Origin of the sequence: Massilia sp. CFBP9012 (assembly GCF_034045115.1) — a bacterium.
Classification (GTDB): Bacteria; Pseudomonadota; Gammaproteobacteria; order Burkholderiales; family Burkholderiaceae_D; genus Telluria.
Genome location: NZ_JAXCWM010000004.1, coordinates 228,024 through 338,324, shown reverse-complemented (window position 1 = coordinate 338,324; position 110,301 = coordinate 228,024). Strand labels below are relative to the sequence as shown.

At 63.5% G+C, this 110,301-nt stretch carries 127 protein-coding genes, 1 tRNA gene and 1 riboswitch (2 of these 129 running past the window's edge); of the genes, 68 read left to right on the top strand and 60 right to left on the bottom strand.

The genetic code is table 11. The annotated features are described in order from the left end of the window. Together SOM61_RS08735 and SOM61_RS08730 are read left to right on the top strand one after the other, a co-directional pair. Positions 1-1,675, top strand: the end of a protein-coding gene (locus SOM61_RS08735; RefSeq protein WP_320473717.1) for a response regulator. The gene continues 2,426 nt to the left of window position 1, outside the view; 1,675 of the gene's 4,101 nt are visible here — the last part of the coding sequence; its start codon lies off the left edge, out of view; it ends in the stop codon at positions 1,673-1,675. Beyond that, positions 1,672-2,625, top strand: coding sequence for a diguanylate cyclase domain-containing protein (locus SOM61_RS08730; RefSeq protein WP_320473716.1), 954 nt, complete (start codon positions 1,672-1,674; stop codon positions 2,623-2,625). Before SOM61_RS08735 ends, SOM61_RS08730 begins: the two co-directional genes overlap by 4 nt. Before the next feature lie 28 nt (positions 2,626-2,653). Here the strand turns inward: SOM61_RS08730 and SOM61_RS08725 are convergent, their stop codons facing one another. From SOM61_RS08725 to SOM61_RS08675, 11 genes are all read right to left on the bottom strand, one after another. After that, entirely contained in the window at positions 2,654-3,109 is a 456-nt protein-coding gene (locus SOM61_RS08725; RefSeq protein WP_320473715.1) for a MaoC family dehydratase, read from the bottom strand. Next, complete coding sequence (locus SOM61_RS08720; protein ID WP_320473714.1) at positions 3,109-3,642, bottom strand: MaoC family dehydratase; 534 nt, start codon at positions 3,640-3,642, stop codon at positions 3,109-3,111. The genes SOM61_RS08725 and SOM61_RS08720 overlap by 1 nt, the downstream gene beginning before the upstream one ends. Next, entirely contained in the window at positions 3,639-4,865 is a 1,227-nt protein-coding gene (locus tag SOM61_RS08715) for an acyl-CoA dehydrogenase family protein (protein ID WP_320473713.1), read from the bottom strand. Before SOM61_RS08715 ends, SOM61_RS08720 begins: the two co-directional genes overlap by 4 nt. Positions 4,866-4,872: 7 nt before the next feature. Then, the gene (locus SOM61_RS08710) at positions 4,873-6,075 is read right to left on the bottom strand and encodes an acyl-CoA dehydrogenase family protein (RefSeq protein ID WP_320473712.1); all 1,203 of its coding nucleotides are present in this window, start codon (positions 6,073-6,075) and stop codon (positions 4,873-4,875) included. Between the two features lie 151 nt (positions 6,076-6,226). Then, on the bottom strand, positions 6,227-6,967 hold the full coding sequence (locus SOM61_RS08705; RefSeq protein ID WP_320473711.1) for a PEP-CTERM sorting domain-containing protein: 741 nt from the start codon (positions 6,965-6,967) through the stop codon (positions 6,227-6,229). 367 nt (positions 6,968-7,334) lie between these two features. After that, entirely contained in the window at positions 7,335-9,641 is a 2,307-nt protein-coding gene (locus tag SOM61_RS08700; protein WP_320473710.1) for a carboxy terminal-processing peptidase, read from the bottom strand. A gap of 182 nt (positions 9,642-9,823) precedes the next feature. Then, complete coding sequence (locus SOM61_RS08695) at positions 9,824-10,402, bottom strand: hypothetical protein (protein WP_320473709.1); 579 nt, start codon at positions 10,400-10,402, stop codon at positions 9,824-9,826. 7 nt (positions 10,403-10,409) lie between these two features. Further along, positions 10,410-10,961: a thymidine kinase gene (locus tag SOM61_RS08690; protein ID WP_320473708.1), complete on the bottom strand. Its 552-nt coding sequence runs from the start codon at positions 10,959-10,961 to the stop codon at positions 10,410-10,412. A 282-nt stretch (positions 10,962-11,243) separates the two neighbouring features. Further along, the gene (locus SOM61_RS08685) at positions 11,244-11,771 is read right to left on the bottom strand and encodes a sugar O-acetyltransferase (RefSeq protein WP_320473707.1); all 528 of its coding nucleotides are present in this window, start codon (positions 11,769-11,771) and stop codon (positions 11,244-11,246) included. Between the two features lie 45 nt (positions 11,772-11,816). Then, positions 11,817-14,060: a penicillin acylase family protein gene (locus tag SOM61_RS08680; RefSeq protein WP_320473706.1), complete on the bottom strand. Its 2,244-nt coding sequence runs from the start codon at positions 14,058-14,060 to the stop codon at positions 11,817-11,819. Positions 14,061-14,083: 23 nt separating this feature from the next. Beyond that, the gene (locus SOM61_RS08675; RefSeq protein WP_320473705.1) at positions 14,084-14,875 is read right to left on the bottom strand and encodes a ParB N-terminal domain-containing protein; all 792 of its coding nucleotides are present in this window, start codon (positions 14,873-14,875) and stop codon (positions 14,084-14,086) included. Between the two features lie 210 nt (positions 14,876-15,085). Here SOM61_RS08675 and SOM61_RS08670 point away from each other — a divergent pair. The 3 genes from SOM61_RS08670 (at position 15,086) to SOM61_RS08660 (ending at position 17,144) form a co-directional block, all read left to right on the top strand. Further along, positions 15,086-15,172, top strand: a tRNA-Leu gene (locus tag SOM61_RS08670). Between the two features lie 173 nt (positions 15,173-15,345). Next, on the top strand, positions 15,346-16,353 hold the full coding sequence (locus SOM61_RS08665; protein ID WP_320473704.1) for a tyrosine-type recombinase/integrase: 1,008 nt from the start codon (positions 15,346-15,348) through the stop codon (positions 16,351-16,353). Between the two features lie 17 nt (positions 16,354-16,370). After that, the gene (locus SOM61_RS08660) at positions 16,371-17,144 is read left to right on the top strand and encodes a hypothetical protein (RefSeq protein WP_123072235.1); all 774 of its coding nucleotides are present in this window, start codon (positions 16,371-16,373) and stop codon (positions 17,142-17,144) included. A 15-nt stretch (positions 17,145-17,159) separates the two neighbouring features. On the opposite strand, the gene SOM61_RS08655 is transcribed toward SOM61_RS08660, so the two are convergent. From SOM61_RS08655 to SOM61_RS08645, 3 genes are read right to left on the bottom strand one after another with little or no spacing between them, the layout of a single operon-like run. Continuing rightward, positions 17,160-17,429 carry a helix-turn-helix transcriptional regulator gene (locus SOM61_RS08655; RefSeq protein WP_123072236.1) on the bottom strand — a complete coding sequence of 90 codons (270 nt, stop codon included), beginning with the start codon at positions 17,427-17,429 and terminating at the stop codon, positions 17,160-17,162. Between the two features lie 12 nt (positions 17,430-17,441). After that, positions 17,442-17,636, bottom strand: coding sequence for a hypothetical protein (locus SOM61_RS08650; protein ID WP_123072237.1), 195 nt, complete (start codon positions 17,634-17,636; stop codon positions 17,442-17,444). Further along, positions 17,629-17,925, bottom strand: coding sequence for a hypothetical protein (locus tag SOM61_RS08645; RefSeq protein WP_320473703.1), 297 nt, complete (start codon positions 17,923-17,925; stop codon positions 17,629-17,631). Before SOM61_RS08645 ends, SOM61_RS08650 begins: the two co-directional genes overlap by 8 nt. A 68-nt stretch (positions 17,926-17,993) precedes the next feature. Between SOM61_RS08645 and SOM61_RS08640 the strand changes: the two genes are divergently transcribed. Next, positions 17,994-18,614 carry a hypothetical protein gene (locus tag SOM61_RS08640; protein WP_320473702.1) on the top strand — a complete coding sequence of 207 codons (621 nt, stop codon included), beginning with the start codon at positions 17,994-17,996 and terminating at the stop codon, positions 18,612-18,614. Between the two features lie 11 nt (positions 18,615-18,625). Here the strand turns inward: SOM61_RS08640 and SOM61_RS08635 are convergent, their stop codons facing one another. The 11 genes from SOM61_RS08635 to SOM61_RS08585 form a co-directional block, all read right to left on the bottom strand. After that, entirely contained in the window at positions 18,626-19,801 is a 1,176-nt protein-coding gene (locus tag SOM61_RS08635; protein WP_320473701.1) for a phosphoadenosine phosphosulfate reductase domain-containing protein, read from the bottom strand. A 41-nt stretch (positions 19,802-19,842) separates the two neighbouring features. Then, on the bottom strand, positions 19,843-20,232 hold the full coding sequence (locus SOM61_RS08630; RefSeq protein WP_320473700.1) for a hypothetical protein: 390 nt from the start codon (positions 20,230-20,232) through the stop codon (positions 19,843-19,845). A 2-nt stretch (positions 20,233-20,234) separates the two neighbouring features. Continuing rightward, the gene (locus SOM61_RS08625; RefSeq protein ID WP_320473699.1) at positions 20,235-20,759 is read right to left on the bottom strand and encodes a hypothetical protein; all 525 of its coding nucleotides are present in this window, start codon (positions 20,757-20,759) and stop codon (positions 20,235-20,237) included. A 3-nt stretch (positions 20,760-20,762) separates the two neighbouring features. Then, on the bottom strand, positions 20,763-21,005 hold the full coding sequence (locus SOM61_RS08620; RefSeq protein WP_320473698.1) for a hypothetical protein: 243 nt from the start codon (positions 21,003-21,005) through the stop codon (positions 20,763-20,765). 2 nt (positions 21,006-21,007) lie between these two features. Beyond that, entirely contained in the window at positions 21,008-21,271 is a 264-nt protein-coding gene (locus SOM61_RS08615) for a KTSC domain-containing protein (protein ID WP_320473697.1), read from the bottom strand. Positions 21,272-21,300: 29 nt separating this feature from the next. After that, positions 21,301-22,974 carry a YqaJ viral recombinase family protein gene (locus SOM61_RS08610; protein ID WP_320473696.1) on the bottom strand — a complete coding sequence of 558 codons (1,674 nt, stop codon included), beginning with the start codon at positions 22,972-22,974 and terminating at the stop codon, positions 21,301-21,303. A gap of 28 nt (positions 22,975-23,002) precedes the next feature. After that, positions 23,003-23,998, bottom strand: a complete 996-nt coding sequence (locus SOM61_RS08605) for a recombinase RecT (protein WP_320473695.1) — start codon at positions 23,996-23,998, stop codon at positions 23,003-23,005. 119 nt (positions 23,999-24,117) lie between these two features. Continuing rightward, entirely contained in the window at positions 24,118-24,357 is a 240-nt protein-coding gene (locus tag SOM61_RS08600; RefSeq protein WP_320473694.1) for a hypothetical protein, read from the bottom strand. Positions 24,358-24,504: 147 nt separating this feature from the next. Continuing rightward, positions 24,505-24,849: a hypothetical protein gene (locus tag SOM61_RS08595; protein WP_320473693.1), complete on the bottom strand. Its 345-nt coding sequence runs from the start codon at positions 24,847-24,849 to the stop codon at positions 24,505-24,507. Between the two features lie 146 nt (positions 24,850-24,995). After that, positions 24,996-25,595, bottom strand: coding sequence for a hypothetical protein (locus SOM61_RS08590; protein WP_320473692.1), 600 nt, complete (start codon positions 25,593-25,595; stop codon positions 24,996-24,998). Between the two features lie 12 nt (positions 25,596-25,607). Further along, positions 25,608-26,282, bottom strand: coding sequence for a S24 family peptidase (locus SOM61_RS08585; RefSeq protein ID WP_320473691.1), 675 nt, complete (start codon positions 26,280-26,282; stop codon positions 25,608-25,610). Positions 26,283-26,354: 72 nt separating this feature from the next. Between SOM61_RS08585 and SOM61_RS08580 the strand changes: the two genes are divergently transcribed. Beyond that, a complete protein-coding gene (locus SOM61_RS08580) occupies positions 26,355-26,603 on the top strand; it encodes a transcriptional regulator (protein ID WP_320473690.1) in 249 nt (82 codons plus the stop codon). A gap of 200 nt (positions 26,604-26,803) precedes the next feature. On the opposite strand, the gene SOM61_RS08575 is transcribed toward SOM61_RS08580, so the two are convergent. Beyond that, complete coding sequence (locus SOM61_RS08575) at positions 26,804-26,989, bottom strand: hypothetical protein (RefSeq protein ID WP_320473689.1); 186 nt, start codon at positions 26,987-26,989, stop codon at positions 26,804-26,806. Between the two features lie 118 nt (positions 26,990-27,107). Between SOM61_RS08575 and SOM61_RS08570 the strand changes: the two genes are divergently transcribed. From SOM61_RS08570 to SOM61_RS08530, 9 genes are all read left to right on the top strand, one after another. Continuing rightward, a complete protein-coding gene (locus tag SOM61_RS08570) occupies positions 27,108-27,365 on the top strand; it encodes a hypothetical protein (protein WP_320473688.1) in 258 nt (85 codons plus the stop codon). A gap of 45 nt (positions 27,366-27,410) precedes the next feature. After that, positions 27,411-27,590 carry a hypothetical protein gene (locus tag SOM61_RS08565; RefSeq protein ID WP_320473687.1) on the top strand — a complete coding sequence of 60 codons (180 nt, stop codon included), beginning with the start codon at positions 27,411-27,413 and terminating at the stop codon, positions 27,588-27,590. After that, the gene (locus tag SOM61_RS08560; RefSeq protein WP_320473686.1) at positions 27,587-27,772 is read left to right on the top strand and encodes a hypothetical protein; all 186 of its coding nucleotides are present in this window, start codon (positions 27,587-27,589) and stop codon (positions 27,770-27,772) included. Before SOM61_RS08565 ends, SOM61_RS08560 begins: the two co-directional genes overlap by 4 nt. Then, complete coding sequence (locus SOM61_RS08555) at positions 27,769-28,809, top strand: DUF1376 domain-containing protein (protein ID WP_320473685.1); 1,041 nt, start codon at positions 27,769-27,771, stop codon at positions 28,807-28,809. Before SOM61_RS08560 ends, SOM61_RS08555 begins: the two co-directional genes overlap by 4 nt. Continuing rightward, positions 28,763-29,464, top strand: a complete 702-nt coding sequence (locus SOM61_RS08550; protein ID WP_320473684.1) for a hypothetical protein — start codon at positions 28,763-28,765, stop codon at positions 29,462-29,464. Before SOM61_RS08555 ends, SOM61_RS08550 begins: the two co-directional genes overlap by 47 nt. Positions 29,465-29,512: 48 nt before the next feature. Further along, positions 29,513-29,803 carry a hypothetical protein gene (locus tag SOM61_RS08545; RefSeq protein WP_320473683.1) on the top strand — a complete coding sequence of 97 codons (291 nt, stop codon included), beginning with the start codon at positions 29,513-29,515 and terminating at the stop codon, positions 29,801-29,803. Next, positions 29,800-30,288: a hypothetical protein gene (locus SOM61_RS08540; protein ID WP_320473682.1), complete on the top strand. Its 489-nt coding sequence runs from the start codon at positions 29,800-29,802 to the stop codon at positions 30,286-30,288. The genes SOM61_RS08545 and SOM61_RS08540 overlap by 4 nt, the downstream gene beginning before the upstream one ends. Further along, positions 30,285-30,656 carry a hypothetical protein gene (locus SOM61_RS08535; RefSeq protein ID WP_320473681.1) on the top strand — a complete coding sequence of 124 codons (372 nt, stop codon included), beginning with the start codon at positions 30,285-30,287 and terminating at the stop codon, positions 30,654-30,656. The genes SOM61_RS08540 and SOM61_RS08535 overlap by 4 nt, the downstream gene beginning before the upstream one ends. Positions 30,657-30,724: 68 nt before the next feature. Beyond that, positions 30,725-31,381 (top strand): NYN domain-containing protein, encoded by a 657-nt coding sequence (locus SOM61_RS08530; protein ID WP_320473680.1) that lies wholly within the window; start codon positions 30,725-30,727, stop codon positions 31,379-31,381. Positions 31,382-31,876: 495 nt separating this feature from the next. Here the strand turns inward: SOM61_RS08530 and SOM61_RS08525 are convergent, their stop codons facing one another. Then, positions 31,877-32,203: a helix-turn-helix domain-containing protein gene (locus SOM61_RS08525; protein WP_320473679.1), complete on the bottom strand. Its 327-nt coding sequence runs from the start codon at positions 32,201-32,203 to the stop codon at positions 31,877-31,879. Continuing rightward, complete coding sequence (locus SOM61_RS08520) at positions 32,187-32,441, bottom strand: type II toxin-antitoxin system RelE family toxin (protein ID WP_320473678.1); 255 nt, start codon at positions 32,439-32,441, stop codon at positions 32,187-32,189. Before SOM61_RS08520 ends, SOM61_RS08525 begins: the two co-directional genes overlap by 17 nt. 146 nt (positions 32,442-32,587) lie before the next feature. Between SOM61_RS08520 and SOM61_RS08515 the strand changes: the two genes are divergently transcribed. From SOM61_RS08515 to SOM61_RS08390, 26 genes are all read left to right on the top strand, one after another. After that, positions 32,588-33,028, top strand: coding sequence for a terminase small subunit-like protein (locus SOM61_RS08515; protein ID WP_320473677.1), 441 nt, complete (start codon positions 32,588-32,590; stop codon positions 33,026-33,028). Next, positions 33,018-34,469 carry a phage terminase large subunit family protein gene (locus tag SOM61_RS08510; RefSeq protein ID WP_320473676.1) on the top strand — a complete coding sequence of 484 codons (1,452 nt, stop codon included), beginning with the start codon at positions 33,018-33,020 and terminating at the stop codon, positions 34,467-34,469. The genes SOM61_RS08515 and SOM61_RS08510 overlap by 11 nt, the downstream gene beginning before the upstream one ends. Further along, a complete protein-coding gene (locus tag SOM61_RS08505) occupies positions 34,469-36,586 on the top strand; it encodes a portal protein (protein WP_320473675.1) in 2,118 nt (705 codons plus the stop codon). Before SOM61_RS08510 ends, SOM61_RS08505 begins: the two co-directional genes overlap by 1 nt. Continuing rightward, a complete protein-coding gene (locus tag SOM61_RS08500) occupies positions 36,579-36,884 on the top strand; it encodes a hypothetical protein (protein ID WP_320473674.1) in 306 nt (101 codons plus the stop codon). The genes SOM61_RS08505 and SOM61_RS08500 overlap by 8 nt, the downstream gene beginning before the upstream one ends. After that, positions 36,874-37,311 (top strand): hypothetical protein, encoded by a 438-nt coding sequence (locus SOM61_RS08495; RefSeq protein ID WP_320473673.1) that lies wholly within the window; start codon positions 36,874-36,876, stop codon positions 37,309-37,311. Before SOM61_RS08500 ends, SOM61_RS08495 begins: the two co-directional genes overlap by 11 nt. Positions 37,312-37,422: 111 nt before the next feature. Next, positions 37,423-38,367, top strand: a complete 945-nt coding sequence (locus SOM61_RS08490) for a hypothetical protein (RefSeq protein WP_320473672.1) — start codon at positions 37,423-37,425, stop codon at positions 38,365-38,367. Positions 38,368-38,376: 9 nt separating this feature from the next. Further along, positions 38,377-39,324, top strand: a complete 948-nt coding sequence (locus SOM61_RS08485) for a DUF5309 domain-containing protein (protein ID WP_320473671.1) — start codon at positions 38,377-38,379, stop codon at positions 39,322-39,324. A gap of 53 nt (positions 39,325-39,377) precedes the next feature. Next, entirely contained in the window at positions 39,378-39,695 is a 318-nt protein-coding gene (locus SOM61_RS08480) for a hypothetical protein (RefSeq protein ID WP_320473670.1), read from the top strand. Positions 39,696-39,697: 2 nt separating this feature from the next. Continuing rightward, a complete protein-coding gene (locus tag SOM61_RS08475) occupies positions 39,698-40,534 on the top strand; it encodes a carboxypeptidase-like regulatory domain-containing protein (protein ID WP_320473669.1) in 837 nt (278 codons plus the stop codon). Positions 40,535-40,619: 85 nt separating this feature from the next. Further along, the gene (locus tag SOM61_RS08470) at positions 40,620-40,913 is read left to right on the top strand and encodes a hypothetical protein (protein ID WP_320473668.1); all 294 of its coding nucleotides are present in this window, start codon (positions 40,620-40,622) and stop codon (positions 40,911-40,913) included. An 11-nt stretch (positions 40,914-40,924) separates the two neighbouring features. Then, the gene (locus SOM61_RS08465; protein ID WP_320473667.1) at positions 40,925-41,560 is read left to right on the top strand and encodes a phage adaptor protein; all 636 of its coding nucleotides are present in this window, start codon (positions 40,925-40,927) and stop codon (positions 41,558-41,560) included. Positions 41,561-41,577: 17 nt separating this feature from the next. Next, positions 41,578-42,435, top strand: a complete 858-nt coding sequence (locus tag SOM61_RS08460) for a hypothetical protein (protein ID WP_320473666.1) — start codon at positions 41,578-41,580, stop codon at positions 42,433-42,435. After that, complete coding sequence (locus SOM61_RS08455) at positions 42,432-42,950, top strand: hypothetical protein (protein WP_320473665.1); 519 nt, start codon at positions 42,432-42,434, stop codon at positions 42,948-42,950. Before SOM61_RS08460 ends, SOM61_RS08455 begins: the two co-directional genes overlap by 4 nt. 7 nt (positions 42,951-42,957) lie before the next feature. Then, entirely contained in the window at positions 42,958-44,523 is a 1,566-nt protein-coding gene (locus SOM61_RS08450; protein WP_320473664.1) for a hypothetical protein, read from the top strand. Beyond that, positions 44,523-44,792 carry a hypothetical protein gene (locus tag SOM61_RS08445; RefSeq protein WP_320473663.1) on the top strand — a complete coding sequence of 90 codons (270 nt, stop codon included), beginning with the start codon at positions 44,523-44,525 and terminating at the stop codon, positions 44,790-44,792. Before SOM61_RS08450 ends, SOM61_RS08445 begins: the two co-directional genes overlap by 1 nt. 33 nt (positions 44,793-44,825) lie before the next feature. Further along, on the top strand, positions 44,826-46,160 hold the full coding sequence (locus SOM61_RS08440; RefSeq protein ID WP_320473662.1) for a hypothetical protein: 1,335 nt from the start codon (positions 44,826-44,828) through the stop codon (positions 46,158-46,160). Between the two features lie 9 nt (positions 46,161-46,169). Then, entirely contained in the window at positions 46,170-47,516 is a 1,347-nt protein-coding gene (locus SOM61_RS08435) for a hypothetical protein (RefSeq protein WP_320473661.1), read from the top strand. After that, the gene (locus tag SOM61_RS08430) at positions 47,516-49,654 is read left to right on the top strand and encodes a hypothetical protein (protein WP_320473660.1); all 2,139 of its coding nucleotides are present in this window, start codon (positions 47,516-47,518) and stop codon (positions 49,652-49,654) included. The genes SOM61_RS08435 and SOM61_RS08430 overlap by 1 nt, the downstream gene beginning before the upstream one ends. Before the next feature lie 136 nt (positions 49,655-49,790). After that, complete coding sequence (locus tag SOM61_RS08425) at positions 49,791-50,036, top strand: hypothetical protein (RefSeq protein ID WP_320473659.1); 246 nt, start codon at positions 49,791-49,793, stop codon at positions 50,034-50,036. A 3-nt stretch (positions 50,037-50,039) separates the two neighbouring features. Next, positions 50,040-50,456 (top strand): glycoside hydrolase family protein, encoded by a 417-nt coding sequence (locus tag SOM61_RS08420; RefSeq protein WP_320473658.1) that lies wholly within the window; start codon positions 50,040-50,042, stop codon positions 50,454-50,456. Next, positions 50,456-50,875: a 3TM-type holin gene (locus SOM61_RS08415; protein WP_320473657.1), complete on the top strand. Its 420-nt coding sequence runs from the start codon at positions 50,456-50,458 to the stop codon at positions 50,873-50,875. Before SOM61_RS08420 ends, SOM61_RS08415 begins: the two co-directional genes overlap by 1 nt. Next, a complete protein-coding gene (locus tag SOM61_RS08410; RefSeq protein WP_320473656.1) occupies positions 50,875-51,060 on the top strand; it encodes a hypothetical protein in 186 nt (61 codons plus the stop codon). Before SOM61_RS08415 ends, SOM61_RS08410 begins: the two co-directional genes overlap by 1 nt. Before the next feature lie 230 nt (positions 51,061-51,290). Then, entirely contained in the window at positions 51,291-51,542 is a 252-nt protein-coding gene (locus SOM61_RS08405) for a hypothetical protein (RefSeq protein WP_320473655.1), read from the top strand. Positions 51,543-51,953: 411 nt separating this feature from the next. After that, positions 51,954-52,244, top strand: coding sequence for a hypothetical protein (locus SOM61_RS08400; RefSeq protein WP_320473654.1), 291 nt, complete (start codon positions 51,954-51,956; stop codon positions 52,242-52,244). A 1,363-nt stretch (positions 52,245-53,607) separates the two neighbouring features. Beyond that, the gene (locus tag SOM61_RS08395) at positions 53,608-54,129 is read left to right on the top strand and encodes a hypothetical protein (RefSeq protein ID WP_320473653.1); all 522 of its coding nucleotides are present in this window, start codon (positions 53,608-53,610) and stop codon (positions 54,127-54,129) included. Positions 54,130-54,137: 8 nt separating this feature from the next. Beyond that, positions 54,138-54,887 carry a hypothetical protein gene (locus SOM61_RS08390; RefSeq protein ID WP_320473652.1) on the top strand — a complete coding sequence of 250 codons (750 nt, stop codon included), beginning with the start codon at positions 54,138-54,140 and terminating at the stop codon, positions 54,885-54,887. A gap of 104 nt (positions 54,888-54,991) precedes the next feature. Here the strand turns inward: SOM61_RS08390 and SOM61_RS08385 are convergent, their stop codons facing one another. Continuing rightward, entirely contained in the window at positions 54,992-56,002 is a 1,011-nt protein-coding gene (locus SOM61_RS08385) for a transposase (RefSeq protein ID WP_320473651.1), read from the bottom strand. 604 nt (positions 56,003-56,606) lie between these two features. On the opposite strand from SOM61_RS08385, the gene SOM61_RS08380 reads away from it, so the two are divergent. The 5 genes from SOM61_RS08380 to tnpA all read left to right on the top strand — a co-directional run bounded on the left by SOM61_RS08380 (position 56,607) and on the right by tnpA (position 60,554). Continuing rightward, positions 56,607-57,110 carry a DUF4365 domain-containing protein gene (locus SOM61_RS08380; protein ID WP_320473650.1) on the top strand — a complete coding sequence of 168 codons (504 nt, stop codon included), beginning with the start codon at positions 56,607-56,609 and terminating at the stop codon, positions 57,108-57,110. Then, positions 57,107-58,252 carry a hypothetical protein gene (locus SOM61_RS08375; RefSeq protein WP_320473649.1) on the top strand — a complete coding sequence of 382 codons (1,146 nt, stop codon included), beginning with the start codon at positions 57,107-57,109 and terminating at the stop codon, positions 58,250-58,252. Before SOM61_RS08380 ends, SOM61_RS08375 begins: the two co-directional genes overlap by 4 nt. Before the next feature lie 37 nt (positions 58,253-58,289). Next, a complete protein-coding gene (locus SOM61_RS08370) occupies positions 58,290-58,970 on the top strand; it encodes a DarT ssDNA thymidine ADP-ribosyltransferase family protein (protein ID WP_320473648.1) in 681 nt (226 codons plus the stop codon). Continuing rightward, complete coding sequence (locus SOM61_RS08365) at positions 58,971-59,681, top strand: DarT1-associated NADAR antitoxin family protein (RefSeq protein ID WP_320473647.1); 711 nt, start codon at positions 58,971-58,973, stop codon at positions 59,679-59,681. It begins immediately after the preceding gene. 351 nt (positions 59,682-60,032) lie between these two features. Further along, positions 60,033-60,554 (top strand): IS66-like element accessory protein TnpA, encoded by a 522-nt coding sequence (gene tnpA, locus SOM61_RS26425; protein WP_346433429.1) that lies wholly within the window; start codon positions 60,033-60,035, stop codon positions 60,552-60,554. Here tnpA and SOM61_RS26420 read toward each other — a convergent pair. After that, positions 60,460-60,939 carry a hypothetical protein gene (locus SOM61_RS26420; RefSeq protein WP_346433428.1) on the bottom strand — a complete coding sequence of 160 codons (480 nt, stop codon included), beginning with the start codon at positions 60,937-60,939 and terminating at the stop codon, positions 60,460-60,462. The two genes, tnpA and SOM61_RS26420, sit on opposite strands and share 95 nt — an antisense overlap. Positions 60,940-61,093: 154 nt before the next feature. Continuing rightward, positions 61,094-61,262: riboswitch (yybP-ykoY riboswitch) on the top strand. Between the two features lie 3 nt (positions 61,263-61,265). On the opposite strand from SOM61_RS26420, the gene SOM61_RS08350 reads away from it, so the two are divergent. Beyond that, positions 61,266-61,823: a manganese efflux pump MntP gene (locus tag SOM61_RS08350; protein ID WP_320473646.1), complete on the top strand. Its 558-nt coding sequence runs from the start codon at positions 61,266-61,268 to the stop codon at positions 61,821-61,823. A gap of 114 nt (positions 61,824-61,937) precedes the next feature. Here SOM61_RS08350 and SOM61_RS08345 read toward each other — a convergent pair whose 3' ends face one another. The 3 genes from SOM61_RS08345 to tssF all read right to left on the bottom strand — a co-directional run bounded on the left by SOM61_RS08345 (position 61,938) and on the right by tssF (position 65,494). Then, positions 61,938-62,549: a type 1 glutamine amidotransferase domain-containing protein gene (locus tag SOM61_RS08345; protein ID WP_320473645.1), complete on the bottom strand. Its 612-nt coding sequence runs from the start codon at positions 62,547-62,549 to the stop codon at positions 61,938-61,940. 123 nt (positions 62,550-62,672) lie between these two features. Further along, positions 62,673-63,662, bottom strand: coding sequence for a type VI secretion system baseplate subunit TssG (gene tssG, locus SOM61_RS08340; protein WP_320473644.1), 990 nt, complete (start codon positions 63,660-63,662; stop codon positions 62,673-62,675). Further along, positions 63,659-65,494 carry a type VI secretion system baseplate subunit TssF gene (tssF, locus tag SOM61_RS08335; RefSeq protein ID WP_320473643.1) on the bottom strand — a complete coding sequence of 612 codons (1,836 nt, stop codon included), beginning with the start codon at positions 65,492-65,494 and terminating at the stop codon, positions 63,659-63,661. Before tssF ends, tssG begins: the two co-directional genes overlap by 4 nt. A gap of 174 nt (positions 65,495-65,668) precedes the next feature. Here tssF and SOM61_RS08330 point away from each other — a divergent pair, with 174 nt between their 5' ends. Beyond that, a complete protein-coding gene (locus SOM61_RS08330) occupies positions 65,669-67,093 on the top strand; it encodes an MATE family efflux transporter (RefSeq protein WP_320473642.1) in 1,425 nt (474 codons plus the stop codon). Positions 67,094-67,145: 52 nt separating this feature from the next. Beyond that, positions 67,146-69,365, top strand: a complete 2,220-nt coding sequence (locus tag SOM61_RS08325; RefSeq protein ID WP_320473641.1) for a S9 family peptidase — start codon at positions 67,146-67,148, stop codon at positions 69,363-69,365. 134 nt (positions 69,366-69,499) lie between these two features. On the opposite strand, the gene SOM61_RS08320 is transcribed toward SOM61_RS08325, so the two are convergent. Next, positions 69,500-69,706, bottom strand: coding sequence for a CsbD family protein (locus SOM61_RS08320; protein ID WP_123070604.1), 207 nt, complete (start codon positions 69,704-69,706; stop codon positions 69,500-69,502). Between the two features lie 183 nt (positions 69,707-69,889). Between SOM61_RS08320 and SOM61_RS08315 the strand changes: the two genes are divergently transcribed. Together SOM61_RS08315 and SOM61_RS08310 are read left to right on the top strand one after the other, a co-directional pair. Beyond that, positions 69,890-70,978 carry an AI-2E family transporter gene (locus tag SOM61_RS08315; protein WP_320473640.1) on the top strand — a complete coding sequence of 363 codons (1,089 nt, stop codon included), beginning with the start codon at positions 69,890-69,892 and terminating at the stop codon, positions 70,976-70,978. Between the two features lie 106 nt (positions 70,979-71,084). After that, entirely contained in the window at positions 71,085-71,654 is a 570-nt protein-coding gene (locus SOM61_RS08310; protein WP_320473639.1) for a YybH family protein, read from the top strand. A 52-nt stretch (positions 71,655-71,706) separates the two neighbouring features. Here the strand turns inward: SOM61_RS08310 and SOM61_RS08305 are convergent, their stop codons facing one another. Both SOM61_RS08305 and SOM61_RS08300 read right to left on the bottom strand, forming a co-directional pair. Further along, positions 71,707-71,883: a CsbD family protein gene (locus tag SOM61_RS08305; protein ID WP_137174977.1), complete on the bottom strand. Its 177-nt coding sequence runs from the start codon at positions 71,881-71,883 to the stop codon at positions 71,707-71,709. A 72-nt stretch (positions 71,884-71,955) separates the two neighbouring features. Further along, positions 71,956-72,615: a class I SAM-dependent methyltransferase gene (locus SOM61_RS08300; RefSeq protein ID WP_320473793.1), complete on the bottom strand. Its 660-nt coding sequence runs from the start codon at positions 72,613-72,615 to the stop codon at positions 71,956-71,958. Between the two features lie 178 nt (positions 72,616-72,793). Here SOM61_RS08300 and SOM61_RS08295 point away from each other — a divergent pair, with 178 nt between their 5' ends. Continuing rightward, the gene (locus tag SOM61_RS08295) at positions 72,794-73,075 is read left to right on the top strand and encodes a flagellar protein FliT (RefSeq protein ID WP_320473638.1); all 282 of its coding nucleotides are present in this window, start codon (positions 72,794-72,796) and stop codon (positions 73,073-73,075) included. Between the two features lie 357 nt (positions 73,076-73,432). On the opposite strand, the gene SOM61_RS08290 is transcribed toward SOM61_RS08295, so the two are convergent. Then, positions 73,433-74,536, bottom strand: coding sequence for a FimV/HubP-related protein (locus tag SOM61_RS08290; RefSeq protein ID WP_320473637.1), 1,104 nt, complete (start codon positions 74,534-74,536; stop codon positions 73,433-73,435). A gap of 88 nt (positions 74,537-74,624) precedes the next feature. On the opposite strand from SOM61_RS08290, the gene fumC reads away from it, so the two are divergent. The 3 genes from fumC to SOM61_RS08275 all read left to right on the top strand — a co-directional run bounded on the left by fumC (position 74,625) and on the right by SOM61_RS08275 (position 76,793). Next, a complete protein-coding gene (gene fumC / locus SOM61_RS08285) occupies positions 74,625-76,019 on the top strand; it encodes a class II fumarate hydratase (RefSeq protein WP_320473636.1) in 1,395 nt (464 codons plus the stop codon). Between the two features lie 134 nt (positions 76,020-76,153). Continuing rightward, a complete protein-coding gene (locus SOM61_RS08280; protein WP_320473635.1) occupies positions 76,154-76,366 on the top strand; it encodes an RNA-binding S4 domain-containing protein in 213 nt (70 codons plus the stop codon). A 142-nt stretch (positions 76,367-76,508) separates the two neighbouring features. Continuing rightward, positions 76,509-76,793, top strand: a complete 285-nt coding sequence (locus SOM61_RS08275) for a DUF883 family protein (protein WP_320473634.1) — start codon at positions 76,509-76,511, stop codon at positions 76,791-76,793. 128 nt (positions 76,794-76,921) lie between these two features. Here the strand turns inward: SOM61_RS08275 and SOM61_RS08270 are convergent, their stop codons facing one another. The 5 genes from SOM61_RS08270 to SOM61_RS08250 are packed head-to-tail and all read right to left on the bottom strand — an operon-like array spanning position 76,922 to position 80,591. Then, positions 76,922-77,113, bottom strand: coding sequence for a YjfB family protein (locus SOM61_RS08270; RefSeq protein WP_320473633.1), 192 nt, complete (start codon positions 77,111-77,113; stop codon positions 76,922-76,924). A gap of 23 nt (positions 77,114-77,136) precedes the next feature. Next, the gene (gene mobB / locus SOM61_RS08265; protein ID WP_320473632.1) at positions 77,137-77,721 is read right to left on the bottom strand and encodes a molybdopterin-guanine dinucleotide biosynthesis protein B; all 585 of its coding nucleotides are present in this window, start codon (positions 77,719-77,721) and stop codon (positions 77,137-77,139) included. Next, entirely contained in the window at positions 77,708-78,409 is a 702-nt protein-coding gene (locus SOM61_RS08260; RefSeq protein WP_320473631.1) for a general secretion pathway protein GspB, read from the bottom strand. The genes mobB and SOM61_RS08260 overlap by 14 nt, the downstream gene beginning before the upstream one ends. 1 nt (position 78,410) lies before the next feature. Next, positions 78,411-80,063: an AAA family ATPase gene (locus SOM61_RS08255; protein ID WP_320473630.1), complete on the bottom strand. Its 1,653-nt coding sequence runs from the start codon at positions 80,061-80,063 to the stop codon at positions 78,411-78,413. A 30-nt stretch (positions 80,064-80,093) separates the two neighbouring features. Then, positions 80,094-80,591 (bottom strand): hypothetical protein, encoded by a 498-nt coding sequence (locus tag SOM61_RS08250; protein ID WP_320473629.1) that lies wholly within the window; start codon positions 80,589-80,591, stop codon positions 80,094-80,096. Between the two features lie 200 nt (positions 80,592-80,791). Here SOM61_RS08250 and SOM61_RS08245 point away from each other — a divergent pair, with 200 nt between their 5' ends. The 11 genes from SOM61_RS08245 to SOM61_RS08195 all read left to right on the top strand — a co-directional run bounded on the left by SOM61_RS08245 (position 80,792) and on the right by SOM61_RS08195 (position 91,819). Next, positions 80,792-82,141 carry a GIN domain-containing protein gene (locus SOM61_RS08245; protein WP_320473628.1) on the top strand — a complete coding sequence of 450 codons (1,350 nt, stop codon included), beginning with the start codon at positions 80,792-80,794 and terminating at the stop codon, positions 82,139-82,141. A gap of 286 nt (positions 82,142-82,427) precedes the next feature. Beyond that, positions 82,428-83,306, top strand: a complete 879-nt coding sequence (locus SOM61_RS08240; protein ID WP_320473627.1) for a glucosamine kinase nucleotide-binding domain-containing protein — start codon at positions 82,428-82,430, stop codon at positions 83,304-83,306. Beyond that, entirely contained in the window at positions 83,303-84,400 is a 1,098-nt protein-coding gene (nagA, locus tag SOM61_RS08235) for an N-acetylglucosamine-6-phosphate deacetylase (RefSeq protein ID WP_320473626.1), read from the top strand. The genes SOM61_RS08240 and nagA overlap by 4 nt, the downstream gene beginning before the upstream one ends. A 35-nt stretch (positions 84,401-84,435) precedes the next feature. Further along, positions 84,436-85,446 (top strand): SIS domain-containing protein, encoded by a 1,011-nt coding sequence (locus SOM61_RS08230; protein WP_320473792.1) that lies wholly within the window; start codon positions 84,436-84,438, stop codon positions 85,444-85,446. 23 nt (positions 85,447-85,469) lie between these two features. Further along, a complete protein-coding gene (gene nagZ / locus SOM61_RS08225; protein WP_320473625.1) occupies positions 85,470-86,966 on the top strand; it encodes a beta-N-acetylhexosaminidase in 1,497 nt (498 codons plus the stop codon). Between the two features lie 227 nt (positions 86,967-87,193). Further along, positions 87,194-88,468, top strand: coding sequence for a tetratricopeptide repeat protein (locus SOM61_RS08220; RefSeq protein WP_320473624.1), 1,275 nt, complete (start codon positions 87,194-87,196; stop codon positions 88,466-88,468). 182 nt (positions 88,469-88,650) lie between these two features. Continuing rightward, a complete protein-coding gene (locus tag SOM61_RS08215; RefSeq protein WP_320473623.1) occupies positions 88,651-89,724 on the top strand; it encodes a flavodoxin family protein in 1,074 nt (357 codons plus the stop codon). A 94-nt stretch (positions 89,725-89,818) separates the two neighbouring features. Then, positions 89,819-89,986, top strand: coding sequence for a hypothetical protein (locus SOM61_RS08210; protein ID WP_005668903.1), 168 nt, complete (start codon positions 89,819-89,821; stop codon positions 89,984-89,986). Continuing rightward, entirely contained in the window at positions 89,983-90,342 is a 360-nt protein-coding gene (locus SOM61_RS08205; RefSeq protein ID WP_320473622.1) for a hypothetical protein, read from the top strand. The genes SOM61_RS08210 and SOM61_RS08205 overlap by 4 nt, the downstream gene beginning before the upstream one ends. Before the next feature lie 51 nt (positions 90,343-90,393). Then, entirely contained in the window at positions 90,394-91,152 is a 759-nt protein-coding gene (locus SOM61_RS08200; protein WP_414674949.1) for a GntR family transcriptional regulator, read from the top strand. Between the two features lie 58 nt (positions 91,153-91,210). Next, positions 91,211-91,819 (top strand): PH domain-containing protein, encoded by a 609-nt coding sequence (locus tag SOM61_RS08195; RefSeq protein WP_320473621.1) that lies wholly within the window; start codon positions 91,211-91,213, stop codon positions 91,817-91,819. A gap of 87 nt (positions 91,820-91,906) precedes the next feature. Here SOM61_RS08195 and SOM61_RS08190 read toward each other — a convergent pair whose 3' ends face one another. From SOM61_RS08190 to rpsP, 11 genes are all read right to left on the bottom strand, one after another. Continuing rightward, positions 91,907-92,590, bottom strand: a complete 684-nt coding sequence (locus SOM61_RS08190; protein WP_320473620.1) for a choice-of-anchor E domain-containing protein — start codon at positions 92,588-92,590, stop codon at positions 91,907-91,909. Between the two features lie 161 nt (positions 92,591-92,751). Continuing rightward, entirely contained in the window at positions 92,752-93,543 is a 792-nt protein-coding gene (locus tag SOM61_RS08185; RefSeq protein ID WP_320473619.1) for an SDR family oxidoreductase, read from the bottom strand. A 103-nt stretch (positions 93,544-93,646) separates the two neighbouring features. Then, positions 93,647-96,442, bottom strand: a complete 2,796-nt coding sequence (locus SOM61_RS08180; protein ID WP_320473618.1) for a M16 family metallopeptidase — start codon at positions 96,440-96,442, stop codon at positions 93,647-93,649. A gap of 118 nt (positions 96,443-96,560) precedes the next feature. Further along, positions 96,561-97,010, bottom strand: a complete 450-nt coding sequence (locus SOM61_RS08175) for a CBS domain-containing protein (protein WP_123071951.1) — start codon at positions 97,008-97,010, stop codon at positions 96,561-96,563. 102 nt (positions 97,011-97,112) lie between these two features. After that, a complete protein-coding gene (locus SOM61_RS08170; RefSeq protein WP_320473617.1) occupies positions 97,113-97,466 on the bottom strand; it encodes a DUF3579 domain-containing protein in 354 nt (117 codons plus the stop codon). A gap of 150 nt (positions 97,467-97,616) precedes the next feature. Next, positions 97,617-98,576 carry a CobD/CbiB family protein gene (locus SOM61_RS08165; RefSeq protein WP_320473616.1) on the bottom strand — a complete coding sequence of 320 codons (960 nt, stop codon included), beginning with the start codon at positions 98,574-98,576 and terminating at the stop codon, positions 97,617-97,619. Between the two features lie 91 nt (positions 98,577-98,667). After that, positions 98,668-99,378: a CoA pyrophosphatase gene (locus tag SOM61_RS08160; RefSeq protein ID WP_320473615.1), complete on the bottom strand. Its 711-nt coding sequence runs from the start codon at positions 99,376-99,378 to the stop codon at positions 98,668-98,670. A gap of 34 nt (positions 99,379-99,412) precedes the next feature. Continuing rightward, positions 99,413-99,799, bottom strand: coding sequence for a 50S ribosomal protein L19 (gene rplS / locus SOM61_RS08155; protein ID WP_147933934.1), 387 nt, complete (start codon positions 99,797-99,799; stop codon positions 99,413-99,415). 117 nt (positions 99,800-99,916) lie between these two features. After that, positions 99,917-100,678 carry a tRNA (guanosine(37)-N1)-methyltransferase TrmD gene (gene trmD / locus SOM61_RS08150; RefSeq protein ID WP_320473614.1) on the bottom strand — a complete coding sequence of 254 codons (762 nt, stop codon included), beginning with the start codon at positions 100,676-100,678 and terminating at the stop codon, positions 99,917-99,919. A gap of 27 nt (positions 100,679-100,705) precedes the next feature. Continuing rightward, complete coding sequence (gene rimM, locus SOM61_RS08145; RefSeq protein WP_183407562.1) at positions 100,706-101,236, bottom strand: ribosome maturation factor RimM; 531 nt, start codon at positions 101,234-101,236, stop codon at positions 100,706-100,708. Between the two features lie 48 nt (positions 101,237-101,284). After that, positions 101,285-101,533 (bottom strand): 30S ribosomal protein S16, encoded by a 249-nt coding sequence (gene rpsP, locus SOM61_RS08140; RefSeq protein ID WP_123071958.1) that lies wholly within the window; start codon positions 101,531-101,533, stop codon positions 101,285-101,287. A gap of 240 nt (positions 101,534-101,773) precedes the next feature. Between rpsP and SOM61_RS08135 the strand changes: the two genes are divergently transcribed. Next, a complete protein-coding gene (locus tag SOM61_RS08135; protein ID WP_320473613.1) occupies positions 101,774-102,187 on the top strand; it encodes an NINE protein in 414 nt (137 codons plus the stop codon). Here the strand turns inward: SOM61_RS08135 and SOM61_RS08130 are convergent. The 7 genes from SOM61_RS08130 to ugpQ all read right to left on the bottom strand — a co-directional run. Next, entirely contained in the window at positions 102,184-103,974 is a 1,791-nt protein-coding gene (locus tag SOM61_RS08130) for an acyl-CoA dehydrogenase (protein ID WP_320473612.1), read from the bottom strand. The two genes, SOM61_RS08135 and SOM61_RS08130, sit on opposite strands and share 4 nt — an antisense overlap. Before the next feature lie 263 nt (positions 103,975-104,237). Then, on the bottom strand, positions 104,238-105,167 hold the full coding sequence (locus SOM61_RS08125) for an electron transfer flavoprotein subunit alpha/FixB family protein (RefSeq protein ID WP_320473611.1): 930 nt from the start codon (positions 105,165-105,167) through the stop codon (positions 104,238-104,240). Between the two features lie 34 nt (positions 105,168-105,201). Then, positions 105,202-105,951, bottom strand: coding sequence for an electron transfer flavoprotein subunit beta/FixA family protein (locus SOM61_RS08120; RefSeq protein WP_320473610.1), 750 nt, complete (start codon positions 105,949-105,951; stop codon positions 105,202-105,204). 214 nt (positions 105,952-106,165) lie between these two features. After that, positions 106,166-106,393: a sulfurtransferase TusA family protein gene (locus tag SOM61_RS08115; protein ID WP_040777452.1), complete on the bottom strand. Its 228-nt coding sequence runs from the start codon at positions 106,391-106,393 to the stop codon at positions 106,166-106,168. 470 nt (positions 106,394-106,863) lie between these two features. Then, complete coding sequence (gene alaS / locus SOM61_RS08110; protein ID WP_320473609.1) at positions 106,864-109,473, bottom strand: alanine--tRNA ligase; 2,610 nt, start codon at positions 109,471-109,473, stop codon at positions 106,864-106,866. Between the two features lie 113 nt (positions 109,474-109,586). Then, positions 109,587-109,814: a hypothetical protein gene (locus SOM61_RS08105; RefSeq protein WP_320473608.1), complete on the bottom strand. Its 228-nt coding sequence runs from the start codon at positions 109,812-109,814 to the stop codon at positions 109,587-109,589. 94 nt (positions 109,815-109,908) lie between these two features. Beyond that, on the bottom strand, positions 109,909-110,301 hold the 3' portion of the coding sequence (ugpQ, locus tag SOM61_RS08100; RefSeq protein ID WP_320473790.1) for a glycerophosphodiester phosphodiesterase. Its footprint extends 360 nt past the window's final position; only the last 393 of its 753 coding nucleotides appear in the window; its start codon lies off the right edge, out of view; its stop codon occupies positions 109,909-109,911.

The following is a 110,301-nucleotide window of genomic DNA, read 5'->3' as shown; positions in this document are numbered from 1 at the left end:
CATCGCCCCCGGGGTGCAGGCCGGGATCTTCGAAGTGTTCTCGCAGGCCGACAGCTCGACCGTGCGCAAATATGGCGGCGCCGGCCTGGGCCTGTCGATCGCGCGCCGGCTGGTGGAGCTGGCCGGCGGCGTCTTGCGCCTGGACAGCGCGCCCGGCGCCGGCGCCACGTTCCGCTTCGAGCTGTCGTTCACGGTACTGGAAGCCGCGCCCGAGGCGCCCGCCCTCGACGACGACGCCTTGCGCGTATTGGTCGCCGACGACAATGCCAGCGCGCGCGGCGCCCTGGCCGCAGCCTGCAGCGCCTTCGGCTGGCGGGTGGAAACGGTACCCGATGGCGATGCCGCCCTGGACGCCCTGCGTGGCAGCCGCTACGACCTTGCCTTCGTCGATCAAGCCATGCCGGGACTCGACGGTGTGCCGCTGATCTCGGCCGTACGCGCGGCGCAAGTGCAGATGCCCCGCCTTTGCCTGCTGGCGCCCGATCCCGACACCGAGCGCTACATCGAGCTGGCCGACGACTTGAGCGTGGCGGCCGTGCTGGGCAAACCCTTTACCCGCGCCAGCCTGGACGCGGCCGTGGACCGGCTGCTGGGCAGCGCCGGCGCGCCGCATCCGGCGCCCCCGAGCGCGCCGCTGGCTGGCGCCCTGCGCGGCCTGCGCGTGCTGGTGGTCGAGGACAATCCGATCAACCAGGAAGTAGCCAGCTTCATCCTGGCCCACGCCGGCGCCAACTTCGAGATCGCCGTCAACGGCCGCGCCGCGCTGAGCATGCTGGAAGAAGACGCCGCCTATGACGTGGTGCTGATGGACTTGCAGATGCCGGTGATGAACGGCTTCGAGGCGACCGCCGCAATCCGCGCCGCCGGCCTGGACCTGCCGATCGTCGCCATGACCGCGAATGCGATGGACGAGGACCGCCAGCGCTCCCTCGACGCCGGCATGCAGGCCCACCTGGCCAAGCCGATCGATGTCGATGCGCTGGTGGCGACCTTGTCGCGCGTCGCCGAACGTACGCCGGGCACGCTCGCTGACGTGACCGAGCCCGCGCTGCCCGCATCGCTGCCGCACCTGCCCGGCATCGACCTGAAATCGACCCTGCCCCGTTTCGCCGGCAGCGTCGAGCGCTTCTGCGAGCTGTTCATCCGCTACGCCGACGGCCAGGCGCAGACCTTCGGCGAGCTGCGCGCCCATGTCGAGGCCGGCGAGCGCGGCGCCGCCGGCCAGCTGGCGCACCGGCTGCGCGGCGTGAGCGCCAATCTCGGCGCCACCGAGGCCGCCGGGGCGGCCCATGCGCTCGAACAGGCGCTGCGCGACGCCGACGACGGCACCGTGCGCCTGCGCCTGGCCGACCTGGCGCGCGCGCTCGACGCCGTGGCCGCGACCGCGCGTGAACTGGCGCCGCCTGCCGGCCACGAAGCGACGGACAAAGCGGCCCAGGACCTACCCGGCATGGATGAGGGCGCCACGCTGCACGATACACTGGCGCGCCTGCTCCACTTACTGGAGAATAACAATATGAGGGCGATCGCCGCCGAAGGGGCCATGCGGCAGGCCCTGGCGCTCGATGCCGGGCAGCCAGCCGCGACCGCGCTGGCCGACGCCGTCGCCACCCTGCGCTTCGACGAGGCGGCGCGCCAGGTGGCAGACCTCATGAAGCGAAAGGGAACCCCGTGAGCTGGACCGAGATGGCACTCAATGGCCGCATCCTGGTGGTCGACGATGCGATGGAAAACATTCAGATCCTGCATGCGGCGCTGCAGGATGAGCAGGAAGTGCTGTTCGCGCTGGACGGCGCCCGCGCGCTCGATCTGGCGCGCACCCAGCACCCGGACCTGATCCTGGTCGACGCCATGATGCCGGGCATGGATGGCTACGCCGTGTGCGCGGCCCTGCGCGCGGCCCCCGAAACGCGCGACATCCCGGTCATCTTCGTCACCGCGCTCAAGACGCCTGAAGATGAAACCCGCGCGCTGGACGCCGGCGCGGCCGACTTCATCACCAAGCCGGTCAATGCGGCCGTGGTGCGCGCCCGCGTGCGCACCCAGCTGACGGTCAAGCGCCAGGCCGACACCCTGCGCGCACTGACCCTGACCGACCCGCTGACGGGCGTGGCCAACCGCCGCGCCTTCGACGAGCGGCTGGAAGCCGAATGGCGCCGCTGCGCGCGCGCCGGGCTGCCGGTGGCGCTGATCCTGGCCGACGTCGACCATTTCAAGGCCTATAACGACCACTATGGTCACCAGGCCGGCGACGCCTGCCTGGTGCAGGTGGCGGCGGCGCTGCGGCGCGGCGCCGGCCGCACCCACGACCTGGTCACACGCTATGGCGGCGAGGAATTCGCGATCCTGCTACCCCAGCTCGACGCGCCCGGAGCCGAAGGCGTGACGCACCGCCTGCAGGCCGAACTGGCCCAGCTCGGCCTGCCGCATGCGGCGTCGCCCACGGCGCCGCACATCACGATGAGCCTGGGACTGTCGAGCCTGGTGCCGCGCGATGCGCAAGGGGCCAATGTGCTGGTGGCCAGCGCCGACACCCTGCTCTACCAGGCCAAGGCGGGCGGCCGCAATCAATACCGGATGGGCGGCGCGGGCGCGCTCGCCAACGCTGGCGGCCAAGTTTCATGAAGGCGGTGCCTCTGGTGCCTCGAGCGCTTCAGGCGTAGCAGCGGATCAGGAATTCGGCCACGCACACGGGCTTGGCCGCCCCGTCGGCCTCGATCGTCACGTCCCAGGTGAATTGCCAGCCGCCGGCGACCGCGTCGGCGCCGCGCAAGGTCCAGCGCCCGCGAACCCGGCTTCCGGCCGGCAGCGGACTTGGGAAACGCACCTTGTTCAGGCCATAGTTCACGCCCATGCGCATGCCTTCGATCGCCAGCGCGCTGGTAAGCATGGCCGGCAGCAGGGAGAGGGTGAGAAAACCGTGCGCCACCGGCTGGCCGAACGGCGACTCGCGCTTGCAGCGTTCGGGATCGAGGTGAATCCACTGGCGGTCGTCGGTGGCTTCGGCAAAGGTGGCGATGCGGTCTTGCCCGACCTCGAACCAGTCGGACACGGCGACTTCGCTACCGGCCCGAGCCGGCAGCGCTTCGAGTGCGATCGTGGTGGCCATTAGTTCTCCCTGGTAGGCCTGCGCCCATAGAGGCCGATGCCGTCGACCGTACACACCTGGTCGCCGTGCTGATTGGTGGCGGTCCAGGTCGACCAGACCACGCCGCGATCGGGTTTGCTGGCGGACGCCTTGACCTGGCGCGTGAGGTAGCGCACGCGCAGGGTGTCGCCGGCGCGTACCGGCTGCAGCCAGCGCACGCCGTCCAGGCCGGGCGAACCCATGCCGTCGGCAGCGCTCAAGAGGCCATCGACCACCATGCGCATCATCATGCTGCAGGTATGCCAGCCGCTGGCGATCAGGCCGCCGTAGGGCGAGGCTTGCGCCGCCTGGGCGTCGACATGGAAGGACTGGGGGTCGAACGCGTGTGCAAAGCCGAGGATCTCGGCTTCGGTGACGGCGCGTTCGCCCAGGTCGATCTCCTGGCCCGGATAAAAATCGTCGAAGTACCAGCGCTTGCCGGCCGGCGCCCCAGCCTGGACGTCGTCACGCGCATCCGCCGCCAGGCCCGCGCCCTCATCTGGTGCTGCCGTCATGCGGCCTCCCGGAATCCCGGCTGCGCCATGAAGCGCTCCAGGTGGTGGTCCATATCGCCCAGCGTCAGCTCGATCATCGCCAGGCGCTTGAAGTAATGCGAGGCCGGCAGCTCGTCGGTGACGCCCATGCCGCCATGCAGCTGGATGGCGCCCTGGCCGATGAAGCGCGCGGCCAGGCCCACGCGGTACTTGGCGGCCGACACCACGCGGCGGCGCGTCTCGTTATCGGCGTCGTTGCCGGCGTCGGCATCGGCACCACGACCACCGGCGCCAGCACGCGAACGCGCCAGGGCCAGCGCCGCCAGCAAGGCCATCGACCGCGCCTGCTCGAGGTGGATCGCCATATCGGCCATCCGGTGCTGCAGCGCCTGGAACTTGCCGATCGGCGCGCCGAACTGCTGGCGCGTCTTGAGATACTCGAGCGTCATGTCGAACAAGGTCTGCATTGCTCCCAGCGCCTCGGCGCACAGCAGGCCGGCGCCATAATCGAGCGCCGCATCGAGGATGGCGCCGCCTTCTTCCACGCGACCGATCACGGCATCAGGCCCGACCACCACGCCGTCGAGCGCCACGTTGGCCGCACGCAAGCCATCGAGCGTGCGGTAGCCGGTGACGCGCAGCCCGGTGCTGTCGCGCGGCACCACGAACAGGCTCACGCCATCCATTCCCTGGCCATTGCCCACATTCGCGGCGCCCCCCAAGCCCACCGCGCCCTGCGCGCTTCGGGCCGACACGATCAGGGCATCGGCTTCGGCGCCATGCAGCACCACCCGCTTTTCGCCATGCAGACGGAAGCCGCCATCGACGGCCTCGGCCCGCGTGGCGATGTCGAAGGCGTCGTGGCGCGATCGTTGCTCCCCCAGCGCGCAGGCAAGCTTCGCTTCGCCGGCGGCAACCCGCTCGAGCAGCGCCCCCTGCCCGCCCCCCAGGCGCAGGAATTCGGCGCCCAGCATCGTCGCCACATACGGTTCGACCACCAGTCCACGGCCGAGTTCCTGCATCACGGCGAACATGGCGACGGCGTCGCCGCCGAAGCCGCCGTGCTCCTCGGGTACCGGCAGCGCCGTCAGGCCCAGTTCGGCCATCATGGCCCAGGCCTCGGGTGAAACGCCCGACTCGGAATGGACGATCGCGCGCCGCGTCTCGACGCCGTAATCGCGGCCGATCCAGCGCCGGATCGCATCGGCCAGCTGCTGCTGTTCCCCGTTCAGTTCGAAATGCATGCCGTCCTCACAGTCCCAGGATCATCTGGGAGATGATATTGCGTTGGATTTCGTTCGACCCGCCGTAGATCGAGGTCTTGCGGTAGTTGAAGTAGTAGGCCGCCAACGGGGCCGCATCGTCGTCGCCCGCGATGGCGTGTTCGCGCGCGCCGCCCAGGTAGGCCGGATCGAAGGGCAGCGCCAGCGGGCCGGCCGCTTCGACCATCAGCTCGGTCAGCGCCTGCTGGATCTCGGTGCCTTTCACCTTGAGCATCGACGCTTCGGGACCGGGCGCGGCCTCGCCCCTGGCCAGCACGCGCAGCACCGTCATCTCGAGCGCCATCAATTCGATCTCGAGCGCCGCCACTTTGGCGCCGAACAGGGGATCGTCGAGCAGCGGCCGTCCGCGCTTCTGTTCGCGCAGCGCCAGGCGCTTGACGAAGGCCAGCTCGCGCTTGGAACGGCCGACGGAGGCGATGCCGGTGCGCTCGTGGCCGAGCAGGTATTTGGCATAGGTCCAGCCGCGGTTTTCCTGGCCCACCAGGTTGGCGACCGGCACCTTGACGTCGTCGAAGAAGACTTCATTGACTTCGTGGTCTTCGTCGAGCATCGCGATCGGGCGCACGGTGACGCCGGGACTGCGCATATCGATCAGGAGGAAGGATATGCCCTCCTGCTTGCGCACGCCGGGATCGGTGCGCACCAGGCAGAAGATCATGTCGGCGTGCTGGGCCAGCGTGGTCCAGGTCTTCTGGCCGTTGACGATGTAATGGTCGCCCTCACTGTCCTGCATACGCACAGCGCTGGTCTTGAGCGCGGCCAGGTCGGAGCCGGCGCCGGGTTCGGAATAGCCCTGGCACCACCAGTCCTCGCAGGACAGGATGCGCGGGAGATAATAATCCTTCTGCTGCTGGCTGCCGAAGGCCATGATCACCGGCGCCACCATATTGACGCCGAACGGCAGGACCTGCGGCGCGGCGGCCAGCGCGCATTCTTCCTCGAAGATGTGGCGCTGCAGGGGCGTCCAGCCGGGACCGCCGTATTCGACCGGCCAGCCGGGCGCGGCCCAGCCCTGGGTAGCCAGGATGCGATGCCAGCGGACGTAGTCGTCGCGGCTCAGGCGCAGGTGCTGCCGAACCTTGTGCTGCAGTTCAGGGGGGAGATGGGAAGCGAGAAAAGCGCGGACCTGGTCGCGAAAGGCCAGGTCCTCGTCGGAGTAGTACAGGTCCACGTCGTCTCCTTGTTGTTGTCGTCATGAATAGCACGATCGTTCACAAGGATTGTACCCGAATCGGCCGCGCCGCCAAGCGTGGACGGCGTGGCCGATTCGGGTTGAAGCGCGAGCCTGGCCTTGGCTTGCAGCGGCCAGGCCAGGACGCCGATTACTGCTTGGCGTTGCGGCGACGCGAGAAGGCGCCGGCGCCCACCAGGCCAGCCAGCATCAGCGCAATGGTGCCTGGTTCCGGCACGGCGTTGACCTCGTCCGGCAGTGCGCCGATCTGGTCCTGCACCGGCAGGGTGAAGACCGGATCGGCGCCCGGCGTCGGCAAGGTCACGTTGCCGCCACCGCTGTCGCTGCCCGAGCCTGGCGTGCTTGGGCTGCCGCTATTGCCGCCTGGCGCCGTGCTGCCGCCGCCTGGGGCTGGGCTGCCGCCACCCACTGGGGCGCCGCCACCACCACCGCCGCCGCCACCACCACCGGCTGCCGGGGCGCCGGCCGCTGGTGCGCCAGGCGCGGCGCTGCCGCCACCCGCATTCTGGCCAGGCACGATCTTCACGCCGTCGCCATCGTTGATGACCGATACCGAGTTACCGTAACGGGCTGCCAGCAGGCCGTTACCGGCGCTCAGCACATAGGCGGCGTCGATGCCTTGCTGGACAAAGAGTTTCTGTGCATCGGCGGACGACAGGCTGGCACTAGCCTTGCCGATCAGGTTGCCGGTGCTGCCGTGCGCGACGCCGCCTACCAGGCTGACGTCGCTACCCAGCACACCCGAACCGATCACACTAGTGCCGTTCCCGGCGGTCCATCCATTCTGGAAGCCTGTCGTGGAGACGACATCTGCCTGGGCTGCACCGGCGCAGACCAGCAGGGCAGCAACAACGAGGTGACGTGTTGACATGAATATAACTCCTAAGATAAGTAAAGATTATTATTTTTACAATTACGAAATTATGTTATCACAAACCAAAAAAACTTAAGTTTTGATCAACCGCAAATCGTGCATGCGATTTTACTGTTGAGTTCTAGTTGTTTCATGCCAAACAATGCCTAGTGACAGCAGATTCATTTTATCTTCGCGATTTCTTGAAGTACATGTACTTTCGAGGCAGGCGCGGCTGGCCGTGCGCCCTCTCCCTGATAACTTAACTAGTTATTCCGGCAAGAAACGCAGTCAGAACCAGGTGCGTTGAATAGAAATAAAAAAGGCCACACCTGTCACGGTGCGGCCTTCGTTACGGCGGCGTACTGCCGCGGTGGCGACGTTCTTACTTGCTGTCGACCACCGTCATATACGGCATGACGCGCGACGCCATCCGGGTATCGGTCTTGAGCATCTCGACCTCGTCCGCCAGGATATTCGCTGCCTCTTGCAGCATGACGTCCTTGGCATCCTTGGCGGCCTTCTCGGCCGCCAGTTCGGCCTGGAGATCGCGCTCGTCGCCTTGCAGGCCATCGTCCTGGCGCGGGGTGCCGCGCACGGCGACCACCGATTTCTTGGGCTTGGTTGGATCCGGCCCCTCGGCGCGCTTCTCGGCACTGCCCGGGCCGCTCGCCGGCTCGTCCTGGTTCACCGAGACACCCGCCAGGCGCGCTTCGCGCAGTTTCGAGCGGGCATCCTGGGCATCGCGCTCCTTGCGGCGCACGGCCTCGTTCAGCGAGATAACGTTCTCCTTGCGCAGCTTCAGCACCTCGTTGATGTCTTCCTGCAGGAACTGGAAGTCCTTGTCGTTGGCGATGCGTTCTTCATGGCGCTTCTGCAGCGGTGCGACCAACTCCTTCAGGTCGCCCAGCGGCATGTATTGGGCCGGCTTGATCGCCACCCATGGCAGCGCATTGTCGTAGGACGATTCGCCAAAGGTGTCCATATCGGTCAGCACCGGCAGCTTGATGTCCGGCGTCACGCCGCGCAGCTGGGTGGTGCCGCCATTGATGCGGAAGAACTGGGCAATGGTCATCTTCAGTTCGCCATAGCGCATCTTTTCGTTCGGCGCAAAGCGGTCGAGGTCGATCAGGGTCTGGACCGTGCCCTTGCCGAAGCTTGGCTCGCCGATCACGAGGCCGCGGCCGTAGTCCTGGATCGCCGCCGCGAAGATCTCGGACGCCGAGGCCGAACCGCGGTTGATCAGCACGCCCATGGGACCGTCCCAGGCCAGGCCCGGCTTGGTGTCGCTTTCGACTTCGACCCGGCCTTCGGCCGTGCGCTGCATGACGACCGGCCCTTTGTCGATGAACAGCCCGGTGAGTTCAACCGCCTCGGTCAGCGAGCCGCCGCCGTTGTTGCGCAAGTCGATCAGGACGTTGTCGACCTTCTCTTTCTTGAGTTCGGTCAGGATACGTTCGACGTCGCGGGTCGCGCTGCGGAACTCGCGGTCGCCCTTGCGGCGCGCTTCGAAATCCTGGTAGAAGGTCGGCAGCGAAATGACGCCGATGCGGCGCTCGACGCCGTTTTCCTTGACCTTGATGATCGACTTCTTGGCCGCCTGCTCTTCCATGCTGATCTTGTTGCGCACCATCGTGACGGTCATGTGCTTGGCATCGACGCCGCCGGCGCCCGGGATGACGTCCAGACGTACGGTCGAGCCCTTCTCGCCGCGCACCAGCGCCACCACGTCGTCCAGGCGCCAGCCCAGCACGTCGACGAACGGCTTGTCGCCCTGGGCCACGCCGACGATGCGGTCGCCGACCTTCAGCTTGCCCGACTTGTCGGCCGGGCTGCCCGGCACGATCTCGCGGATGATGGTGTAGTCGTCGCGCGCCTGCAGCACGCAGCCGATGCCCTCGAGCGACAGGCGCATTGCGATGTCGAAGTTGTCGGCCGAGCGCGGACCGAGGTAGTTGGTGTGCGGCTCGATCGCGGTCGCATACGCGTTCATGAACATCTGGAACACGTCCTCGTTGTTCAGCTTGCGGATGCGGTTGACGTAGTTGTCGTAGCGCTTATCGAGCGTTTCGCGGATCGATTTATCGTCCTTGCCCGCCAGCTTGAGGCGCAGCCAGTCGTTCTTGACGCGCTTGCGCCACAGGTCGCGGATTTCGTCCTCACTCTTGGCCCAGGCCGCTTTCTCGCGGTCGAGCTCCATGGTCTCGTCGGTGCTGAAGTCGAAGTTGGTCTTGAGCAGGCCGCGCGCGTAGGCCATGCGTTCGGCAAAGCGCTTCTGGTACAGGTTGTAGATGGCGAACGGCGCGGTCAGGTCTTCGTTATTGATGGCGTCGTCCATCTGGGTGCGCAGCGCAGCGAATTGATCCAGGTCAGCCTGCGCGAAGTACAGCTTCTCGCCGTCGAGCCCATCGAAGTAGCTGTCGAAGATCTTGGCCGACATCGCGTCGTCCAGCGGCACCGGACTGTAATGGTAGCGGCCCAGCACGCGCGAGGCCCACAGGGCGGCCTGGGTCTGGGCGGCGATCGGCTTCATCTCGAGCGAGGCCGGGGTCTGGGCGGTTTTCTTGGTGGAGTCTGCGGGCTTGGCAGGCGCCGCGGGCGTTGCGATGGCAGCCGATTTCTCGGGCTGTGCGGTCACCACATGGGCGGACATGGCAAAAGCCATGGCGGCGATGAGCACGTGCTTCTTCATTCTGCGTTTCTCCGTACGGAATTCCTGCGGATTGCGGCATGACCAATATCGATAAGCCAACCATACCGCGCTTTGCGATCCATTCTACAGGATAGAACCACGTGCCAGAGGCGGCTTGTCCCGCTTGAAACGCCGGAATCGCCGTAAATTAAGTCTGCCGTAAGCGATTTATTTCCAAGTATTTACGCCTTGATAATACCCAGGGCCGCATCCTTGAAATACCAGCATGCCATGACCAGCGCCAGCAGTGGCGCCCAGGGCCAGGACCGGGCCGCCAGCTTCCAGTCGACCGGCGATGGCCAGAATGACAGGAACTGGGGCGCGAGGAAGAACATGATGGCCAGGTCGACCGGCCCGAAGGCCAGCCCCCCACGCGTGCGCCACCACGCCACGCCGAGCGGCACCAGCAACACCAGCAGCGGCGCCAGTGCGGCCGGGGCCGCGTTGTACCAGCGCAGGTTGGCGAAGGTGACCGAACCGAGCTCCCAGTTGTGCCCTCCCTTGGGCCGCTTGATGCGGCGCGGGAAGACGCTCATCCCGACCGGTTCGGCATTGGTCAGCAAACCCACCGAGAAATGGGCGAGCTCATGGCACAGAGTGCCGGCGGCGGTGAAGACGAAGAAGGCGGGATGGGCGCCGGAGGCGATCCACAGCAGCACGGCCAGTGCGGCCGAGGGGATCAGGTACAGAAAGATGTCGAGCGCGGGCCCGGCCGCGGCGCAAGCGGCGGCAGGGAGCCAGGCGCCGCAAGCGATCGACATGACCGGCTCAGGCCGAGTAGAAACAGCGCCCGCAGGCCTGGCGGTAGCTTTCGTTGCCGCCGATGCTGACCTGTTCGCCTTCGCGGATGCGGCGGCCCTGATCGTCGACGCGGATATTCATCGTCGCCTTCTTGCCGCAGGTGCAGATATTCTTGATTTCTTCGATATCGTCGGCCAGCGCCAGCAGGTAGGCCGAGCCAGGGAACGGTTGGCCGCGGAAATCGCTGCGCAGTCCGTAGCAGATGACGGGCACGCCGCGCACCTGGGCCAGCTGGTGCAGCTGACTGACCTGGGCGCTGGTGAGAAACTGGGATTCATCCACCAGCAGGCAAGCCACGCCGGACACTTGCTCGAGGAAATTTGTGTCGATGTCGAACACCTCGGCATTGCGCTGGGCGCCCAGGCGCGAGGTGATCAGGCCGACGCCATAGCGGTTGTCGATCGCCGCCGTATAGAGCTTGACCTGCTGGCCCTGCTCTTCGTAGTTATGGGCGACCTGCAACAGGGCGGTCGATTTGCCGGCGTTCATCGCCGAGTACCTGAAATAGAGTTTGGCCACTGCCCTGTCCTGCCTTGCTGTCCGGTGAAACGAAGCTGCGATTATAGCAAGCGGGAAACAGGCGCCGCCAGCCATCGGCCGCTCGCTGCGGCATCATGGTCGCTTGCGCGCCACCATAGTCGCTAGCGCGCCACCATAGTCGCTAGCGCGCCATCACCGTCGCTCCCGCGAAGGCGGGAGCCCAAGTGTGCACGCTCACCAGCTACAGCCAGCGCTGGCAACGGCGCTGAGGACTTGGGCTCCCGCCTGCGCGGGAGCGACGCGCGACGAAGGCGTGGGGGATCAGCCCGAAATCGGCTGCGCCGGATTGCCCGCGACCTGGGCGCCCGGCACCACGTCATGCGTGACCACGCTGCCGGCGCCGACGATGGCATCGTCGCCGATCGTCACGCCCGGCAGGATAATCGCGCCACCGCCGATCCAGACGTTACGGCCGATAGTGACCGGCAGCCCCGATTCGAAGCCGGCGCGGCGCAGCGCCGGGTCACGCGGGTGGTCGGCGGTGTAGATATGCACGCCCGGGCCGATGCGGCAATCGTCGCCAATGACGATCGGCGCGACGTCGAGGAAGACGCAATCGAAATTGATGAAGACGCGCGCGCCGAGGGTAATGTGCCAGCCATAGTCGCAATGGAAAGGCGGACGCACGGTCGTGCCCTGCCCTGCGCGCGCGATCCGCTCGCCTAGCAGCGACTGCCAGCTGGCCGGCTCGCCCAGCGCGCCGTTGTAGCGCGCCAGCCATGCAGCCGTCGCGTTCTGCTCGGCGCGCAACTCGGGATCGCTGGCGTGGTACGGCATGCCAGCCAACATTTTTTGCTTCTCGCTCAGTTCCACGCGGTCCCTTCTTTAGTGGGCTTACTGCCCCGGATGGTATTTGCGCTCCAGGTTGCGCTCGATGTCTTCCTTGTAGAACAGCACGTCCTTCAACTCGCCGCGCGCGTACATCGCCGCCTGGTCGTTGAAATGCGGCGAGCGCGGATCGCCGCTCTGGCCGCCGGCCAGGATGCTCTTGGCCTTGATGCGCGGACCGAACTCGACCGCAGCTACGAAGCTGTTGCCGCGATCGCCATAGATGCGTTTGGTGCTCTGCTTGGCCGACATGCCATACGAAGCCAGCGAACCCCAGTTGGCCGAAGCGAAAGCGACCGGAATGCTGGGTTTGCTGTCGTCGTACTGCTGGTCGACGTCGCCGCTGACGCGCTGGAAGCGGTTGATCTCGCCCCATGGCGTGCGCCAGCTGCCGAAGTCGGCCTGCAGCTTGCTGGAGGCGCGCACCAGCGCATCGAGGCGGTCGGCCGGGCTCAGGCGAGAAGCGATGTAGTCGACCGCCGGGATGTTCTCGGCACGCGCACGCGCGCCATGCTCCGCCACCATCTCTTGCCCCCAATAGACCGCGAGCGAAGTCGGTACCGAATCGATCGCGTAACGCAGGTTCCAGTCGCGCAGCACGGCGATCTGCTCGAGCAGCGCCGCCTTGCGCGCATCGCTTTCATGCAGCGCCTCGTAATCGGCCACCACGGCCGGCACCAATGGCTCGAACGCGGCCAGGCGCGTGTCGTAGGACGCCGCAATCAGGCCATCGATCGTGAGGCCCTTGGCGTCCTTGAACACACGATCGGCGTTACGGCCACGGGCATTCTCGGGCAGCGACCACATATAGGCCGGGTAGCTGGCGCATTTTGGGCTGCTGCCGGCGCCGGCCGCATTACACGGCCAGTTGTTGGTGTTGGAGATGTAGCCGCTGGCTGGGTTCAGCAGAGTGATCGTTTCCTTGATCTCGTGCAGACCCTGCCACTCGGTGGCCGGATTGCTGCCGTCGACCGGGCGGGTCCAGTCGAAGCGCGGATCGCGCCTCGGGATGAAGTTGCCGTGGAAGTAGGCGATATTGCCCTGCGCGTCGGCGTACACCGTGTTGTTCGAGGAATTGGTCCGCAGCTCCATCGCCTTATAGAAAGCGTTGTAGTCGCGCGCCTTGGTACGGGTATAGGACTGGGTCAGCGCATTGAGCGGGTCGTCCATCATCTTGACCGACACCCATTTATTTCCCTCTTGGCGCACGACCGGGCCGTGGTGGGTGAAATAGGCAGTGACGGTGCGGCTGGCCATGCCGCCGTTCGGCGTCTTATAGGGCAGGTTGATCTGCGCGACCCGCATCCGGCCTTCGTGCTTGCCGTATTTATAGAAGAACTCGCCATCGCGCTCGACGACGCTCTCGAGGTATTCGTCGATCACGTCGCCGCCGCCCGAGGTGTGCATCCAGCCTACCTTGTCGTTGAAGCCCTGGTAGATGAAGAACTGGCCCCAGGTCACGGCGCCGTAGGCATTCAGGCCCTCGTCACTGACCATGTGCACCTCGGGGCGGAAATAGAACGAGGTGTGCGGGTTGATCATCAAGAGCGCATGGCCGTTGGCCGAGCGCTTGGGGGCGATGGCGAAGCCGTTCGAGCCGCGCGGCTCCGGATCGAAGCCCTTGTCGACGCTGGCCTGGGCCAGCACCGGGCGCTTGCCATAGAAACGTTCCAGCTCCCTGAGGTCGATCGACTCGATGTCGCCACCGATGCTGCCCTCGCTGAACGTCAGGGCCATCCACGGTTCGAAGCGGGTGATGAGCTTTGGCTTGACCTCGGGGTGGGTGTGCAGGTAGTAGTTCAGGCCATCGGCGAAGGAATTCATCAAATTCTTCAGCCAGGCCGGGCTGGCGGCGTACTTGGCCTGCATCTCGGCCGGCTGGATGTACATCTTCATGCGCAGGTCGCGCCAGATTTCCTTCTCTCCCTCGACCTCGGCCAGGCGCCCCATCGCATTGATGTAGTTGAGCTCGATGCGGTTGAAGTCGTCCTCGGCCTGGGCGTACAGCATGCCGAACACGGTGTCGGCGTCGGTGCTGCCATAGATGTGCGGAATGCCCCATTTGTCGCGCATGATCGTCACCCGGTGCGCGGTCGCTTTCCAGCGCGCGACGTCGGCGGCGCTGAAGGGCTGCGTTGCGGGCGCGGCGCTGGCCGGCGCTTTGGTCTGGGCGACGGCGAGTCCTGGGGCGGCCAGTCCGGCCAGCAGAGCGCCGAGCAAGGCCGGCGTGAACGAACGGGGCATGCGCATCTTGGGGCTTCCTTCAGGTCGTGTTATTCGTCGTCCAGGCCGGCATTGGCCAAGCGCTGCTTGAGCCGCTGATTATCGGTCAGCAGCGTCGCCAAGCGATCCTTGAGGCTTGCCACTTCCTTGCGCAGGGCCGCGAGCTCGTCTTCGGGATCGAGCTCGATCTTTTCCTTTTTCGGACGGCTGGCCGTCTTCTGCTCGCGCACCTGGCGCGCGGCCTGCTGCAGTTCCTTGCGGCCACCGGCGACGGCGGCGATCTGCTGCTCCTCCGGCAACTGCGCCACGTTGGCGGCTGCATTGATCGAGATGGCGCCGGTGCGGACCGCCTCGCGCAGCTGCGGGGTGGCGGCCTTCTGGATGCGTTCGATCTGGCTGATCGTATTGCTCGAGACGCGGGCCGCGCGCGCGACGTCCTCGCGCGTATTCCATGGTGGCGAGGTCTCGTCGGCCAGTGCGTTCTTGTCGCCCTCTTCCTGTGGCGGCTGCTCGGCCATCCGCGCCGCGACGAGTTCCTTCTTGCGCAAGGCGAGCACGCCGCGCTGGAAGTCCGACACGCTGCGGCGCGCCAGGTGATTGTCGATCATCCACAGCATCACGTCCTCGAGCGAAGCGAAGTTGTTGTTGTGGACGGTGCGGAAAGGGATGTTGTGCTTTGTGCAGATCTCGTAGCGGTTATGGCCGTCGATCAGTGTGTCGCGCCAGAGCACCAGGGCGTCGCGGCAGCCCTCGGTCTGCAGGCTGCGCTCGAGCGCGGCGTATTCGATGTCGGTGAGCGGGTCGACGAAGGACCGCAGCTCGTCGTTGATTTTGATGTCCAATTCTTGTCCTTGCGTGGTCTTGCCAGAGGTAGCGCCAGCTTGGGTGGCGCCGGTTGGCATGCTACACCATCCGGGCGGGGGTTCCAAAGATGCAAGAGACCGGTTGGAAGGGATGCGCGGGAGATCATGCCGCGTGGAGGGGCTTATCAGGAGGATAAAGTTGCCAAACCGCTCCGAATTGAGCACGCCTGTGCTAGAATCTCGGGCGTTGCCCGGATGGTGAAACTGGTAGACACCGCAGACTTAAAATCTGCTGCCAGCAATGGCGTGCCGGTTCGATTCCGGCTCCGGGCACCACGAACACATCCAGCATTACGCAACTTCCCACCTCTTTTCCTCTCAAATCAAGCGCTTACGAAGTTTTCGCACCTTTGTTCGCTTCATCATTCCACACCGTCTCACCCCTTCTTTATCCCATCCATTACGCACGTTTTACGCCATAATTACGCACTGTCGAAGTATGGGGAGTAATGATGGCGTCGATCGCCAAGAGACCTAGCGGCTGGCGCGCCCAGATTGCTATCCAAGGGGTGCGGGAATCCCGCGTGTTCGCCACCAAGACGGAGGCGACCGCGTGGGCGGCGCAACGCGAAACAGAGATCCGCACGGAGAAATCCACCGGGATCCAGCGCGGCCGCACGGTACAGGCCGCGTTCGAGCGGTACCAAAAAGAGGTGTCGGCGCACAAGCGCGGCGCGGACAAGGAAGCGATCCGCCTGGCAGCGATCGGCCGCATGGTCGTTGACGGAAAACCGCTCAAGGAATGGAAGCTGGCCGACATCACGTCCGAGGTGCTGGGCAAATGGCGCGATCAGCGGCTGTTGACGGTGAAAGGTTCGTCCGTCAACCGTGACCTGAACCTGCTGTCTCACGTTTTCGCCAGCGCTGTGCGGGAATGGAAGTGGATCGCGACGTCGCCTACCACCGATGTGCGCCGGCCGGCCGACCCACCGCCGCGCGATCGCCTGTACACCGCGGATGAAATTGACCGGCTCTGCGCCGCGATGGGAATCGACGTCGATCAGGCCACGTCGATCGAGACGACAACCCAGCGCGTCGGCATCGCTTTCCTGTTTGCGATCGAGACCGCTATGCGGGCGGGTGAAATCTGTGGCCTGACTGCGGCAAATGTGAATGGACGTGTCGCCACCCTGCCCCGCACGAAGAACGGCACCAAGCGCGACGTTCCACTGTCGTCGCGCGCGGTCACCCTGCTCAAACTGCTACCGGAACCGGAGGAAGGTGGCGCCCTGTTCGGCCTGACAACGGCATCGGTGGACGCGCTTTTCAGGAAGTCCAGGAACCGTGCAATGGTCGAAGAGGCTACGTTCCACGACACCCGTCATCTGGCGATCACGCGCCTGGCGAAGAAGCTGCATGTGCTCGACTTGGCCAGGATGACCGGCCACAAGGACTTGAAGAAACTGCAGATCTACTACAACGAGTCCGCCGAAGATATGGCTACACGGCTGGACTGAGGTATAGGAATTCTCACATGACGAAAAAAAGTGTTGCTGCATTCGCTCGAAAGATAAAGGCGAAACATCTCTTCGACGCTATTGCGCTGATTTTGCTACTGATCGTACTCATTACTGTTGGCACTGATCCTGCGAGGGCCACTTCGCTTGTACCGATAGTCCTGTCGTCATTACTCTCGACGTTCTTGGGCGCATCATTTGCATTCCATCTAAACACACAAAAGGAGCTTGTAAAGGAGCACGAGCACAGAGTAGCCGCCTTACAAACGGCCCTTTTCATCCTCGCGCAGCAAATTAACGCTGTCGGCGGAAGCTGGGTCTCCATCGCGAAATATGAAAAGCAACCACACCGATGGGTAAATATGCCGGCAATGGGTCAGCCCGAGTACAAAAATATGCAGCAGGACTTTCCCTCACTCGCGTTTATTCTCGCGAACGATCCTCAACTGCTTCTCGATCTCTCGGTAGAAGACGAGCGCTTCTTGCAATGCATTCGAAGCATGGGCGAGCGTGCAGATTTTTACACAAAGGAAGTGCATGAAGCTATCGAGCAAGCAAGAGCTGGAAAAACACGAATTGACATTGATGAATTACGATCGCGCCTGGGCGACAGATTATTCATTGGTGCGAAAAGTCGCACCGATGACGTTTTTCTTCACGTATCCGAGTCGTTAAAAAGCCTGCCCGCTGTTGCGAGCAGGGTGCGAGCCTACGCAAAGGCCACGTACCCTGACGAGAAGTTCCTCAACGTCGAGCTTGATCTAGGAGCAGTGGATTCCGACAAGGAATGAAACGGCTGCGCTAACTCAGTGACGATCTTGATATTTCCCCGCCCAGTCCAAGACTTCGGACGCCCGGTACAACGGCTGGCCTCGCCCGCCCCCAGCCACCGGCAGGCGGATCGCCTTCGGGAAATCGGGTAGACAGATCATCCGGTTGCGCACCTGGCTCTCGCTCCGCTTCATCACGCGCGCGATGGTGGCCACATCCCACAGGTCAATGTCGACCGGCACCGGCGGGTGCAGCTGGCCAGCCAGGGCAGCGCTCAGGCGCTGGATCAGTTCGTTTTCGCTCATCTTCACTTCCTCCTATTCCATTCCCGAATCCGCGTACTGCCGGCGCTCGCGCGGCGGCTGCGCCTCGCCAACACCTGGTCGAATCATTCCGCGCATGCTCGGCGCCGGCGCAGCCAGCGCGCGGCGGTCGAGGCCGTCGCGGCGCTCAGGCAGCAGCTGGCCCGGGCCGGTGTCACGCCAGCGACGGTCGGGGCCGCGGTCAATCACAGTGCCCGCCTTCGCTAAGGTCGAACTGGACGTCGGCATGGGCGAGTGTCTTGCGGCGCAACGCACGCGCGTGACCGGCGATGTCGCCTGCATCGACTGCGCGATCGAGATCGAGATCGACCTCAGCCTGCAGCAGATTCACAATCGCCGGCGCCGGCCCGACCGCAACGAACAGCGGCGGTTCGGTGTCGGGCACCTGGATGACGCAGCCGGCGGCGCGTTCGAGCGCCAAGTGGGCAAGCGCGGAATCAATCAAATTGCGGCTTGTATGAAATTTAAGATTGGTCATGTGATCTTTCGTTAGTAATTCAGTGCTCTTGTCGTGCTACGATCCCGGAAACAAATTTCTATCGTGCAATGGAAACTAAATTCTGGAAGATCATCGGCTTTTGGGCGATGGGGTTGCTTCTACTTGTAGCCACCATGATCATCATTCGATGGATAGTGGTTTTCGTAACATGGTCTTCGCTCGATTCTGGTTGGGCGCAGGTGATTGGCTCTATCGCTGCGCTCGCTGTCGCAATCTTTGTAATGAGCCGCCAGAATGCCCATGCAGCTCGACTTATCGTCGATGCTGATCTCCTCGCACTTCGGCGACGATGCGCCGCTGTCAGCGCAATCGTCGCGCGCGCAGAGCGACTCAGCAAAAACCCGTACACGCTTGCAATTGTTCCGCGTGAAGAAATTGGAGATATGTCTCGGCATTGTCGGAAATTGACTTCCAAGGCAAACTCCATCGAATCAATGTTGACGAAACTCGAAGCGATCCCAGCACACGAACTTGGATCTTTTGAGATCGTGGACAGCTTGACCGCGATTCATGGCAATTTGAGAGTTTTTCGCGGGATCTTGCAGGAATGGATATCTAGGCCAGAACTCATTGGACTTCCTAAACAAATCAATCGTAATCACAGTTTTATTGCAAATGTGGAGCAGGCTATCGAGAAATTCGAAACCGGCGTACGCAATTTAAAATAATCTGGTGTGCGCTAATCCAGAAATAACTGGGGCTGAATCACGCCGTTCTGGTAGACCACATCCATGACGGTCGTCGCAATCGGCTCATCACCTTCCCAACCCTGCGGCCACGTGTCGGCAGCGATCAGCTCGCGGATGCGCGCCTCCTCCTCGGGGTTAATCAAGTCGATCTCCGGCCGGCCCAGCGCGCGAGCCGAGGTGTTGATCTCGTTCTGGATGCCCAGCACGCGGTCCAGGCCCATCAGCCGTGCTTCCAGCGTGATCGGTCCCATCCGCTGCGGGTTCTTTGCGATGCTGCCGTCCTTCAGCAGCTCGGCACCGGCCTTGCGCAGGCGGTACTGCGGCTTGCGCAGCTCACGCCACAGCGGGCGCAGTCCCTTGAGCGGCGCCAGGTACGACCAGGCCGGCAGCAGCAGTACGCTGTCGAGCGCCTTATCCTGCTGGGCCAGCGCGCAGCCGATGCAGCCGGTGCGCGCGTTGATCTCCTCCGCCTCATCGCCGCCGTAGGCGTCCGCGATCATGGCAGTGCTCCAGTCGCCGAACTCGGCCGTCGGGGCCCAGTGCTTCAGCCACTCCCACACGTGGCACACCCTCCAGTGCAGCAGCGGCGCCAGGGTGGCCAGGCGGCCGCGTAGGCCCTTGGCGTTCGGCAGCACCTGCTGGTACCAGCCCTGGCCGCACTCGGCGCCGTCCTTCCCGCAGCTCATTTCGATGCGGCGATCGCGGATCGCGCTCTCGCCCTGGCGCACGCCGGTGATCATCAGGATCTGGCCGTCGAGCTGGTCGAGGCGGTCGCGCAGCGCCTGCTCCATCGGGTCGATCTTGATCTGGCGCGTGCACCACCGGAGGGTGTTATTGTTCGGCGGTGGCACGCCTCGGCCGAGAATGTAGACCATGAACCGCTTGTCCATCGGTGCAGTCACCACCTCGCAGCGGATGCCGCGATCCTCGAGCTCGTCCATGATGTGGCGCGCAGCCACGGCCAGCGGGATCAGCTCCTGGCGGGTATCGGCATAGAACACGGTGAGCGTCTTCGGCTGGCGGATCTTGCCGGTGTCGAGCAGGTAGATCAGCAGGGTCAGCGTCGCCGACGAATCCTTCCCGCCAGACCAGGCCACGCCCCAGTGATCATGGTCGGCGCCGTAAGCCTGTAGCGACTGGACCGTCAGTTCTATCGAGTCCGTCATCTGGAGACGCTGCGCGCCGGCGCCGAAGATGTCGATCTGGTTCACGTTGCAGCTCCCTGCGCCGGCCCGAACAGCGCCGCCACCAGGTGATCACGCCACATGCCCACCTGGCGCGCCGGCACGGTCCGCGTCTGCTGCTGGTCGGCGGCCGACAGCGTCAGGTCTTCGCCCAGCTCCCAGAGAAACGCGCGCCGGTCGTCGCGCTGGCCGGACCTGCGTACCTCACGTAGCTCCAGCATCATAAAGTTGAGCGCTGCATAGGTGGCCGAGCTGCTGACGCCCAGCGCCTTCTTCACGTCGAAGGTACTCATGGGGCCGTCGGCCAGCACCTCGCGGATGCGAAGGATGCACGCGGTGCGCATGGCGCGCTTCTCCGCGCTGCAGCCGGCCAGGCCCACGCCGGGGATGGTCGCGGTAGAAACGCGCGCCATGATCAGGCCGCCTCGCCGAACAGCTGGCCCAGTGTTTCAGGCTCCGGTGGCGTCAGTTCCATCTCCACGGTCTGCTGGATCATCTCGCACAGGCGGCCGACGATGGCCGTTTCCGGATGGGCGATCACCGTGCATTCGACCAACACCGTGCCACCCTCCTGGCACACAAACGACACCTTGTGCACCTTGCAGTCCGACAGGTTGATATCGCTCTTGCCGCCGATGCCGTAGGCAATGCGCAGGCTGTAGCCCTCGGCCTCAAATTCCCATTTCAGTTTGCCCAGCTTCGGCAGGCGCAGCGCAGTGAGTGCCTCCGGGTCCGCCTGATCCACCAAATCCACCTGATCTGCTTGCTCTGCTGGCTTGTAGAGCATTGTGCGCAGCAGCGGATGGAAGTCGAACAGCACATCGTTGGGCATCGCGGCGATCAGCTTGAGGTCGAAGGCGGGCTTCTTCTCCTTGCCGTGCAGCTCGGCGCGCGCATTTACGGAGGCGAGTTGAGTCTTTAGGAAGGGAATCGAAAACATCGGTCATTGCTCCTGGGGGGTGTGGTTCTTCGGGTCTTGGCAAAACAACAGAAATGGCTTGCGGATAAAGTCGTGAAAGCGCTGCGCGGCCGTGGGGTTGCGGTCGATCTCGCCGCGCGACTTCACCTCGCAGATGGCGCGCACGCTGTGAACCGCCGTTTGCTCGTCCGGCACGCGCAGGAACCGCTGGAACAGCGGCTCCCGGCAGCGCAGGGCCAACCAGGTGGAGAGGCGCTGCGTCCGCATCGTCAGTCCATCTTCTGGTACGGGAACTTCTCGGCGAACGGCTTGATATGCTTGTAGAAGTGCGAGCCGATCGATTCCGCACCCTGGAACTGCTGGAACTGCTCGGCGTCGACGTTCTGGTAGTGGTAGACCGGGCCGGCGGCGTCGCCGCGCTTGAACTGGATGGCGAGCGTGTTCGACTCAGGGGCGTGGCCGATCGCGACGATGCGCGACGATTCGACCGGGGTCACGGTGATGCCGTGCAGGACGGTGCTAGTGGTGGACATGCGATTTCTCCTTCGTTGGTGGTGGGTGATTACGCTGCAGCGCGGGCGCCGCGCACGCTGGTGATGTGGCCGATCAGCGCGGTGCAGATGGCCGGGAAGTCGGCTTCGTGGTACAGCACCGCGGCGCGATCGCGGCCGGCGGCGGCGAAGCCCAAGCTGGCCAGGAAGTCGGCGGTGAGCGAGAAGCCCAGGCGCTCGGCGATCTGGCCCAGGCGCAGGCTTGCCGGCGTGGTGCCGGCGGCGGCCGGGCGCGCAGCCGCGATCGGTGTGACTGGCGCCGCCTCGATGATCTGCATGGTCGGGCTGACGTGGGTGACCTGGGCGGCTGTCGCGTTCGCGGCCAACTCCGCCTGGGCCTGTGCCGCGGTCTCCGCGCGCTGGCGCGCCGCCTCCTGCTCCTGGCGCAGGCGCTCGGCCTTCTCGGCTTCCTGCCGCTTGTGGTTCTCGATGCGCGTGTTCACCGCCAGGCGGAAATCCTCGTCCGGCTTCTGGATCACGGTCTGCAGGTCGGCGAACAGGAACTCGTGGCCGGCCGCGTGCTCGCGGTACCAGGCCAGGCGCGCGCGCACGGCGGCGGCGATCGCGTCGACGGCGATCTTGCCGTTGGCCAGTTCGGTGTCGACGGCGTCCTGCAGCGTGGCCAGCGTGCGCTTGTTCTTCATCACGCCGGCGAAGTCGCGGGCCTGGAACACCAGGCGCAGCGGCGCGATTTCCTTGTCGAGCGCTGCGACGTGGTCGGCGAAGTCCTGCTTGGCCTTGCCCAGGATGCCGGCCTTGATCAGCTCCTTCTTGTCCTTCACGGTCTTCTGCAGCGTCAGGCGCTTGCCACGCAGTTGCTCGGCGATGTGGTCGATGGTGCGCATCAGGTCCGCGATGTCGGCGGTTTGCTCGAGCGCCGCGCGCTTCGCTTGCTCCAGGTCGGCCTCGGCCTTCTCGCAGAACTTCACGGTCGCTTCCGCGTTGGCGAAGTCCTCGTCGGTGACCAGGTCGGTCTTGATGCTGGCGATGAAGCGTTCGGCCTTCGCCTTGAAGGTCGGCAGGTTGGTGGTGGCCACCTCGCCGCGGATCTCGATGCGCAGCGCCGGCAGCGCCATGATCGGGTCGGCTTCTGGCTTCGGTGCGTAGGTCGTCGGCTCGTAGGCCGCCAAGTCCCTTTCGAACTGGGCCCAGCCGGCGCCGATCCGGTCCTGCCAGGCTGGATCCGGCAGCACGTCCATGTGCACGAAATTATCGAGCGTGCCGTCGCTACAGACGAACACCACCTTGCTGCAGCCGGTCACCATCATGATCTGCTGGCATTGCGGCATGTACTCGTCGGGCAGCTCGCCGGCGGCGACGGCGTCGGCCAGCGCCTGGTTCCATTGCTTGTGCTCGAAGGCCACGTCACCGGCCATGGTCAGGCCGTCGCACGAAGCCGACTTGCGGCCCAGGGAACAGGTCACCGGATACAGCTCGGTCCCGATCAGTTCTTCGACCAGCGGCCGCGCCAGCGCTTCCACGTGGTGGCCGTAGTCCAGGATGTTGGCTTGCACCCAGTCGCTGAACTCCTTCGGCGTGCCAGTGTGCTTCATGTGCAACAGCTCGGTGCGGCGCACGCGCGTCGAGATACCCAGCATGGCGGCCGCCTCGCTGGCGCCGAAGCGCTCCAGGCGGAACAGGTCCCAGTCGGTGCTGCCCTGTTCGAGATCGTGAATTTGCATCATGTTGTTCTCCTTGTTGTGATGGGGTGGATCAGTCGTTCTCGTGGGCCCAGGCGTCGATCGTCAGCTTCTGGTCTTCGGTGAGGGTTTGACGCGTCTGGATCATGGCGATCAGCTGCGGGGCGGTCTTCCTGCCGGAGGTGACCAGGCCGCGCCATTCCTCCGTCTTTGCCTGGAACTCCTCGGGAGTGCACACCGGCTTGTCGGCGCCGCCGGCGCGGCCCGCGCTACCGCTGGTCGTGCTCGAGCTGGTGGTGCTGGTGCCGGCCGCGCCCGCGCCGGTGTCGCCCTGGTCGACGTCGCGATCGTCGATCGTGACCATGTCGGCATCGATGGTGAAATTCTTACCGGCGTCCACGGCGGTGGCCACGTCGACGGCGCGCTGCACCTCGATCGACTTCGGCATGTACTTAAGCACCTGGAGCAGCACCACTTTGCGGGCGTACATCTCCATGTTCTGGCCGTTCTTCTCCAGCGCGTAGTGGCGACCGCCGACCTTATTGAACTTATTCAGGTGCTTCACGACGCGGTCCATGGTCCACACCTCGATCACAGGGAACTCGCTGCCGTTGACGCGGCCGACGGCGTAGACGTGCGTGATGTCCTGCCAGGTGTCGCCGCCGGCGCCCGGGCGATGCTTCACGTACGGCCGGTCGCCCAGCGCCCAGTCAAAGTCGTCGCCGCGATACACGGCGCCGGTCCAGACCGTGGCGCGGCCGGCGCGCGACACCAGGTCGACCAGCCCTTGCCAGCCCGGGACGAACGTCGCCTTGTTGCCGTATGGGACCAGGTAGCCCTGGCCGCCAACGCCGATCTCAAGGCCCAGCTGCGCGGCCACGACGACCGAACCGAAGATGCTATGCAGATCGCACCGCTGCAGCGCGGCGTTCTGGCTGAACGCGGTCATGGTCAGGCGAACCATGCGATCGGGGCTGATGTGCTTCGGCAGCGCATTGGCGATCTGGCCCTTGTACTTGTCCAGGAAAGTGCTCAGGCTCTTGGCCGGGCTGGCGACGACTTGATTCATTGGGTGATTCCTCTCTTGTCAAAAACCGAAAACGTAGGTGCGCAGCGCGCGGGTGATTGCCTTGCGCGGGCCGAAGCCGGCCAGCAGGGACAGGCGGTACTGGGTGCGGATATGGCGGATCATGCGAAGCCCTGCTCGATCTGCTGGCGGCGCTGCATCAGCTTCACCTGGCGCATGTGCTCGGCCTGCAGCATCGCGACCGCCTCGACGCGCGCCAGCTCGAGGTGGCGCACGTTGCCCTCGCTCAGGGCCAGCTGGTGACGGATTACGGCCAGGCGGAGCGGCTTGGTCAGCTTGCGCGCCAGGCGGCGCAGGACGCGGTATGGGCCGCGGGCGATGCGGGCGGTTGCAACGGTCATCCCTACTCTCCTTGTTGGCGCCGGCGCGGCCGGCTTCGGTATTGGTGCCGTCTTCCCGGCTGCCAGGGCATGTTCAGTTCCCACTGTCCCGTTCACTGACCCGGGCAAGGCAAGGCGCGCTTCATGGGGGCGCGCCGCACGTTCGGGCTACGCCGCCTGAGCGTCCAGGTGGCGGGCAATGCGATCGTCGTCGGCCAGCGCGCGCTGTTCGCGCTCGAGCGCTTCCAGCTCGCGCTCGGCCATCTGCTCGGCTTCGGTCCAGATCAGGTCGGTTATGACGCCCTGCAGGCTGTTGGTACCGGCGAGCGATTCGCGGATGAGGGTGACAACGGCGTGTTCGTCGGTGAAGTAGTCGCCGAGCAAGTCGACCAGCAGCTTCGTGGCCTGCGGCTGCTCGGCGCACACGGCGGCCAGCAGGCCGGCCGACTTCTGGCGGGTGAGGTCGATCAGCGGCGACTTGCGCTGGTCTTCGGTGGTGGCGTGATAGGACATGCGGCTCTCCAGTCGACTGCTCGGCGGGTGCTGAGCTTGGTTGCGATGGAGTGAACTTTAGTACGCACTAAACTGCATGTCAAGCATTTACTAAACTTCCAGGCGAAAAAAAGCCCGCGCTTGCGGGCAGGTGGCCTCCCTGCGTGTTACTGCTTTGTCAGCTCGGCTTCCATGCGTTTCATCAGCCCGCCGACGCAAGAGCCGAATGCTTGACGATCATCCTGCGTCATCTTTGCTTGGAAACCCATTACTCGATGGATCCGGTCACTCGCATATTCCATGGAGACTTGCATCGGATCGCCTTCAGCGGTTGCGAATAGCAGCTCAATGGTGCTCTCCAGACTTGCCCCACCCATTACAAAGCCTTCGCTCTCAGCCTTAATATATTTCTCAGGGCGAATTGCTACGCTATCGTCGCGCTTTGCGAGCCAGACCAACTTAGGCCCAGGCGTCCGCGCTTTTTTACCAGCCATATCCCAGCCGGTCTTTGGGGAAAATAACATTGAATGGCTTCCGGCTTTAATTATCCCGTGCCCACTGCTGTAAATATTTACACTGAAATCATATACGATCGCTTTATCCTCAATGGACATTGCTCCTGTGACGAAGTTAAGTCCACATGAGCTTACACCCTTTTCATCCCTGCTGACCGCCGGTGTAACGTTCGCCATCAGTGCTTGAACGACACTCTGAGCGGAAGCTGGGGCAATAGCAAATGCCAAGAAAAGCGCGAGATATGTTTTCATCCTGAGATCGATTTAAATGTGTGTACTTTCTTTTCTGACCACCCTACCGATCACGATACACTCGGCGCCCTTACATAGTTTGCGATGATATTTCCGCTGATCAGCATTATCGGACGATAGCCACCACATACCGGCATCGCGAATCATGCGCTTTACAACCACCTCACCCTCGTAATTCACCGCATAAACTGCGCCGTCGACTAGCTTCTTGTCACCAGTATTCACAACGATTACATCTCCGTCGAATAGGGATGGCTCCATACTCTCGCCCTTCACGACGATCGCAATAAGGTCGGATACCACGAACCTTTCGTTGCGCACCCATTCAGTGGGCACGCCCATCGTCCTGCCGTCGTGATGTTCCAGATCCGCCGTAAAGCCGGTGATGCCCGCCTGGACCTTGAGCGTCACCTTCATGATCTGCGTAAGGCTTGGGTCATGCTCATCGACCGCACGCACGCGCCTCGCCCCAGGCAGCAGCTCCATCGCCTTGGCCAGGGGCGTACCGGGCTCCTTATCGAGGAAGCCCTCCCCCATCTTGTAGTCCGTTTCAAGGCGTCGAGCGACCCGCTCACCGAACGAGCCATTGGCCTTGAGCTGTGAGAACAGGCTGCGCTCCTTCGCTGGTGTGCCGTGCTCGGCAACCCAGCGCCTCAAGTTTTCCCTGCGTATTTCTGTGATGTCCATTCGCAAGAGTTTAGAGAAATCTAAATTAGTGTTCACTTGACTTTGGATTTAGTAGTTACTAAACTGCGCAGCATGGACCTCAAAACCTATATCTCAGCCGAACGCGGACGCGCGGCAGCTCTTGCTGCTGACCTGGGCGTCTCCCCTTCCTACCTGTCGCAGATGGCCAAGGGGCTTTCTCCCATTTCGCCTGAGCGCTGCGTCGAAATCTGGCAGAAGACCGGCGGTGCCGTGACACGCCAGCACCTGCGCCCCGACGACTGGCAGCGGATCTGGCCCGAGCTGGCCGAGCTACCCACCTCCCAGCCTCAGCCGCAGTGACCGCTGCGGTTTTTTTGCGCCGGTCCTGTTGCCGACCGGCTCTTCCCACCAGCACCTGGAGATGACCATGGATGTAACGCTGAATGAACTGCTGCGAGAAGCAATACTCGCGGCGCAGAGAGATGGCCGTGACATGAAAGCTACGGCCGAGAAAGCTGCGCAGGCCTATGCATCCGGCCTGGCAGCTTACGAGCAGACGGTTACTCGTCCGGCAGCTCCGCCTGTAGACCACGGATCAGTGCAATGAGGTAGGCGGCGTCGGCTTTGCCGTGCGCTTCTGCGTCGTCGAGACGTTCGACGCCGCGCAGCTTAATAACGCCGCTTTCGACAGCCTGCGTGACCAACGCAAGAGCTGCGTAGTAAGCAGCATTTGCTTGAAGAGCCATGGGTGATTCCTTTCAAAAGAAATTGTTGTTGGGGAATAACAATCTAGCACGATCGGAATCGCCCACCCCGAAATCCAGAAGCACCCCACCCCGTACCACCCCACCAAGGAGAACCCCAGTGAAATCCCCCCGAACCATCGTAGTGAAGACGCTGCTGAACGCGGACGAGTTCGTCGAGTTCAGCAAGCAGTGCCAGGCCGACGACGTCCCGCAGAGCAAGAAGCTGCGCGATCTCGCGCGCGGCTGGCTGGACGACCGGAATGCTAAGGCGCGCCAGCTGCCCGCCGGAAGACCTGGCGCTGGCCAGAACATGGCCATGTTGCTGCCGGGCCGCTCGAACTACGCCGCACGCGGCCGTCTGCACATGCGTCTTTGAAGCCGACGGCGCCTGGCAATACCACCTGACATAACCGAGGAGCACATGTCACAGCAAGCACAAAAGTCGAAGTATTCGGCGGACGACAAGATCACCCTGACGGCGCGCACCTGGCGCGCGATCGACAAGGACGCGATCGCAAACAAGCAGGACCACCGCAAGCAGCAGGCCGAGTATCTCGCGCGCCAGCAGCTGCGCAAGGTCGTGGACGACGCGGGGGAATGATGGATCAGGTCATTTCTATCGCGATGATCGAAGAGAAGGCCCGGGACGCGTTCAGCCGCGGCGCTGGCCGGGACGAACACGGCTTCAACTGGCACTCGCCGGCGATCGAGGCCTGGCAGGCTGAGTGGGATCGGTGCGCGGCCGAGGCCTGGGGTATCGAACTCGAGGTCTCGCCGCCATGACGTCGCCCGTCAATGGCGCCCTGCCCGCGCCGCTCACCCCCGCCGACTGCAACTTGCAGGACTTCGCGTTCATGCCGCTCGACGTCGCGCGCCTGCGTGACAGCGATATGGCCGCGTACGAATCCCCCGAGGCCTGCTGGGCCGCCGTCCTTCTGTGGAGCGCGGCCTGGCACCAGGTCCCGGCCGCATCCCTTCCCGACGACGATCGCTTCCTGGCCAAGGCCGCCGGCTATGGCCGCGTGGTCAAGGAATGGATCGGCCTGCGCGACGGCGCCCTGCACGGCTGGGTGAAGTGCGCAGACGGCCGCCTGTATCACCCGGTCGTCGCGGAGAAGGCGCTGGAAAGCTGGCGCGCAAAGCTGCACCACGGATGGAAGAAAGAGTGCGATCGCATTCGGAAATCCAACAAGCAACGCGATCAGGACGGCCTGCCGCCGTTGCCATTTCCGCCAGAACCGGGCTCGATTCCGCCGGAAATTCCACAGGAATCCGCAGGAATTCCGCCGGAAAGTGCGGGGGATTCCGCCGGAAGTAGAGACACCGACGATGGAAATCCGCCGGAAAAAGCTCTTAAGGGACAGGGACAGGGAGAAGGACAGGGACAGGGAGAATGTAAACAACCCCCCTCACCCCCCACGACTGCTCGACCCGAGTTGCGCGAGATTCGCGGTACCGAGCCGACCACCCCGGGTGCGCTCAGCATCGCCATGCGCCGCTTCGGCATCAACTCGAGCCCGGGCGACCTGCGCCTGATCGCACTGGCTGACCAGGGCATCACCGTCGAGACGATCGACGCCGCCTGCAAGGCCGCGAAGAAGTCGAAGCCCGACGAAGCCATCCCGCCGGCCTACGTCTTCTCGATCGTTGAGCGCTGGGCCAAAGACGCGGCCGAGCTGAAAGCCAGCGGCGCCGCCCCGCCGCGCACCTCGACACGCCAAGCCGGCCAGGCCAACACGCAACGCCTACTCGACCGCATCAACGGAGCAAGCCATGACGACGACCATCGCATCATCGACATCAACGACCGCCCTGCCTGAGGCATGGGTCGAGCGCCTGTTCGAGCGGATGTTGCTCGAGTACGGCAAGCGCTTCGCCGACCAGTGGGCACAGGCCGACATGGACAAGCTCATCGCCTACTGGGCGCAGGAGCTTTCCGGCTACAGCAGCAACGAGCTCAAGCGAGGCCTGGACGCGCTCAGCCAGCGCGACTGGCCACCCACCCTGCCCGAGTTCAAGCGCCTGTGCAGGCCCAGGGTCGACCAGGTCGCCGCGTACTACGAGGCCGTGACCGGCGTGCAGGCCCGCTTCGCCAACGAGCACGGCAAGTGGACTCACCCGGCGATCTACTGGGCCGCCATGCCCATGGCCAGTGAGCTGCAACAGCAGCCGTACAGCGCCGTCAAGGCGCGCTGGGAAGCTTCGCTCGACAAGCAGCTCGCCTTGGGCGCATGGGACGAGATCCCGAAGCCGATGCTGCAGCTGACCGCCCCAGGCCAGTCGACCACGAACACCGAGAAGGCCCGCGCCGCGATCGCGCATGCCGTGCGCTGCGTCAGCCACAAGGGGCCGAATCACGACCACCTGGGCTGGGCCCGGCGTCTCGTGGCGCGTGAGCAGGCTGGGGAATCGCTGCTGCCGTACCAGGTGCAATGCGCACACCTGGCGTTGGCGAGCGAGGCAAGCGCCATCTGAGACCACTTCGCGCGCGAGCGCGACCACAACGACAAGGAGAACCAACCCATGAAATTCCGCAAGAAGCCCATCGTCATCGAAGCCTTCCAGTTCCAGCGCCGGAACAACGGCCAGGTCGGCCAGCCCGACTGGTTCCACGACGCAGTGACGCGCAACGACGTCATCCTGCACAACACTGGCAAGTGGGGCGACCCGACGCAGCCGGCCTACTGCGAGATCTTCACGCTCGAAGGCATCATGCGCGCCGAGGAAGGCGACTGGATCATCCAGGGCGTGAAAGGTGAGCTGTACACGTGCAAGGCCGACATCTTCGCCGCCACCTACGAGGCCGCCGAATGAACATCCTGGCCATCGACATCGGCACCACCACCGGCTGGGCCCGCACCGACCGCAACGGCATCGTGCACGGCGGCAGCGCTAAGTTCGCGCCACTCGCCATGGAGAAGCCCGGCCACCGCTGGCTCAAGTTCCGCGCCTTCCTGGGCGAGCAGCGCGCGTCCGGCGAGATCCACGCGGTCTACTACGAGGACGTGAAGCAGCACGCCGGCACACTCGCCGCGCACGTCTACGGCGGCTTCCTCGCATGCCTGGAGATGTGGTGCGCGGCCAACAACGTGCCACTGCGCCCGGTCGGCGTCGGTCAGGTCAAAAAGCACTGGGCCGGGAAGGGCAACGCGGACAAGACGGCCATGGTCGAGGCGGCGCGCGCCAAGGGGTTCCGGCCTGTCGACAACAACCACGCCGACGCGCTGGCCATTCTGGCGCTGGCCCAGCACATCGAGGGCGTGGCGCTGGCCGCAACCGTGGAGCAGGAGGCAGCTTGACCGAGGAACGCCGCGACATTGGATCGCGCCTGGAGAACTGGGCACGCTGGGCCACCGCCACTGGCGCGCCATCGGCTAGCAGCCAGACCGGCGCCATCTGCGAGCGCCTGCGCAAGGCCGAGCTGGGCAGCGCCGGCGGCAGCGACGAGCGCCGCAAGATCGATGAGGATGATGCGCTGCTGCTCGAGCTGGGTATGCGGAAACTGAAGACCTTCGACCGGCTGCTGTTGTGGTGGTGCTACATCGACCAGGCCCGGCCAGAGGTGGTGTGCCGGAAGCTATCGATACCGCGTCACCCGGCTACCGAGTTTGTTAGACTGTTCCGCGATGCGCAGGCTGCGATCGAACTTATAACCGCAATGAAGTGATAAACGAGGGATAAAAAGATAATCGAATCATGTAAGATAGCCACGTCCAAAGTAAATCAGAGGGAAACGTGTCCATAAATAAAACGCTTATCTTCGTCGACGGTGAGAACCTCGTGTGCCGGTATCAAGAAATGGTGGCCGCAGGCCGAATCCCGCGCCCCGACAATATCCATATTAAAGACTGTTTTGTGTGGAATCCACGGATTCTGAAAAAGCATTATTGGCATATAAAACGTCTTGCGTACTATACCAGCGTGGTCGGCGATGACGATAAGGTCAAGTCGGTCCGCGAACAAATTGCCGGCACAATGTGGGAGTGCGACCTGAGCGATCTTGAGGACACCGCAAATTGCAAGCGAGGCCAGATGATTCCTTTCGTGCGCAAGAAGAGTGCAAGATCACGGAAGGAGAGCATCTGTGACATTGCCATTGCCGTTGATGTGATGAGAGCGTGTTATCGGGATCATGCAGAGACAATCTGGATCTGTTCAGGCGATGGTGATTTCGCTCAACTGATTGAAGAGGTAGTGCATTCCGGGAAGGAGGCTTATCTCGGAGCTGTATCGTCTGGCCTAAACCCCGAACTGAAGTATCTGGTTGACGAGTTTTTATTGCTTGATGACGCGTTCTTCGTGACCGACGCAGAGGTGGACAACGCGAAGCTAGTGCTCGACGCTGAGGCAATTAATGCTCCAACTGGATCATCACTTAAGCCGCTCGATTGACAACAGGAAATTTTCGCGATACATTCCCGGTCACAACTTATTTCCGTCAATCACGACGCGGCCGGGTCCCAAAGGGAGCCCGCGGCGTGAACGGACGAAAAACGAAGCCCCGCAGTCAGTGATGACGCGGGGCTTTTTGCTTTCCGATCACGACCAGCGAGGGCCATATGCACAAGTAAGCCATGATCGGCCGTTCTGCCGCGCGCCGGCAGCGTAGAGCGCGACGAAACGCGCACGGGGACACACTTGCCCGAGGAGTGCCGGAGCCCCTGCCCGGCAAGACTTCGAAGACGGCACCCACGACGACGTAAGCATGACCTGGCGTTGGCCAGACAGCCGGCGCGATACCCGAGCTGCCGGCGCCGGACGCTGTAACCGGCCCCTATTCCTACCTGGAGCAATCATGCCCTTCCAGCTGTCCCTCTCCGACGAGCGCCGCTGGCTGCTGGTCCTGCTCCAGCTCGAGCGCACGCGCGCCGCACTGGCCAGCGCGGATCAGAACTCGAGCTGTTCGACCGAGATCCCAAGCGCCTTGGCGATCTTGCCAATGGTCGGACGGCGCAGCGAATCGCTCGCTTCCTGCTTGGCGTACGACGGCTGCGAAATGCCGATGCGGGCCGCGACCTCGGCCTGAGTCAGCTTCAGGTGCTCACGCCAGGCGCGTACCGGCGTGGCCCCGTCGACCGTGGCGCTCACGACCTCGTGCGGGATCAGGTTACGTTCCGCCGCGTGGGTCTTCTGGTACTCCTCGAAAGGGATGACTACAAAGGCCGGTTTCCCGTCCGGCCCGTTGATGACTTGGATGTTAGTAGGTGCGTTCATCTCGTTTGCTCACTTCGTTGATTGCGACGATTTTGATTTCCCCGTCCCAGTCGAACAGCACCCTGTAGTTTCCGACTCGGAGGCGGTAGCCGCTTGAGTGGTTGGTCAGGGATTTGACGTTCTGGCAGTTCGGCATGGTCGCCAGCTTCGTCACCGCGTCGCGGATCGGGCTTTGTGCCTGCTTGTCCAGCTTGCGGAGCTGCTTGGCTGCTTTCGGGGTCCAGTTGATCGAGTTCATGGGTTGTATTATAGCCCTTTTATAGCTTTTGGCAAGTAAAAGCTATAAAGAAATAGCCTTTGTTTCACGTGTCTCCTCTCTTCGCTTCGGCGGAGCTTCCGGCCCGGCCAGCACCACGCTGCCGGGCCATTTTTTTACCGAATACCATGACCGCGACCACCTACAAGCACAAGCTGGCCGCTCAGTTCTGCGCCGCAGTCGCGGAGGGCGACAAGAGCATCCGGGCCATCTGCAAGATGCCGGGCATGCCCAGCAAGGCCACCGTGTTCCGCTGGCTGGCCGACAACGAAGAATTCCGCAAGCTGTACGAGCTGGCTAAGGACGAGCAGGCGGACACCTTCATCGACGAGATCGTCGAGATCGCCGACAGTGCGCGCGGCACGAAGACGGCGGTGGCCAAGGCCAAGCTGCAGATCTACGCCCGCGTCGAGGCTGCCCAGAAGATGAAGCCGCGCAAGTACGGCCGGCAGCTGCAGCTCACCGGCGAAGGCGGCGGCGCGGTGGAGCACAAGGTCTCCAAGCTGACCGATGAGCAACTGGCCGCCAGGATCGCCGAACTGTCCGGAGCCGAGAGCGATGGCGAGTAGAGCCGAGCAGGAGCTGCTGCTGGCCATGCTCCAGGAGCGCGCGCGCCGCGCCCAGGTCTACCGCTACCGCCGCATGTACGCCAAGCTGTACGCCTGGCAGCGCGAGTTCATCGCCAACACGGCCGACTACTCGCAGGTCTGCCTGATCGCGGCCAACCGGATCGGCAAGACCTTCACCGGCACCTACATCGATGCCGTGCACGCCCTGGGCGACTACCCGGACGACTGGGAGGGCCACACCTTCAGTCATGCACCGCTGATCTGGTGCTTGGGCTACTCGGGCGAGAAGACGCGCGACCTGCTGCAGGAGCCGATCCTGGGCAGGAAGGACGGCAGCTCGTTCGGCGGCGGCCTGATCCCGCCCGAGCACATCAAGGACTACGAGTCGATGGCGGGCACGCCGAACGCGCTGCGCACCGTCTACGTCCGCCAGATCGGCGGCGGCGACGTCCAGGCCAGCGATGCGGTGATCCAGTTTTGGTCGTACTCGCAGGGCCAGCACGCCCTGATGGGCGACAGCGTCGACTGGTTCCACATCGACGAGGAGCCGAAGGACGACGAGATTTTCCCCCAGGTGCTGACGCGAACCGCCACCGGGGACCAGCAGCGCGGCGGCCGCGGCATCCTGACCTTCACCCCGGAGAACGGCCGTACCAGCCTGGTGATCCAGTTCATGGACAACCCGTCGCCGGTCCAGAAATACATGCAAAAGGGCTGGGACGACGCGCCGCACTTGAGCACTCAGGCGAAAGAAGGCCTGTTGGCCAGCTACCCCGCTCACCAGCGCGACATGCGCACGAAAGGAGTCCCGATGTTGGGGCATGGACGAATCTACGACCTCGCCGAGGACGACATCACCTGCCAGCCATTCGACATCCCGCGGCACTTCCGCGTCATCGATGGCATGGACTTTGGCTGGGACCACCCGCAGGCGCACGCGCAGCTGGTGTTCGATCCCGAGGGCGACATGTTCTACGTCACGAAGGCCTGGAAGAAGGAAAAGACCAAGCCGATCGAGGCCTGGGGCGCGGTCAAGGGCTGGGCCGCCACGGTGCCCACTGCCTGGCCGGCCGACGGCCTGCAGACCGAGAAGGGAAGCGCGCTGCAGCAGAAGTCGTACTACGAAGAGGCCGGCTTCCAGATGTTGGCGGACCAGGCCAGCTGGGAAGACGGCGGCAGCGGCGTCGAGGCCGGCCTGTTCGAGATCCGCGACCTGATGCTGTCCGGTCGCTTCAAGGTGTTCGCCGGCCTGCGCGACCTGTTCGACGAGATCCTGCAGTACCACCGCGACCCGAAGGGCAAGATCGTGAAGAAGCGCGACGACATCCTGGACGCCGTGCGCTACGCCTACATGATGCGGCGCCACGCGATCGCCTACGGTGACATCGGCCGCAAGGCCTGGGAGGGCGACCTGCCCTACAAATCGATTGGAATTGTGTAATGGCTAAGATCAATGCCGAAACGTTCGACAAGCTGCTCGACCACGAAATCGAGCAGGCCACCACCTGGCAAAACCACGCCATCAACCCGGACCGGGAGCGCAACTATGCGAACTACCTGGGCCTGCCGGACGGCAAAGAAGTCGAGGGCCGCTCCCAGGTGGTGAGCTGGGACGTGTTCGAAGTGGTCGAGAGCGCCCTGCCTTCGCTACTGGACATCTTCCTGTCGGGCGACAACATCGGCGAGTTCGAGCCGGTCGGCGTCGAGGACGAGCAGTTCGCCGCCCAGGCGACCGACTACATCAACCACATCGTCAAGAAGCAGAACCCGGGATTCCTGATTTTCAACACCTGGTTCAAGGACGCGCTGCTGGCCAAGGCCGGCGTGGTGCGGGCGTTCTGGAACGACGCCGATAAGGTGACTCGCGAGGCGTACACCGGTCTGGACCAGATGCAGCTGGCCATGCTCATGGAAGCCGAGGGCATCGACGTGCTCGAGCAGCTGGAGTATCCGGATCCGGAAGACCTGGCACAGCGCGAGCAGCTGGCGGCCGGCCTCATGGCCATGGCGCCGGAAGCTGCCGCCCAGGTGCAGGCGCAGCTGGCCCAGCCGCCACGGATGCTGTACGACGTCGACCTCAAGGTCACCCGCAAGAAGGGGAAGGTCCAGATTCGCAACGTGCGGCCGGAAACCTTCCTGGTGTCGCGCCGCGCCTGCTCGATCTACGACGCGCCGCTGGTCGGCAATTACGCCGTGCTGCGCCGCTCCGACCTAGTCGAGATGGGTATCCCGAAGGCCAAGGCGTTCGCTGTCCAGAGCTACGACATGAACGCGCACGTCGACGGCGCTGAGTCGCTCAAGTCGCTGTCGGACGACGAGACTGAAATTCTGGACGACCACCAGACCTTCGACAAGGCCATGGAAGAGGTCACCCTGTTCGAGGGCTACATCCAGTGCGATCACGACGGCGACGGCATCGTCGAATGGCGGTACGTGCTGCGCGGCGCCAACATGACGCTGAAGAACGAGGAGGCCGACGGGCACGACTACTGCCTGATCACGCCGATCCCGATCCCGCACCGCGTGCATGGCCTGGCGCTGGCCGATGTGACGGCGCCCATCCAGGCGACCAACACCGCCCTAACGCGCCAGTACCTAGATTCGCTGTACCTGGCCAACAACCCGCGCACCTACGTCAACGTCGACGCTGGCGTGAACCTGGCCGACCTGCTGGATAACCGGATCGGCGGCATCGTGCGCGGCAAGCGGCCGATGATGGAAGCACTGTCGCCCCTGGTCACCAATGTGGTGGCCGCGCCGGCGCTGCAAGGCATCGAGTTCATGGACACCCGCCGCGAGATCCGGACCGGCATCACCCGGTACAACCAGGGCCTCGAGGCGGACAGCCTGAACAAGACCGCCACTGGTGTGACGAAGATCATGTCGGCAAGCCAGCAGCGCCTGCTGATGATCGCCCGGATCATGGCCGAGACCGGCGTCAAGGACCTGTTCAAGCTGCTGCTCAAGCTGGTGTGCAAGCACCAGGACAAGGCGGCCACCATCCGCATGCGCGGCGCCTGGGTGACCTTCGACCCGCGCACCTGGTCGGACGAGATGGACGCGACGGTGAACGTGGGTCTCGGCACCGGCGACAAGGCCGAGACCGTGATGAACCTGCAGATGGTCATCAACGAGCAGAAGCAGCTGCAGGCGACCAACTCGCCGATGTTCGACCCGATGAAGCTGTACAACGCCTATCGCGCGCTACTCAAGGCGATGAATATCAAGGGCATCGACCAGTTCTTCAACGACCCGAGCAAGGTGCAGGCCCCGCCGCCCGGGCCGCCGCCGCCGATGCCCGAGCAGATCCTCGCCGACGCCCAGGTGAAGGCCGAGGAGATAAAGCTGCAGGGCCAACGCGAAAAGATCGCGGCGGACAAGGAGATGCGGCAGCTCGACCTGCAGATCAAGGGCATCGAGCTGCAGATCAAGGAGCGCGAGCTGGCCCTGAAAGAGGTCGTCGCCCAGCGTGAGCAGGACCGCAAAGACATCGAGGCCGCGACCCGGGCGGCGCCACCAGCGGCGGCGCAAGCCGCACCAGGAGCTTTCCATGAATGACGAGCAGTACGCAGCAATCAACCGCGCCGAGGCGGCCAAGCGGATCATGACCGATCCGATGGTGGTCGAGGCGCTGAAAACGATCGAGGACGGCATCACCGAGGCGTGGAAAGAGGTGCCGCTGCGCGACGTCGAGGGCCGCGAGCACCTGCATCGCCTGCTCCAAGCGAAGCGCCGCTTCGAATCCGTGCTCGAAATCGTTCTGCAGGAGGGGCAGCTGGCCAGCGCCGAGCTGCGCGCCGAAAAGGAACGTAAATCCATCATGACCCGCGTAAAGGAGCGCATCCATGGCAGCTAAAAAGACCGCTGCAGCAGCACCGAAATCCGCCGCGCCGGCGCCGGCCGCGCCAGCCATCATCGAAGCCGCGGCCACGCCGCCTGCGGACGACCAGGCAGCACCGCCACAGGCTGACGATGCAAATTCCGGCCCTCCGGATGCAACGAGCCCGCCCGAAACTGCAACGGAGCAGCTCGAGCTGCCCGCTGAAGCCTCTCCGGTCGAGGTGGAGAAACCGGAAACCGCCCCGCCGGCGCCGGATGAGCCAGTGCCCGATCTGGACGACTTCATCACCAGCCACGAACGCGCTGCGCAGGCGGTCGACCTGGTCGTGACCGCGATCAGCCATCCGGGCGCGAAGCCGCGGCACCACGCCGGCGTCTACTCGGGCTTCCCCATCACCACCGGCGAGCTGGCGGCCACGTACAGCGACGGCAGCACGCACTGAACCACCCGGGCATGTCGCGCGCCCATGAGCGCGACCCGAGAAAAGACCAACCCAAGGCCCGCCCCGCGCGGGCTTTTGTTTGGGAGTCACATTCCTTTGGAAGGATGAGCAATGGCAGTAGATCAAGAAAGCATCACCAGCGTCGACCAGCTCGCGGCGGCCCTCGAGGCGGACGATTCGCAGGACCACCAGGATCCCGACAACGCCCAACCCGATGCGGAGGCGCAAAACGACGAACCTGATGGCCAGCTCGAGCAGGAAGGCGACCAGCAGCAACCCGTCGAGGGTGAAGGCGATCAACCGGCCGCGCCGGAATCGCTGGACGACACCGTTGTGAGCTGGGAAACCGCGAGCGGTGAGAAATTCGAGGTTCCCGTCGCCGAGATGAAGCTCGGCTACATGCGCGAGCAGGATTACCGCCACAAGACGCAGACCTTCGCGCAGGAGCGGGAGCAAACGGTCCAGCACATCCAGCAGCAGTACCAGGTGGCCGAGACCTTCGCCAAGGATCTTGGGCACCTGCATGCCGTCAACGCGCAGATCGCAGCGCTCGAGCAGGCGATCCCCACGATCGACCGCAACAGCGACCCGGCCGGCTATGTCGACGTCGTGACGCACCTGCAAACCCTGCGCGAGCAGCGCACCGGCATCGCCGGCCGCGTCGAGCAGGCGCAGAACCAGCAGCAGGCGCAGCAGCAACAGCAGTTCCAGCAAGCCCAGCAGCGCATGCTGTCCGACCTGCAGACCTCGATCCCGGGCTTCAACCAGGAGATGCTCGGCAAGCTGAGCACTACGGCACGGGATTACGGCTTCACGGATCAGGAACTGGGTCGCATCACCGACCCACGCTTCGTCCGCCTGGTGCACGACGCCATGCAGCACAAGACGCTGCAGGCGAAGGCACCAGGCGCGGTCAACAAGGTAAAGGCTGCGCCGGTGAAGCCGGCCAAGCAATCCTCGACGGCCACGACGACTGGCGTCGAGATCAACCTCAAGAAGTTCGCAAAGAACAAGTCGCTCGACAATTTCGCGGCTCTCCTTCAACACACGATTTAAGGAAAAATCATGCCCCAATTGGCAAACTCGGTAGCAACCTTCAGCTCGAACGGCCTGCGTGAATCGCTGGCCGACGAGATCTACAACATCAGCCCGGAGGAGACGCCATTCATCTCCTCGATCGGCAAGGGCAAGGCCACCGCCGTCTACGAAGAATGGCAGACCGACTCGCTGCGCGCCGCCGGCAACAACCGCAAGGAACAGGGCAACGAAGGCGCGCCGGGTGCGATCACCCCAACCGACCGCGTCGGCAACCGCACCCAGATCTCGGACGACACCTACGCTGTCACCGGTACCCAGGAAGCGGTGTCGAAGGCGGGCCGCAAGTCGGAAATCGCCTATCAGGACGCGAAGAAGATGGTAGAGCTCAAGCGCGACGTCGAATTTGCGGCCCTGCAGAACACGACCGCGATCCCGGCTGCTGCTGGCGTGGCGCCACAGGCGCGTGGCGTGCTGGGCTGGATCGGCACCAATACCGTCAAGGGCGCGACTGGCGTCGACCCGAACGCCAAGAACAACACGGCGCCGACCGACGGCACCCAGGTTGCGCTGAGCGAAGCGATGCTGAAGTCCGTCGCCCAGAAGTGCTGGACCCAGGGCGGCAACCCTACCCTGCTGTTCGTCCCGGGCTCGCAGCGTTCGGTGGTTTCGGGCTTCACCGGCGGCGCCACCAAGTTCGACAAGACCGAAGACAAGACGCTCAATGCGACCGTCGAAGTCTATGTCGGCGACTTCGGCCGCTACTCGATCATCAACAGCCGCCACCAGCGTGACCGTGAGTTGTTCCTGATCGAGCCGGGCCGCTGGCGCCTGCTGACCCTGCGCCCAATGAAAGGCAAGGATCTGGCCGAGACCGGCGACAGCAAGAAGCGCATGATCAACACCGAATGGACGCTGGAAAGCAAGCAGGAAGCGGCCAACGGTGCGATCCGCGATCTGATCGTTCCGGCTGCCTGATCACCACCTGTAACCTTCAACGGAGCCGCCCGGGCAACTGGGCGGCTTTTTTCATGAGCAAACGACTTCTCCGCTTCAATGGCTACAGCGCCACCTTCATGCATACCACGCAGGACGGTAAGTGCGCGATCGAGACCGTCGAGGATGTGACTCCCGCGCTCGAGCGTGCAAAAGAACGCCACAACCTGGGCCTGACCCGCACCGGCATGGGCGACCGCCACGTTGCGTCGATTCCGGTGACCGTGCTGGACGCCTGGGCCCGCCGCATCGGCAAGTGCTTCCAGGATGTAATGCAGGACCAGGGCCTGATGTCTCGCTTCCTGGCCGACCCGGACAACGGCTACTTCATCATCGACAAGGTATCTGTCTGACCATGCAAAAATACGAGCACAACCTCGCCGCCAATGTGAGCGGCGCGCTGCGGGCGATCGCGGGGGCCGAAGTCACCGTCACCGACAACGCCACCGGCCTGCCGGCGTCGCTGTACTCGGACAACGGGACGAACCAGTTGCCGCAGCCGCTCACGACCGATGACACCGGCTATTTCGGTTTCTACGCGGCCGACGGCAAATACACCGCCACTTTCTCCAGCCCGCGTTTCGCCACATTCACCCGTCAGATCCTGCTCGAAGACCCTGACGACGATCCATTCGTCACCATGCGCAGCCTGGCGGCGGCGTCGGGTGCAAGCAATGTCGGCATTCAGCCTCTCATCGCGAACGGCGCCGGGAATTTGCAAGGCGCGCTTGAATACTTGGAAGCCTCACGGCGCCTGATCCCGCTGCCGCAAGGTTCGGTGGACATCACGACGCCCGTCGTGGCCGTCCAAGACACGAACCTGTTCCCAGACGACTGCGACAAGATCTACATCGATGTTCACGACTTTAGGGCTGACCCGGCTGTATCCGGCGCGACGCTGTCATTGGGATTCTATGACGCGACGGGACTGGTTCGTCAGGTTCCAATTTCAACGCCCAATGACGGTGGCTCTACCGGCGTCCTTGTGGCGCTCGAGATCATCAATGGGGAGGGCACGAAGCTTTTCAGCTACGAGACTGGATGCAAGGGGGGTAGCACCGCCGGCACCGCCAGTTCGGGAAGAGCTTTCGTCTCTTCACCGGGAAGGCTCAAGGGATATCGAATTTTTTACAGCAACGCGAACACGGTGCAGGGTTCGATCCGCGCTTACGCGCTGAGAAGGAGTGCATAACATGGCAAGGCAAATAATGGATGGCGGTGTTCTTCGTGATGTAACTCCTGAAGAGGAAGCGGACCTGGCAGTTGGTGTGGCTGGTATGCCACGCCACATCACGAAGCTTGCATTCCGCAACCGCTTTTCGATGAGCGAAAAAACCGGGATCGAGCTGGCCGCGCTGCATGACCCGGGCGCGCCGATCGAGCAACGCCAAGCGTCCGCCGGCCTGCGCGTCTACTTGGCCGACCTGAACGCGGCCACCTATATCGACCTGGAGAACGAGGGAGCGCGCGCTGGTGTGCTGGGCCTGGAAGCCATGGGGATCATCGACGCCGGCCGGGCAACCCAGATTCTCGACGCCGAGATCCTGGGCGAAGAACGCTTCTACGCCTGACGGAGCTGGCCATGACGATCATCGCAAAAGCAATTGCCAGCGCCTCCGCGCGCGACTATGCCTGGCTCGCAGCCTCGATCGCCGGCTGGATGCATCGCACGGACCTCGAGCTATTCATCCCCGACATGGTGATGTTGGCGGAGAAGCGCATCAACGGCGATCTCAAAGCCCGACTGGCTGAGACCATCACGGTACTAACGGCAACGGCCGGCGTCGCGACCATCGACTTGCCGGCCGATTTCGCGGAAATGAGGCGGCTGTCCATTCCTGAGCAGGAACCCCTCACTTACGCCGCGCCGGCGCTGCTCGAGCAGCGTGGCGACAGCCGGCCGCGCGCGCCGAACAGCTACACGATCGTCGGCCGCGTGCTGGTGCTGCAGCCGACTCCGGATCGCGCGTACATCATCGATATGGTGTACCGAGGCGGCGTGCCAGCGCTTGCAGACAGCCCTGGTGGGGTGAACTGGCTGATCGAGCAGCACCCCGACGTGTACCTGGCGGCCGCGATGTGCGAAGCACACACCTACGCCCGCAACACCGTCGAGCAACAGAAGTGGGAAGGCAAGTACGCGATCGCGAAGAGCCTGCTCAACAACTACAACGAATGGGAAAACGCCGGGAGCTTGGCGCTACCCGCCCCGACCTGACCCAAGAAGGACACACCATGGCAGTAGAAAACGTTACCTACCTGGGCGACCTGAATCCGGCCACGCCAACCGGCGCTGCTCCGAAGAGCGAAGGCGATGACGAGATCCGCAACATCAAAAGGGGCCTGCGCCAGAGCTTCGCTGGCTTCCTCGGAGCGATCCTGGTCACCGGCACCGACGGCGGCGCACCCAACGCCTACACGCTGACGCCGGCCCAGCCGTTGGTCGCCTACTCGACCAAGATGCTGGCGGTATTCGTCCCGGTCGCGGGCAACACCGGCGCGACCACGATGAACATCTCGGGCCTCGGACCGAAGGAAGTCGTGAGCGTGGCCGGCGTGGCGCTGGTGGCCGGCGACCTCACCGCGGGCCGCTTCTACACCGCCTTCTACGACGGTGCGCGCTTCCGCCTCGACAACGTGACCCAGAACTACGTCGACCAGCTGGTGATCGCGGGCACGGTCCCGGGTGTGAACGACCCGACCAACAACGGCAGAGTATTCGGCAGCGTAGCCCGCGCCGGCGCCTGGGTGAGCCTGGACGGTCGCGGTGATCCGGTATTCGACAATGGCGATGTTGCCAACGGCACGGCCATCGTCGACTACAGGAAGGGCGACGGCCAAAGGATCCGGGCCACCGGCCAGCACACGATGACTGCCACCGGCTTCCCATCAGGGCGCCTCGCCGGCATCCTGCTCGAGCTGATGGATTACGGCAAGATCGCCCTGGTCACGACCGGCATCACCTGGATCAAGGCCGACGGAACTGAGACGACCAATTTCGCGCAGTCTGGGATTACCTTCCCTGCTGCCGGCCGAGGCCGCGCAGTGCTGTACTCCCTCGGCGACGGCGTCGTCTACGGGAAGGCCGCATGAAGGCCTGGCTCATGGCGTTGGCGTTCAGTCGGCGCCCGCAGCCGGTCTCTATCCCGTTCGACAAAAACGGGACGCTGGTCGTGCCGGCTGGCGTCTCGTCGGTGAGCGTTTCAGGCTACGGCGCCCGCGGCACGGACGGGTTCTCGGGCACTGTCAGCCGTTACCGAAGAACTCAGGTCATTCACCGCTACGTCGACTTCGTCTACCGCAGGACCGATACCGACCTGGGATACGGCTTCGGCTCGATGCCCGCTCCGTACTGCGAGCCGGAGATCGTCGTCTCTCCAGGTAACTCGGTGCAGGAGTGCATGATTTACTCGGATGCTTCGTACAGCGAGAACCGGCCACCAACTACCGGGGCGTCCGCAACTGGTCTGGGTAAGACCTTCCCGGGCAGCTACGGCAACACGGCGCCAGGGACCACTTCATTCACCAACGTGCCGGTCAACGGCGGCGCCAGCTACAACATCGTGGTCCCGGCCGGCGGCCTGGTCACGGTCACCTATTACCTTTGAGGGCCAAATGGCCAACCCAATCAAATTCGACAACGTCGGGGCGATCGGCGTGGTCCGTGACGTCGCGGCCGCCGAGCTGCCACAGGGCGCCTGGTCGGCCGCACGCAACATCCGCTTCCTGGATGGTGCGGCGCTGCAGTTCCTCGGTCATGGCCAGGTCTACCTGACGCCGCCCGAGGTGCCGCAGTTCCTCCTGCAGGCGAACGTCGCGGGCTCGCGCTACTGGCTGTATGCGGCGGCCGGCAAGCAGTTCGCGGCGTCCAACGCCTCCGGCGCATCGGTGCACACGAACATCAGCCACGCCACCTCGCGCGCCGGCAAGATCAACGCCTGGTCAGGCTGTGTATTCGGCGGGATCCCGGTGCTGAATGCCGGCGATGGCAAGCCGCCGATGTACTGGGACACGGACCTGACGCACAAGTTTGTCGACCTGCCGGCCTGGCCGGCGGCGACGTCGTGCAAGGTGCTGCGCCAGTACAAGAACATGCTGATCGCCCTCAGGATCACCCGAAACGGCGCGCGGCTCGACTTCATGCTGAAGTGGTCATCGCTCGCGGTCGCCGGCGCCCTACCCTCCACCTGGAACGAAGGCGATTTCACCCAGGACGCCGGCGAGTTCGACCTGGCCGAGGGCCAAGACCCGATCGTCGACGGCCTGGGCCTGAAGGACAGCTTCATCGTCTACAAGGAATCGAGCACCCACGCGATCGACTATGTCGGCGGCCAGTTCATTCTGAAGCCCCGCAAGGTGTCGGGCATGAGCGGCCTGTTGAACATGAATTGCGCGGTCGAGTTCGAAGCCGGCTTCGGCGCCATGCACTTCGCGGTGACGGGCCTGGACATCGTGCAGCACGACGGCTTCTCTGCCCGGTCGGTGCTGGACAAGAAGGCACGCCGCTTCTTCTTCCAGAACATCGACGTCGCACAGAAGGACAAAGTCTTCGTCTTCAAGAACCCGTTCCTGAACGAGATCCTGGTGGCCTACCCCTCGATCGGCGCCACCTGGTGCGACATGGCGCTGGTCTACAACTACGTCGACGGCACGGTCAGCTTCCGCAGCCTGCCGAACGTGACGCACGCGGCCTACGGCCCGGTCGACAACTCGCTGGCTGGCAACTGGAATCAGGACGACGCTCCTTGGGACACGGACCTGACCGCGTGGAACGGCCCCGACTTCACGCCGGACACCGCGCGCGTGATGATGGGCAGCGCCGACACGAAGCTGTTTCTGCTCGACGCGTCGACGTCATTCGACGGCGCGCTGCCGGATGCCTATCTCGAGCGGCGCGGACTCGCGTTTGGCGCGCCGGAGCGCATCAAGCTCGTTTCGGGTTTGCGGCCGCGCATCACCGGTAACCGCGGCGGCACCGTGATCGTGCGGGTGGGCGTTGCTGACGGGCCCGACGACGAGCCGAAGTGGGCGCCGCCCATGACGTACACGATCGGCCGCAGTCTGAAGCTGGATTGCTTCGTCTCCGGCCGGTACATCGCTATCCGGTTCGAGACGGGCACGGCCTTCAGCTGGAAGCTCGACGGCTTCGCCATGGACATCGACGACGCGGGGGAATTCTGATGCGCACACCCAGCACGAACGCAGTCAGCTACCAGCCAGGCGATCCGCCGGCGGATCCAGCGCAGATGCAGCGCTTTCTGCGCGAGGAGCAGCTGAAGTGGAAGGCCGCACTCGACGCGCTGGCCGACGGCTTCGCGCCGGTGGTCTACGCACCGCCAGCAAAGCCGCGCGACGGGATGCTGCGCAATGCCGACGGCACTCAGTGGAACCCGGGCAGCGGCGCCGGCCTGTACCGATACGGAAACAACTCCTGGAATTACCTCGGCTGACACCCAGCCGCATCACCCTCTGAAAGGAACATCATGGGCTTTTTGAAAGACCTCGTGGGCATCGCCGCGCCTATCGCTGGCACCATCATCGGCGGTCCGGTTGGCGGTGCCATCGGCGGCGCGCTGGGCGGCCTGGCCAGCGGCAGTGGCCAGCCTAAGTCGCACACCACCACGCAGCAGCAACAGCTGGACCCACGCCTCGAGCAGATGCTGTTCGGGAATGGTGGTGACAACAAGGGTCTACTGTCCCAGTACCAGGGCTTCATGAACCAGCCTCGCTCCGACGCCGCCACCGGCTTCGCCAACGCCAACGCGCAGTACCTCAACAACAACGGCGCTGCCGACCTGGCTGCCACGCGCGGCGCCGCCTACCAAGCCATGCAAGGCAACCCGGCGCCGATGACGCACGCCGCCGGCTCTGCTGGCGCCACCGCCAGCCTGCCGGCCTATGCCGTGGGCGAGAAGGTGAACGCGCCCAGCCAGAACAACATCGACCTCTCAGGCTCCTACAACAGCCTCATCAACGGCGCGCCGGGCGCAAACCCGTATCTCACGGGCTCGATCCAAAAAGGCATCAACCAGAGCTCGAACGCCTTCGGCAACATGGTGACCGACGCGAAGTCGGCCACGAACGACGTGCTGGGCAGCATCCGCGGCAACTCGGTACTGGCCGGCCAGTTTGGCGGGTCACGCCAGGGCATCGCCGAGGGCAAGGCGATCGACAGCATGAACACGAACCTGGCGCGCGCGGCTTCGCAGTTCGGCCAGAACAACACCGATGCGGCTGTGGCGGCGCAGGCCGGCGCCTACGATGCCGACCGCAATCGTCAACTCGCCGCCACCCAGGGCCTGGGCGCGCAGCAGTACGGCGTGGCGCAGCAAGAGGCATCGTACGCCCAGCAGGCGCAGATGCAAAACGTGCAAAACTCGTTCGACGCCAGCAAAACGAACGCCAGCATGGCTCAGCAAAACAACCAGTTCAATGCCGGACTCGGCCACCAAACGAATCTGGCCAACCAGCAATCGCAGCTGGCGACCAACGGCCAGAACACGAGCGCAGGCCTTGCCGGCGCCGGTCTCCTGTCAGGCCTGCTCGGCAACGCGTCGAACCAGGTGAATGCCAACGACAACTGGGGTCTGGGCCGCGCGCAGGGCGTGAACTCGCTGCTGGCGCCGTACCTCGGCGCGAACAGCTCGAGCAGCAGCTCGCAGCCGGTCTACAACAACCAAGGCGGCAACGCGCTGGGCGGCGCGATGCTGGGCGGCCAGCTCGCCGGTCTGTTCGGTGGCGGCTCGGGCGGCACGACTGGAACCCTGGGCAGCCTGTTCGGCGGCGGTGGCTGGGGAACCAGCGGCAGCTATTTCTAAGGAGCCAATATGGCAAGCATTTTCGATATGTTCGGCGGCTCGCCGCAATCCCAGGGCCTGCTGGCCGCGACGGCGCAGATTCTCCAGGGCTCGGGCCCGTCGTTCCGACCGACCGGCCTCGGCCAGATCCTGGGCGGCGGGCTGCAGGCCTACCAGCAGACGGAGCAGCAAGCGCGCGAACAGGGCCAGCTGCAGCAGATGCGCGGCCTACAGATCCAAGGCGCTGAATCCGATCTCGAGGCCAAAAAACTCGCGCGCCAGCGTGCGCAGGAGTACCAGGCACTCGTCAAGTCGTACCAGCTGACGCGCGGCGTTGGCCAGCAGGCGCCGGCCGCGCTACCGCAGGATCGATCGGGCGCCGCGATGTTCGCCGGGCTGATGGATGGCTCCGCGCGGACCGCCAGCGCACCTGGTGAGCAGCAGGCCATGGCCGCCCCCGGGGCGCAGCCGCGCGACCGGAACGCCCTTGTGCAGGAGCGGCTGCAATTCGCTCAGTACCTGCGCGACAACGGGTATCAAGGCGAGGCGCAGGCGGCCGAGGAATCGGCACTCAAGCTGCAGCCGAAAGTGAAGGAGTGGTCCAAAGTAACTGCCGGCGGCAAGACCATGTACGCCCCGTTCTTCGAGGACGGCACGCATGGCCAGCCGGTACCGCTGCAGGTGGCGCAGGCGCTCGAACGGGTGAACCTCGGCGGCACGACGGCGCTGATCGACCCGACGACCGGTGAAACAGTGCGGTCGCTCACGAACACGGTCGACCCGAACACGCGTGCCAATAATGCGGTGTCGATACGCGGGCAAGATATGACCGACCAGCGCGCGCGCGAGGCGAACGACGTGAACCGCCTGGGCCAGCGGACCCAGATCGTCACCGATCCATTAAATGGACCGATGCTGGTCGACAAGGGGACCGGCCAGGCGCGCCAGGTCATGATGAATGGCCAAGCAGTGCCGGGCGAGACGGCGGCCAAGAAGGTCGCAGCCGCAAAAAACCTGATGCCGCTGATCGAAAAGGCCGGTTCGCTCATCGATGGGGCGACGGGATCCTACCTCGGCGCTGGCGCCGACCAGGTAGCTCGCTGGTACGGCTCAGCCACCGACGGCGCGCAGAACATCGCGCAGCTCCGCGTCCTCGAAGGCAACATCATGATGGCCCAGCCGCGCATGGAAGGCCCGCAATCGAACATGGACGTCGAGCTTTACCGCCAGATGGCGGCGCAGATCGGCGACCCGACGGTGCCGAAGGCCACGAAGAAGGCCGCGCTGACGGTTCTCAAGTCGATGTACGAAAAATACGCACCTGAACAGGCCGCGCCGGCATCCGGCGGCGGTGTCAAATTCCTAGGATTCGAATAATGCCTATCGCACGCTTTGAAATGCCGGACGGCCGAATCGGCCGCTTCGAGGTCCCGGAGGGAACCACTCCCGAGCAGGCGCAGCAGATGATCGCCGCGCAGGTCGGCCAGCAGCAAGGCGCAACGCCGGCGGCGCGCGCCAAGCCGTTCGGTCAAGACTTGGGTGATGCGCTGGCCAATGTCCCGCGCCAGGTGGGCCTGACCGCGCGCCACGCGGTAGAAGGCGTGGGTGAGGTGTTCGACAGCTTCGTCGGCAACCCGCTCCGGACGCTGGCCAACCCGATCCTGGGCAACAAGCCGACAGCGCGCACCGGCGCGGCAGTTGCGGACTTGGTCGGCCTCCCGCAGCCGCGCACGTCGACCGAGCGCATCGTCGGTGACGCCTCGCGGCTGGTCGCCGGCGGCGCCGGTATGCTGGGCAGCGCAGCGAAGGCCGTCGAAGCCACCTCGGGCGTGCCACAGGCCGTGGCGCGCCTGCTGGCCTCGAACCCTGGTCAACAGCTGGCCTCGGCCGGCGCTGCAGGCTTGGCCGGCGGCTACACTCGCGAGACTGGCGGCGACGACGGCGCGCAGCTGGTCGCCTCGCTGGCAGCTGGCGTAGCGGCGCCGGCGGCGATCGGTGGCGCGCAGCGCGCGGCCGCAGCTGTGGCGCGCCATGCTCGTCCAGCGGCACCGACGCCCGAGCAGGCGCAGCAGATCAGCATCACGATCAACAATGCCCTGCAGGATTCCGGCATCAAGCTCGAGGAGCTGCCACACCAGGTGGCGCAGAGCATCCGCAACGACGTCGCTGCAGCATTCCGCACCAGCGACCAAGTCTCTCCCGATGCGGTGCGGCGCCTGGCCGATTACCGCATGACCGGGCTGACGCCGACGGCCGCCGGCCTGACGCTGGATCCGGCCGTGGTGACCCAGCAGCGCAACCTGGCCAAGCTGGGCGTGAACAGCAAGGACACCACCGCGCAGTTCCTTGGCCAGACCGAGAACCGAAACAATCAGCTGCTCAAGCAGGGGCTCAACAGCCTGGGCGCCGACGCGGCCGACGATGCATACGCCGGTGGGGGGCGCGTCATCGACGCGCTTGCCAACCGCGATGCGCGCGCGCAGCAGATCATCAAGGGCCGATACGATCAGGCGCGCGCGGCTGATGGGCGTAGCGCCATGCTCGACCCCTACGCGTTCACCCAGCGCGCCAACAACCTGCTGGACGATGCGCTGCTGGGTGGGAAGCTGCCGGGCGACGTGCGCAATCTGCTGAATAAGGCAGCGACCGGCGAAATGCCGTTGACCGTCGACGTGGCAGAGCAGTTCAAGACACGCATCGGCGAGTTGCAGCGCGCGACCATCGACAAGGCCGAGAAAAAGGCGCTTGGGATGGTGCGCAGTGCGCTAGACGACACGCCGCTGCAAGCAGGCCAGCAGATCGGCCAGGAGGCCCTCAGCGCGTTCAATCGCGCTCGCCGGCTGAATCGTTCGTACATGCAGATCGTCGAGCGTACGCCTGCACTGGAGGCCGTGCGTGATGGCGTCGAGCCGGACAAGTTTGTGCAGCAATTCATCGTCGGCGCCGGCAGCAAGTCGAACTTCATGGACGTGGCTCAGCTCAAGAGTTCGATCAAGGGCAGCCCGGACGCGATGGCGGCCGTGCGCGAACAGATCACCGGCTTCTTGAAACAGCGGGCACTGAACGGCCAGGCGGACGAGGTGGGTAACTTCAGCAGCGCCGCCTACACGAAGGCGCTCGACCAGATCGGCGATCGAAAGCTGCGGCTGTTCTTCCAGCCTGCCGAGATCAACCAGATGAAGGCTCTGGGCCGCGTATCACGCTATGAGCAGTTCCAGCCGTCCGGCGCGGCCGTGAACAACCCGAACACGGCCGGCGCGCTGGGCGGGCTGGCTGAACGCATCCTGAGCCAGTCGGTGCTGTCGAAGATTCCCTTCGGTCAGGCCGCGATCGGCGAACCGCTGCAGAACATCCAGGTGGGCTTCCAGTCGGGGCGCGCGCTCGATGTGCCGCGCACGCTGGCCAGGCCGCGCATTCAGCAGCCAGCAGACCAGCGCGGGCTGCTGCTGTCGCCAGCGGCGTTCATGGGAACGGAAACGGAGGAGGATCGGCGGCGCCGGCTACTTACGCCGTGACGCCCACCAGGCATTGAAAAGAAAGGCGAGTACGGCGCCCAGTTGGATCGGATCGAAGTGCATTCGCTACCCCAAGAAGTTTCAACAATTATACGGCCACCTTCGGGTGGTCTTTTTATTTCCTGAAAGGGTCCATGTGACCACCACCACCGACCAGAACAACGCGATCGCCCTGGCCCAGCTCCAGGTCGAAGTCGCCTACATGAAGTCCGCGATCGCGCGGCTGGATGCATCGAATCACGAACTCGACCAGAAGCTTGACCGCGTGCTCAACCAGTTGGCGCAGGCCCGCGGCGGCTGGCGCACACTGATGCTGATCGGCGGCGCCGCCGGCTCGATCGGCAGCGGGATCACTTGGCTTGTCTCCCACCTGAAAGGCTGACCCATGGACCGCCAAAAACTCGAGGCGCAGCTCGTCATCGACGAAGGCCGCCGTGCGATCGCCTACGTCGATACCGTCGGCAAGATGACGGCCGGCGTCGGCCGCAACATAACCGACCGCCCGTTCTTCGACGACGAGATCGCGCTGATGCTCAAGAACGACATCAAGGAGGTCGAGAAGGACCTCGACCGCCGCCTGTCCTGGTGGCGCCAGATGTCGCCCGCTCGCCAGAACGTTCTGGCCAACATGTGCTTCAACCTGGGCATCAACCGGCTGCTCGGATTCGAGAAAGCGCTGACCCACATGCGTGCCGGCCAATACGACGCGTCGGCGCGCGAAATGCTCGATTCCCGCTGGGCCAAGCAAGTCGGCGCCCGCGCTGTCCGCCTGGCCACCCTCATGCGCAAAGGAGAATTCTGATGGCGCCCGTACTTACTGCACTGCTCCCCATGCTGGGGAACGTGTTCGACCGCCTGTTCCCGGATCCGGCCGCCGCGGCCGACGCCAAGGTCAAGGTTATGGAAATGGCCCAGCGCGGCGAGCTGGCCCAGCTGGATGCCGACCTCAAGATGGCGACCGGCCAGATGGAGGTGAACAAGGCCGAGGCGCAACACCAGAGCATCTTCGTCGCCGGCTGGCGCCCGGCAATCGGCTGGGTGTGCGCAGCGGCGTTCGCCTTCAAGTTCGTCGTCGGCCCGACTGCCGCCGTCCTGATGGCGGTAGCTGGCCACCCGATCACCCTACCCGAGTTCGACTTCAGCGAGATGAGCACCATCCTGCTGGGGATGCTGGGCTTGGGCACGCTTCGCACCGTGGAGAAGATCAAGAAGGTGCCGTGATGGAGTTCGACATCTACGCCCTTACGCCCACCGGCGGCGGCCACGTGCTGACCGTTCACCAGAAGCGAACGGACGCCGGCGCGCGCGTTGTGGTCATTGCGGGCGATCACTACCTGTCGCAGCCAGCGGAAGCGATGATGGAACGGATGTTGGGGGAGCCCCTCGGCGAGGCCCACCGTCGATGATTACGCGCTGCACGACCGCGGGCGATATGCCTTCGGCGTGCAGCACCCGAACCCCTGCCCCCAAGCCGAACACGGCGGCCACGTTCAACGCCAAGTCGACCTGTACGGCAGTCAATCGATCAGTTCGTTTACCCATGGCAACATGTTGCGTTGATCACTGCGAAGTAGTTTGAGATAAATCAAACCATGAATTGCTATACTGTTCATGCATACAGTGATTCGCAGCCAACATGAACTTCAAGCCTCCACTCACGCGCGAGGAACTGCGCGCCATCCAAGATCGAAACCTCTATTCGCCGGATGTGCGCGCCTTGCTTTGGGAGGTTAAGCGCCTGCGCGCGCTTGCCCTATACGTGGATCAGCTCCAGCGGATCGTGGGCACGCTCCCTGGGCAGCAAGGAGATGTTTTAGAGTCCATACGCGAGCAGCTTAGAAATGAGCCATGCGTTACAGAATTCCCAAGACTGGATTCTTCGAGCTAATGTCGCGTTTTCGCAACACTTAACGAAGAAATGCACTGCCTTCATATCGTCAACGCTAAGCGTTAGAACCGCGGCCGGAACGTCGACATGAAAAAATTATGCGCTTCGCGAAAAGAAGCCTTTTGCAAACTGAAGATCGTTTTGCAAAATTACCCATTTCGCTGCGGCGAAATACTACATTTTGCAATCCAGAGATCGACATCGTGGTTACACGCCGTAGTCACGGGACGTAACAGCTGTCACCAAGGGCAAGACGCGAGCGCTTGTGAGGGTAACGCGGTTTGAAGTATGCTGGATTTGCAGTTCCAGAAACACCATGAAAAAAGCCTCGGCAACTTCTCAGGGCGGCCAAGGCTTTTGAATCCCTTAAGCGAATTATCGTGACATGTCACGAAAAATAGGAGATCCGATATGGACAATAGTAGCGCCCGGGCGGAATGTCAACCGCCCGCTCCCCCCTCCGTGCAGATCCTGGTGCAGTACCTGTGCGACATCATGCAGATGCTGCGCGCCTGGTACGAGCACTTCGAGGAATCGATACGTGCAGTCGACCACGCGGCGGCCGTCAAGGCCCACGACCTGATGATCGAAGGCGTCATCGCTGCCCGGCAGATTGCCCGGGCACTCAACTTCGAGTTGCCAACACCGCTGCTGGACTGGACGCTGACACCGCGCCCATCTCGCCCGCCTACTGGTCTGTAGCCGGTTACGGGTTGCGGAATGCCAGCTTTTTGACAGCATTCATCGTCAGACCCGCGTGGTTGCTGGATGTGCGGAGGGTTCGATTCCCGCCGCTTGCCCCCAAGGCGCCCTCCGGGGCTCCTTCTCTAAAGCTCAGCAGCACTACGCAAAAATTACGCACCCTCAGCATAGCGCCTGATTTTAAAGGCAGTTGGTTTCCGGCTCCGGGCACCAACGATACATGCGGGTTTTCAGGTAAGTACCTGCATAATTCTGCCGTCCCAGCTTTTCCGCAAATGCCCGATTCCCCATCCCGCGCCTACCGCATCGGAACGGTCAATTCGCGCTTTTAGCGGCGAACATGTTTACGTATATCTATGCGTTTCGCAGCAAAGCGGCACCGATCAGACCTCCGCCCGCTCGACCGATATCCCGAGGGGCTTGGCGATCTGCCGACGGTCTGGCGCCGCATCGAGTCGCTAGCCTCGTGCGTGGCGTAGGACGACTTCGAAATACTTATGTGGGCCGCCTCCTCGGCCTGGGTCGGCTTCAGGTGCTTGCGCGAGGCACGCCACGGCGGGGTGCTGTCCGCAGTGGGCTAACGACCTTGTGCGGGATGAAGTTGCGTTCCGCCGCGCGGGTCTTCCTATACTCATCGAACGGAATGACGACAAAGGCCGGCTTCCCGTCAGGGGCATAAGACGCGACAGGTAATTGAAGACACCGTGTCCAACTTGCGAATGTCAGACCCGACACCGTCTCGCTCTTCCAAACGCGCAGCAGCACGCCCGACTCGCGAGCCGCGCTCTCGACTGGCTGACGTGGCACGCCGGCGATGTGCGGTCGCAACAGCATGGACCCGAACAGCTAGCCCGATCCGTCCGACAGGTCTACCAGGCCGAGCCACCAGCAGCCACGTCTCTCGGTGCTAATCGTCGTCCTGAAGGCTGGATGTGCCAAATGCGTTCAGATCGTGCTCGGCCGCCATTAAGTTTTTCCTTGGGATTCTCCGACCGTAGCGCACTTTTCTTCTGCCAAAATCTGCCCGATATTTTCCAATCATCAACTCTCTAAGCAACGTAGTCAATGAGGCTATTAAAGCGAACGCGCTTCACCATCTCGTTCAGATCAGCAACATCAGATAACGATTGCGCAATCCAATTCCGATCGATCGTAAATACTTCGACTACAATTTGTTAATAATGCAGCATTTTTTCCCAGATTATTTTCCCCTTTGTTACGGTTTGTGAAAATTCACCTACAATTATTCGCTAGGATTTAACAGTCCTACGGGAGCAGGTCGGATCAATTTCTTCGATGAACGTGCCTGCAACAATAATCCCTCATTGAAACTTGCATTGCAATTCTGACTTGAAAGGGCTTGATGAATCACGGACTGAAATTACTTAAATTTTTAACCATCGCCGCAGCAACAGTTTTATATTCCAGCACCGCTGCTGCCGACGAAAGAATCAAAGAGATCCCATCGGCAAGCGAAATTAAAAGCGCCAAGTTGGCTTTCTACCCGATGAACATTAACACTTACGCTCCAGTTACCGAGGCTGACATGCTGCGGAACGGCTGCATCTATGAAATCGAGGGAAATTCTGATCAGATATCCGAGCTGTCCGCAATTTTAAGCCGAGGAATAACTTTATCAAACAAAGGGGAAGATCATTATCAGTTACGCAACGTAGTTTATTTGAATCTTCGGGATGGCTCTAAAATTCGCATGCTTATTAGTGATGCGCACAACTTAAAGCCTGGAGTATTCGGCGTCATCGACAAGGGTCAATCCTCAAAACACTCTTATCTCACGTCGGACGAGAAGACATTGAAGCTGTTGCGCACATGGGCTAAGTCTCGGATCGAGAAAAACAACGCCAGCAAATTTTGTGAAATGTAAGGAAGCTCATGCCGACTATTTATCGCGGAAGTATTACCCAGGAGCAGAAAGACCTATTTGAACTTTCCCTGAGCTACCTTGATAAATCCATCAACATGAGACCGGTAAAAGATAAGCTCATGACGGAGTTTTTGATCCTTCAAGTACACGATGGTGACACGTTCTATGACAATAATTCCGGAACTCTTTATTGGAACCCCACGAGAGCACACAAAGTCATTACTGAAGACGGCTCTGTAGGAGTTACCTCCCCGGCGATGGCTCTGGCACACGAAATGAAGCACTGGGCCACACCTGAAACGGGCGAAGCGGATGAAATAATTGCTAAAGAATTTGAGGGTCGTGTGGCACGTGATCTAGGTGAACCCGTTCGAGTGACGGGCACGGGCGTAGACGTATTGGGCACTGTAAGGGTTGACAATCCGACGGCGCATACATCCAGCGGAAAATGGGTTGCGGTTGACAATAGCAACAATGAATTTACTGGCCCAGCATTCGACCCGGAAAATGACACTTTAGTTATTGGAACGAGAGACGAGCCCTCCACGGGGCCGGGATCAGGTGGCGACGGCTACGGCGGCGGCGGAGGTGTAGGTGGAGGTGGAGGAACCGTTGTCGGCGGCGGGGGCAGTGGAACCGGAACCGTTATTGTTGTTCCAGTAAAGCCTCCTCCTGACAAACATCCCGAGGTAATTTTTAATCCTACCACCGATATACCTGAGATCGAACTTGTAGGAATTCCGGAGGTCTATTTCTAACTAGTGAATCCGGCGAGCTTGACTGCTGAAACCAGCCTTCATCTCGCCTACCTTCCAGCTGAGTCAGAACGCCTCAATTTCCCACCCACTAGCGAGCGACAGGGTCAGATACCGTCTTGAATGGCAAGTGGTTTCGACAAATAATTTGCGTCGAACGGCTTGCCATTGCGGATGACGCCATAGATCAAGTGAGTCATCTTATGCATGATGGCGCAAATGACGGCCTTTTTTGAATGCCCAGTGGCTAGTAGGCGCTCCGCAAATTGTTTGACGATCGGATTGTAGCGACATGCCACCATGCTCGGCATAAATAGCGCAGCCCTTATCGATGTACTGCCGGTCCGGCAGATGACAGACCTTCCTTTGACGGAAGTGCCGGATGTGTTGTGCTTCGGCGTCACGCCGAGAAATGCAGCCAAGGCTTTGGCGCTCTTGAAGCGGCGGACATCCCCAAGATGCCCCAGGATGCGCGCGACGGTGGTCTTGCCAATTCCAGGAATGCTGACGAGGAGCTCGCTGTCGCGCTTGAGCCCTGGATGACGATCGATGTGATCGTCGATCTCGGCTTCCAGTTTCTTGATTTGTTCATCAATCCATTTGACATGCTCAGCGACGTGCGCCGCCACATCGACCATGCCGCTGACGATATGGGCTTCACGCCGATTCTCTTCCTGCTGCCGGATATCTTTCAGTGACTGCACCCGCAGTGACCAAGCGCGTAGCTGACGCTGCTCCAGTGGGATCGGCACCCATGGCTCTGGCCTCATCGCCGCGCAGTAGCGCGCAATGAGTGCCGAATCGATAGTGTCATTCTTGTTGCGGATATTTTCACTGCGTCCAAACCCTTTGACACAGGATGGGTTGACGACACTGACCTTAAGACCGGCATCGTGCATTGCTAGCGCCAAGGCTTCGTAATACACCCCCGTCGCCTCCATGCAGATGTGGATCGTCGTCATGTCGGCCTTCGAAGCGACAAGCCACTCCAGCAACTCTAGGTGTCCTGCAGGCGTGTTGCCTAGCGATTTCGATTTCACTTTGCCGTTTCTCAGCAAAGCGATATCCATCGTTTTCTTGCTTACATCGATACCGACAACTGAGTGGACCTCTTCCATTTTTAACCTCTCTCGTATGCGGGCTTACGCCGGAAGCGATGGCCCAAGATACCGTTCGGACTTATAAAATGAAAACGGGAGAGGGCATCTATCTGACCCACGTGCTCAAGGGCACTCTGTCTGAACGATGTCACCTCGCCCGGCCGCATCATTTACATTACCAGTTGAGTCGGTAAGTTCAATATACGAGGTCTGACATCTCGACACTGCCTCGACAATGAACGCGTTTTTTAAGGCTGAGCTCAAGTCTGAATGCCAGACCTGCCCTGGCCGAGCCTTGCCCAGCAGCGTTGCAAACCCTCGCGATACCACGCGGTATCGATATGGTTTGTGCGCGGCTGGCGAGGCCTCGCTGGGCAGATTTTTCGTGACCGATTCCAGCGCGCCAGAATAACTCAGTGCTTCTCTAGCGTTTGGCCTTCATTGCATCTCGTATCGGTAATGTTGTCCAGGCTGAGTGGAGCAAAGTCTACCTATCACTAGCTCCTGCCCATGTGGTTGGCAAGTGAATTGAAGAATGCTTGGCAAGCATCAAAAGTTGACTATTCAACACATTGATCGTAAGCTATGGTGTGATTTTGCCAAGTCAGAGAGTTAAACTGCAATGCACATTTCCAACCAGAAAGAATTGTTTAACGTCGCCTATGTTCACGCTATGGCTGCTCAGGCTGGACTCAATCATGGCTCGATGACTATCGATGATGACAGCCTTGATTTGATTATTGCTGGCAAAGGCTTTGGCCAAAACGGCGGGCTTCGTAATCCACAGATGCATCTTCAGCTAAAGTGCACTTCGCAAGACTTGATTTCGGGCGAATACATTAAGTTTCCCTTGTCAATGAAGAATTACGATGACCTGCGTGCTACGAATGTTGTCGCGCCGTGTTACTTGGTAGTGCTCGTGGTACCCGAAGACGTGAAATCTTGGGCGCACCACGACTCCCATAGCATGATTCTCAATCACTGCTGTTACTGGGTGTCTTTGAAGGGCATGCCGTCATCGCACAATACTGGAAAGATCGTTGTGAATGTTCCGTTGTCTCAACGGCTGACGCCTGACGCAATGTATAAGTTGATGACCTTGGCGAGCAAGAGCGGCGTTGTATGAATGCTGCCGAACTACAGAAGAAGTTGGCGCATGTGCCAGTGACCAACGCACGCTCTTATCTGACTTCCACTGGCTGGATTCAGCAGGGGACGATAAAAGATGTCGCGTCCATCTGGCATCGTCCTGAGCAAGGTTATGGCGACGCTGAAATACTCTTGCCGGACCACCTTGATCTGCGCGACTACTGGCAGAGAATGATGGATGTCATTTCGAATCTAGCAAAGTTCGAAGGCAAGCTCTTCGATCAGATGTTGAAGGAGTTGACGCTATATCTGTGCGATTTAGTGAGCATTCGAGTCGCACATCGCGATGTAGAAGATGGGAGTATTCCGCTATTGGACGGTGTCGCATTGCACGAGCATGGTCGTGACTTGATGATCGCCGCTGCGGTCACGACAGTCGCCAAACGTCGACACTTTTCTGGTAAGCGTCCATCAGAAGCGAACGACTATCTCTCTACGTTGAGACTTGGTCAGACCGGCGTGGGCAGCTATATCGTCAACATTATTGCTCCAGTAATCAGAACGCCGAATGCACAGAACGACATTATGGATAGCCCGTTCAGCAGGGTTGTTACTGCCAACTTAGTTGAAGGCCTGAAGGCGTTGGCATCACTTGCCATTAATGCAAACGGTACTGAGCCATATAGCGTCTGGGATGACGCAATTTCCAAAGGGGCAAGCGCGAATATGTGCGAAGCCCTTATCGGCCTGAGTGGTGAAAAGCATAGCCGCGAAGTTACAGTGTCTGTAGGACTGTCGAAAGATGTAGAGTACGGGAATAATCTGACTACATCAATTACGTTTTCCCCGGATCAGGTCTCGACTCTAAAAGAGATGGCTGAGTACTATCGCGAAAAATACGTTCGGGTTGGCTACACGCTTCGGGGTTATGTTCGGAGGCTTCATCGGGATCGCGACAGCGAGAGTGGAACCATCACCGTGACTGCCACTATCGGTAGCGTGGACAAGAACGTAGAGTTCGAACTAACGGGTGATGCCTACAAAGAGGCTATTCATGCGCACGAGAATAAACAACTAGTTTCTTGTGTTGGTGATCTTGATGTTCGACCTCGCAAAGTTAAATTGCTTAGCCCTCTTGATTTCAAGATCATCACGAATGGAGCATTTTTTAAGCAGTGACGTGAAAGTCTTCATCATTAGGGGACAAAGAGAGTGATTGGTTGCAATAGATCGATTCAGAACTACAACCCCGCACTTAACGATAATAACAAGCGAGCTAGTCCATGACTATTCAACAAATAGTAGCAGCACGAAACATTCGTTATTATGCCACTTCACGAGATTGGAAAATCTGGAATCGATATTAAACTATGGTCTCTTACCGACGGATTGGTTGAACAGAAATCGTATAGTTTCCATTCGCAACGATCAAGCACGCTTTGATCGAACAACAGGGATCTGCGCAACTGTCAGCTTTCCGAACTACAAACTATTCTGGCCGTTTCGGTCTGACAATCCCGGGACAGAGTGGGTTGTACTTCGAATTAAAGCAGAAGTGCTGTGGCAGAAGAACTGTGCGTTTTGCGTTCGCAATGCTGCCCATAACGACGTCAGCGGCGTCCCACTTCCATTGAGACAAACCACTGAAGCATTTCAGGCAATGTTCAATGACTTTCCCGGCGTTCCTCGGGCAGGGCTAAATATACCAGATCGGTATACGACGAATCCGCAAGCGGAGGTATTGATACTCGAACCTGTCGAGCCGGACGATATTGACGCTATAATATTTGATGACGCAGCACTGAGGCGTAAGTACGCCGCAATGAACTTGCAGCAGCAAGTCTTGCACAATCATGCCTATTTTTCTGCACGGAAGGACTTTGACAAGTGGAAATAAATGGCTAAGCGCCCCGTATTCATCCCGACAACTGATGGGCCGGCTCTGGTTTCGACAGTACTGGTAGACTTTGAGTGGTTTCCGGGCATGGCGCTGTCACAGGCGCAGAAGTGTGTCGACTCCCTGCACAATGCGACGCGTGAAGCGGTCGGGGTACAGCGAATTCTTGAGATTTCGAGTAAGTCCAAGCAGGACGTTGGCGTTCACTTAAGCGCGTTCAACCTCAAAATTAGGACACTGAAATACCAACGCGAGTTCAGCGTTGAATGTGCATACCAAGCAAGCAAAGTGTTTGAGCGAGGTGGGCCATTCATTGACTTGCTAGGCGCAACATCTTTGGAGGCCAAACGCGATCCGAGGCTTACGCAAAACGGGCGCATGACGAAATTCGTGTTTTTTAAGCAAGAATGGCCATTAGAACCTCGAACGGCGTTCTACGACTGGCTCTACATAAACGCTCTCCACAAGCATCCAGACTACGTAGATGAAGTCCTGCAATACCAAGCGTTTACCGACATCGCCTTTAACCCGGAACGCTCTATCAATTGCCAAGCTTACGCTGCGGCACTCTATTCGTCTCTGGTGCGCCGGAAGATACTAAATCAGATACTCCTTCAGGATCAGGAGCTGTATCTATCGACCATTAAAGAGATGAAGGTCAGTAATGCTCACGAAAACACAGTGATGCAGGATCGAATTAAGTTCGACTGACTAATACTCAGAACGCTAGGCATCGGCAAAATAGGTCCATCTATAGGGTCCGGCCTGATATTTAGACACGGCCTCGGCAATAGACGCTCTAAAGGCAGAGCTCGTGTCTGAATGTCAGACCCTAGCCGTGACCTGACCCTAGCGAAGGTCAGACCTCGTATATTGAACTTACCGACTCAACTGCTGATTCGTCAGCGGCTTTTTCATATGCGTTGTCATTCTCCGTTCAGTCCGAGCCGGCAATCCCGCGCCAGCGCGGCCGTCCTTCCCGCGCAGCGGTGGTAAGCGTCCTCTCAGCACCGTCTGTACGTAGCCAACTCGCTTTGCGAAAGTAGTTCCCGTTACTTTTTGATGGGAACTACTGTGGACACTGTTGGCCAGACGAGCAATCGCAAAGGACGTCCCAATTATCCGACCGAGTTCAAACACCGCTTGGCCACGACAGCGTGTGAACCAGGTGTGTCTGTGTCGAAGCTGGCGCAGCGACACGGGATCAACACGAACATGCTGTTCAAATGGCGGCGCGACCTGCGCGCCGGCCTGCTGAAAGAGTCGAAATCGCAGTCGGCGCACCTGCTGCCCGTCGTGGTGCAGCGCGCTCAGGCACTGCAGGTACATCCAGGCCTCACATCGTCAGCAGGCATTATCGAGATCGTCATCGCCGACGCAGTTGTCCGCGTCGGCGCCGGCCGATGCCGCGTTGCTCCAGTTGGTACTTCACAGTCTGCGCACATGATCGGCCTGCCTGCTGGCACGAGGATCTGGCTTGCCGCCGGCGTTACCGACATGCGTGCCGGGATGAACGGCCTGGCGGCCAAAGTCGAAACCGCGTTGGCTGAAGACCCGTACTGCGGCCATGTGTTCGCAGCATGACGCCATCGACCGAATCGTCCAGCATCACTTCCGCCACCAGCAATTCGCCGACACAGGCGGGCGCCAGGAACTGGGCGCTGCAGCGTGTCGGCGGGCGCGGCTGCCACACGTCATCCGGTCCTGTCCGCGACAACAGCACGAGCAAGTGGGCCGACTGCTGCGCGAACTCGATCAGCAGTGATTTGCGCAAGACCTGCGCACCGCCCGGCACCTGCGCGGCCACGAAAGCGTCGCCGGCTTCGATCCGGCGGCAGGTGCGGATATAGTCCGGCGGACGGCATTCGACGACCCGCTCGACCAGGATCCATCCCGGCGCGATTGGCAAGAGGCGCTCGATCTCGGCCCGCCTCAATGGGGCAATCGACGGCGCGGCGGTGTCTCGCACGATGGGTTCCTCTCAGCCAGTTCCTGATGACTGGAAGACCCGCAAAATACGGACGAGTTCAAAATCAACGCGATCCGCCTGACATGGATTAAGGCAGGCGTTGGAGCCCAGGGTCAGTGCGTTTCTTGTCTCCAGGCCATTCTTGCGTTACCATGCCCCCGCCCTTGGGGAGTAGCCTACTTCCGCAACGGAAGTTCCCGTATCAACATACTTGACGTCTCCACGTCATGGTGCGGAAGCCTTCTGGTTGGCAAGACCATTGGCATGTTCGCGCGACGATCGGGCCGTGCGACATGCCTTGTGTCGTGCCCGATCGGAAAGCTGTCATGACTCTCGCTGCAATCATCATTCTCGCCTTCGCCATGTCCACCGACGCCTTCGCCGTCGCGATCGCCATGGGTTCACGCCGTGCCCACGTCCTGTTCAAGGATGCGCTCAAGGTCGGCCTGCTGTTCGGGATCATCGAGGGTGTGACGCCGCTGGTCGGCTGGGCCATGGGCAGCATCGCGGCGTCCTACGTCGAAAGCTGGGACCACTGGATCGCCTTCGTCCTGCTGGGCGGCCTGGGGATTCGCATGATCGTCGAAGGCTGCGGCGAGCCGGATGACGACGCGGACGATCCCGCCCGTCCCTTCTGGCTGCTGGCGCTGACCGGGTTTGCCACCAGCATCGATGCGATGGTGGTCGGGGTCAGCCTGGCGTTTGCCGACACCGGCATCCTGTGGCCGGCGCTGGCGATCGGCCTGGCGACCCTGACGATGGTGACGCTGGGATTGCTGATCGGTCGCCGCATCGGGGCCGTGGTGGGCAAGCGCGCCGAGATCTTCGGCGGCCTGGTATTGATTGCGGTGGGCAGCGTTACGCTGTATGAGCATTTGCAGTGATGCGGGCCCTTCAGGCGATCGGGCTTCGGTTGCAGAGATTGGGTCCCCGCCTGCGCGGGGACGACGTGCTTGGGCTAACTAAAGAATGAGCGCCGTTCGTTCAACGCGAAGACCTCAGGACGTCGGCCCAGGATCGCTGCCCGCCTGCTGCAGCACCATCAACTGCTTCTGGATCGCCTCATTGAAGGCCGGAATATCATCCGGCTTTCGGCTCGTGATCAGCTTGCCGTCAACGACGACTTCTTCATCCGTCCATTCCGCGCCCGCGTTGCGCAGGTCGTGCTGCAGCGTCGGCCAACTGGTCAAGTGCTTCGATTCGGCCACACCAGCATCGATCAGCGGCCAAGGCCCGTGGCAGATCGCGGCGATCGGCTTGTCCTCGTCGCCAAAGGCCTTGATGAAAGCGATGGACTCAGGGCTCAGGCGCAGGTTGTCCGGGTTGGCAACGCCGCCCGGCAACAGCAGCAGGTCATAGTCGCCCGGCTTTGCGTCCTGCACATTCAGTTCGACCTTGAATTTCTGGTCCGGCGTCAGGTGATTGAAACCCTGGATTTCCTCGCCGGCATTCTTGGGCGAGACCAGGATTACCTTCACGCCCAGTCCCTCGAGGAAGCGGCGTGGTTCGGTGTATTCGACCTGCTCGACGCCGTCGGTCATCAGGACCGCGACGCGCCGGCCCTGCAGGGATTGGGTGGCGGCCGGCTCGACGTGATCCGCCGGCTGCATGTTCTCTACTTGTTGCATAAAGCCTCCTTAATCAGTGCGGTTCATTCGCATCGATTGTAGGTCGTCTGCCGCGTCCGCGGCGCGCGCATGCCTGTAAGCATGTCGCGCTCACTCCTCCCTCATTCATTCCAGCAGATAGCACACGTCATCGCGGTCGCGTCCGCCCGTCTGGGTGCACAGGAAACCATCCAATCCCAGCCGCGCCGAACCATCCAGGCAGGCGCCGTCTACGTCCTCGCGCCGCAGCACCACCTGCAGCTCGCGATACGGCACGTCGATTGCAAAGCGGTCCAGCAAGGCGGCCAGTGCCCGCGCCCCTTCGGCGCCGGGCAAAAAGCGCTCGAAGGCCCTCGCATCCACCGGCCCCAGCCGGATGCGGATGCCCAGCTCGGGCCGCAACAGCCGCGCTCCCGCAGTAGCGCCCTCCCCCAGTACGCAGTTGCCGCACGCCAGCCGCGTGCGCTGCCCCGGCTCGAGCACGTCCCAGCGACCGGTAAATTGTTCTACCCGCACCGGCACCCGGAAATAGGCGCGCAGCACGCCCGCGATCGACTCCGCACTCACCACCCGGCTGCGCAGCGGCGCCGCGAACCAGGCCAGGCTGGCCGCCTCCACGTCATGCGCGCCGTCCGTGCGCGCCGGCACGCCGGCCAGCGCCAGCAGCAGCGGCAGGAAGCGGTCCACATCGGGCTCCATGGCATGGCGCACCCGGTACTTGCACCAGGCGCGGTAGAACAGCGCCACCTGGCGGCTCGACAACAGGTCGAGGAAGGCGCGCGGGCCTTCGTCGCGCACGGCAAGCTCCCAGGCCGCGAAGCGATCGGTGTAATGCAGCGGCAAGGTTCCCATCACGCCCAGCAAACCCATCAGCGTGGGCGTGACGCTCACCGCCGGCACGCCCTCGGTGGTGGGCACGATGGTCTCGATCTCGCTGGCCGGAAAGGCCAGCCCCAGGCTGTTGCGAAAGCGGATCAGGCCGCCCAGCGCATGCTCGGGCGCGATACCCTGGTGCGCCAGCCAGGACACCAGCAGCCGCACCGCCTGGAAGAATTCGTAGCGTTGCGGCTGCCGCAGCAGGTCGACGACGGCGCTGGTACGCCCGACAGCGTTCACACCAGCGCCAGGCTGCCGTTGCGGGGCTCGCATCGCAGCAACTCCTTGTCGCCCTGCCCCGACACCAGCACCAACCGGGTAAAGCTGTTCAGGTGCACATACAGGCCCAGGAAACGGCTCACGACCTGGGCGAACACGAACAGGCTGCTGCCGGCGAAGGCTTCCTCGTCCACTGTCATGCGCACCTCGATGCCATGCACCAGGCTCGCGCCGTAGCGGTTGCGCAGCCAGGCGGTGGCCGGGATTGAGGCCATCGCGCTCACGCCGGCGATCTGGCGCTGCGTGGCGCCAGAGCGCGGCAGGTCGTACAGGGCCAGGGTCTCGCGGAAGGCGTCGAGGTCGGCCAGCGAGCGGTGGTTCAGGGCCAGTTGCGTCACCAGGCGCCAGTGGGTGCCGTTGCGGTTGCCGAAGCGCAGCGGCGCGGAGGGCTTGCGCAGCAGGCGGATCGGCAGGCCGCTCGTCGCCGTCTCGCTAACCAGGTCGCCGCCCGGCGCCTTGATGCCGATGCCGCAGGCGGCCGCGCCGTTGCTGCAGGTGAGGTCGATCGAGGCCACGCTGGCATCTTCTTCCAGCCGCGAAAAATCGTCGTCGGTGAAGGCGATCTTCATGCGGTGGCGGCTGTCGCCGCGGTCGTCGCGCCGGGCGAACCAGTAGCGCTGGGCCTCCCCTCCTCCTTCGCCATGGCGCAGGCCGTAATAGGGACGGTACTCCACGCTGGCGGCCTTGCCGTCTTCGGTGCTGAGCACGTGCACGGCATCGATCGTATAGACCTCGACGCCCTCCTCGTGCCTGCTCGGCGCCACGTCGTACATTGCCGAACGGTGTGTGATGCGCACCGGCGCCGCCGCCTGGCGGAACAGGTTCACCACCGGCACGCAGCCGGTGAGCAGGTTGGCGGCCGACAGCGCGCGCAGGATGCGCGCCGGGCTGGAGTCGGCATGCATGCCGGTGAGGAGGAAATGCAGGGTGAAGTGGCGCGCGCCGGCCGGCAGCAAGGGCGCCAGCCGGGCCAGGTCGAGGTCCAGGAAATGGAATTTATCGGGGAAGGCGAAGTATTCGGTCAGCAGCCGGTAGGCCGGATGTGCGTGGTCCTGTTCCGGCACCAGCGCCTCGTCGGATTCCAGCCCGCCCAGCTGCAGCGCGGCGCCGTCGAGGCGGCGCCAGCCCTCCATGCCCTCGGCCTCGACCCAGGTTTCGACCACGTTCATGCCCAGGGCGTCGATCAGCGCCGCAGCCAGCAGGCCGTCGCCGTCCACGTGAAGGCGCAGGCGCGGCAGGCCACGGCCATACAGCATGCGCGCCGGCAGCGCGCTGTCGAAGGCGATGCCGATGCGGCTCGCCGCGCGCGGCGGCAGCCGGATGCGCGGCGGGACGTGGGCCACCGGTTCGAACCATGCGCGCGCCACCTTCACCGGCGCCAGCGCCAGCTCGGCCGTGGTGCGAAACACGCAGGGCGCCCCGCGCGCCCTCAGCGAACTCATCTCGGTGCCGCGCGGCACCGCCTGTACATGCTCGATCTTGCCGGCCCGGGCCAGCTGATCGCCGCCGTCCACCTGCGCGATCGAACAGCTCGGCAGGCCGTGCAGGAAATGCGGATACAGGCTGCCCAGCAAGGCTTCGGTCAGTTCCGGATAGTCGTCGTCGAGCTTTTTCGCGGTACGCGCATTGAGCAGCGCGCAGGCCTGGATCAGGCGCCGGATATGGGGGTCTTCGCTGCCCTCGGGTCCCAGCCCCAGCTCGGCCGCCAGGCGCGGATACTGGTGGGCGAGCTCGCGGCCGACGGTGTTCAGGTAGACCAGTTCGCGCTCGTAGTACGGCAACAGTTCTTCCATGAAGACCTCCTCAGGCTGTCGTTCTACGGTGGTGCAGATCGCGGCAAGTTGTCTTGTGACAGCGCAACATTGACGATGGGATGAAACTCGTTGCGATAAGCGAATCGCGCCTGGCAATACCGGGCTTGACAATAAGTCAGTAAAATCACGGGTCCACCGTTCTGTATCTGCATCATGACCGCCACCAACGCCACCAACGCCACCAGCGCTACCGCCACGCCCGTCCGCACCGAGATCGCCACCCTGTGGCGCCTGTCGTGGCCGGTGCTGGTCGGCCAGTTGGCGACGGTCGGCATGGGCGTGGTCGATGTCGCCCTCACCGGCCACGTCAGCGCCGACGAGCTGGCGGCGGTGTCGCTGGGCACGGCAGTGTGGTCGATCGTGCTGGTGACGGTAATGGGCACGATGATGGCGATTAACACCGTGGTCGCCCACGAGATCGGCGCCGCGCGCCACGACCGGGTGCCGCATTCGGTGCGCCAGGCCATGTGGAAGGGCTTGCTGGTCGGCCTGGTCGGCTGCCTGTTCGCCAACCTGTGCACCCTGCTGTTCGACCATATCGGCATGGAGGCCCACGTGGCCGACCGTGCTTCGCTGTTCCTGCACGTGATCAGCATCGGCATGCCGGCCTTCGGCGTGTACCGCGCGCTGTATGGCTATACCACCAGCATCAACCAGACCAAGCCGATCATGTGGATCGCCATCCTCGGCCTGGTGTTCAACACCGTGGTCGCCTGGGTGCTGGTGTACGGCAAGTTCGGCTTCCCGCAGCTGGGCGCGGTCGGCTGCGCGATCTCCACCGCCAGCGCGCTGTGGCTGATGCTGGGCGCCATGCTGTGGTGGGTCACGCGCTCGCCGGCCTACCGCCTCACTTACCCCTTCGACCGCTACGAAGGACCGGATGCCCGCGAGATCGGCGCCCAGCTGCGCCTTGGCCTGCCGATCGGCGTCACCTATTTTGCCGAGGTCAGCGCCTTCGGCCTGATCAGCCTGCTGGTTGCGCGCTATGGCGTGGTGCAGGTGTCCTCGCACCAGATCGCGCTCAATTTCGCTTCGCTGGTGTTCATGGTGCCGCTCAGCTTTGCGATCGGCATGCTCACCCGCGTCGGCCAGGCGATGGGCGAAGGCGATCCGGTGCGCGCGCGCTTCGTCGGCTGGGTCGGCGTGGGCGTCTCGGTCAGCTTCGGCGTCGTGGCGGCGCTCGGCATCGCCCTGTTCCGCTGGGAGATCGCGGCCATGTACACCTCCGATCCTGCGGTGCAACAGGTGACCGCCAACCTGCTGCTGTTCGCCGCCCTGTTCCAGCTGTCGGACTCGACGCAGGTCGCCACCGCCTCGGCCATCCGCGGCTACCAGGTGACGCGCCCGCCGATGGTGATCCAGTTATTGTCGTTCTGGGGCCTGTCGCTGCCGCTCGGCTGCATCCTCGGCCTGGCGCCGGCCTGGTTCCCGTGGGCGCCCGCCGCGCCGATGGAAGCCACCGGCTTCTGGATCGGCCTGGTGGTGGCCTTGACGGTGGCGGCGGTGTTGCTGACCTGGCAGTTCGAGAAGCTGGCGCGCCAGCGTATCCGCGACGGCGCGATGGCGCAGCCCCGCTGACTCTGGTATCGTCTCGCGATTGCTGTAAATTAATAATCCTCAAGAGACATCAATGCGCCCTCTTCTTCTTCTCCTGGCCGCCCTCGCGGCCTCTCCCGCCATGGCCGAACGCCTGACACTGGACCGCATCTACGGTGAAGCCTCGCTGGCCGGCGCCAGCGTGCGCAATCTGCGCGTGTCGCCCGACGGCGAACGCGTGACCTTCCTGCGCCCGCGCGCCGACGACCAGTACCGTCTCGACCTGTGGGAATACAACACCAGGAGCAAGGCCACGCAGCGCCTGGTCGACTCCAAGCAGCTGGTGCCGAACGAAGAGTTGTCGCTCGAGGAAAAAGCACGACGCGAACGCGCGCGTACCGCCGGCCTGTCGGGCATCCTCAACTATTACTGGTCGCCCGACGGCAAGCGCCTGCTGGTGCCGATCGGCGGCGACTTGTATCTCGTCGACGCTGCCAAGCCGGAAGCCGCGCGCAAGGTCGCCTCGGGCAACGTGATCGATCCGAAGATCTCGCCGCGCGGCCGCTACGTGTCCTTCGTGCGCAACCAGAACCTGGTGGTGATCGATCTCACGACCGGCGCCGAGCGTCAGCTGACGACCGATGGCAAGGGCACCGTGCACAATGGCGAAGCGGAATTCATCGCCCAGGAAGAGATGGACCAGCACACCGGCTACTACTGGGCGCCGGACGATTCGCACATCGCCTACCGCCGCTACGACGACGCGCCGGTGCCGGTGGTGCGCCGCTTCGAGATCTTCGCCGACCGCACCGAGGTGATCGACCAGCATTACCCGGCCGCGGGCGATCCGAACGTGGCGATCGAGCTGATGATCGTCGATCCAGCCACCGGCGCGCAGCGGAAAATCGACCTCGGCCAGGACAAGGATATCTACCTGGTGCGCGCCGACTTCAGCGCCGACGCCAGGACCCTCGTCTACCAGCGCCAGACGCGCGACCAGAAGCGCCTCGACCTGGTGGCGGTCGACGTCGCCTCGCTGGCCCAGCGTCCGCTGTTCTCCGAAACCTCCAAGACCTGGGTCGAAGTCCATAACGACCTGCGCTTCCTCAAGAACCGCCAGGCCTTCGTCTGGGCGTCCGAGCGCAGCGGCCGCAAGCACCTGTATTTGTACGACCTGAACGGCAAGCTGCTGCACCCGATCTCGCGCGGCGACTGGGGCGTGGACAATATCCTGGCGGTCGATGAAGGCGCCGGCAAGATCTATGTGTCGTCGAACCGCGACGCCGTGATCGACAAGCAGACCTATGCGCTGTCGCTGGACGGCCGCGGCGCCGACAAGCCAGCCCGCATCACCCAGGGCGATGGCTGGCACGAGGCCTCGTTCGCCGGCAACGGCAAGCTGTTCGTGGACACCTATTCGAACCCGAGCACCCCGCCGCAAGTGTCGATCCGTCGCGCCGACGGCAGCATGGTCGAGTGGATCGAGAAGAATGAACTCAATGCCAACCATCCGTACACGCGCCATCTCGATGCGCACCTGCCGACCGAATACGGCACCCTGAAGGCGGCCGATGGCCAGACCCTGCACTATTCGATCATCAAGCCGGCCGGTTTCGATGCGAACAAACGCTACCCGGTGTTCCTGTTCACCTATGGCGGCCCACATTCGCAGCGCGTGACTCGCGCCTGGGGCAATTATTTTGACCAGTACATGGCGCAGCAGGGCTTCGTGGTCTTCCGCCTCGACAACCGCGGCTCGGGCCGGCGCGAGCGCCAGTTCACCGACGTGCTGCACAACAATCTGGGCAAGCACGAAGTCGATGACCAGGTGGCCGGCATCGACTGGCTGGCCAAGCAGAGCTTCGTCGATCCAAAACGCGTGGGCGTGTTTGGCTGGAGCTATGGCGGCTTCATGACCCTGCGCCTGCTGTCGGCTGCGTCGGACAAGATCGCGATGGGCGTGTCGGTGGCGCCGGTGACCGACTGGGCGCTGTACGACACCCACTATACCGAGCGCTACGTTGGCGGCACGCCGAAGGGCGATCCGGAAGCGTACAAACGCAGCGGCGTGTTCGCCCACATGGACGGCATGAAATCGCACCTGCTGCTGATCCACGGCATGGCCGACGACAATGTGCTGTTCTCGAACACCACCCTGTTGATCGACGAACTCGTGAAGCGCAATGTGCAGTTCGACCTGATGACCTATCCGGGCGCCAAGCACGGCATGTCGGGCCGCACCAACCAGCGCCACGTGTATGGCCTGATCGAGTCCTACTTCAAGAAGCAGCTGGGCGGCACACAGCCGAACTGATCAAGCTAAAACTGCACGTCAAATGCACGTCGTCCCCGCGAAGGCGGGGACCCAAGTTTGCAGGCGTCTCGATAACGCTCGCAGTACTTGGGTCCCCGCCTGCGCGGGGACGACATTTTTCAGCTACTGAAAGCTTACGGACGTGGCTTTGGACGGTTCACTTCGTCCACGGCATCCTTCACGACTTCTTTCGCGTCGCCGTAGGCTTCCTGGGTCTTGCCCTCGGCCTGGTTTGCCAGGCCTTTCGCCTGCTGTTCGGTGCTGCCCACCACTTTACCGGCGCCTTCTTGAATCTTGCCGCCGATGTCTTTCAGTTTGCCTTCGACTTGGTCTTTGTTCATGGTGTTCTCCTTGAGTAATGCATGCCTGAATGGCCATGCGATGAGTACAGAATAGCCCTTTCGCGCCTGCTCATCTGTTAGCGCACGCACACAGCAATGCGACCCCATCCGCGCGACGTTTTTGTAGCTTAAATGCTAATCTTTTCTTGCAACGCGGCCCGCCGCTCAAGAAGAGAATCCTCCATGAATAACAACAATACCGAAGCCGTTCCGGAAACCCACGAAGCTCCACAAGCCCAGCGCCGCCTGGCGCGCCGCGTGACCCTCGTCAATGGCATCGCAGTGCTATTCATCCTCGGCCTGGCCGCGGTCGTATTGGCGGCCGATGCGCTGTTGCTGGTGTTCGCCTGCGTCCTGTTCGCGATCCTGCTCTACAAATTGAGCGAGATCATGCACCGGCGTTTTCACATGCGGCGCAAGCTCGCGCTCGGCATCGTCGTGTTGCTGCTCGGCGCCATCGTCGGTCTGGGCGGCTGGGTCATGGCGCCGCAGATTTCCGAGCAGTCGACCCAGCTGGCAAAGGAAATCCCGGCTGCGATCGAACGCCTGCAGGGCGAAGTCGCACAGCATCCCCTGCTCAAGCGCGTCGTGGACGAACTGCCGCCGCCGGAAGACATCGTCAAACAGATGAGTTCGATGGTGCCGAATGCCGGCCTGTTCTTTACGGGCATACTGGGCGCTTTCGGCAACATCATCATCATCATCTTCGTCGGCATTTATTTTGCCGCCACGCCGGGGGTGTACACGGGCGGCTTCATCCGCCTGATCCCGCAACACAAGCGCGGCCGGGCGCGCGAAGTCATCGACGAGATGGGCGATTCGCTGGCCAGCTGGCTGCTCGGCAAGGCGTTGTCGATGCTGATCGTCGGCACTACCACCGCGATCGGCCTCTCCCTGCTGGGCGTGCCGCTGGCACTGATCCTGGGCGTCATCGCCGGCCTGCTCGACTTCATCCCCTACCTCGGCCCGATCATGGCCGGTATCCCGGCCGTGCTGCTGGCGCTGTCGATCAGCCCGGAAATGGCGATGTATGCGCTGCTGCTGTTCGCCGCAATCAATATGCTCGAAGGTTATGTACTGCAGCCGATGATTGAAGCCAAGGCGATCGACCTGCCGCCCGCGCTGGTGATCGTGATGCAACTGATCTTCGGCACCCTGTTCGGCTTTGCCGGCGTGGCGCTGGCGACGCCGCTGGCCGCCGTGCTGTCGGTGCTGGTCAAGATGCTTTATATAGAAGACGTGCTGGGGGACAGACCGGCGAAAGGAGCGTGAGCGGATACAGGTAAATCGGGCACATCTTCCGGACTTTCAGGTCTACGCGTGCGTGCCAGGCGGCGTCATGATGGACGCCTGCTCCCACGACGCGAAAGGAACGAAGATGAGACGCCACGCCATTATTGCCGTGCTGGTCCTTGCCAGCGTGCAGGCGGCGCATGCACAAACCGTGTCAGCCGCGGCAACTGGACAGTGTCCCACCAGCGGCCCGGGCAGCGCCGAGCAGCGCGCCCGCGACATCGTCATGGTGGGCTGGGAAAGAAAACCGGGCGACGGCCCGCTGGTGTTCCGCGAAAAGTTTGCCCGCGACTACGAATGGTCCAATGCCCGCGATCGCCTCTACTATGACGATTTCTCGTCCGATCCGCGCCCGGTGCGCGATCCCGATGCCTATGGCGCCATCTGGGCGCCGATCTTCAGCGCGCTGCGCAGCGCACGCCACGCGATCAGCATCGAACCGACCGCGGTATACAGCGGCAAGCTGGCCGTCTCGACGCTCGAATTCGTCGCCCTGATCGAACCGGCCACCGGCGCGGCGCGGCCGATTCGTACACTGATGACCCTGACCTGGCGCTGCCATGCCGATGGCTGGCGCATCATCCGCGAACACAATTCCACCAAGGTCGTGCCGGCGGACAGCATCCAGTCCTATTTCAAGACGGCGGCCAGATAACAGAACGGCCCGGTCGTTTTCACGACCGGGCCGTTCCGGAAGACGGGTTGGATCAGCGATTGCCTTTGGCGATTTCTTTCACGTCGCCGACTTTCTTCTGAACCTTGCCCTCAGCCTGGTTCGACAGGCCTTCGCTCTGCTGCTGGCGGCTGCCGACGGCTTCGCCGACTTTCTGCTGCACCTTGCCGCCGATTTCCTTCGCCTTGCCTTTGACTTGATCCTTGTTCATTGCAATCTCCTTGCCTGTTACGTGGATGAGCCTTAAGAATAGGATTAACTTCCAGGCGGTTCTGTTCGACGCTTAACAAACAGGCTTACGCCAAACGCTGGCAAGCCACGGTTGCTGGTCGCGCGGCAAGCCGGGTGGGCGGTAGTAGTGATGCAGCGCCGTGAAACCGGCCGCGAGCAGATGGCGTTCCCAGGTGGCGTAGTCGTAAAAGCTGCCATAACGCGGGCCGTTCCAGCCTTCCTGGTTCTCGCCGCGCGGGTTCGAACTGAACAGCACCCCGCCCGGTTTCAGCGCGGCATGCAGGTTCGTCAATACCTGCGGCAAGGCGGCGCTGGGCACATGGAACAGGACGGCGTTGGCGAAGATGCCGTCAAAGGTCTCTTGAGGCAGATCAAGGTGCAGGAAATCCTGGTGCCACACCTCGCAGCCGCTGTAGTCGCGCGCCATAGCCACGAAGCGCTCGCTGCCGTCGACGCCGATGGCGCGGTGGCCGAGCGCGCTGAAGGTCTTGAGGTCGCGTCCCGGGCCGCAGCCCAGGTCGAGGACGGTGTACGGCGCCGGGGCGTCGATCGCCTCAAGCAGGGCGGCGATGTTCTGGCTGACGTCGTGGTCGATCGTGCCGGCGAAGAAGGAATCGGCATTGCGCTCGTAATGCGCCAGCGTGCGGCGGGCGATGTCATCGTGCGCGTCGTGTGCGTCGTGCGTCTTATTGTGATTGTTCTCATGATCCATGACGACAGTATGCCAGCCGGCGGCGAACGACGCTGTCGCCGCGCATTCGACCAGCTTGGCGGCTTCAGAAAAAAAAATCAAAATTTTTTCAAAGAAACCCTAAAGTTCCCAAAATCCCTGCCGTAAAAGAACCAGACAACCGGCAATCCGGCCGGCGACTCCTTGTTTTGGTGGCAACATGAACGCAAACGAAACCCTCGCGATGTATGAAAACCTGGCTGGCCTGACCCGTCAGATGTCGGAAGCCGCCAAGGCTGGGGATTGGAACGAGTTTGCCAACCTGAACGTGGAAGCCAAGGTCGAAGCGCGTAGCGCCGCCGCCGGCATGCCGGCCCTGGAAGGCGCCCAGCGCCTGCGCAAGATCGACCTGCTCAAGCAGCTGATGGCCAACGACCGCGCGATCCGCGACGTGACCGAGCCATTCGACGGCCAGCTGGAGCGCGCGCTGCAGGCGCACTGATTCCTGGCGAATCCTGAATCAAGGCACCTGCGGGTGCCTTTTTTGTTGCCGGAACAAATACCAGCGGCGGCAGGGAAAGTTGAAGCGCCAAAGAAAAAGCGCCCATCGGGCGCCTTGGCTGCCGCCGAGCCAGGGGCTCGACCGCGAATCGGGTGGAGGGCGAACCCCAGCTATCTGCTGGCGTCGCCTCTTGCCGGTTGCTCCCGGCGTCCACCGCCACTGCAGGCAGATGGACTGCTTCCGATCACAGGCGTTTCATCAACGGTCGCCTGTTGTCGCGCCACGCTATCGGTGGTGGCTGCGCAGACCCTGTGCCGTCTGTGACCTCATCGATCACAAATTTAGTATAACGCAAAATCAAACTTGTGTAGACATTTCCTGTTCAGCGTCGTCCAGCTTCGGCTCGACCGGCTCCTGGCTGGCTTTCTTGCGCGCGAAACGCTGGCGCAGGCGGGTTATCAAGGGCACGCCAGGCATGGGCTGGATATGTCCTGCCCGCTTGCGACGACGAACCATAAAGATCGCAGCGCCGGCCAGCGCCAGCACGGCGCCAAGGCCACCGGCGATCCAGCCCCAGGGCGTGGACGCCTCCGGCTCCGGCGCCGGACGCCGCCGGGCCGGATGCGGCTTGTTCGGGTCGGCCGGCCGCGGCTTGCCGACGGCCGCCGGACTGGCGCCCAGCGCCACCTGCAATACCTTCACCTTGTCTTCCAGCTGGCCGATCTGTTCGCGCAACTGCGCATTCTTGTAATCCAGCGCGGCGCACACGGTCGATCGATCGACGTCGGGCGCGGGCGCGCAAGCGGCGGGCGCAGCCGCGGCGGCCAGCGGCAGGGGCAGCGCCTTGGGAGCCGGCTCAGGCTTCGCTACCGGTGCCGGCCTGGCTTCCTGCTTCAATTCCGGGGTGGGTTCGGGCTTGGGTTCCTGCTTCGGCGCCGGCGCGATCTTGGCGACCACCGGCTTGGGCGGCGGCGCCGGACGCGGCCTCGGTGGCGGCTTGGCCACGACTGGCGCGGGCGCGGGCGTGTCGGCCACCACCGGCGCCGCAATCCTGACCGGCGCCGGCGGTGGCGGCGGATTCGGATTCGGCGCCATCGGCAAGGTCACCAGGCGAACGCCGCGCTGGCCGCCATCGGACAATTCCAGGTACAAGTGCAGCCGGCTTGATTCGACCGGGGCCAGCGACGTCACGCGCAGGAACTGGCGGCCGTCGCGCTGCGTCACAGTCATATTGAGTGTCGACAGCACGTGTGGCATGCCGATATTGGCGCCGCGGTAGACGTTCGGGTCGGCCAGGCGCACCTGGACCGGGGTCGCCGGCGCGTCGAGCATGGTCAGTTCGATGTCGGCCACGAGCTGCTGGCCGATGTATGAACGGACCTGCGCTTCGCCCAGTTCGGCTGCGCCGGCAGCGCTGGACAGCAGCGCGCAAGTGATGATCAAGGGGAGGCGGCTAGCCATAAGGAATACCGAGAGAGAAGCCCAAGCGTAATTAACGGACATTGCGATAAACTCTTTAATCCCAGCCCCTTGCACAACAGGAATGTCTATGGAAAACAGGATTGAGAAGGACAGCTTTGGCCCGATCGAGGTAGCCGCCGATCGTCTATGGGGTGCGCAGACCCAGCGCTCGCTCCACCACTTCCACATCTCCACCGAGCGCATGGCGCCCGAGCTGGTCGCGGCGCTGGCCCAGGTCAAGCGCGCGGCGGCGGCGGTCAACCGCTCGCTCGGCAAGCTTTCCAGCGACAAGGCCGACGCCATCATCCGGGCTGCGGACGAAGTGCTCGACGGCCGCCACCCGGCCGAATTCCCGCTCGCCGTGTGGCAGACCGGCTCGGGCACGCAGAGCAATATGAACATGAACGAAGTGCTGGCCAACCGCGGCTCCGAGCTGCTCGGTGGCGAGCGCGGCGAAGGCCGCATGCTGCACCCGAACGACCACGTCAATATGGGCCAGTCGTCGAACGACATCTTCCCGACCGCCATGCACGTGGCCGCCGCCTGGGCCCTGGCCAAAGAGGTCTTGCCGGCGCTGGCCCAGCTGCGCGGCACCCTGCTGCGCAAATCGCGCGACTTCGAACCGATCGTCAAGATCGGTCGCACCCACCTGCAGGATGCGACGCCGCTGACCCTGGGCCAGGAATTCTCCGGCTACGTGGCCCAGCTCGAGTATTCCGAGCAGCAGCTCAAGTCCGCCCTGCCCGGCCTGCTGCTGTTGGCCGCCGGCGGCACCGCCGTGGGCACCGGCCTGAACGCCCACCCTGAATTCGCCCCGCGCATCGCGGCCGAGCTCGGCTCGCGCACCGGCCTGTCGTTCAAGACCGCGCCGAACAAGTTCATGGCCCTGGCCGCCCACGACGCCATGGTCGCCGCCCACGGCGCCTTCAAGACGCTGGCCACGGCCCTCATGAAGATCGCCAACGACGTGCGCTGGATGGCGTCCGGCCCCCGCTCGGGCCTGGGCGAGATCACCATCCCCGAGAACGAGCCGGGCAGCTCGATCATGCCGGGCAAGGTCAATCCGACCCAGTGCGAGGCGCTCACCATGCTGTGCTGCCAGGTGTTCGGCAATGACGTCGCCATCACGGTCGGCGGTTCCCAGGGCAATTTCGAACTCAATGTGTTCAAGCCCATGATCGTGCACAACTTCCTGCAAAGCGCACGCCTGCTGGCCGACGGCATGCGCTCCTTCGACCAGCATTGCGCCCAGGGTATCGAGCCCAACCGCGCCCGCATCGGCGAGCTGATGGAAAAATCGCTGATGCTGGTGACTGCGCTGGCGCCGCACATCGGGTATGATCGCGCCGCGCAGATCGCCAAGAAGGCATCGACGGACGGCCTGACCTTGCGCCAGGCCGCCCTGCAGAGCGGCTTCGTCGACGAACAGCAGTTCGACCAGTGGATCGTGCCGATCGATATGACGCGTCCGGATCCGGTGTAAGCCGACGAGGGCGCGCATGGACGTTGTTTGCGCCCTTGTTTGCGCCGGTATCTGCGCCATATTTGCGCCAGTATCTGCGCCAGTACAAAGCGGCCTCATCAATCGTACGCCGCCATCACCAACCCGAGGATAGAATGCAAAAAATAGTTTTCGATTTGACATCAGAATTCGTCGAGGTCAACCAGCTGCTGAAGCTGGTCGGCCTGGTCGATAGCGGCGGCGCCGGCAAGAATATGGTCGCCAGCGGCGCGGTGTCGGTCGATGGTAAACAAGAGCTGCGCAAAACGGCGAAGATCCGCAGTGGCCAGACCGTCTCGGTCGGCGACCTGCGCATCACCGTGCAGTAAGCTGTTGGGCCGCAGGCCGGGCCTATAGTGCGAAGAAATGGGGCGCCAGAACGGCGTTCTTATGTTTGCGCACTAACAAACAGAGCGGGGCTTCCTTGTTTATATTTTAAGACGTCACTCATACGGCTTAGAGGTGAAGGCGATGGAAACCCCGGAACAGCATGCACAAACGCAGGAGCAATTGATTGGCGACCTGCGCCTCGTGATCGAAAACGCGGAAGAACTGCTCAAGAATACCGATCATTACTCCAGCGCCCTGTACCAGAACGCGCGCGCCAAGCTGTCGCTCGCCCTGGAAGCGGCGAATGAAGAACTGTCCCGCTTCGAGGATGCGCAACTGGAGCGCATGATGGCCGCCACCCGCGCCGCCAACGACCGCTACAGGGACAGGTCGGGCGAGGCACGCATCCTGCGCGCCTTCCACTAAACGACGAAAGCAAAAACCCGGCATGCAAGCCGGGTTTTAACGGGCAAGAAACAATCCCGTGTGATCTTCGATCCGGCTTTTGCGCTTAAGTTCGCGCCGGATTCAAGCCCTGGATGCAGGCTTGAAATTCAAGCCTTGGTATTGATCGTATTGCCCAGGTGCGGCGGCAGGCTTTGCGGTTGTGGCAGCGCGTCCAGCAGCTGGGCGGCCGACACCGCCTGGATGTCCATGGATTTCTTGAGCATGGTAACGCCCACTTCCTGACGGATACCGGTTTCGGCCATGCTGGTCGCAAGCTTGGCAATATTCGTAACGTCCATACACCTCTCCAGAAAAAGACTTGTCAGTCTTTAACGGCCCCATCGACCGAAACTTGAGGCCTCGTCTTTAACCATCCGCAAACCCAGTCCACCACCCCGCCCAGGTCGTTCAAGTCGAGCCAGGCGAGGCCGGCGCGCGCGTCGACCGGCCGCGCCACGTCCGAGACCACGGCCAGGATCGTGGCGTCGTCCCGGAACAGCGGCGGCTTGCCCAGGCTCGGGCGGTGCACCTCGAGCTTGGGCAGGGCTTCCCACTTATAACCTTCGACCAGGGTCAGGTCGGCCGGCGACAGCCGCGCCAGCAGTGCGACCAGCCCCGGCTCCGGCGCTGCGCGCAGCTCGCGCATGATGGCAATGCGATAAGGCGAGGCGATCATCACCTCGGCCGCCCCGGCCAGGCGCAGGCGCGCGCTGTCCTTGCGCGGCGGCTCGAGTTCGATGTCATGGTGGCTGTGCTTGACGATATTCACCCGCAAGCCATCCTGCGCCAGGCGCGCGACCAGCCCTTCCAGCAAGGTGGTCTTGCCGCTGCCCGACCAGCCCACCACGCCCAGGACCGGACCGGGTCCCTGCCCTTGCGCCGTACTCGGCACGTCAGTACGCGACACGGTAGCGGGTTCCCCGGTAGTTCATCACGGCCGCCTTCGGCATCAGGCGCTCGAGCACCAGGCCGGGCGCCACTTCCTCGCCTTCGCGGCGCAGCATCTTGTCCACCAGCAGCAAGCTCTCGCCCGGCGTCGGCGAATAGATATAGCCGCCAAAGCTCACTTGCGGGATCTCGCGCCTGACCGCCTCGGGCAATTGCTGCAGGGTGCGCAGGTTATCCTCGCCGGCAGGCGTTGCGGATACCGGCGCTTCGGCCACGCGCACTGGTGGCGGCGCCGGTTCGGCCACCTCGGCCGGGGGCGGAGCCGGTTTCGCGGCCACCGGGGCGGCTTCGCGCGGGGCCGGTGCCGGTGTTGGTGCCGGTGTTGGTGCCGGTGTTGGTGCGACAGGCGGTACAGCAACCGCCGTGGGCGCGGGAGCGGGAGCGGGAGCAGGTGCAGGTGCGGGTGCGGGCGCAGACACCGGCGCCGCCGCCAGCCGCACCGGCTGTTCGCCCCCATGGCGCACCCACAGCAAGGCGCCCGCCGCCACCAGCACGCCCAGCCCGAGGCCGATCATGAGATGGCGCCGGTGCCCGCCCTGGGCGCGATCCGGCGCCGCATACATGGGCGGCGGCGCGTGAATGGTCGGGGCGTTGCCCAGCTGGCGTTCGGCCTGGGCCTTCTTGAGTGCTTCGAGGATGTACGACATATCAGTTTCCCGCCCCCTTCACTGGACCGGCCAGCAGGCGCGGCTCGGCCACGCCGGACAGCTGGTTCAGACGCATATAGGTGCGCGGTCCGGCCACGCCGTCCGCCTTCAGGTCCTGGGCCGCCTGGAAGGCGCGCAGCCATTCCTGCGTGCGCGCGTCCAGCGGCTGGTCGAGCGCCGGCGCGGTCGTCTTGTTCAGGCCAGCCAGGCGCTGGGCGATCCAGTCGACGTCGGGACCACGTTCGCCCTGCCCCACGACGTCGCGAAACGCCCCCGGCATGCGCCAGAAGGTCGTGAACTCGCCGCCGAAGCGCGCGACGAAGGCGGGAATCGCGACCCGCTCGCGGCGCCCGTCCACGGCCAGCAGCACGCTGCCCTCGTCCATTCCGACCAGCACCGCATAGCCGGTGCGCGGGCCGTCGTGCAGCGTGACCACGGCCGGCCGATCCAGCAGGCGCAGCTCGTACAGGCCACCGCGGCCCCCATGGCAGCGCAGGTTGGCGCGCTGGGCCGCCTCGCAGGTGGCCTTCGGGCTGGCGCCGGCAATGCCGGCGAACGACGGTCCCCACAGGGCGGCCAGCGCGCGCAGCGCATCGTTCTCGCTCTTGCCGGCCGCAAAATCGGCGCCGGCCACGGGCGCGGCCTTGATCTGCGCCGGCGTCGGCGCAGGCGCCGGCTTGGCCGCCACCTGCTTCACGGCGGCCGGCGCCGCTTGCGCGGTGGCCGGCTGCGCCTGCTGCGCCTGCTGCTGCGGCAGCATCTGCCAGGCCGCGGCGCTGATCGCCACCCCGGCCAGTGCCCCGCCCGCCAGCAGCGGCCAGCGCAGCGGCTTGCGTGCGGCCGGCTCGCCGGCGAACACTTCCTCGGCCGACTTCTGCAGGATGGCGCGCGTGACTTGCGGGCTGTTCTCGACATAGGCGCCCAGCAGCGCGCGGTCGCACAGCAGGTTGATCCGGCGCGGCACGCCATGCGTCAGGCGGTGCACCAATGCCGTCAAGCCCTGTGGGAACGGCATCCCGGCCGCCCCGGACACCGCCAGCCGGTGCGAAATATAAGCCCCGGTTTCCTGCTCGGACAGCGGCCCCAGGTGATAGCGCGCGATCACGCGCTGCGCCAGCTGCTCCAGCTCCGGGCGCGCCAGCATGGTGCGCAGCTCGGGCTGGCCGATCAGGATGATCTGCAGCAGCTTGCGCTCGCTGGTCTCGAGATTGGTCAACAGACGCAGCTGCTCGAGCACCTCGCTCGACAGGTTCTGGGCCTCGTCGATCACCAGCACATTGTTCAGGCCCTGGGCATGCGATTCGAGCAGGTGGCGGTTGATCGCATCGACATGGGATTTGACGCCGCCCACCCCGGGCGGCAGCGCGATGTGCAGCTCGTCGCAAATCGTCTGCAGCAGCTCTTCGGCGTTCAGGCGCGGATTGAAGATATAGGCCAGGCGGCAATTATCGGGAATCTGCTCGATGAAGCAGCGGCACACGGTGGTCTTGCCGGCGCCGATCTCGCCCGTCAGCAGGACGAAGCCGCCGCCGCTGCCGATGCCGTACAGCAGATGGGCCAGCGCCTCGCGGTGCCGCTCGCTCATGAACAGGTAGCGCGGATCGGGCGCGATCGAGAACGGAGCGTGCTTGAGCTGGAAATAATGGTTGTACATGCGTTGGGGCGTACCAGTTTGCGTGCGTGGCTAGCGGCCGGGAGGCTGCGGCTTGAACTTCGCGCAGTATATTTTGCTTTTGTCCCTGGCATAGGCGATCGTGCTGCCCGGGTTTGACTTGCGCAAAGGGTAGCGCGAGGCGTCCACCGGTTTGAAGGCGACGCCGGCGCCGGCGCGCACTGCTTTCTCGAATTCCTCGGGCTTGCTGTCGACGATGGCGGCGACGAACACCAGGTTGCTGGTATCGTCGCTGACCATCACCTCGCTCACCTGGGCGCCCCACAGCGAGGCCTCGGCCTTGAACCACCAGGCCCCGCCCTCGCGCTTGTAGGCCGGGCCGAAGGCCTGGGTCAGGTAGGCGTGGAAATAGGCGTTGTCCAGCTGGCTGCGGCACAGCAGCGCGCTGCCGATCACCGGCCCGAAGGTCGACGGCGCCGCCATCGCGCTGCTGCAGACGAGCCCTGCCAGCAGCGGCAAGGCGCGCAGCGTGGACCGGGTCTTGCCCTGCAGCCCTGGGTGGCGAATCATGGACATCCTTTTTTCGACGATCTCGACATTATGACATTCCACGCCGTGGCGGGCACCGCGGATTGTCGCGGACGGCGCACGGTTCGTCGCATGGGGGTGCAGTTGAGTCCACGAATCCACCGCTTCATCGGTTTCGTCATGCACCGCGCGCAGCGCCGGCGTATCGTTCAGGCTCCCATCGACTCCAGGCCAGGAATAATATGCACATCGTGCAAAAAACCACCCTGCTGGCCGTCGCCCTCGGCGCCGCCTTCCTATCGATCGACAACAGCCAGGCGGACACCCCAACCAAGGCGGTCTCCGAACAGCGCAGCGTCGCGGCCTTCAGCGCCATCGAGTTGAACGGTCCGTACGAGGTCGCCATCGACACCCAGGGCCGGCCCGGCCTGAGCCTGCGCGGCGAACGCCAGCAGCTCGACGAGGTCGAGACCTTCGTGCGCGGCGACACCCTGGTGGTGCGGCCCAAGGAGGGCAAGCTGTTCAGCTTCGGCTTCGGCCCGCGGCGCGAAACCGTGGTCATCCACATCGGCGCGCCGGCTCTGAAAAGCCTGTCGATGTCGGGCAGCGGCGACACCACGCTGGGCCAGGTGAGCGGAGAGCGCTTCGCGCTCAACCTCAACGGCCCGGGCGACCTGGAAGTCTCCGGCGCGGTGCGCGACCTGGCGCTGACCGTGAGCGGCAGCGGCGACGCCAAACTGCAGCGACTGCGGGCCAGCAATGTGGCGCTCACGCTGTCCGGTCCCGGCGACGTGCGGCTGGCCAATATCGACGGCTCACTGCACGCCAAGATCAGCGGCTCGGGCGACCTCGAGGCCGACGGCCTGCGCCTGGCGCGCCTGGAAGCGCGCCTCTCCGGTCCCGGCGACATGGTGCTGCGCGGCGCCAGCGGCGAAGTGCGCGCCGAAGTGACCGGCTCGGGCTCCCTCGACGCCTGCGACCTGGCCGCCGGCCGCGCCAGCACCTTGCAAAGCGGTCCCGGCGACGTCTGCCTGGGCGGCGCCATCACCCAACTCGACGCCGAAGTCGGCGGCTCGGGCAACCTGACCGCGCTCGGCCTGCGCGCGAAAGCGGCCACCTTGCGCCTGCATGGGCCGGGCGACGCCCGGCTGGCCGGCACGGTGGGCGAATTCAAGGCGCAGATGTCGGGCTCGGGCGATATCGACGCCGGCGGCCTCACGGTCACGAAAGCCACGCTCAAGGCACGCGGCCCGGGCGGCATCGAACTGGCCCAGGTCTCGGACACGCTGGAGGCGGAACTGCGCGGTTCGGGCAGCCTGACGTCGGCGATCCAGGGCAAGCGCCTGGTCCTGACCTCGGACGGCCCGGGCAGCGCCCGCATCAGCGGCCAGGTCGGGATGGTTCACGCCCGCCTGAGCGGCTCGGGCAGCCTGGACGGCAACCGCCTCAAGGCCGACCGCGCCGACATCGCAGTCAGCGGCCCCGGCACCGCCCGGGTGCATGTGGCCGAACGCGCGGGCAATGCGGCGGCGGGTGGCAACGGCCAGCTGCTGGTGGTCGACCGCCGCGGCAGCAGCCACGCGCCGCAGTAGACCACAAACAACGGCCGCCGCCTGCGGCGTGCCGTTTTGACCTTGCACCCGGGCCAGCGGTACAGTCTCGGCAATACTTCTTCCGCCCTTCCTTCCACGCCCTCGCCCACTCCCCGCACAGTACCAATAACAATACCAATCCCACATTCCATCACCAGACCGCTCGCCAGCATAAGCGCAAGCTATACCTGGCCTTTGGTCCGCATTGAAGCATACCAGTTAAATACCTGTTGACATCGAGATAGGGCCTGCCTATAGTGCCTTGACCCTATTTCTCGCACCTACCATGATCGACTATCTCATCGGCGTCGACGGCGGCGGCACCAATACCCGCGTGCGCCTGGCCGGGCGCGACGGCGCCGAACTGGCCACCGGCCGCAGCGGCGCTTCCGGTCTCGTCCATGGCATCGACAAGGCCTGGCGCGCGGTCGACGATGCCACCGCCAAGGCCTTCGCCGCGATCGGCATCGACGCGATTCCCCGCCATGCATGCGCCATCGGCCTGGGTATGGCGGGCGTGCACAACAAGGAATGGGCGGCCGCGTTTCGCGCCGCCAATCCGGGCTACGCCGCCCTGATACTCGACACCGACGGCTTCTCGACCCTGATGGGCGCCCATGGCGGACGGCCCGGCGCCATCGTCGCGATCGGCACCGGCAGCGTGGGCGAAGCACTGCGCGAAGACGGCACGCGGGTCGAAGTCGGCGGCTGGGGCTTCCCCTCCGGCGACGAAGCCGGCGGCGCCTGGATGGGCCTGCGCGCGATTGCGCACGTCCAGCAGGTGCTCGACGGCCGCGCCGAGGGCGGCGCGCTGGCGCGCGACGTCATTGCCGCCTGCGGCGGCGGGCGCGACGCGATCCAGGTCTGGCTCGGCAAGGCCACCCAGACCGATTACGCGAGCCTGGCGCGCTTCGTGGTGGAACATGGCGCGCTCGACCCGGTGGCCGGCGCGATCCTCGAGCAGGCGGGCCGCGAAGTGGCCACCATGGCGCGCGCGCTCGACCCCGGCGCAACCCTGCCGCTGTCGCTGTGCGGCGGCCTGGGCGATACCCTGCGCCTGTACCTGCCGGCCGAAACGCTGGCGCGTTGCAGCCCGCCCCATGGCGATTCGGCCCTGGGCGCGCTGCGCATGATCGAACTGCACCTGAAAGAATCCCAGGCATGAGCGCTACCATCAACGGCAATATCCTCACTCCCGACGGCTGGGTACGCGGCACGCTGCGCTACGGCGCCCACATCGACGCCATCGACGGCAGCCCGGGCGATCCAGGCGCCAACGGCGACGACTACATCCTGCCCGGCTTCATCGACGTCCACGTGCACGGCGGCGCCGGACGCGACATGATGGAAGGCGGCGACGCCCCGCACGTGATCGCCGCCCTGCACGCGAAACACGGCACCACCAGCCTGCTGGCCACCACCATGACCGCGCCGGTCGAAGACATCGACCGCGCCCTCTCCGCCATCGGCCGCGCCTGCGCCGCGCGCGGCAAGGGTGAAGCGCGCATCCTGGGCGTGCACCTGGAAGGCCCGTACATCAATTCCGGCAAGCTGGGCGCCCAGCCGCCGTATGCGCGCGAAGCCAGCCTCGATGAAGTGAAGCGCTTCGACGCCCAGGCGCCGATGAAGCTGATCACGGTGGCGCCCGAGATCGACGGCCACATGGAGCTGGTGCGGGTACTCAGCGACGCCGGCATCCGGGTCCAGGTCGGCCACACCACCGGCAGCTACGAAGTCGGCGTCGACGCCCTCGCGCATGGCGCGGCCGGCTTCACCCACCTGTTCAACGCCATGCCCGGCCTGCACCACCGCGATCCCGGCATGGTCGGCGCGGCGCTGGCGCATGCCGAATACGCCGAGATCATTCCCGACCTGCTGCACGTGCACCCGGGCGCGATCCGGACCGCGCTGCGCTGCATCCCCAAGCTGTTCTGCGTGACCGATTCGACCGCCGCCGCCGGCATGCCTGATGGCGAATACATGCTGGGCCGCCAGGTGGTCCATAAATGCATGGGCGGGGTGCGCCTGGCCAACGGCAGCCTGGCGGGCAGCACGCTCACCATGGACCAGGCGCTGCGCAACCTGGTCAGCATCGGCCTGTCGATCGAAGACGCCAGCCGCCGCGTCTCCACCAATGCCGCCGACTACCTCGGCGAAACCCTGCGCGGCCGCCTGGCGCCGGGCTGCCATGCCGACTTCGTGGTCCTCGACCGCGACCTGAACATCAAAGCCGTCCATATCGAAGGAGAAGTCCTGTGACCACCGCCGCCGCTTCCGAAGCCCCAACGTCGCTCATGCTGCAGGAGGCCTTGTCGGCCGCCGATTGCATCGCCCACCAGCTGACCCAGGACGTGGAGCGCTACGCGGAGCTGGGCGCGAAGCTGCGCGCCACGCAGCTGCACAGCGCGGTGACGGTGGCGCGCGGCAGCTCGGACCACGCGTCCAACTACCTGGCCTACCTGATCATGGCGCGCATGGGCCGCCTGGTCACGTCGCTGCCGATGTCGCTCATCACCCTGTACAAATCGCCGATCGTCGCGCGCGACACGCTGGCGGTGGCGATCTCGCAATCGGGCCAGAGCCCGGACGTGGTCGAGCCGATCCGCTACTTCCGCGACGGCGGCGCCACCACCGTGGCCCTGGTCAACGACCCCGCATCGCCGCTGGCCGACGCCGCCGAATGGACCATGCCGCTGCATGCCGGTCCCGAGAAAAGCGTGGCCGCGACCAAGAGTTTCATCGCCAGCCTGGTGGCCGGTGCGCGCCTGGTCGCCGACTGGCAGGATGACAAGGAGCTGAAAAACGGCATCGCCGCCCTGCCCGACGCGCTGCGCGCCGCCACCGAAGTGGACTGGTCGGCCGCGATCGAGGTGCTGGCGCCGGCCCGCAACATCATGGTCGTGGGCCGCGGCATCAGCTTCCCGCTGGCGCTCGAATCCTCGCTCAAGTTCAAGGAAACCTCGGCGCTGCAGGCGGAAGCATTCTCCGGCGCCGAGATCAAGCACGGCCCGATGGCCCTGATCGAAGAAGGCTACCCACTGCTGGTCTACGCCACCCGCGGCCCGACCCAGGCCGGCCTGGTGGCCCTGGCCGACGAGATGCGCGGCCGCGGCGCGCGCGTGCTGCTGGCCGCGCCCGCCGACGTCGCCAGCCGCGACCTCACGCTGCCCACCGCCGCCATCCCCGACCTCGACCCGATCGCGGCAGTACAGGCCTTTTATACGATGGCGGCCAAGCTGTCGGCCGCGCGCGGCATGAATCCGGACCAGCCGCGCCACCTGAGCAAGGTCACCAAGACCAACTGACGACGAATCCTATGCCCCGCACCATGACTGATTACCTCGGCCTGGCCGGCCAATTGATGATGGTGCGCCTGTTCGGCACCGAGCTCGATGCCGACACCGATACCTTCCTGCGCACCCACCGGATCGGGGGCGTCTGCCTGTTCCGCCAGAACATGGTTGACGCTGTCCAGCTGACCCGCTTCACGGGCGCCCTGGCGGACGCGATGGGCGCGCGGGCCCTGATCGCGCTCGACCAGGAAGGCGGCGCGGTGGTGCGCTCGACCTGGGTGCCGGCGCCGCCGAGCGCGATGGCGCTGGGCGCTGCGAACGATCCGCAACTGGCGCGCGAAGTCGGCGCGGCGGTGGCGCGCGCGGTGCGCGCGCTGGGCTTCAACTGGAACTTCGCGCCGGTGCTGGACCTGAACAACAACCCGCACAACCCCGTCATCGCCGAGCGCTCGTTCGGCGCCGACCCCGAGCAGGCCACCCGCATTGCCCTGGCCTGGATGGAAGGCAGCGAGAGCGAAGGCGTGGCCTGCTGCGTCAAGCACTTCCCCGGCCACGGCGACACCCACGTCGATTCGCACCGCGACCTGCCGCACGTGGACAAGCCGCGCGCTGAGCTGGAACGCTTCGAGTTCGCGCCGTTCCGCATCGCCGCCAGGGCGGCCACCCCGGCGCCGGCGGTCATGACGGCCCACATCGTCTATCCCGCCCTGGACCCGGTCAATCCGGCCACCATGTCGCGCGCCATCCTCACCGGCGTGCTGCGCGAGCAATTCGGCTACGACGGCGTGATCATCACCGACGGCATGGACATGCACGCGATCGCGCAACGTTACGACGCCGGCCAGGCCGCCGTCAACGCGCTGGTGGCGGGCGCCGACATGGTGATGGCGATCGGCACCCGCGAGACCCAGGTCGAAACCGTGCTCGCGATCGCCGCGGCGATCCGCGACGGCGTGCTGCCGCTGCCGGAGGTCGAGGCCAAGTTGGCGCGTCTTGCGAGGCTGGCGGACGCGCATCCCGCTCGCGCCATCGCATACACCCGCGAACAGGATGACCGCGCGTTGATGGCGCGCGCCTGGCGCGCCGGGCTGACCGAACTCGGCCACCCGCAACGCCCCGCGCGCGGCAGCCGCGTGCGCCTGGTCGCGCGCGCCGACGTGGTCAGCGATGGCATCTCGGAAGCCGGCGTGCCGGCGGACCGCATCGCCGAGGCGCTGGCGACCCTGTACGACGTCGAACTGGTCACCTTCGCCGACAGCGAAAACTTCGACTGGTCGTTTCTACCGCAGGACGGGCGCGTCACGATCCTGGCCTCGACCTCGCGCCGCCGCTATGGCCCGAACGCGCGCGCCGGCTGGCGCCCCGACCTGCACCTGGCCCTGTGGAACCCCTATCAGGCGCTGGACTTCCCGGCCCCGGCCCTGATGAGCTATGGCTTCGCCCCGCCCGCCCTGGAGGCGGCCGTGGCCTGGCTGGCCGGGGACATCGGGGCGCCGGGAACCTGCCCGGTGCCGGGCTTCGACCGAGCATGACCTGGCGAATGACACGGCGCCGCCAGCGATGAGGTAACGCGATGTAACGACGCTGGGTGCGCACGCGGGCTCTACGGCACAATTGGCGAGCCAGAAAATGGCTGACTATGGGACAATGCACGCTTTGTCCGAGATTGGCATTTTTGCTATATTGGTGAAAATGCGTAGCGAAAGAACGTGCCGAAAGCGCGCTTCGTCGATTTTTTGTCTAGATAGAAGGATACAGAATGTCCCAACTCCGTCTTGCCCGCCTCTGCCTGATGCTGGCCGCCGTCGGCCTCTCGGCCCCGGCCCTGACCACCGCCGTCCATGCGCAAGAGAAGCCTGCAGCCGCCGCTGCGCCAGCGGACACCGTCCGCCCAGAGCTGTTCAAGCTGCTCGACCCGGCCGCGATCAAGCCGCTGATGGATGCAAAGAATTACGCCGAAGTGCAGAATCGCGTGCAACAGGCCGAAGCCTTCCCGAACCGCACGCCGTACGAAGACTACGTCGTCAACCGCATGAAGCTGTCGGTGGGCTCGGCGACCAATAACAACGAGATCGCCATGCCGGCGCTGGAAGCCGTGATCAATTCCGGCCGCCTGCAAGGCCAGGAACAGGCCGACTTCATCCTGGCGCTGGGCAATATGCACTACAACGCCAAGGATTACACCAAGGCCATCGAGTGGTTCAAGCGCTATCAGAAAGAAAGCCCGACCCCTGAAAAAGTCGCGCCTTCCCTGATCCGCGCCTATTACCTGGGCGGCGACTTCGCCAACGCCAAGGCGGCCTTGCTGCCGGCGATCGAAGCGACCGAGAAGGCCGGCCAGAAGCCGAGCGAGGAAGACCTGCGCCTGCTGGCCTCTTCGGCCAACAAGGTCAAGGACGATGCCGGCTACCTGACCGCGCTGGAAAAACTGGTCGCCCACTACCCGAACGACGACTTCTGGACCGACGTCCTGAACCGCGGCGTGGCGCGCAAGTCCGGCTTCGATCCACAGACCAATATGATCAACGTGTACCGCCTGGAAGCGGTCACCGTCAAGAAGATGGCGCCGGAAGAATACGTCGACCTGGCCGAGCTGTCGCTGCGCGACGGCTTCCCGACCGAAGCCAAGAAAGCCATGGACGCCGGCTACGCCGCCGGCGTGCTGGGCCAGGGCTCGAACGCCAAGGCCCACGCCGCCCTGCGCGACAAGGCGACCAAGGGCGCGGCCGACGATGCCAAGAACATCGCCGCCGGCGAAGCCTCGGCCGCCAAGGCCAAGACCGGCGCCGGCCTGGTCAACCTGGGCTGGGCTTACGCCACCATGGACCAGGGCGACAAGGGTGTCGGTTTCATCCAGCAAGGCATCGCCAAGGGCGGCCTGAAGAACGCTGAAGAAGCCAAGCTGCGCCTGGGCATGGCGCAGGCGCTGGCCGGCAAGAAAGCCGAAGCCATCCAGACCTTCCAGACCGTCAAGGGCGGCGGCGGCGCCGGCGACCTGGCGAAATACTGGATCGTTCACCTGAACCAGAAGTAATCCCTTCGTCTCACGACGGACCCGCGAAGCGGGCCGGGCTCGCTGCCCGGCCCGCTTTTTTCGTATGCACGGTTCATCCTGCCCCGCTGCCGACCGTAGGTTTTACTTGCCCAAGGTGCGCGCCCGTACATTGGCGCCGCCCGCGTCCGTCCGATAATTGCATTATTTGCATCGGAGGCAGCATGACGACGACGGTACGCAAGGGCCAGGCGCCCGCCAAGCTGGGACGCAACGAATTCCACCTGCGCTTTCGCAAGGCGTTCCAGGACCCCGGCTACGACGCACTCGACCGCGAACTGGCGGCGATCGAAGACGTGGCCTGGGATGCGTACCAGGACGGCCGCAAGGCCCCGCACACGATCAAGGCCGGCCCCGGATTCGCCGACCCCGGCTACGACCTGTCGGTGGAGTGGAAAGAGGCGCGCGACCGCCTGCTCGGCGCCGAACGGCACCAGAAGGATCCCGACACGCGCAACCGCATCCTCCTCATCAACGCCTCGGCCCGCAACGACGGCACCTGTCCCGGCGAGATCTCGAAAAGCTGGCGCATGACGCAGATGGCCAAGGACGTGTTGATGGAACAAGGCTTCGAGGCCGACGTGCTCGACCTCTCCCTGCTCAATTCCGACTACGACCGCCACATCCACCCGTGCAAGGGCTGCGTCTCGACCGCGATGCCGCTGTGCCACTGGCCGTGCAGCTGCTACCCGAACCACGCCGAGCGCCAGGTCAACGACTGGATGAACGAGATCTACGAACGCTGGGTGCTGGCCCATGGCGTCATCATCATCACCCCGGTCTACTGGTACCAGACCCCGGCGGTACTGAAACTGATGATCGACCGCCTGGTCTGCGCCGACGGCGGCAATCCCGACCCGACATCGACTCACGGCAAGGACGCCGAAACAGCCAAGCAGATCGAGCGCGACGGCTGGGATTACCCTAAACACCTGGCCGGCCGCGCCTTTGGCCTGCTGGTACACGGCGACGTGGCCGGCATCGAGGGCACGCGGCGCTCGCTGTCGGACTGGCTCGAGTGGATGGGCCTGATCAACTCGGGCAGCTTCGGCCAGCTCGACCGCTACATCGGCTATTACGAATCGTATGCCGACAGCCACGAGACCTTCGACAAGGACAGCGCGGTGCAGGAAGAGACGCGCAACGTGGCGCGCGCGGTGGCTACCGCCGTACGCGAAGTGCGCGCGGGCCGGGTTGCCGTGGTCAGCCAGCCCTTGAAGGATCCGCGTCCGAAATGATGGCGCATGGCCCGGCGCTGGCCGTGACTATTGGCGAGTTTTACACAGTTGATTCTCAGTAGAATTATGGAAACAAACTACTGGGGATTATCTGATGGAAGCAGTTGGCGGACTCATCATCGCAGCGATTATCGGCGTATTGATCGGCAAGGATGCCAAGGCGCGTGGCATGAGCGGCATTGGCTGGGGGCTGTTCTCGTTCCTGATCTGCATCGTCGCGGTACCGATCTACCTCATCGTCCGCAAGCCGCGCATCGCATGATCGGGACGGTCGCCGGGCGCCTCGGCCTGCTGTTGGCGACCGCCGCCCTGGCCTGGCTGCCGGCCAATCCGCTGGTACGCGCCGAAGCACTGCTCGGCCTGTCACCAGGCCCCCTCGAACGCTACCTGGGCATCAAGAACCTGTTCAGCGGTATGACCGAGGGCATGCACCAGCTCGTGCATGGCGAACTGGGCAAGGCGCTCGACGCGAACTTCCTGACACCGCTGGTCGCCTGCGCCTTGATTGCCTGGGCCGTTACCGGCATGCGCCTGGAGACGCGGCGCCACGAAATCCTTGCCGGCGCCTGCTTCGTCGGGTTGTCGGTACTGGTGAACCTCGTCCATCCCCTGCCTTGAGCGGCGGGCGGCATGCGGTATGATCGGGTCTCCCGCCTCCATGCCCGCTGAATGAATCCACTCGTCCAACTGATGCACGACGCCGCCAAGGCCAGCCTGGCCGGCGGCGCCGGCAAGCTGCCGCTCTACCAGCAACTGCAGCGCGCGCTGCGCCAGGCGATCGACAATGGCATCTACGGCCCTTCGAGCGCCCTGCCCGCCGAACGCCAACTGGCGCTGGAGCTGGGCATCTCGCGCATCACGGTGCGCAAGGCGATCGACAGCCTGGTCGAAGACGGTTTGCTGGTGCGGCGCGCCGGCTCGGGCAATTTTTTGAACACGCGCATCGAAAAGAATTTCGCCAAGCTGAGCTCGTTCTCGGAAGACATGCGCGCCCGTGGCCGGGTGCCGAGGAGCAATTGGCTCAAGCGCTCGGAAGGCCTGGTCACGCCCGAGGAAGCGTTGCGCCTGCGGTTGTCGCCGGGCACGCCGGTGTACCGCTTCAACCGCCTGCGCTACGCCGACGATGCGCCGATGTGCCTGGAGTACGCGACCATCGCCGCCTTCGCCCTGCCCTCGCTCGAGGCGGTGGGTGACTCGATGTACGAGGCGCTGGAGGCGAGCGGCAACCGCCCGGTGCGCGCGCTGCAGCGCCTGTCGGCCCTGCTGCTGGGTGCGGAACAGGCGCGCCTGCTGGATGCGCGCGAGGGCGATGCCGGCCTGTGCGTGGAACGGTTGGGTTTCTTGCGCGATGGGCGCGCGGTGGAATTTTGCCGCTCGTATTTTCGTGGCGATACCTATGACTTCGTGGCCGAACTCACTGCAACCTGATGCGCGCAGACTGCTGAGGGAATGCTAATCTACCCTTTTTCACCACACGAGGACGATCATGTTCAAGAGAATGGCGGCTGAAGCACTGGGGCTGAGCGATATCGGTGTCATCGTCGGACCCCCAGACTACAGCAAGGTCGATGCGGACGACTACCTGTTCACCGAAGACGGCGAGCAGATCTTCTTCCTGATTAAAAGCAAGAAGGACGAGTACTGCTTCACCAATCTTGCCCTGATCCACGTCGACGGGGATTCGGCCGTGTCCTCGAAACGCTCGATCAAGCGCTACGAATATTCGTCAAATCTCATCACCAATGTCAGCATCGAAACCGCCGGCACGCTGGACATGGACATCGAACTGAAGTTCAACGTGAACGACACGAAGTTCTCGATCGACGTCAAAAAATCCTTCATCGAACAGCTGAAGGACATCTACAAGGCCTTGACCACCATCGGCAAGCAGCAACGGCGCGACGCCGTGTGCCGCGACAATGCGCTGCGGACGCTGGACGCCACGGCCTCGGTCCACAAGCTCAATATCGCGCCCGGCGCCGGTAGCCTGGTCAGCCAGTACGGCGAACTGCTGGAAGCGCTGAATACCGCTATGCTCGATACGCACACCAAGCGCGATTTCAGCGATGTGTTCGCGAAGTACATCCACAATTGAAGCGCCGGATGAAAAAAACCGTCATGCCAGCGTGAGCCTGCATGACGGTTTTTCCGCTGCCGGCATCGTGCCGGCGGCGTGGCTGGATTACGCCTGCTTGCTCGGGCGGCGACGACGCACGGCGCCGATCAGGCCGAGGCCGGCAAGCATGGTCGCCAGGGTGGCGGGCTCAGGGACTTCGGCAAATGGGGTGTAGTCATACGTGACCTGCACCGCGCCGGATGCGTAGGTGTCGAATCCGGTCGTCACGTTGCCTGGCCCCTTCGCGAACGAGGTGCCCAGCGCGCTCAGGCCGAGATCGATGAAGCCGCGGCCCGAGAACAGGGCGAAATCGCTGGCGCTGCTGCTCAGGAACGATTCGGCTTTGCTTGCCTCGACCGTACCAGTGTTGACACCGGAGGTGCCACCGAAGTCGAGAACACGGTCATAGCGGCCGAGGCTGTAAAGCTGGTCGAATACCGGGTTGGCCACGACCAGCGTGGTGCCATCCGGGCGGGTCAGCTCGATGGTCGAACCCAATGTCAGGGTGACCTTCGCCGCGCTGCTGCCCCTGTTTTCGGCGAAGCCGGCGCCGCTGACCAGGCCGCTCAAGTCGAACTTGATCGAATTGAGTGTGCCGAGCTTGGTGTTGAACTTGCTGAAACGCAGCGTCTCGGACCAATCCGTTTCCGTGATTCCGATACTGTTGTTAAAGCTGATCACGGCGGCCTGGGCGCCTGCGACGGGAATCAGGGCGGCGGCGAGCGCCAGTGCGGCAAAAGTCTTTTTCAAGTTGGTCTCACTAGTGGAAATGCATTGGGTACATACAGCGACATGCAACCAATAAGCATAATTTATGCCACTAGAAAATACTTGATTAAAAACAAGGACTTGGCTTTTTCAGGAGGAACAATCCCTGTAGCACTGTAAAGATTTCCGACAGGAAAACCTGCTCAAACAGCGGTAAAACCACCGTCGACCACCATCTCGTGGCCGTTCACATAGGACGCCATGTCCGAACACAGCCACAGCGCGGCCTGCGCCACCTCACCCGCTTCGGCGAAACGCCCCATCGGATGCGCCGCCTTGAGTTTTTTCTCGATGCCGGGATCGCGCTCGAAGGCGCGCGCCAGCATCGGCGTCTTGACCGCGGCCGGGCACAGCACGTTGACGCGGATGCCCTCGCGCGCATACTCGGCGGCTGCGCTCTTGGTCAGGCCCACCACGGCGTGCTTGCTGGCGCCATAGATCGCATGATTCGGGCTGCCGACCAGGCCGGCGATGCCGGCCATGTTGACGATCGCGCCGTGGCCCTGCTTCTGCATCTGGCGCAGCTGGTATTTCATGCACAGCCAGACGCCCTTGACGTTGACGTTCATGATGCGGTCGAACTGCTCGTCGTCGCCGTCGGCCAGCGGCTGGCGCTCTTCCTCGACGGCGGCATTGTTGATCGCGAAGTCGAGGCGGCCATAGTAATTGATGGTCTTGTCGACCAGGGCTTCGACGTCGCCGGCGCGGGTGACGTTGCTTTGGACGAACAGCGCCTTGCCGCCGTTTTCGACGATCATCGCCGCAGTGGCGTGTCCACCGTCGATCGAGACGTCGGCCACGACGACGCTGGCGCCGGCACGGCCGAACGCCAGGGCGATGGCGCGACCGATTCCACTGGCGGCTCCGGTGACCAAAACGACCTTGCCGGTGAACGACAAACCGCTTGCCGGCTGCTGCTTGCTGATGGCCTTCATGATGCTCCCTGGATGAAACTTTTGCTTCCGAAAAGAAACATTTTAACGCATGGCTTCGTGCATTGTCACAATCCAGAGAGTTTTTGTCAGGAAACTGTTGTAGTTACGGCATAGTAACTACGGGTGTCGCCGCACCGCCAGTCTTCGACTGGTCGCCCGCCATGAACACCGACAGCTTACCCGGATCGATCGCCTTGCGGAATGCGGCATTCAGCTGAGGCAAGGTCACTGCCGCCAGCTTGCGCTCGAGCTCGGCCGAGGCCTCGAAGGTCTTGCCGCGGTACAGGAACGAGGTCCAGCCGGAGGCCAGCGCGCCGTCGTTCGAGCGCGATTGCAGGCGCTGCTGCATCAGGCCCGACTTGGCCCCTAGCAGTTCCTCGGCAGTAAAACCATCCTTGAGCGCGCGCGCCAGCTCGGCGCGCACGGCGGCATCGAGCTTGGCCAGGTTCTGCGGCGCCGCGATCGCATTGATCGTGAAGCTGCCGGCGCGGTCCAGGGTGCCCGGCGACACATCCGAGCCGCCGCCATACGACAGGCCATCCTGCTGGCGGATGCGGTCCATCAGGCGCGACTTCAGGCCGCCGTCGCCAAAGATGTAATTGGCGAGCAGCAGGGCCGGATAGTCCGCGTCGTCGATGTTCAGGTCCAGGTTCAGGCGCGCGATATAGAAGCCGTTTTCCTTGTCCGGGGTATTCAGGGTACGCGCCACCGGCGCCACCTCGGCATGCGCGACCAGCACCGGCGCGTGGGCCTGCGGCGCTTTCCAGGCGCCGAACAGGGAATTGACCAGCGGCGCGATTTCCTTCGCATCGAAGTCGCCCACGATGGCCATCTCGGCCGGATTGGCGCCGTAGAACTGGCCGTGGAAGGCCTTCACTTCCTCAAGGCGCGCCGCCTTCGCTTCTTCCAGTTGCTCTTCCAGGCTCGGCGAGTACCGGATGTCGCCGCGCGGATAGCGGTTGAAGTGCTGGCTGAGGGCGCGCACGGCCGCGCTTTGCGGTTCGTTGCGGCCCGCTTCGATGCCGACCAGCAGTTGCTGGCGCAATTGCTCGAATTCGGATTCGGGGAAAGCCGGCTCCCTGAGCACATGGGCCACGAGCTTGAGCGCCTCCGCCAGGTTGGCGCGCGTGGTCTGGAAATGGGTCGGACTGCCGGCGATCTTGAGCTTGTCGAAGGCGTCGGCCAGTTCGGCGCGCGTGTAGCGGGTCGTGCCGCGCATCAGCATCAGGTTCGTCAGGGCCTGGGTCGTGCCCTTGCCGAACAGGCTTTTCTCGTCGCCGAAGTGCTGGCGCAGGTCGACCGTCACGGTCTCGCCGCGGTTCTTTTTCGGCAGCAGGGCCAGCTTGACCCCACCGGCCGTGGTCAGGCTGGTGCGCTGCATGATGTTCTGCTGGCTCGGGTCGAAATTCTCCGACACCAGGTTCGAGACGGCCGGCTTGAAGTCCTTCATTGCCTCCGCCACCGTGGGCGCCGGCGGCAGTTCGGCGCGCTTGGACGCTTCTTCCGGGATGAAGGTGCCGACCGTGCGGTTGCTGCGCAGGTAATAACGTCCCGCGCTGGCGGCAACCTGTTCGGCCGTCATCTTTTGCACGCGCTCGCGGCCCACGAAATACATGCGCCAGTCGCCCAGGGCGATCGGCTCGGACAGGGCCACGCCCACCGCCTGCGGATTGTTCAGGCTGCGCTCGACCGTGTTCAGCCAGGAGCGGCGCACCCGTTCCAGCTCCTCGGCAGTGGGCGGCTTGCTGGCCAGTTCCTCGACCGCCTGGATCAGCGCCTCGCGCACCGGCTCGATCGGCTCGCCCAGCTTGACCACGGCACCGAAGAATTGCAGGCCTGGCGCATAGCCGGTCTGGCCGAAGCTGAACACCTGGCTGGCCTTGCCGGTCTCGACCAGCAGCTTGTGCAGGCGGCCATTCGGCGCGTCGCCCATGATTTCGGAAGCGAAGCCGAGCGCCTCGGCCTCGGGATGCAGGTCGGACGGTATCTTGTAGCCGACCGCCACGAACTGCATATCGCCCTGGCGGCGCACGGCGAAGCTGCGCTCGCCGTCCTGGGTCGGCTCCACCGTCCAGAAGGCCGGCAGGGTGCGCTTGGGTTTCGGAATCGCGCCGAACAGGCGGTTGATCTTGGCCAGGGTCGCGCGCTCGTCGAACTGGCCGGCCACCAGCAGCACCGCATTGTCGGGCTGGTAGTAGGTGCGATAGAAGGCCTGCAGGTTGCCGATGCGCACGTTCTCGATGTCGCTGCGGTTGCCGATGGTCGAGCGGCCATAACTGTGCCAGTCGTAGGCGACGCTCTGCATGCGCTTGAACAGCACGTTGCCGGGTTCGTTCTCGCCGGCCTCGTACTCGTTGCGCACCACGGTCATCTCGGAAGCGAGATCCTTGGCCGAGACGAAGGAATTGACCATGCGGTCGGCCTCCATCTGCAGGGCCCAGTCCAGGTTCTCCTGCGAGGCCTGGAACACCTCGTAATAATTGGTGCGGTCGAGCGACGTGGTGCCGTTGAACTGCATGCCGCGCTCGGAAAACTGCTTGGTGATGTCGCGGTTGTTCTTCGCGCCCTTGAACAGCAGGTGCTCGAGCAGGTGGGCCATGCCGGTCTCGCCGTAGTTCTCGTGGCGCGAGCCGACCAGATAGGTGACGTTGACCGTCACGGTCGGACGCGAAGCGTCCGGGAACAACAGCACTTTCAGACCATTCGCCAGGCGGTATTCGGTGATGCCTTCGACCGACGGGCCGAGGGTCACGCCCTTGGGGAGGGCCGCGCCCGTGGCGGCCTTGGTGGCGCCTGGGGTTGCAGGGGCGGCGGCGGTCGCCGGCGCGATCATGACCAGGGCCAGGCAGCCCGCTGCTATATGCGCGGCCATGCCGCGCAACTGAAATCTCGAATCCATGGTGTCCCGTCTACTCGGCGGGACGCCAACCGTCCCGCCTGCTCCAAGATGGTAGCAGACGGGCGTCTTGCTCGTGACCTGACCACTTACTCAGTTGACATAACTTGCTGGAAGGCAGCTATTGGCGCACACGGCGCTCATGCGATTGCTGCCAGGAGCCGATGCGCGACAGCTCGCTCATCTCTTCGGCCAGGAACTCCAGCAGGTCGTCGGCGCTGACGATGCCGCAGAGGTTGCCCTGGGCATCCACGACCGGCACCCGGCGGATGCCGCGCAGGCGCATGTGCTCGATGGTCTCGTAGACGTCGTCCGACTCGCCCGCGGTGAGCAGGTCGTCGCTCATGATGTCGCCGGCCAGCAGGCTGGCCGGATCGAGCCCGGGAGCGACGACGGCGAGCACGATGTCGCGATCGGTCAGGATGCCGAGCGGCACGTTGCCACCGCCATCGGTATCGACCACGACCAGGTCGCCGACGTGGTGACGGCGCATCAGCATGGCGGCGCCCTGCACGGTCTCGTCGCGCGTGCAGCAGATGGTGTCAGTGGTACAGATTTCGCCAATGCGCATGGTAGCCCCTCCCCCGCCCTGATCCGGATGAGGCTAGGCCAAAACAAAATTGGCGCTTTGACTTCGATCAAAGCGCCAATAGAGGCTAGCTTGCGGGGATGTTCAGGCGGCGCCTGGTTTCTTTTCGCCCGGCAAGGGCACGAAACAGGCGTCGACCACCTGCATATCGTTGTCCTTGGCGAAGCTGACCACGAAGTGATAGGCCAGCGGCTCGATCTTTTGCAGGCTGCGGTTGACGACGACGGCCTTGGTGCCGTTGACCACGGTCGGGTAGACGTAGGGGGAAAACTTCAGGTGGGCATTGGGGCCGCCAGAACCCGGGCAATAGCAGGACATGACGCCGCACAGCCGCTCGGCCCAGTCACTGGGGCGGAACGTCTTGCCTTTATTCGTGATGCCCAAGATAAAAAACTCGCCAGCGAGTTCTGCATCCTTGGGTGGCGCTTGGTCGGTCATAGTCCTACGGGCTCAGACGGAAAATACTGCGTGGGTGAGAGCAAATTCGGCTCAGTGCAATACGGCTTTGCTCGGTACAGGCAGTATTATATCTTATAGAAGACTTGAGGACGAGGCCTGCCGCGCCACACTGCCCTATGGCCGGCCAGATCAGCGCAGCCAGGCCACGCTCGACGTCAGCAACAACAGGATCATCCACAAGATAAGGGCGCGCCACACCAGTCCGACCGTGCTCTGCAGGGCGCGGACGTTCGGCTCCTCGCCCGGCAGCACGTCCACATCGCTTTCGCTCAAGTCCACCGTGGCGGCGTCCGCCGGTAGCAATTGTGGCGCATTTTCGTTCGGCGTGCCGAGGCGCACACCCATCGCGCCGCCGCCGGCCGACAGGATGATGCCGCGCGCCTCGTCGGTCCAGCGGTTGGCGAAGTTGCGCCAGGCATAGACGGCGTCCTCGAAATTACCGACCACGGCAAAGGCTACCGCGGTCAGGCGCACCGGCACCCAGTCGATCCAGTAGAAGGCCTTGGCGGCGAACTGGCCGAAGGCTTCGTTGCGCATGTGGTCGGGCTCGTTCCAGGCGCGCGACAGGTATTCGGACACGCGGTACATCACGGCGCCCGCCGGCCCCAGCGGCATCAGGAACCAGAAGAACACGCCGAACACATTGCGGTGCGTGGTGATCAAGGCCTTCTCGACCGCGATGCGGGTGATTTCGGTGCTATCCATCCCGACCGTGTCCAGCCTCGTCCATTCGGCCAGGAGGGCGCGCGCCCTCGGTTCGTCCCCGGAATTGAGCGCGAACTGGATCGAGGTGAAGTAATGGCTGTAGTGACGGAAACCGAGGGTCAGGTAGACGATCAGGACATTCCAGGCAAAGGCCAGGAACACCAGGTTGTAGTACATGAAGAACCAGTAGACGAGCCAGGTCGGCAGCATCAGCGCGCTCATCATCAGGATCCAGCCCATGCGCCCGTTCTTCTGCTCGCCGGCATTGAACCAGGTCTCGATACGCACGGCGAGCGACTTGATGCCGCCATATACCTGGTTATCGGCGCGCAGCGGTTTCAGTTGCTCGATGAGCAGTGCGCACAGGATGGAAAAGAATGTCATTCAGGAACCCTTTTTTGTTATGGCAATACGACTGCCCCGTTACGATAGCGGAGAAGCCTGCCAGAATCAAATCCCTGAGTGTAAGTAAGTCTTAGGCGCGCAGGAAATGAAAGAGGTTGCGCAGCATGGCGGCAGTCGCGCCCCATATGAAATATTGCTCGTAAGGCATCGTATAAAAGGCGCGCCGGCCCGCCCCTTGCGGCAATTCGAATACCCGGCGCTGGTGGTTCAGGCCATCCATCAGGAAGGCCAGGGGCACTTCGAACGCTTCGGCCACTTCGCCCGGATCGGGCTGCAGTTCGAAGGGCGGCTGGACCAGGGCCACCACCGGCGTCACGCGATAGGCGCTGACGGTGGTGTAATCGGGCAGTACGCCGATGATCTCGATATGCCGGCGGTGCAGGCCGACTTCTTCTTCGGTTTCGCGCAGCGCCGTCTCGATCGGGGACGAATCGAGTTCTTCAGCCCGGCCGCCGGGAAAACTGATCTGGCCGGCATGGCTGGACAAATGGTCGGTGCGCAAGGTCAGCAGCACGGTCACACCCTCGGGGCGCGCCACCAGCGGCACCAGCACGGATGCACGGCGCAGCGTGGCGCCCGTCATGCCGCGGCCTTCGTCCGACGCTTCTTCTTCCCATGGCAGGGTTTGCGCAAAGCGTGCGCGTAGCGCGGCCGGGATCAGGCGCGCGGGCGCCACTGGCGCCTCGCCGGCCAGACTGGCAACCGGCAACTGGGTCGGATCGAAAACGAATTTGGCCAAACTGAATCCTTTGCAACACTGCGCCAGAATAGAAAAAGGCATCCTTGCGGATGCCTTTTTCTGAGCACGAGTAAGATTACTCGGCAGCAGCGACGGTCTTGACGCGACGCTGTGGCAGTTTTTCTTTGATACGTGCCGACTTGCCCGAACGTTCGCGCAGGTAGTACAGCTTTGCACGACGGACGTCACCACGACGCTTGACTTCGATCGAAGCGATCAGCGGCGAGTACAGCTGGAACGTACGCTCGACGCCTTCGCCGGACGAGATCTTACGAACGATGAAGTTCGAGTTCAGGCCACGGTTACGACGCGAAATCACGACGCCTTCGTATGCCTGGGCGCGCTTGCGGTTGCCTTCGACGACGTTGACGCTGACGATAACGGTATCGCCAGGTGCGAAATCAGGAATCGAACGGCCGAGGCGTGCGATTTCTTCTTGCTCGAGTTGTTGAATCAAATTCATTTTTTTATGACTCCAAAAACCATCTTGCTGGCACTACCTTCGCCCAGTAGAGGATGGGGTTGAACGACGGACAACGCGTCCGCCGTTGCATGCGCCCTTAATACCGGCACATATTCTTTAACTTGCAGGTTTGACCAACCCTGCTAAAAACTGTTCGTCCTTCTTGCTCAGCTGACCGGCGGCGCGCGCCTTGTCCAGCAGATCGGGCCGTTTCAAAGCGGTCGCTTCCAGCATGCGCTGGCGACGCCACTTGACGATCTCGGCGTGGTTGCCGCCCATCAGGACCGGCGGCACCGGCACGTCTTCGTACATTTCCGGCCGCGTGTAATGCGGCGAATCGAGCAGGCCGTTGACAAAGCTGTCTTCGACCGCCGAGGCATCGTCGCCCAGCACGCCGGGAATCAGGCGCACCACCGCATCCATCAAGGCCATGGCCGGCAATTCACCGCCTGACAGCACGAAGTCGCCGAGAGAAATTTCCTCATCGACGCAGCGGTCCAGCAGGCGCTGGTCCACCGCTTCGTAGCGGCCGCACAGAATCACCAGGCCGGGCTCGTCCTTGAGCGCCATCGCGCGCTCGTGGGTCAATGGCTTGCCTTGCGGCGACATGAACACCACGCGCGGACTTGGCAGGCCGAGCTCGATTTGTCTTTGCTTTGCTGCATTGATCGTCGCTTCGAGCGGCTTGGCCATCATCACCATGCCGGGACCGCCGCCATAAGGGCGATCGTCCACGGTGCGGTGGCGGTCCTGCGTGAAATCGCGTGGATTCCAGATCTGCAGGCCCCAGCGTTGCTGCTCGAAGGCGCGCCGGGTGACTCCCGACTGCGTCAATGCGGCGAACATTTCAGGGAACAAGCTGACGACGTCAAACTGCATCGCGACTTGCTCCTCTAACGGACGGGCTCAAAAATCGAGACCCCAATCCAGCGTAATCAGTTGTTGCTCGAGGCTGACGGTCTTGACGAACTGGTCCACGAACGGCACGAGGCGCTCTTGCGCCTTGCCTTCGGACGCTGGATCAGCGACCGGAGTGATGCGCAAAATCGATTGCGCGCCGTTGTGCATCATATCGGTCACCTTGCCCAGGGCTTCACCCTGCAGGTTGACCACATCCAGGCCGATCAGATCGGACCAGTAGAACTCGCCCTCTTCGAGCGCTGGAAACTCGCTGCGCGCGACCTGCACCGTTGCGCCCTTGAGCGCCTCGGCTTCATCGCGGTCACGCATGCCGACCAGGGTAGCGACAACATCGCCACCGTGCAGCTTTGCACTCCGTACCGAAACGGCGTGCAGGGTCGGCTTGTCGAGCCACCAGGTTTTCACGCTCAGCAGCGCATCGGCCTCGGGCGAATGCGGGGAGACACGGATGCCGCCCACAATGCCATACGCACCGGAAACATAACCGACCGGAGTCAGGTCATCGGGGATTTGCACCCCGCTCATTACTGCTGAATCGTTCACACCAAGCTTGCCTGCTTAAAATTAAGCAGCTGGCTTTTGCTGGGCGACCAGGCGAGCGACGGTTGGCGACAGTTGTGCGCCAACGCCTTGCCAGTGAGCCAGACGGTCAGCAGCGATACGCAGGCCGACTTCGGCGCCCGAAGCCATCGGGTTGTAGAAACCGATGCGCTCGATGAAACGACCATCGCGACGGTTGCGCGAATCGGTTGCAACGATATTGAAGAACGGACGCTTTTTAGCGCCACCACGAGCCAAACGAATAACGACCATAATATTTCCGAAAAAGTTGTTCTGGACGGAGAAAGTCGACGATTATAGCGCGCGACACCGAACAGCAGCAAGCGTTAATGACAACGGGCGCGCAGTCCCAGAAGAATCAACCATTATCGCTGATTTTTCACCACACCGCCACCGGCCATCCGCCCAAATCCGCAGCTTGTCGCGTGAAACGTGCCATTCCTGCAAATCTCGACCATACTCTTGCTGTCCTGAACTAATGAACAACATGACATGGCCGCTACGCACAAGAACAAGACCGTCGCCACCCTGCTCGCCCTGCTGCTGGGCGGGATCGGCGCGCACCGCTTCTACCTCAAGCCGGGCGCCGACCGGATCGGGCTGCTGCACCTGTGCGCGCTGCCCGTCACCGGCATCCTGTGGGGCGCGGTCAAGCCGCACCCCTTCTATGTGATCCTGCCGCTGCTGGTGTCCTGCATCGCCGGCTTCATCGAAGCGCTGGTGATCGGGCTGACGCCCGACGAGAAGTGGGATGCGCAACACAACGCCGGCAGCGGCCGGCAATCGCGCTCGAACTGGATCTTGCCGGTGCTGCTGGTGATCACGATGCTGGCCGGCACCATCGTCCTGATCGGGACGATGGCACGGCTGTTCGACATCCTGTTTACCGGCGGCGCCTACGGTTAGAACTGCTCGACGTCCAGCGCCAGCACGCCCGCCGCGCCGTCGACGATCGACGTGCGCAGCCCCGGCGCCTGCGACAGGATGTGATCGGCGAAGAAGCGCGCGGTAGCGATCTTGGCGCGATAGAAGGCGGCATCGCCCTCACCCGCATCCAGCTTGCCTTGCGCGACCAGCGCCGCGCGCGCCATCTGCCAGCCACCCAGCGTGATGCCGGCCAGCTTCAGGTACGTCACGCTGCCGGCAAACACGGCGCGCACGTCCGATTTGACATTGGCAACCACGTAGTCGACCACCTGCTCCAGCGCGGCCGCACCCTCCCGCAGGCTGCGCGCGATCGCAGCGCAGTCTTCTCCCTGCACCTCGCCCAGCTGGCCTTCGACCGAGCGGATCTGCGCGATCAGCGCCTTGGCCACCGCGCCGCCGTCGCGCACCGTCTTGCGCCCCACAAGGTCGTTGGCCTGGATCGCCGTCGTACCCTCATAAATGGTGAGGATCTTGGCGTCGCGGTAATGCTGGGCCGCACCGGTTTCCTCGATAAAACCCATGCCGCCATGCACCTGCACGCCGTCGCGCGCGACGTTTTCGCTCATCTCGGTCGACCAGCCCTTGATGACCGGGACCAGGTATTCATACACGGCCAGGTTCGCCTTGCGCGTCGCCTCATCGGGATGGTGATGCGCCAGGTCAGAGATGCCGGCGCCGACGTAGGCCAGCGCACGCGCCGCCTCGGTCTGCGCGCGCATCGACATCAGCATGCGGCGCACGTCCGGATGATGGATGATCGCCACCGGGCCTGGCGAGCCGGAGACTTCGCGCGACTGCACGCGGTCCTTGGCGAACGCCACCGCCTGCTGGTAGGCGTGTTCGGCCAGGCCGACGCCCTGCATGCCCACGCCGAAGCGGGCCGCGTTCATCATGATGAACATGTATTCCAGGCCGCGATTCTCTTCACCCACCAGGGTGCCGATCGCGCCGCCGCCGTCGCCGAACTGCAGTACCGCGGTCGGGCTGGCCTTGATGCCCAGCTTGTGCTCGATCGAGACGCAGTGCACGTCGTTGCGGCTCCCTAATGAACCATCGTCGTCGATCAGGAATTTGGGCACGATGAACAGCGAGATGCCCTTCACGCCCGGCGGCGCATCGGGTGTGCGCGCCAGCACCAGGTGGACGATGTTCTCGGTCATATCGTGATCGCCATAGGTGATGAAGATCTTGGTGCCGAAGATTTTATAGGTGCCGTCGCCCTGCGGCTCGGCGCGGGTGCGCACCGCGGCCAGGTCGGAACCGGCCTGCGGCTCGGTCAGGTTCATGGTGCCGGTCCACCGGCCCGAGATCAGCGGCTCGAGGAAGCGCGCTTTCTGTGCGTCGGAGCCGGCGGTGAGCAGCGCCTCGATGGCGCCGTCGGACAGCAATGCAACCAAGGCGAACGACAGGTTGGCGCCATGCAGCATCTCCATACAGGGCGTGGCCACCAGCTTGGGCAAGCCCTGGCCGCCGAATTCCTGCGGGTGCTGCACGCCTTGCCAGCCGGCGTCGGCGTAGGCGCGGAAGGCTTCCTTGAAGCCCTTGGTCGTGGTGACCGCGCCATCCTTCCAATAGCTCGGCTCCTTGTCGCCGGCATGGTTCAGCGGGGCGATCACTTCGCCGCAGAATTTCGCGTTTTCTTCCAGCACCGCTTCCACGGTATCGGGCGTCGCGTCCTCGCAGCCGGGCAGCGCATTGACCTCGGCGAGGTTGGCCAGTTCATTGAGGACGAACTGCATGTCTTTCAGCGGGGCTTTGTAGCTCACCTTTGTCTCCTGGAATATGTCGTTTGCCGATAAAAAAACGCCGCTCCCACGGCCAGGAGAGAACCCGCGTCTTCAATCGTCAGCCGCAAACGCTGAACCGTCGTTCCCGCGCAGGCGGGAACCTCAGTTCATCGGGCAACCACGAGCGCTTGCCATCCAGGCAGCGCATGAAAGCTTGGGTTCCCGCCTGCGCGGGAACGACGTTCCAATGTAGGTTGGCGGGGCAGGCGCTGCAAGTTTGCACGCTGCGCCCCAGTCAGTGATTAACCCAGTTCCTTGACCAGCTCCGGCACGACCTCGAACAGGTCGCCCACCAGACCGTAGTCGGCGACCGAGAAGATCGGCGCTTCAGGGTCCTTGTTGATGGCGACGATGGTCTTCGAATCCTTCATGCCGGCCAAATGCTGGATCGCGCCCGAAATGCCGACCGCGATGTACAGGGTCGGGGCGACGATCTTGCCGGTCTGGCCCACTTGCCAGTCGTTCGGCACGAAGCCGGCGTCGACCGCGGCGCGCGAAGCGCCCATGGCGGCGCCCAGCTTGTCGGCCAGCGGCTCCAGGATCTTGAAGTTGTCGGCCGAGCCGATGCCGCGGCCGCCCGAGACGATCACCTTGGCGGCGGTCAGCTCAGGACGGTCCGACTTGGCCAGTTCGCGGCCGACAAAAGTAGAGGTGCCCGAGTCGGCAACCGCAGTCACGTTCTCGATGGCGGCCGAACCGCCGCCGGCTGCCGAATCGAAGGCGGTGCCACGCACGGTGATGACCTTGACCTTGTCGCTCGACTGCACGGTGGCGATGGCGTTACCGGCGTAGATCGGACGCTCGAAGGTGTCGGGCGAATCGACCTTGGTGATCTCGGAGATCTGCGCCACATCCAGCTTGGCAGCCACGCGCGGCAGGATGTTCTTGCCGTAGGCGGTGGCCGGGGCCAGGATGTGCGAGTAGTCGCCGGCGATGGCCAGGATCTGCGCGGCCACGTTCTCGGCCAGGCCGTCGGCGAAGTGCGGCGCGTCGGCGACCAGCACCTTGGCCACGCCGGCGATCTGGGCGGCGGCTTCGGCGGCGGCGCCGCAGTTGCTGCCAGCAACCAGGATGTGGACATCGCCACCGCACTGGGCGGCCGCGGTCACGGTGTGGTGGGTAGCGCCCTTCAGGGAGCCGTTGTCGTGTTCAGCAATGACTAATGCGACCATGTTGATTCCTATGAATTATTTACGAACAGACGGCTCAGATGACTTTGGCCTCAAGGCGCAACTTCTGCACCAACGTCGCCACGTCCGGCACCTTGACGCCGGCCGAGCGCTTGGCCGGCTCGACGACCTTCAGGGTCTTCAGGCGCGGCGCGACGTCGACGCCCAGGTCTTCCGGTTTGATGGTCTCGAGCGGCTTCTTCTTCGCCTTCATGATGTTCGGCAGCGTCACGTAGCGCGGCTCGTTCAGGCGCAGGTCAGTGGTGATGATCGCAGGCAGCGTCAAAGCGACGGTTTCCAGGCCGCCATCGACTTCGCGCGTCACAGTCACTTTACCGTCTTCCAGCACGACTTTCGAGGCGAAGGTCGCTTGCGGCCAGCCCAGCAGCGCAGCCAGCATCTGGCCGGTCTGGTTCGAATCGTCGTCAATCGCCTGCTTGCCCAGGATGATCAGCTGCGGCTGCTCCTTGTCGGCCAGCGCCTTGACGATCTTGGCCACGGCCAGCGGCTCGGTGTCGCCAGCGGTTTCCACCAGGATGCCGCGGTCGGCGCCGATCGCCATGCCGGTACGCAGGGTTTCCTGGCACTGGGCCACGCCCACCGAGACCGCCACCACCTCGGTGACCTTGCCGCCCTCTTTCAGGCGCGTTGCCTCTTCGAGTGCGATCTCGTCGAACGGGTTCATCGACATCTTGACGTTGGCGACATCGACGCCGCTATTGTCGGACTTGACGCGAACCTTGACGTTGTAGTCGACCACGCGTTTGACGGGTACCAGGACTTTCATAGGGTGCCTTTAAAAATGGGATGGATCGAAATAAGTGGCATAGATTATATGAGAAATCGACGCTTCGGGCTAAATTAAAGCACGATCGTGCGATTTTTAGTTAGAGGAAAACACCTAATCGGCCTATCTCGGTTTTTACAGGGGGAGCGGACGGGGATGGATGCCCCGTCTCAGGGTACGGACGCGGCTGCAGCATCGGCTGCAACCTGTCGCATTATTTGCGGCGCATCAGGAAGGTGAACTCGCCATTCTCGTGGGTATGAGCCAGCAAGGCATTGCCGGTTTGTTTGGCAAAGGCCTGGAAGTCGCGCACGGAGCCGGTGTCGGTGGCAACGATGCGCAGCACCTGGCCGGTTTCCATCTCGGCGAGCGCCTTCTTGGCTTTGAGGATGGGCAGCGGGCAGTTCAGTCCGCGTGCATCCAGGTCTCTCTGGAATTCCATGGTGTCGGTTTCAAAAGTGATATCGCTCATCGCATTACCTGCTTTGATTAAGTGGTCCAACTTCAGTCGCATACTACTCCAATTCGGGCAGTATGACGCACCGCACCAAAATAGTCACACATTGTTGCAAGATTGCAACCGCAATGTGAATTGCTTGACCCTATTACATTGCGTGTGTACTGGATGCTCACGAATCGGCACTGCAGCGGTGCAGCATGCCCCTTAGATGCGGTCCGAATTGGGGCGCGCAATAGTCCGAATGACCATGAAAACAAAGTGTTACGACTTGGTAGCGAGTCTGCCTTGCCCCATTGTCGCAAACGTAAAACGTCGTCCCCGCGCAGGCGGGGACCCAAGTCATTTGCGCAGCCACTACGATTTACGTAGACACAGCGCATGAAAACTTGGGTCCCCGCCTGCGCGGGGACGACGTGGTGAAGCTGACTTATAGACGTGGCGCTTGAGAAGGATCAGGCGCGTTCGCCGACCCAGCCAGCCACGCCGGCCAGCGCCGCCGGCAGGCCCGATGGATCGGTACCGCCTGCTTGCGCCATATCCGGACGGCCGCCGCCCTTGCCGCCCACCTGCTGGGCGACGAAGTTCACCAGCTCGCCGGCTTTGACTTTACCGGTGGCATCCTTGGTCACGCCCGCGATCAGGCTGACCTTGCCGTCGACGACACTGGCCAGCACGATGGCGGCCGTGCCCAGCTTGTCCTTCAGCTTGTCCATGGCTTCGCGCAGGGTGGCGACGTCGGCGCCTTCCATCGTTGCCGCCAGCACCTTGATACCGTTGACGTCGACTGCCTTGCCCAGCAGTTCGTCGCCCTGGCCGGCCGCCAGCTTCGATTTCAGCGCGGCGACTTCTTTTTCCAGGGTCTTGACCTGGTCCTGCACCTGGGCGATGCGGGCGGTCAGCTCGTCCGGGCTGGTCTTGAGCGCACCGGCCGCTTCGACCAGCTTGCGGTTGATCGACTGCACCAGCGCCAGGGCGCCCTCGCCCGTCACCGCTTCCACGCGGCGGATGCCGGCGGCGACGCCGCCTTCCGACACGATCTTGAACAGGCCGATGTCGCCGGTGCGGGTCACGTGGACGCCGCCGCACAGCTCTTTCGAGGTGCCGATGTCCAGCACCCGCACGGTGTCGCCGTACTTCTCGCCGAACAGCGCCATCGCGCCATGCTTGACGGCGTCGTCGAAGGACATATTGTGCGACTGGGTTGGATGGTTTTCCAGGATCTCGCGGTTGACGATGGCTTCCACTTGCGCGATCTCATCCGCGGTCAGGGCTTGCGGGTGGCTGAAGTCGAAGCGGGTCTTGTCCGGATCGACCAGCGAACCTTTTTGCTGCACGTGGCTGCCCAGCACTTCGCGCAAGGCCTTGTGCATCAGGTGAGTAGCCGAGTGATTACGGATGGTGCGGCCGCGCTTGACGGTGTCCACTTGCGCGTCGACGGTGTCGCCAACCTTCAGCGAACCCTCGCGCAGCACGCCGTGGTGGCCGAACACATCGGCCTGGATCTTGAGCGTGTCTTCCACGTCGAACTGCACGCCACCAGTGCCGATGACGCCCTGGTCGCCAACCTGGCCGCCCGATTCGGCATAGAACGGGGTGGTGTCGAGCACGACGATGCCGGCCTGGCCGGCCTTGAGCTCGTCGACTTTCACGCCGTCGGCGTACAGCGCCAGCACGTGGGTGTTGTGGGCCAGCGAGTCGTAGCCGACGAACTTGGTCTTCTCGCCTGCATACTCGACGTTGGCGGCCATCTTGAACTTGCCGGCGGCGCGCGCGGTCTTCTTCTGCTGTTCCATGGCGGCGGCAAAGCCCGCCTCGTCGAGCGTCACGTTACGCTCGCGGCAGATGTCGGCGGTCAGGTCGAGCGGGAAGCCGTAGGTGTCGTACAGGGTGAAGGCGGTGGCGCCATCGAGATTCTTCGGATCCTTGGCCAGCTGGGCTTCCAGGATCTTCATGCCGTTTTCCAGCGTCTCGCCGAAACGCTCTTCCTCGGCCTTCAGCACCGACGCCACGCGGTCTTTCACGTTGCGCAGTTCCGGATAGGCTTCGCCCATCTCGAGGTCCAGGTCGGCCACCAGCTTGTAGAAGAACGGTTTCGTCTGGCCCAGCTTGTGGCCGTGGCGCAGCGCGCGGCGGATGATGCGGCGCAGGACGTAGCCATGGCCTTCGCTGCTCGGGATGATGCCATCGACGATCATGAACGAGGCCGAGCGGATGTGGTCGGCGATGACCTTGAGCGAGTTGTTGCCCAGGTCGTCGATGCCGGTCTCGCGTGCCGCTGCCTTGATCAGGTTCTGGAACAGGTCGATCTCGTAGTTGCTGTGCACGTGCTGCAGCACGGCGGCCAGGCGCTCCATGCCCATGCCGGTGTCGATCGACGGCTTCGGCAGCGGGGTCATATTGCCCGCTTCGTCGCGGTTGAACTGCATGAACACCAGGTTCCAGATCTCGATGAAGCGGTCGCCGTCTTCCTCGTTTGATCCCGGAGGACCGCCCCAGATGTCGGCGCCGTGGTCAAAGAAGATCTCGGTGCACGGGCCGCATGGGCCGGTGTCGGCCATCTGCCAGAAGTTGTCCGAGGCGTAGCGCGCGCCCTTGTTGTCGCCGATGCGGATGATGCGCTCTTTCGGCACGCCGATCTCGTTGGCCCAGATGTCGTAGGCTTCGTCGTCCTCGAAATAGACGGTGACGGTCAGCTTTTCGGCCGGCAGGCCATAGACCTTCGTCAGCAGTTCCCAGGCATACTGGATCGCATCGCGCTTGAAATAGTCGCCGAAGCTGAAGTTGCCCAGCATTTCAAAGAAGGTGTGGTGACGCGCGGTGTAGCCGACGTTTTCCAGATCGTTGTGCTTGCCGCCGGCGCGCACGCAGCGCTGGACCGAGGTCGCGCGCGAATACGGGCGCGAATCCAGGCCCAGGAACACATCCTTGAACTGCACCATCCCGCTATTGGTCAACAGCATGGTCGGGTCATTGCCAGGCACCAGCGGGCTGGAACGCACGATGGAATGGCCTTTGGATTCAAAGAACTTCAGGAACTTTTCGCGAATGTCTGAGGATTTCATGTCTGTTGGAAGGGCGGAATGAGGCAGCGTGCCAATAAAGGAACGATTATAGCCTAGCCGCTGCCGCCAATATCGGTCATGCCGATAATGACAACTTGCCAGCAACAATGGACTCAGCGCAGCAGGTGCGATACCGCGCGCGTCTTCGGCTCGACCGGGGCCAGCATCGTCATGGCCGCTCCCTGCAGGATGCGCGCACGGGCCTCGCCGGTCGGATCGGTATCGCGGCGGCGCGCGCCGGCCTGCACCGACTTGCCGATGAGGTCGAGCCAATGGTTGATAGCGGCCTGGGCGCCTTCGGCGTGCGGGGACAACGGAATGATGGTGGTCGAGAGTGCCATGCTAGCTGCTTCAAAGAGATCGTCTTTACTTAACGTCTCCCGGGCGACCATTCTTGAGGCCGCCAGACAAATATATTGCTGAGCCGAAAGTTCTTCAGGCGAAATCCGGCCCGATCAGGTCGATGCGGTCGGTGCAGAAGGCGTCCACGCCCCAGTCCAGCAAGGTGCGCGCACGGCCGGGATCGTTGACGGTATAGCAGAACAGGCCGAAGCCGCGATCCTTCACCGCCCGCGCCATTTCCGGCCCCAGGTGCTGGTGATTGGTGTGGATGGCAACCGCGTCCAGCGCGCGCGCACGTGATTCCCAATCCGGCCCCAGCGCGCTGATCAGGCAGGCGCGCGGAAGCTGCGGCGCGGCCAGGCGCGCGCTGGCCAGCGCCACGTCGCTGAACGAGGACAGCAGCGGAACCCGGGCCATGTCCCCGGCCGCGAGTTCGGCGGCGAACAGCTCGGCGGCAAGCGCCGCCACAACCGCGCCGGTTTCCGC

Coding starts and splice junctions, on each gene's coding strand:
- SOM61_RS08325 (WP_320473641.1), top strand. CDS start 67,146: ATGCGCCCTCTTCTTCTTCTCCTGGCCGCCCTCGCGGCCTCTCCCGCC.
- SOM61_RS08700 (WP_320473710.1), bottom strand. CDS start 9,641: ATGAAGAAGCACGTGCTCATCGCCGCCATGGCTTTTGCCATGTCCGCC.
- SOM61_RS08385 (WP_320473651.1), bottom strand. CDS start 56,002: ATGGAAGAGGTCCACTCAGTTGTCGGTATCGATGTAAGCAAGAAAACG.
- SOM61_RS08395 (WP_320473653.1), top strand. CDS start 53,608: ATGAATCACGGACTGAAATTACTTAAATTTTTAACCATCGCCGCAGCA.
- SOM61_RS08660 (WP_123072235.1), top strand. CDS start 16,371: ATGACGAAAAAAAGTGTTGCTGCATTCGCTCGAAAGATAAAGGCGAAA.
- trmD (WP_320473614.1), bottom strand. CDS start 100,678: ATGCAGTTTGACGTCGTCAGCTTGTTCCCTGAAATGTTCGCCGCATTG.
- nagA (WP_320473626.1), top strand. CDS start 83,303: ATGAGCGCTACCATCAACGGCAATATCCTCACTCCCGACGGCTGGGTA.
- SOM61_RS08630 (WP_320473700.1), bottom strand. CDS start 20,232: ATGGCGCGCGTTTCTACCGCGACCATCCCCGGCGTGGGCCTGGCCGGC.
- SOM61_RS08545 (WP_320473683.1), top strand. CDS start 29,513: ATGAAATTCCGCAAGAAGCCCATCGTCATCGAAGCCTTCCAGTTCCAG.
- SOM61_RS08725 (WP_320473715.1), bottom strand. CDS start 3,109: ATGGCCACCACGATCGCACTCGAAGCGCTGCCGGCTCGGGCCGGTAGC.
- SOM61_RS08305 (WP_137174977.1), bottom strand. CDS start 71,883: ATGAACAAGGATCAAGTCAAAGGCAAGGCGAAGGAAATCGGCGGCAAG.
- SOM61_RS08615 (WP_320473697.1), bottom strand. CDS start 21,271: ATGTCCACCACTAGCACCGTCCTGCACGGCATCACCGTGACCCCGGTC.
- SOM61_RS08590 (WP_320473692.1), bottom strand. CDS start 25,595: ATGAAAACATATCTCGCGCTTTTCTTGGCATTTGCTATTGCCCCAGCT.
- SOM61_RS08475 (WP_320473669.1), top strand. CDS start 39,698: ATGCAAAAATACGAGCACAACCTCGCCGCCAATGTGAGCGGCGCGCTG.
- SOM61_RS08490 (WP_320473672.1), top strand. CDS start 37,423: ATGGCAGTAGATCAAGAAAGCATCACCAGCGTCGACCAGCTCGCGGCG.
- SOM61_RS08350 (WP_320473646.1), top strand. CDS start 61,266: ATGACTCTCGCTGCAATCATCATTCTCGCCTTCGCCATGTCCACCGAC.
- SOM61_RS08210 (WP_005668903.1), top strand. CDS start 89,819: ATGGAAGCAGTTGGCGGACTCATCATCGCAGCGATTATCGGCGTATTG.
- SOM61_RS08495 (WP_320473673.1), top strand. CDS start 36,874: ATGGCAGCTAAAAAGACCGCTGCAGCAGCACCGAAATCCGCCGCGCCG.
- SOM61_RS08585 (WP_320473691.1), bottom strand. CDS start 26,282: ATGGACATCACAGAAATACGCAGGGAAAACTTGAGGCGCTGGGTTGCC.
- SOM61_RS08515 (WP_320473677.1), top strand. CDS start 32,588: ATGACCGCGACCACCTACAAGCACAAGCTGGCCGCTCAGTTCTGCGCC.
- SOM61_RS08245 (WP_320473628.1), top strand. CDS start 80,792: ATGCACATCGTGCAAAAAACCACCCTGCTGGCCGTCGCCCTCGGCGCC.
- SOM61_RS08345 (WP_320473645.1), bottom strand. CDS start 62,549: ATGCAGCCGGCGGATCACGTCGAGCCGGCCGCCACCCAATCCCTGCAG.
- SOM61_RS08460 (WP_320473666.1), top strand. CDS start 41,578: ATGGCAGTAGAAAACGTTACCTACCTGGGCGACCTGAATCCGGCCACG.
- SOM61_RS08185 (WP_320473619.1), bottom strand. CDS start 93,543: ATGAAGGCCATCAGCAAGCAGCAGCCGGCAAGCGGTTTGTCGTTCACC.
- SOM61_RS08205 (WP_320473622.1), top strand. CDS start 89,983: ATGATCGGGACGGTCGCCGGGCGCCTCGGCCTGCTGTTGGCGACCGCC.
- SOM61_RS08555 (WP_320473685.1), top strand. CDS start 27,769: ATGACGTCGCCCGTCAATGGCGCCCTGCCCGCGCCGCTCACCCCCGCC.
- SOM61_RS08560 (WP_320473686.1), top strand. CDS start 27,587: ATGATGGATCAGGTCATTTCTATCGCGATGATCGAAGAGAAGGCCCGG.
- SOM61_RS08435 (WP_320473661.1), top strand. CDS start 46,170: ATGGCAAGCATTTTCGATATGTTCGGCGGCTCGCCGCAATCCCAGGGC.
- SOM61_RS08275 (WP_320473634.1), top strand. CDS start 76,509: ATGGAAACCCCGGAACAGCATGCACAAACGCAGGAGCAATTGATTGGC.
- SOM61_RS08470 (WP_320473668.1), top strand. CDS start 40,620: ATGCCACGCCACATCACGAAGCTTGCATTCCGCAACCGCTTTTCGATG.
- SOM61_RS08595 (WP_320473693.1), bottom strand. CDS start 24,849: ATGTCCTATCACGCCACCACCGAAGACCAGCGCAAGTCGCCGCTGATC.
- SOM61_RS08160 (WP_320473615.1), bottom strand. CDS start 99,378: ATGCCTTTTTCTATTCTGGCGCAGTGTTGCAAAGGATTCAGTTTGGCC.
- SOM61_RS08635 (WP_320473701.1), bottom strand. CDS start 19,801: ATGACGGACTCGATAGAACTGACGGTCCAGTCGCTACAGGCTTACGGC.
- SOM61_RS08430 (WP_320473660.1), top strand. CDS start 47,516: ATGCCTATCGCACGCTTTGAAATGCCGGACGGCCGAATCGGCCGCTTC.
- SOM61_RS08695 (WP_320473709.1), bottom strand. CDS start 10,402: ATGTCGATCGCTTGCGGCGCCTGGCTCCCTGCCGCCGCTTGCGCCGCG.
- SOM61_RS08390 (WP_320473652.1), top strand. CDS start 54,138: ATGCCGACTATTTATCGCGGAAGTATTACCCAGGAGCAGAAAGACCTA.
- SOM61_RS08625 (WP_320473699.1), bottom strand. CDS start 20,759: ATGTTTTCGATTCCCTTCCTAAAGACTCAACTCGCCTCCGTAAATGCG.
- SOM61_RS08450 (WP_320473664.1), top strand. CDS start 42,958: ATGGCCAACCCAATCAAATTCGACAACGTCGGGGCGATCGGCGTGGTC.
- SOM61_RS08195 (WP_320473621.1), top strand. CDS start 91,211: ATGTTCAAGAGAATGGCGGCTGAAGCACTGGGGCTGAGCGATATCGGT.
- SOM61_RS08135 (WP_320473613.1), top strand. CDS start 101,774: ATGGCCGCTACGCACAAGAACAAGACCGTCGCCACCCTGCTCGCCCTG.
- SOM61_RS08600 (WP_320473694.1), bottom strand. CDS start 24,357: ATGACCGTTGCAACCGCCCGCATCGCCCGCGGCCCATACCGCGTCCTG.
- SOM61_RS08525 (WP_320473679.1), bottom strand. CDS start 32,203: ATGAACGCACCTACTAACATCCAAGTCATCAACGGGCCGGACGGGAAA.
- SOM61_RS08605 (WP_320473695.1), bottom strand. CDS start 23,998: ATGAATCAAGTCGTCGCCAGCCCGGCCAAGAGCCTGAGCACTTTCCTG.
- SOM61_RS08580 (WP_320473690.1), top strand. CDS start 26,355: ATGGACCTCAAAACCTATATCTCAGCCGAACGCGGACGCGCGGCAGCT.
- SOM61_RS08175 (WP_123071951.1), bottom strand. CDS start 97,010: ATGCGCATTGGCGAAATCTGTACCACTGACACCATCTGCTGCACGCGC.
- SOM61_RS08480 (WP_320473670.1), top strand. CDS start 39,378: ATGAGCAAACGACTTCTCCGCTTCAATGGCTACAGCGCCACCTTCATG.
- SOM61_RS08375 (WP_320473649.1), top strand. CDS start 57,107: ATGAATGCTGCCGAACTACAGAAGAAGTTGGCGCATGTGCCAGTGACC.
- rplS (WP_147933934.1), bottom strand. CDS start 99,799: ATGAATTTGATTCAACAACTCGAGCAAGAAGAAATCGCACGCCTCGGC.
- SOM61_RS08410 (WP_320473656.1), top strand. CDS start 50,875: ATGGAGTTCGACATCTACGCCCTTACGCCCACCGGCGGCGGCCACGTG.
- SOM61_RS08445 (WP_320473663.1), top strand. CDS start 44,523: ATGCGCACACCCAGCACGAACGCAGTCAGCTACCAGCCAGGCGATCCG.
- SOM61_RS08255 (WP_320473630.1), bottom strand. CDS start 80,063: ATGTACAACCATTATTTCCAGCTCAAGCACGCTCCGTTCTCGATCGCG.
- SOM61_RS08290 (WP_320473637.1), bottom strand. CDS start 74,536: ATGGCTAGCCGCCTCCCCTTGATCATCACTTGCGCGCTGCTGTCCAGC.
- SOM61_RS08250 (WP_320473629.1), bottom strand. CDS start 80,591: ATGATTCGCCACCCAGGGCTGCAGGGCAAGACCCGGTCCACGCTGCGC.
- SOM61_RS08550 (WP_320473684.1), top strand. CDS start 28,763: ATGACGACGACCATCGCATCATCGACATCAACGACCGCCCTGCCTGAG.
- SOM61_RS08115 (WP_040777452.1), bottom strand. CDS start 106,393: ATGGAATTCCAGAGAGACCTGGATGCACGCGGACTGAACTGCCCGCTG.
- SOM61_RS08280 (WP_320473635.1), top strand. CDS start 76,154: ATGCAAAAAATAGTTTTCGATTTGACATCAGAATTCGTCGAGGTCAAC.
- SOM61_RS08720 (WP_320473714.1), bottom strand. CDS start 3,642: ATGACGGCAGCACCAGATGAGGGCGCGGGCCTGGCGGCGGATGCGCGT.
- SOM61_RS08310 (WP_320473639.1), top strand. CDS start 71,085: ATGAGACGCCACGCCATTATTGCCGTGCTGGTCCTTGCCAGCGTGCAG.
- tnpA (WP_346433429.1), top strand. CDS start 60,033: ATGGGAACTACTGTGGACACTGTTGGCCAGACGAGCAATCGCAAAGGA.
- SOM61_RS08320 (WP_123070604.1), bottom strand. CDS start 69,706: ATGAACAAAGACCAAGTCGAAGGCAAACTGAAAGACATCGGCGGCAAG.
- SOM61_RS08200 (WP_414674949.1), top strand. CDS start 90,394: ATGAATCCACTCGTCCAACTGATGCACGACGCCGCCAAGGCCAGCCTG.
- SOM61_RS08680 (WP_320473706.1), bottom strand. CDS start 14,060: ATGCGCATGCCCCGTTCGTTCACGCCGGCCTTGCTCGGCGCTCTGCTG.
- SOM61_RS08380 (WP_320473650.1), top strand. CDS start 56,607: ATGCACATTTCCAACCAGAAAGAATTGTTTAACGTCGCCTATGTTCAC.
- SOM61_RS08125 (WP_320473611.1), bottom strand. CDS start 105,167: ATGGTCGCATTAGTCATTGCTGAACACGACAACGGCTCCCTGAAGGGC.
- SOM61_RS08270 (WP_320473633.1), bottom strand. CDS start 77,113: ATGGACGTTACGAATATTGCCAAGCTTGCGACCAGCATGGCCGAAACC.
- SOM61_RS08505 (WP_320473675.1), top strand. CDS start 34,469: ATGGCTAAGATCAATGCCGAAACGTTCGACAAGCTGCTCGACCACGAA.
- rpsP (WP_123071958.1), bottom strand. CDS start 101,533: ATGGTCGTTATTCGTTTGGCTCGTGGTGGCGCTAAAAAGCGTCCGTTC.
- SOM61_RS08465 (WP_320473667.1), top strand. CDS start 40,925: ATGACGATCATCGCAAAAGCAATTGCCAGCGCCTCCGCGCGCGACTAT.
- fumC (WP_320473636.1), top strand. CDS start 74,625: ATGGAAAACAGGATTGAGAAGGACAGCTTTGGCCCGATCGAGGTAGCC.
- SOM61_RS08715 (WP_320473713.1), bottom strand. CDS start 4,865: ATGCATTTCGAACTGAACGGGGAACAGCAGCAGCTGGCCGATGCGATC.
- SOM61_RS08120 (WP_320473610.1), bottom strand. CDS start 105,951: ATGAAAGTCCTGGTACCCGTCAAACGCGTGGTCGACTACAACGTCAAG.
- SOM61_RS08510 (WP_320473676.1), top strand. CDS start 33,018: ATGGCGAGTAGAGCCGAGCAGGAGCTGCTGCTGGCCATGCTCCAGGAG.
- SOM61_RS08365 (WP_320473647.1), top strand. CDS start 58,971: ATGGCTAAGCGCCCCGTATTCATCCCGACAACTGATGGGCCGGCTCTG.
- SOM61_RS08230 (WP_320473792.1), top strand. CDS start 84,436: ATGCTGCAGGAGGCCTTGTCGGCCGCCGATTGCATCGCCCACCAGCTG.
- SOM61_RS08330 (WP_320473642.1), top strand. CDS start 65,669: ATGACCGCCACCAACGCCACCAACGCCACCAGCGCTACCGCCACGCCC.
- SOM61_RS08215 (WP_320473623.1), top strand. CDS start 88,651: ATGACGACGACGGTACGCAAGGGCCAGGCGCCCGCCAAGCTGGGACGC.
- alaS (WP_320473609.1), bottom strand. CDS start 109,473: ATGAAATCCTCAGACATTCGCGAAAAGTTCCTGAAGTTCTTTGAATCC.
- SOM61_RS08105 (WP_320473608.1), bottom strand. CDS start 109,814: ATGGCACTCTCGACCACCATCATTCCGTTGTCCCCGCACGCCGAAGGC.
- SOM61_RS08575 (WP_320473689.1), bottom strand. CDS start 26,989: ATGGCTCTTCAAGCAAATGCTGCTTACTACGCAGCTCTTGCGTTGGTC.
- SOM61_RS08220 (WP_320473624.1), top strand. CDS start 87,194: ATGTCCCAACTCCGTCTTGCCCGCCTCTGCCTGATGCTGGCCGCCGTC.
- SOM61_RS08170 (WP_320473617.1), bottom strand. CDS start 97,466: ATGACCGACCAAGCGCCACCCAAGGATGCAGAACTCGCTGGCGAGTTT.
- SOM61_RS08645 (WP_320473703.1), bottom strand. CDS start 17,925: ATGACCAATCTTAAATTTCATACAAGCCGCAATTTGATTGATTCCGCG.
- tssF (WP_320473643.1), bottom strand. CDS start 65,494: ATGGAAGAACTGTTGCCGTACTACGAGCGCGAACTGGTCTACCTGAAC.
- SOM61_RS08685 (WP_320473707.1), bottom strand. CDS start 11,771: ATGTTGGCTGGCATGCCGTACCACGCCAGCGATCCCGAGTTGCGCGCC.
- SOM61_RS08165 (WP_320473616.1), bottom strand. CDS start 98,576: ATGACATTCTTTTCCATCCTGTGCGCACTGCTCATCGAGCAACTGAAA.
- SOM61_RS08620 (WP_320473698.1), bottom strand. CDS start 21,005: ATGCGGACGCAGCGCCTCTCCACCTGGTTGGCCCTGCGCTGCCGGGAG.
- SOM61_RS08610 (WP_320473696.1), bottom strand. CDS start 22,974: ATGATGCAAATTCACGATCTCGAACAGGGCAGCACCGACTGGGACCTG.
- SOM61_RS08520 (WP_320473678.1), bottom strand. CDS start 32,441: ATGAACTCGATCAACTGGACCCCGAAAGCAGCCAAGCAGCTCCGCAAG.
- SOM61_RS08500 (WP_320473674.1), top strand. CDS start 36,579: ATGAATGACGAGCAGTACGCAGCAATCAACCGCGCCGAGGCGGCCAAG.
- SOM61_RS08400 (WP_320473654.1), top strand. CDS start 51,954: ATGGACAATAGTAGCGCCCGGGCGGAATGTCAACCGCCCGCTCCCCCC.
- SOM61_RS08180 (WP_320473618.1), bottom strand. CDS start 96,442: ATGGATTCGAGATTTCAGTTGCGCGGCATGGCCGCGCATATAGCAGCG.
- SOM61_RS08655 (WP_123072236.1), bottom strand. CDS start 17,429: ATGAGCGAAAACGAACTGATCCAGCGCCTGAGCGCTGCCCTGGCTGGC.
- SOM61_RS08665 (WP_320473704.1), top strand. CDS start 15,346: ATGATGGCGTCGATCGCCAAGAGACCTAGCGGCTGGCGCGCCCAGATT.
- SOM61_RS08295 (WP_320473638.1), top strand. CDS start 72,794: ATGAACGCAAACGAAACCCTCGCGATGTATGAAAACCTGGCTGGCCTG.
- SOM61_RS08540 (WP_320473682.1), top strand. CDS start 29,800: ATGAACATCCTGGCCATCGACATCGGCACCACCACCGGCTGGGCCCGC.
- SOM61_RS08260 (WP_320473631.1), bottom strand. CDS start 78,409: ATGTCGTACATCCTCGAAGCACTCAAGAAGGCCCAGGCCGAACGCCAG.
- SOM61_RS08455 (WP_320473665.1), top strand. CDS start 42,432: ATGAAGGCCTGGCTCATGGCGTTGGCGTTCAGTCGGCGCCCGCAGCCG.
- SOM61_RS08565 (WP_320473687.1), top strand. CDS start 27,411: ATGTCACAGCAAGCACAAAAGTCGAAGTATTCGGCGGACGACAAGATC.
- SOM61_RS08315 (WP_320473640.1), top strand. CDS start 69,890: ATGAATAACAACAATACCGAAGCCGTTCCGGAAACCCACGAAGCTCCA.
- SOM61_RS08300 (WP_320473793.1), bottom strand. CDS start 72,615: ATGGATCATGAGAACAATCACAATAAGACGCACGACGCACACGACGCG.
- SOM61_RS08440 (WP_320473662.1), top strand. CDS start 44,826: ATGGGCTTTTTGAAAGACCTCGTGGGCATCGCCGCGCCTATCGCTGGC.
- SOM61_RS08405 (WP_320473655.1), top strand. CDS start 51,291: ATGAACTTCAAGCCTCCACTCACGCGCGAGGAACTGCGCGCCATCCAA.
- SOM61_RS08705 (WP_320473711.1), bottom strand. CDS start 6,967: ATGTCAACACGTCACCTCGTTGTTGCTGCCCTGCTGGTCTGCGCCGGT.
- SOM61_RS08640 (WP_320473702.1), top strand. CDS start 17,994: ATGGAAACTAAATTCTGGAAGATCATCGGCTTTTGGGCGATGGGGTTG.
- SOM61_RS08420 (WP_320473658.1), top strand. CDS start 50,040: ATGGACCGCCAAAAACTCGAGGCGCAGCTCGTCATCGACGAAGGCCGC.
- SOM61_RS08240 (WP_320473627.1), top strand. CDS start 82,428: ATGATCGACTATCTCATCGGCGTCGACGGCGGCGGCACCAATACCCGC.
- nagZ (WP_320473625.1), top strand. CDS start 85,470: ATGACTGATTACCTCGGCCTGGCCGGCCAATTGATGATGGTGCGCCTG.
- SOM61_RS08485 (WP_320473671.1), top strand. CDS start 38,377: ATGCCCCAATTGGCAAACTCGGTAGCAACCTTCAGCTCGAACGGCCTG.
- SOM61_RS08415 (WP_320473657.1), top strand. CDS start 50,456: ATGGCGCCCGTACTTACTGCACTGCTCCCCATGCTGGGGAACGTGTTC.